At 44.0% G+C, this 115343-nt stretch carries 110 protein-coding genes, 2 tRNA genes and 1 pseudogene (1 of these 113 running past the window's edge); 65 read left to right on the top strand and 48 right to left on the bottom strand.

Annotation, left to right across the window (positions count from 1 at the left end; genetic code table 11):
- Both pheS and pheT read left to right on the top strand, forming a co-directional pair.
- Positions 1–394: the 3' portion of a phenylalanine--tRNA ligase subunit alpha gene (gene pheS, locus KI743_RS15530; protein ID WP_032548794.1), read on the top strand. It extends 590 nt beyond the left edge of the window; the window shows 394 of its 984 coding nt (coding positions 591–984); its start codon lies beyond the left edge, outside the window; the stop codon is at positions 392–394.
- Positions 395–412: 18 nt separating this feature from the next.
- On the top strand, positions 413–2800 hold the full coding sequence (pheT, locus tag KI743_RS15525) for a phenylalanine--tRNA ligase subunit beta (RefSeq protein ID WP_285467174.1): 2388 nt from the start codon (positions 413–415) through the stop codon (positions 2798–2800).
- Between the two features lie 197 nt (positions 2801–2997).
- Here the strand turns inward: pheT and KI743_RS15520 are convergent, their stop codons facing one another.
- Together KI743_RS15520 and KI743_RS15515 are read right to left on the bottom strand one after the other, a co-directional pair.
- Positions 2998–6990 carry a hypothetical protein gene (locus tag KI743_RS15520; RefSeq protein WP_285467173.1) on the bottom strand — a complete coding sequence of 1331 codons (3993 nt, stop codon included), beginning with the start codon at positions 6988–6990 and terminating at the stop codon, positions 2998–3000.
- A 56-nt stretch (positions 6991–7046) separates the two neighbouring features.
- The gene (locus KI743_RS15515; RefSeq protein WP_285467172.1) at positions 7047–8063 is read right to left on the bottom strand and encodes a ComEC/Rec2 family competence protein; all 1017 of its coding nucleotides are present in this window, start codon (positions 8061–8063) and stop codon (positions 7047–7049) included.
- Between the two features lie 294 nt (positions 8064–8357).
- Between KI743_RS15515 and KI743_RS15510 the strand changes: the two genes are divergently transcribed.
- Positions 8358–9230, top strand: a complete 873-nt coding sequence (locus tag KI743_RS15510; RefSeq protein WP_285467171.1) for an alpha/beta fold hydrolase — start codon at positions 8358–8360, stop codon at positions 9228–9230.
- 284 nt (positions 9231–9514) lie between these two features.
- On the opposite strand, the gene KI743_RS15505 is transcribed toward KI743_RS15510, so the two are convergent.
- Positions 9515–9742: a hypothetical protein gene (locus KI743_RS15505; protein WP_285467169.1), complete on the bottom strand. Its 228-nt coding sequence runs from the start codon at positions 9740–9742 to the stop codon at positions 9515–9517.
- A 4-nt stretch (positions 9743–9746) separates the two neighbouring features.
- Complete coding sequence (locus KI743_RS15500; RefSeq protein WP_285467167.1) at positions 9747–10985, bottom strand: ferredoxin reductase family protein; 1239 nt, start codon at positions 10983–10985, stop codon at positions 9747–9749.
- Between the two features lie 191 nt (positions 10986–11176).
- Here KI743_RS15500 and KI743_RS15495 point away from each other — a divergent pair, with 191 nt between their 5' ends.
- Positions 11177–11515, top strand: coding sequence for a hypothetical protein (locus KI743_RS15495; protein ID WP_032548803.1), 339 nt, complete (start codon positions 11177–11179; stop codon positions 11513–11515).
- Between the two features lie 300 nt (positions 11516–11815).
- A complete protein-coding gene (locus KI743_RS15490; RefSeq protein WP_285467166.1) occupies positions 11816–12742 on the top strand; it encodes a hypothetical protein in 927 nt (308 codons plus the stop codon).
- 93 nt (positions 12743–12835) lie between these two features.
- Here KI743_RS15490 and KI743_RS15485 read toward each other — a convergent pair whose 3' ends face one another.
- Positions 12836–14344 (bottom strand): DUF3360 domain-containing protein, encoded by a 1509-nt coding sequence (locus tag KI743_RS15485; protein WP_285467164.1) that lies wholly within the window; start codon positions 14342–14344, stop codon positions 12836–12838.
- Between the two features lie 543 nt (positions 14345–14887).
- On the bottom strand, positions 14888–15532 hold the full coding sequence (locus tag KI743_RS15480) for a hypothetical protein (protein ID WP_285467162.1): 645 nt from the start codon (positions 15530–15532) through the stop codon (positions 14888–14890).
- Between the two features lie 246 nt (positions 15533–15778).
- On the opposite strand from KI743_RS15480, the gene KI743_RS15475 reads away from it, so the two are divergent.
- The 4 genes from KI743_RS15475 (at position 15779) to KI743_RS15460 (ending at position 18502) form a co-directional block, all read left to right on the top strand.
- On the top strand, positions 15779–16333 hold the full coding sequence (locus KI743_RS15475; protein WP_285467161.1) for a hypothetical protein: 555 nt from the start codon (positions 15779–15781) through the stop codon (positions 16331–16333).
- Positions 16334–16622: 289 nt separating this feature from the next.
- A complete protein-coding gene (locus tag KI743_RS15470; protein ID WP_285467159.1) occupies positions 16623–17495 on the top strand; it encodes a patatin-like phospholipase family protein in 873 nt (290 codons plus the stop codon).
- Between the two features lie 34 nt (positions 17496–17529).
- Positions 17530–17886 carry a hypothetical protein gene (locus KI743_RS15465; protein WP_032548810.1) on the top strand — a complete coding sequence of 119 codons (357 nt, stop codon included), beginning with the start codon at positions 17530–17532 and terminating at the stop codon, positions 17884–17886.
- A 124-nt stretch (positions 17887–18010) separates the two neighbouring features.
- The gene (locus KI743_RS15460; protein WP_285467158.1) at positions 18011–18502 is read left to right on the top strand and encodes a hypothetical protein; all 492 of its coding nucleotides are present in this window, start codon (positions 18011–18013) and stop codon (positions 18500–18502) included.
- 170 nt (positions 18503–18672) lie between these two features.
- On the opposite strand, the gene KI743_RS15455 is transcribed toward KI743_RS15460, so the two are convergent.
- Complete coding sequence (locus KI743_RS15455; protein ID WP_285467157.1) at positions 18673–19209, bottom strand: alpha/beta hydrolase; 537 nt, start codon at positions 19207–19209, stop codon at positions 18673–18675.
- A 98-nt stretch (positions 19210–19307) separates the two neighbouring features.
- Here KI743_RS15455 and KI743_RS15450 point away from each other — a divergent pair, with 98 nt between their 5' ends.
- Positions 19308–19691: a hypothetical protein gene (locus KI743_RS15450; protein WP_285467156.1), complete on the top strand. Its 384-nt coding sequence runs from the start codon at positions 19308–19310 to the stop codon at positions 19689–19691.
- A 105-nt stretch (positions 19692–19796) separates the two neighbouring features.
- Here the strand turns inward: KI743_RS15450 and KI743_RS15445 are convergent, their stop codons facing one another.
- The 3 genes from KI743_RS15445 to KI743_RS15435 form a co-directional block, all read right to left on the bottom strand.
- Positions 19797–21575, bottom strand: a complete 1779-nt coding sequence (locus tag KI743_RS15445) for an ABC-F family ATP-binding cassette domain-containing protein (RefSeq protein WP_285467155.1) — start codon at positions 21573–21575, stop codon at positions 19797–19799.
- Between the two features lie 359 nt (positions 21576–21934).
- Complete coding sequence (locus KI743_RS15440) at positions 21935–22270, bottom strand: hypothetical protein (RefSeq protein WP_285467154.1); 336 nt, start codon at positions 22268–22270, stop codon at positions 21935–21937.
- A 113-nt stretch (positions 22271–22383) separates the two neighbouring features.
- Positions 22384–22839 (bottom strand): Lrp/AsnC family transcriptional regulator, encoded by a 456-nt coding sequence (locus KI743_RS15435; protein WP_032548816.1) that lies wholly within the window; start codon positions 22837–22839, stop codon positions 22384–22386.
- A 142-nt stretch (positions 22840–22981) separates the two neighbouring features.
- Here KI743_RS15435 and KI743_RS15430 point away from each other — a divergent pair, with 142 nt between their 5' ends.
- A complete protein-coding gene (locus KI743_RS15430; protein ID WP_285467152.1) occupies positions 22982–24793 on the top strand; it encodes a PLP-dependent aspartate aminotransferase family protein in 1812 nt (603 codons plus the stop codon).
- Between the two features lie 98 nt (positions 24794–24891).
- On the opposite strand, the gene KI743_RS15425 is transcribed toward KI743_RS15430, so the two are convergent.
- Entirely contained in the window at positions 24892–25860 is a 969-nt protein-coding gene (locus KI743_RS15425; protein ID WP_285467151.1) for a GlxA family transcriptional regulator, read from the bottom strand.
- Between the two features lie 114 nt (positions 25861–25974).
- Here KI743_RS15425 and KI743_RS15420 point away from each other — a divergent pair, with 114 nt between their 5' ends.
- Complete coding sequence (locus tag KI743_RS15420; protein WP_285467150.1) at positions 25975–26592, top strand: LysE family translocator; 618 nt, start codon at positions 25975–25977, stop codon at positions 26590–26592.
- Between the two features lie 25 nt (positions 26593–26617).
- Here KI743_RS15420 and accD read toward each other — a convergent pair whose 3' ends face one another.
- Positions 26618–27478 carry an acetyl-CoA carboxylase, carboxyltransferase subunit beta gene (accD, locus tag KI743_RS15415; RefSeq protein ID WP_285467148.1) on the bottom strand — a complete coding sequence of 287 codons (861 nt, stop codon included), beginning with the start codon at positions 27476–27478 and terminating at the stop codon, positions 26618–26620.
- 119 nt (positions 27479–27597) lie between these two features.
- Here accD and KI743_RS15410 point away from each other — a divergent pair, with 119 nt between their 5' ends.
- Positions 27598–28503 (top strand): LysR family transcriptional regulator, encoded by a 906-nt coding sequence (locus tag KI743_RS15410; RefSeq protein ID WP_285467147.1) that lies wholly within the window; start codon positions 27598–27600, stop codon positions 28501–28503.
- Here the strand turns inward: KI743_RS15410 and KI743_RS15405 are convergent.
- Positions 28494–29219 (bottom strand): metallophosphoesterase, encoded by a 726-nt coding sequence (locus KI743_RS15405; RefSeq protein WP_285467146.1) that lies wholly within the window; start codon positions 29217–29219, stop codon positions 28494–28496. The two genes, KI743_RS15410 and KI743_RS15405, sit on opposite strands and share 10 nt — an antisense overlap.
- A gap of 16 nt (positions 29220–29235) precedes the next feature.
- Complete coding sequence (locus KI743_RS15400) at positions 29236–30114, bottom strand: LysR family transcriptional regulator (RefSeq protein WP_285467144.1); 879 nt, start codon at positions 30112–30114, stop codon at positions 29236–29238.
- A gap of 117 nt (positions 30115–30231) precedes the next feature.
- Here KI743_RS15400 and KI743_RS15395 point away from each other — a divergent pair, with 117 nt between their 5' ends.
- Positions 30232–30912, top strand: coding sequence for a pirin family protein (locus KI743_RS15395; RefSeq protein ID WP_285467142.1), 681 nt, complete (start codon positions 30232–30234; stop codon positions 30910–30912).
- 368 nt (positions 30913–31280) lie between these two features.
- Here the strand turns inward: KI743_RS15395 and KI743_RS15390 are convergent, their stop codons facing one another.
- Positions 31281–31784, bottom strand: coding sequence for a YcxB family protein (locus tag KI743_RS15390; protein ID WP_285467140.1), 504 nt, complete (start codon positions 31782–31784; stop codon positions 31281–31283).
- Positions 31785–32029: 245 nt separating this feature from the next.
- Here KI743_RS15390 and rcnR point away from each other — a divergent pair, with 245 nt between their 5' ends.
- Complete coding sequence (rcnR, locus tag KI743_RS15385) at positions 32030–32305, top strand: Ni(II)/Co(II)-binding transcriptional repressor RcnR (protein WP_032548830.1); 276 nt, start codon at positions 32030–32032, stop codon at positions 32303–32305.
- Between the two features lie 7 nt (positions 32306–32312).
- Here the strand turns inward: rcnR and KI743_RS15380 are convergent, their stop codons facing one another.
- A complete protein-coding gene (locus KI743_RS15380; RefSeq protein WP_285407416.1) occupies positions 32313–32489 on the bottom strand; it encodes a DUF1289 domain-containing protein in 177 nt (58 codons plus the stop codon).
- A 1-nt stretch (position 32490) separates the two neighbouring features.
- Entirely contained in the window at positions 32491–32928 is a 438-nt protein-coding gene (locus tag KI743_RS15375; protein ID WP_285467138.1) for a hypothetical protein, read from the bottom strand.
- 321 nt (positions 32929–33249) lie between these two features.
- Between KI743_RS15375 and KI743_RS15370 the strand changes: the two genes are divergently transcribed.
- Entirely contained in the window at positions 33250–35166 is a 1917-nt protein-coding gene (locus tag KI743_RS15370; RefSeq protein ID WP_285467137.1) for a methyl-accepting chemotaxis protein, read from the top strand.
- A 168-nt stretch (positions 35167–35334) separates the two neighbouring features.
- Here KI743_RS15370 and KI743_RS15365 read toward each other — a convergent pair whose 3' ends face one another.
- Positions 35335–35697: a hypothetical protein gene (locus tag KI743_RS15365; RefSeq protein ID WP_285467136.1), complete on the bottom strand. Its 363-nt coding sequence runs from the start codon at positions 35695–35697 to the stop codon at positions 35335–35337.
- Positions 35698–35803: 106 nt separating this feature from the next.
- The gene (locus KI743_RS15360) at positions 35804–36250 is read right to left on the bottom strand and encodes a Fur family transcriptional regulator (protein ID WP_285467135.1); all 447 of its coding nucleotides are present in this window, start codon (positions 36248–36250) and stop codon (positions 35804–35806) included.
- A 140-nt stretch (positions 36251–36390) separates the two neighbouring features.
- On the opposite strand from KI743_RS15360, the gene KI743_RS15355 reads away from it, so the two are divergent.
- The 4 genes from KI743_RS15355 (at position 36391) to KI743_RS15340 (ending at position 39994) form a co-directional block, all read left to right on the top strand.
- Positions 36391–37284 carry a metal ABC transporter substrate-binding protein gene (locus tag KI743_RS15355; RefSeq protein ID WP_285467133.1) on the top strand — a complete coding sequence of 298 codons (894 nt, stop codon included), beginning with the start codon at positions 36391–36393 and terminating at the stop codon, positions 37282–37284.
- Between the two features lie 64 nt (positions 37285–37348).
- On the top strand, positions 37349–38230 hold the full coding sequence (locus KI743_RS15350; protein WP_285467132.1) for a manganese/iron ABC transporter ATP-binding protein: 882 nt from the start codon (positions 37349–37351) through the stop codon (positions 38228–38230).
- Positions 38230–39150, top strand: a complete 921-nt coding sequence (locus KI743_RS15345; protein WP_285467368.1) for a metal ABC transporter permease — start codon at positions 38230–38232, stop codon at positions 39148–39150. Before KI743_RS15350 ends, KI743_RS15345 begins: the two co-directional genes overlap by 1 nt.
- 1 nt (position 39151) lies before the next feature.
- On the top strand, positions 39152–39994 hold the full coding sequence (locus KI743_RS15340) for a metal ABC transporter permease (protein WP_285467131.1): 843 nt from the start codon (positions 39152–39154) through the stop codon (positions 39992–39994).
- Between the two features lie 102 nt (positions 39995–40096).
- On the opposite strand, the gene KI743_RS15335 is transcribed toward KI743_RS15340, so the two are convergent.
- Entirely contained in the window at positions 40097–40594 is a 498-nt protein-coding gene (locus KI743_RS15335; protein ID WP_285467130.1) for a heme-binding protein, read from the bottom strand.
- Positions 40595–40804: 210 nt separating this feature from the next.
- On the opposite strand from KI743_RS15335, the gene KI743_RS15330 reads away from it, so the two are divergent.
- The 3 genes from KI743_RS15330 to KI743_RS15320 all read left to right on the top strand — a co-directional run bounded on the left by KI743_RS15330 (position 40805) and on the right by KI743_RS15320 (position 43514).
- Positions 40805–41479: a response regulator transcription factor gene (locus KI743_RS15330; RefSeq protein ID WP_285467129.1), complete on the top strand. Its 675-nt coding sequence runs from the start codon at positions 40805–40807 to the stop codon at positions 41477–41479.
- Positions 41463–42875, top strand: a complete 1413-nt coding sequence (locus tag KI743_RS15325) for a cell wall metabolism sensor histidine kinase WalK (protein ID WP_285467128.1) — start codon at positions 41463–41465, stop codon at positions 42873–42875. The genes KI743_RS15330 and KI743_RS15325 overlap by 17 nt, the downstream gene beginning before the upstream one ends.
- A gap of 219 nt (positions 42876–43094) precedes the next feature.
- Complete coding sequence (locus KI743_RS15320; RefSeq protein ID WP_032548840.1) at positions 43095–43514, top strand: hypothetical protein; 420 nt, start codon at positions 43095–43097, stop codon at positions 43512–43514.
- 93 nt (positions 43515–43607) lie between these two features.
- Here KI743_RS15320 and KI743_RS15315 read toward each other — a convergent pair whose 3' ends face one another.
- Positions 43608–45416, bottom strand: a complete 1809-nt coding sequence (locus KI743_RS15315) for a hypothetical protein (protein ID WP_285467127.1) — start codon at positions 45414–45416, stop codon at positions 43608–43610.
- Positions 45417–46230: 814 nt separating this feature from the next.
- Between KI743_RS15315 and ihfA the strand changes: the two genes are divergently transcribed.
- On the top strand, positions 46231–46527 hold the full coding sequence (ihfA, locus tag KI743_RS15310) for an integration host factor subunit alpha (RefSeq protein WP_004734853.1): 297 nt from the start codon (positions 46231–46233) through the stop codon (positions 46525–46527).
- A 105-nt stretch (positions 46528–46632) separates the two neighbouring features.
- Here ihfA and KI743_RS15305 read toward each other — a convergent pair whose 3' ends face one another.
- Both KI743_RS15305 and KI743_RS15300 read right to left on the bottom strand, forming a co-directional pair.
- The gene (locus tag KI743_RS15305) at positions 46633–47622 is read right to left on the bottom strand and encodes an ABC transporter substrate-binding protein (RefSeq protein WP_285467126.1); all 990 of its coding nucleotides are present in this window, start codon (positions 47620–47622) and stop codon (positions 46633–46635) included.
- 233 nt (positions 47623–47855) lie between these two features.
- On the bottom strand, positions 47856–48629 hold the full coding sequence (locus KI743_RS15300) for a RelA/SpoT domain-containing protein (protein WP_032548842.1): 774 nt from the start codon (positions 48627–48629) through the stop codon (positions 47856–47858).
- A 281-nt stretch (positions 48630–48910) separates the two neighbouring features.
- On the opposite strand from KI743_RS15300, the gene KI743_RS15295 reads away from it, so the two are divergent.
- Positions 48911–49564, top strand: a complete 654-nt coding sequence (locus tag KI743_RS15295; RefSeq protein ID WP_032548843.1) for a thiopurine S-methyltransferase — start codon at positions 48911–48913, stop codon at positions 49562–49564.
- 83 nt (positions 49565–49647) lie between these two features.
- Here the strand turns inward: KI743_RS15295 and purT are convergent, their stop codons facing one another.
- The 5 genes from purT to sbcB form a co-directional block, all read right to left on the bottom strand.
- The gene (gene purT, locus KI743_RS15290) at positions 49648–50823 is read right to left on the bottom strand and encodes a formate-dependent phosphoribosylglycinamide formyltransferase (RefSeq protein WP_285467123.1); all 1176 of its coding nucleotides are present in this window, start codon (positions 50821–50823) and stop codon (positions 49648–49650) included.
- 169 nt (positions 50824–50992) lie between these two features.
- On the bottom strand, positions 50993–51880 hold the full coding sequence (cdd, locus tag KI743_RS15285) for a cytidine deaminase (protein WP_150872705.1): 888 nt from the start codon (positions 51878–51880) through the stop codon (positions 50993–50995).
- A gap of 315 nt (positions 51881–52195) precedes the next feature.
- Positions 52196–52873, bottom strand: a complete 678-nt coding sequence (locus tag KI743_RS15280) for a CidB/LrgB family autolysis modulator (protein ID WP_285467121.1) — start codon at positions 52871–52873, stop codon at positions 52196–52198.
- 1 nt (position 52874) lies between these two features.
- Positions 52875–53246, bottom strand: a complete 372-nt coding sequence (locus KI743_RS15275) for a CidA/LrgA family protein (RefSeq protein WP_285467119.1) — start codon at positions 53244–53246, stop codon at positions 52875–52877.
- Between the two features lie 99 nt (positions 53247–53345).
- A complete protein-coding gene (sbcB, locus tag KI743_RS15270; protein ID WP_285467118.1) occupies positions 53346–54770 on the bottom strand; it encodes an exodeoxyribonuclease I in 1425 nt (474 codons plus the stop codon).
- 363 nt (positions 54771–55133) lie between these two features.
- On the opposite strand from sbcB, the gene KI743_RS15265 reads away from it, so the two are divergent.
- Positions 55134–56252, top strand: coding sequence for a flagellin (locus KI743_RS15265; RefSeq protein WP_285467117.1), 1119 nt, complete (start codon positions 55134–55136; stop codon positions 56250–56252).
- Here the strand turns inward: KI743_RS15265 and KI743_RS15260 are convergent.
- Positions 56249–57097: a sterol desaturase family protein gene (locus KI743_RS15260; protein ID WP_285467116.1), complete on the bottom strand. Its 849-nt coding sequence runs from the start codon at positions 57095–57097 to the stop codon at positions 56249–56251. The genes KI743_RS15265 and KI743_RS15260 overlap by 4 nt on opposite strands.
- 64 nt (positions 57098–57161) lie before the next feature.
- Positions 57162–58199, bottom strand: a complete 1038-nt coding sequence (locus tag KI743_RS15255; protein ID WP_285467115.1) for a DUF2804 domain-containing protein — start codon at positions 58197–58199, stop codon at positions 57162–57164.
- 187 nt (positions 58200–58386) lie between these two features.
- On the opposite strand from KI743_RS15255, the gene KI743_RS15250 reads away from it, so the two are divergent.
- The 3 genes from KI743_RS15250 (at position 58387) to KI743_RS15240 (ending at position 62150) form a co-directional block, all read left to right on the top strand.
- Positions 58387–59445 carry an AraC family transcriptional regulator gene (locus tag KI743_RS15250; protein ID WP_285467113.1) on the top strand — a complete coding sequence of 353 codons (1059 nt, stop codon included), beginning with the start codon at positions 58387–58389 and terminating at the stop codon, positions 59443–59445.
- Between the two features lie 141 nt (positions 59446–59586).
- Complete coding sequence (locus KI743_RS15245) at positions 59587–60108, top strand: DUF2058 domain-containing protein (RefSeq protein ID WP_032548855.1); 522 nt, start codon at positions 59587–59589, stop codon at positions 60106–60108.
- 437 nt (positions 60109–60545) lie between these two features.
- Entirely contained in the window at positions 60546–62150 is a 1605-nt protein-coding gene (locus tag KI743_RS15240) for a BCCT family transporter (protein WP_285467111.1), read from the top strand.
- Positions 62151–62363: 213 nt separating this feature from the next.
- On the opposite strand, the gene KI743_RS15235 is transcribed toward KI743_RS15240, so the two are convergent.
- A complete protein-coding gene (locus KI743_RS15235) occupies positions 62364–62552 on the bottom strand; it encodes a hypothetical protein (RefSeq protein ID WP_285467110.1) in 189 nt (62 codons plus the stop codon).
- Between the two features lie 261 nt (positions 62553–62813).
- Positions 62814–63704, bottom strand: coding sequence for a LysR family transcriptional regulator (locus KI743_RS15230; RefSeq protein WP_285467108.1), 891 nt, complete (start codon positions 63702–63704; stop codon positions 62814–62816).
- Positions 63705–63823: 119 nt separating this feature from the next.
- Here KI743_RS15230 and KI743_RS15225 point away from each other — a divergent pair, with 119 nt between their 5' ends.
- Together KI743_RS15225 and KI743_RS15220 are read left to right on the top strand one after the other, a co-directional pair.
- Complete coding sequence (locus KI743_RS15225; protein WP_285467107.1) at positions 63824–64798, top strand: aldo/keto reductase family oxidoreductase; 975 nt, start codon at positions 63824–63826, stop codon at positions 64796–64798.
- 9 nt (positions 64799–64807) lie between these two features.
- Positions 64808–65203 carry a heme-binding protein gene (locus tag KI743_RS15220; protein ID WP_285467105.1) on the top strand — a complete coding sequence of 132 codons (396 nt, stop codon included), beginning with the start codon at positions 64808–64810 and terminating at the stop codon, positions 65201–65203.
- A 105-nt stretch (positions 65204–65308) separates the two neighbouring features.
- Here KI743_RS15220 and KI743_RS15215 read toward each other — a convergent pair whose 3' ends face one another.
- Positions 65309–66682: an L-cystine transporter gene (locus KI743_RS15215; RefSeq protein WP_285467104.1), complete on the bottom strand. Its 1374-nt coding sequence runs from the start codon at positions 66680–66682 to the stop codon at positions 65309–65311.
- 185 nt (positions 66683–66867) lie between these two features.
- A complete protein-coding gene (locus KI743_RS15210) occupies positions 66868–67563 on the bottom strand; it encodes an NAD(P)H-binding protein (RefSeq protein WP_285467102.1) in 696 nt (231 codons plus the stop codon).
- 678 nt (positions 67564–68241) lie between these two features.
- On the opposite strand from KI743_RS15210, the gene KI743_RS15205 reads away from it, so the two are divergent.
- From KI743_RS15205 to KI743_RS15160, 10 genes are all read left to right on the top strand, one after another.
- The gene (locus KI743_RS15205) at positions 68242–68853 is read left to right on the top strand and encodes a flavin reductase family protein (protein ID WP_285467100.1); all 612 of its coding nucleotides are present in this window, start codon (positions 68242–68244) and stop codon (positions 68851–68853) included.
- Positions 68854–68998: 145 nt separating this feature from the next.
- A complete protein-coding gene (gene cobT / locus KI743_RS15200; RefSeq protein WP_285467098.1) occupies positions 68999–70045 on the top strand; it encodes a nicotinate-nucleotide--dimethylbenzimidazole phosphoribosyltransferase in 1047 nt (348 codons plus the stop codon).
- Complete coding sequence (locus tag KI743_RS15195) at positions 70045–70854, top strand: adenosylcobinamide-GDP ribazoletransferase (protein ID WP_285467097.1); 810 nt, start codon at positions 70045–70047, stop codon at positions 70852–70854. The genes cobT and KI743_RS15195 overlap by 1 nt, the downstream gene beginning before the upstream one ends.
- Before the next feature lie 9 nt (positions 70855–70863).
- On the top strand, positions 70864–71418 hold the full coding sequence (cobU, locus tag KI743_RS15190) for a bifunctional adenosylcobinamide kinase/adenosylcobinamide-phosphate guanylyltransferase (RefSeq protein ID WP_285467095.1): 555 nt from the start codon (positions 70864–70866) through the stop codon (positions 71416–71418).
- 10 nt (positions 71419–71428) lie between these two features.
- On the top strand, positions 71429–72055 hold the full coding sequence (locus KI743_RS15185) for a histidine phosphatase family protein (RefSeq protein ID WP_285467093.1): 627 nt from the start codon (positions 71429–71431) through the stop codon (positions 72053–72055).
- Between the two features lie 76 nt (positions 72056–72131).
- Positions 72132–73928: a M3 family oligoendopeptidase gene (locus tag KI743_RS15180; protein WP_285467091.1), complete on the top strand. Its 1797-nt coding sequence runs from the start codon at positions 72132–72134 to the stop codon at positions 73926–73928.
- A 240-nt stretch (positions 73929–74168) separates the two neighbouring features.
- Positions 74169–75197 (top strand): succinylglutamate desuccinylase, encoded by a 1029-nt coding sequence (locus tag KI743_RS15175; protein ID WP_285467090.1) that lies wholly within the window; start codon positions 74169–74171, stop codon positions 75195–75197.
- Between the two features lie 118 nt (positions 75198–75315).
- Positions 75316–76311, top strand: a complete 996-nt coding sequence (gene btuC, locus KI743_RS15170) for a vitamin B12 ABC transporter permease BtuC (protein WP_285467088.1) — start codon at positions 75316–75318, stop codon at positions 76309–76311.
- Complete coding sequence (btuD, locus tag KI743_RS15165) at positions 76298–77056, top strand: vitamin B12 ABC transporter ATP-binding protein BtuD (RefSeq protein WP_285467087.1); 759 nt, start codon at positions 76298–76300, stop codon at positions 77054–77056. Before btuC ends, btuD begins: the two co-directional genes overlap by 14 nt.
- A gap of 242 nt (positions 77057–77298) precedes the next feature.
- Entirely contained in the window at positions 77299–77793 is a 495-nt protein-coding gene (locus tag KI743_RS15160) for a GNAT family N-acetyltransferase (RefSeq protein ID WP_285467086.1), read from the top strand.
- A gap of 90 nt (positions 77794–77883) precedes the next feature.
- Here the strand turns inward: KI743_RS15160 and KI743_RS15155 are convergent, their stop codons facing one another.
- Positions 77884–78459 carry a nucleoside triphosphate pyrophosphohydrolase family protein gene (locus KI743_RS15155; protein ID WP_150872664.1) on the bottom strand — a complete coding sequence of 192 codons (576 nt, stop codon included), beginning with the start codon at positions 78457–78459 and terminating at the stop codon, positions 77884–77886.
- A 210-nt stretch (positions 78460–78669) separates the two neighbouring features.
- Between KI743_RS15155 and KI743_RS15150 the strand changes: the two genes are divergently transcribed.
- Complete coding sequence (locus KI743_RS15150) at positions 78670–79749, top strand: sensor domain-containing diguanylate cyclase (protein ID WP_285467083.1); 1080 nt, start codon at positions 78670–78672, stop codon at positions 79747–79749.
- Here KI743_RS15150 and KI743_RS15145 read toward each other — a convergent pair.
- Both KI743_RS15145 and KI743_RS15140 read right to left on the bottom strand, forming a co-directional pair.
- Positions 79742–80314, bottom strand: coding sequence for a DUF1415 domain-containing protein (locus KI743_RS15145; protein ID WP_285467081.1), 573 nt, complete (start codon positions 80312–80314; stop codon positions 79742–79744). The genes KI743_RS15150 and KI743_RS15145 overlap by 8 nt on opposite strands.
- A 109-nt stretch (positions 80315–80423) precedes the next feature.
- Positions 80424–81629, bottom strand: coding sequence for an MFS transporter (locus tag KI743_RS15140; RefSeq protein WP_285467080.1), 1206 nt, complete (start codon positions 81627–81629; stop codon positions 80424–80426).
- A gap of 109 nt (positions 81630–81738) precedes the next feature.
- Here KI743_RS15140 and KI743_RS15135 point away from each other — a divergent pair, with 109 nt between their 5' ends.
- Entirely contained in the window at positions 81739–82611 is an 873-nt protein-coding gene (locus tag KI743_RS15135; RefSeq protein WP_032548879.1) for a LysR family transcriptional regulator, read from the top strand.
- Between the two features lie 465 nt (positions 82612–83076).
- Here KI743_RS15135 and KI743_RS15130 read toward each other — a convergent pair whose 3' ends face one another.
- Positions 83077–83313, bottom strand: coding sequence for a glutaredoxin family protein (locus tag KI743_RS15130; protein ID WP_032549688.1), 237 nt, complete (start codon positions 83311–83313; stop codon positions 83077–83079).
- A 127-nt stretch (positions 83314–83440) separates the two neighbouring features.
- Here KI743_RS15130 and KI743_RS15125 point away from each other — a divergent pair, with 127 nt between their 5' ends.
- Positions 83441–83938 (top strand): YgjP-like metallopeptidase domain-containing protein, encoded by a 498-nt coding sequence (locus KI743_RS15125; protein WP_032548880.1) that lies wholly within the window; start codon positions 83441–83443, stop codon positions 83936–83938.
- A gap of 165 nt (positions 83939–84103) precedes the next feature.
- A pseudogene (rlmF, locus tag KI743_RS15120) lies at positions 84104–85105 on the top strand (23S rRNA (adenine(1618)-N(6))-methyltransferase RlmF); the annotation flags it as partial.
- Between the two features lie 97 nt (positions 85106–85202).
- Here rlmF and pilW read toward each other — a convergent pair.
- Together pilW and metA are read right to left on the bottom strand one after the other, a co-directional pair.
- Positions 85203–85937 (bottom strand): type IV pilus biogenesis/stability protein PilW, encoded by a 735-nt coding sequence (gene pilW, locus KI743_RS15115; protein ID WP_285467076.1) that lies wholly within the window; start codon positions 85935–85937, stop codon positions 85203–85205.
- Positions 85938–86113: 176 nt separating this feature from the next.
- A complete protein-coding gene (gene metA / locus KI743_RS15110) occupies positions 86114–87055 on the bottom strand; it encodes a homoserine O-succinyltransferase (protein WP_032548884.1) in 942 nt (313 codons plus the stop codon).
- Positions 87056–87340: 285 nt separating this feature from the next.
- On the opposite strand from metA, the gene KI743_RS15105 reads away from it, so the two are divergent.
- From KI743_RS15105 to KI743_RS15090, 4 genes are all read left to right on the top strand, one after another.
- On the top strand, positions 87341–87709 hold the full coding sequence (locus KI743_RS15105) for an ATP-binding protein (protein ID WP_285467075.1): 369 nt from the start codon (positions 87341–87343) through the stop codon (positions 87707–87709).
- 86 nt (positions 87710–87795) lie between these two features.
- Positions 87796–88218 carry a DUF3859 domain-containing protein gene (locus KI743_RS15100; RefSeq protein WP_239842003.1) on the top strand — a complete coding sequence of 141 codons (423 nt, stop codon included), beginning with the start codon at positions 87796–87798 and terminating at the stop codon, positions 88216–88218.
- A gap of 626 nt (positions 88219–88844) precedes the next feature.
- Entirely contained in the window at positions 88845–89096 is a 252-nt protein-coding gene (locus tag KI743_RS15095; RefSeq protein ID WP_032548889.1) for a hypothetical protein, read from the top strand.
- Positions 89097–89351: 255 nt separating this feature from the next.
- Entirely contained in the window at positions 89352–90371 is a 1020-nt protein-coding gene (locus tag KI743_RS15090; protein ID WP_285467074.1) for a DUF4382 domain-containing protein, read from the top strand.
- A gap of 75 nt (positions 90372–90446) precedes the next feature.
- Here KI743_RS15090 and KI743_RS15085 read toward each other — a convergent pair whose 3' ends face one another.
- Complete coding sequence (locus KI743_RS15085; protein ID WP_285467072.1) at positions 90447–91556, bottom strand: M20/M25/M40 family metallo-hydrolase; 1110 nt, start codon at positions 91554–91556, stop codon at positions 90447–90449.
- Between the two features lie 403 nt (positions 91557–91959).
- Positions 91960–92145, bottom strand: a complete 186-nt coding sequence (locus KI743_RS15080; RefSeq protein ID WP_032548893.1) for a hypothetical protein — start codon at positions 92143–92145, stop codon at positions 91960–91962.
- A 249-nt stretch (positions 92146–92394) separates the two neighbouring features.
- Between KI743_RS15080 and KI743_RS15075 the strand changes: the two genes are divergently transcribed.
- From KI743_RS15075 to KI743_RS15040, 8 genes are all read left to right on the top strand, one after another.
- Positions 92395–93057: a DUF2726 domain-containing protein gene (locus KI743_RS15075; RefSeq protein ID WP_150894504.1), complete on the top strand. Its 663-nt coding sequence runs from the start codon at positions 92395–92397 to the stop codon at positions 93055–93057.
- Between the two features lie 977 nt (positions 93058–94034).
- Complete coding sequence (locus KI743_RS15070) at positions 94035–94535, top strand: hypothetical protein (protein WP_285467070.1); 501 nt, start codon at positions 94035–94037, stop codon at positions 94533–94535.
- A 314-nt stretch (positions 94536–94849) separates the two neighbouring features.
- Positions 94850–94926, top strand: a tRNA-Val gene (locus KI743_RS15065).
- Positions 94927–94962: 36 nt separating this feature from the next.
- Positions 94963–95039: transfer RNA gene (locus tag KI743_RS15060), tRNA-Val, on the top strand.
- A gap of 757 nt (positions 95040–95796) precedes the next feature.
- Positions 95797–97653, top strand: coding sequence for an FAD-dependent oxidoreductase (locus tag KI743_RS15055; protein ID WP_285467069.1), 1857 nt, complete (start codon positions 95797–95799; stop codon positions 97651–97653).
- Positions 97640–99382 (top strand): alpha-keto acid decarboxylase family protein, encoded by a 1743-nt coding sequence (locus tag KI743_RS15050; protein WP_285467068.1) that lies wholly within the window; start codon positions 97640–97642, stop codon positions 99380–99382. The genes KI743_RS15055 and KI743_RS15050 overlap by 14 nt, the downstream gene beginning before the upstream one ends.
- Positions 99383–99396: 14 nt before the next feature.
- A complete protein-coding gene (locus tag KI743_RS15045; protein ID WP_285467066.1) occupies positions 99397–101157 on the top strand; it encodes an FAD-dependent oxidoreductase in 1761 nt (586 codons plus the stop codon).
- A 169-nt stretch (positions 101158–101326) separates the two neighbouring features.
- Entirely contained in the window at positions 101327–101653 is a 327-nt protein-coding gene (locus KI743_RS15040) for a hypothetical protein (protein WP_285467064.1), read from the top strand.
- Positions 101654–102091: 438 nt separating this feature from the next.
- Here KI743_RS15040 and cysN read toward each other — a convergent pair whose 3' ends face one another.
- A complete protein-coding gene (gene cysN / locus KI743_RS15035) occupies positions 102092–103501 on the bottom strand; it encodes a sulfate adenylyltransferase subunit CysN (protein WP_285467062.1) in 1410 nt (469 codons plus the stop codon).
- A gap of 32 nt (positions 103502–103533) precedes the next feature.
- On the bottom strand, positions 103534–104466 hold the full coding sequence (cysD, locus tag KI743_RS15030; RefSeq protein ID WP_285467367.1) for a sulfate adenylyltransferase subunit CysD: 933 nt from the start codon (positions 104464–104466) through the stop codon (positions 103534–103536).
- A 299-nt stretch (positions 104467–104765) separates the two neighbouring features.
- On the opposite strand from cysD, the gene KI743_RS15025 reads away from it, so the two are divergent.
- The 7 genes from KI743_RS15025 to KI743_RS14995 all read left to right on the top strand — a co-directional run bounded on the left by KI743_RS15025 (position 104766) and on the right by KI743_RS14995 (position 109339).
- On the top strand, positions 104766–105482 hold the full coding sequence (locus tag KI743_RS15025) for a hypothetical protein (protein WP_285467061.1): 717 nt from the start codon (positions 104766–104768) through the stop codon (positions 105480–105482).
- Positions 105483–105493: 11 nt separating this feature from the next.
- Positions 105494–106774, top strand: a complete 1281-nt coding sequence (locus KI743_RS15020; protein WP_285467058.1) for a hypothetical protein — start codon at positions 105494–105496, stop codon at positions 106772–106774.
- Between the two features lie 9 nt (positions 106775–106783).
- On the top strand, positions 106784–107296 hold the full coding sequence (locus KI743_RS15015) for a GNAT family N-acetyltransferase (RefSeq protein ID WP_285467057.1): 513 nt from the start codon (positions 106784–106786) through the stop codon (positions 107294–107296).
- A gap of 79 nt (positions 107297–107375) precedes the next feature.
- A complete protein-coding gene (locus KI743_RS15010) occupies positions 107376–107672 on the top strand; it encodes a hypothetical protein (RefSeq protein ID WP_285467056.1) in 297 nt (98 codons plus the stop codon).
- Positions 107673–107711: 39 nt separating this feature from the next.
- On the top strand, positions 107712–108251 hold the full coding sequence (locus tag KI743_RS15005; protein ID WP_285467054.1) for a phage tail protein: 540 nt from the start codon (positions 107712–107714) through the stop codon (positions 108249–108251).
- A 14-nt stretch (positions 108252–108265) separates the two neighbouring features.
- The gene (locus KI743_RS15000) at positions 108266–108781 is read left to right on the top strand and encodes a phage tail protein (RefSeq protein ID WP_285467053.1); all 516 of its coding nucleotides are present in this window, start codon (positions 108266–108268) and stop codon (positions 108779–108781) included.
- 15 nt (positions 108782–108796) lie between these two features.
- The gene (locus KI743_RS14995) at positions 108797–109339 is read left to right on the top strand and encodes a phage tail protein (RefSeq protein ID WP_285467052.1); all 543 of its coding nucleotides are present in this window, start codon (positions 108797–108799) and stop codon (positions 109337–109339) included.
- A 9-nt stretch (positions 109340–109348) separates the two neighbouring features.
- Here KI743_RS14995 and KI743_RS14990 read toward each other — a convergent pair whose 3' ends face one another.
- The 4 genes from KI743_RS14990 to KI743_RS14975 form a co-directional block, all read right to left on the bottom strand.
- Positions 109349–110455: a TIGR03032 family protein gene (locus tag KI743_RS14990; protein ID WP_285467051.1), complete on the bottom strand. Its 1107-nt coding sequence runs from the start codon at positions 110453–110455 to the stop codon at positions 109349–109351.
- Between the two features lie 48 nt (positions 110456–110503).
- Positions 110504–111892 (bottom strand): S8 family serine peptidase, encoded by a 1389-nt coding sequence (locus KI743_RS14985; protein WP_285467050.1) that lies wholly within the window; start codon positions 111890–111892, stop codon positions 110504–110506.
- A 660-nt stretch (positions 111893–112552) separates the two neighbouring features.
- On the bottom strand, positions 112553–112945 hold the full coding sequence (locus KI743_RS14980; RefSeq protein WP_285467049.1) for a hypothetical protein: 393 nt from the start codon (positions 112943–112945) through the stop codon (positions 112553–112555).
- A gap of 705 nt (positions 112946–113650) precedes the next feature.
- A complete protein-coding gene (locus KI743_RS14975; RefSeq protein ID WP_285467048.1) occupies positions 113651–113791 on the bottom strand; it encodes a hypothetical protein in 141 nt (46 codons plus the stop codon).
- Positions 113792–114134: 343 nt separating this feature from the next.
- On the opposite strand from KI743_RS14975, the gene KI743_RS24650 reads away from it, so the two are divergent.
- Positions 114135–115343 (top strand): Ig-like domain-containing protein (locus KI743_RS24650; protein ID WP_373417842.1); only part of this gene is annotated, 1209 nt, incomplete at its 3' end.

Below are 115343 nucleotides of genomic sequence, written 5' to 3'. Positions count from 1 at the left end.
CTACGACCAAACTCACACGCCAATGTTCCACCAAGTGGAAGGTATGCTGGTAGATGAGAACGTAAACTTCGCTCAGTTGAAAGGTATTCTGAACGACTTCCTATGTAACTTCTTTGAAGAAGAAGTAGAAGTGCGTTTCCGTCCTTCATTCTTCCCATTCACAGAGCCTTCAGCAGAAGTTGATGTGAAACGTAAAGATGGCAAATGGCTAGAAGTGCTAGGTTGTGGCATGGTTCACCCTAACGTACTTCGCTCTGTAGGCATCGACCCTGAGAAATACTCTGGTTTCGCATTCGGTATGGGTGTTGAGCGTCTAACAATGCTTCGTTACGGCGTAAATGACCTTCGTGCGTTCTTCGAGAACGACCTTCGTTTCCTAAAACAATTCAAGTAATCCGGGGCAGTCAAAACTATGAAATTCAGTGAATCTTGGCTACGCGAGTGGGTTAAACCTGCAATTAACAGCGAAGAGCTAGCTCACCAAATCACTATGGCTGGTTTGGAAGTTGACGATGTAGAACCTGTTGCTGGTGAATTCACCGGCGTTAAAGTAGGTAAAGTGGTTGAGTGCGGTCAGCACCCAGACGCAGACAAACTACAAGTTACAAAAATTGATATCGGCGAAGAAGAGCTTTTAGACATCGTTTGTGGTGCATCTAACTGTCGTCTTGGCCTAACTGTAGCAGTAGCAACAGTTGGCGCAGTACTTCCTGGTAACTTCAAAATCAAGAAAGCAAAACTACGTGGCGTTCCATCTCACGGCATGCTTTGTTCTTTCTCTGAGCTAGGTATCGACGTAGAGTCAGACGGCATCCTTGAGCTACCAGAAGGTACAACTCTAGGTATGGACGTTCGTGAACTTCTAGACCTAGAAGACGTTGCGATCGACGTAGACCTAACAGCAAACCGCGCAGACTGTTTCAGCATCCGTGGTCTAGCTCGTGAAGTTGGCGTACTAAACCGCGCAGACGTTACAGAGCCAGCAGTTGAAGCTGTTGCTACAAGCATTGAAGACACAGTATCTGTTGAAATCAAAGCAACTGATGCTTGTCCACGTTACCTTGGCCGTGTGGTTAAGAATGTAAACGTGAAAGCGGAAACTCCAATCTGGATGCAAGAAAAACTGCGTCGTTGTGGTATCCGTTCAATCGACCCAGTTGTAGACATCACAAACTACGTGATGCTAGAGCAAGGCCAACCAATGCACGCATTTGATCTAGCTAAGATCGAAGGTGGCATCGTGGTTCGTCTAGCAGAGCAGGGCGAAAAACTAACACTTTTAGATGGCAACGAAGCTGAACTAAACAGCAACACGCTTGTTATCGCTGACCATAACAAAGCACTAGCAATCGCTGGTATCTTTGGTGGTGAAGAGTCTGGTGTAACAACTGAAACAACAGACGTACTTCTAGAAGCTGCATTCTTCGCACCGGATCACATCCGTGGTCGCGCACGTGCTTACGGCCTACACACAGATTCTTCTCTACGTTTCGAGCGTGGTGTTGATTCAACACTACAAGCAGCAGCAATGGAGCGTGCAACACAGCTTCTAGTTGAAATCTGTGGTGGTGAAGTTGCGCCAGTAAACGGCAGCGAGTCTGAAGCTGATCTACCAAAAGCAAACGTAGTATCTCTACGTCGCGCTAAGCTAGACAGCCTACTAGGTCACGAAATCCCATCTGAAGACGTGGTAGAAATCCTAACTCGTCTAGGTTGTGAAGTGGAAACTACAGACGCAGGTTGGACGGCAACGTCTCCATCTTGGCGTTTCGATATCGCAATCGAGCAAGACCTAATTGAAGAAGTAGGTCGTATCTACGGTTACGATAACATTCCAAACCAAGCGCCTAAAGCGGCACTTAAGATGAACGACCACAAAGAAGCTGACCAACCGCTTAAGCGCGTTCGTGATCTTCTAGTTGACCGTGGCTACCACGAAGCAATCACTTACAGCTTCGTTGAGCCAGAGCAGCAAAAACTGATCGTTCCAGATGTTGAGCCGCTAATCCTGCCATTCCCAATCTCTGCGGACATGTCAGCAATGCGTCTTGGCCTAATCCAAGGTCTTCTAAACACGGTTGTTCACAACCAGAAGCGTCAACAGCCACGCGTTCGTCTATTCGAATCTGGCCTACGTTTCATCCCAGAAGCATCAGCTGAAAACGGCATGCGTCAAGAAATGATGCTTGCGGGCGTTATCTCTGGTACTCGCGGTGAAGAGCACTGGGACGTTGCAACTAACACTGTTGACTTCTTCGACCTGAAAGGCGACCTAGAAGCAGTTCTAGAGCTAACAGCGAACGAAAAAGCTTACAGCTTCAAAGCCGCTAAGCACCCAGCACTTCACCCAGGTCAAACTGCGGCTATCGTAGTAGACGGTAAAGAAGTGGGTATCATTGGTACTGTTCACCCAGAACTAGAGCGTAAGTTTGGTCTAAACGGCCGCACTATCGTATTTGAAATCGAATGGGCAGCTATCAACACTCGCGTGCTTCCAGAAGCTGTAGCAGTATCTAAGTTCCCTGCAAACCGTCGTGATATCGCAGTTGTTGTTGATGAAGCAGTAGCTTCTGGCGACATCGTAGAAGCGTGTATCGCAGCTGGTGGCGAATTCTTAACAGACGCTAAACTATTCGACGTTTACGTAGGTAAGGGCGTAGAAGAAGGCAAGAAGAGCCTAGCTATCGCACTGACTCTACAGTCTGTAGAGCGCACACTAGAAGACGCAGACATCGCTGGTTCAGTAGATGCTATCGTAGCTTCAATCTCAGAGAAATTCGGCGCAGCACTTCGCGACTAATCTCTTCTGATAGATAGAAAAATCAAAGGCCTCGCAATTGCGAGGCCTTTTTTATCTTGGGTGGGTAAGGAGTAGGGTGTTCTCGTGGTTAGATGAATACAAGATATGTTAGTTGTTGAGTATAAAGTATTACGGGTACGAACAAATATCGATAACTAACCAAGTATTCGAAGTTAACATTTTTCAAATGAAGATCATTATTTGGTAGATTTAGCTTGTAAGATTAATCCATCTAGTGTTTTTTTAACATGTAATTCGTCACTAACACCCAATGTAGGCAAAATTGCTTTCATCAAGTACAGGGTATTTAGAGACCAACAGAAACCTTTCACTGAAAGTGCTTTATTTATATTAACAAAGTGACGCTTAGGATCGGTAAGTAAATATCTATGTTGCCCCCAAAAACTTAACCATTTGCTCTCTAATGACTCAAAAGCCAACCTAGAAATTAAATTAGATTGCTTTATATCAACAGAGACTTGAATGGCAATAAGAGTACTGTGAAAAACTCTAATGAACGCATTCATAGGATCTCTATATTGTTGATTACGAAATGACATTAATAGTTTAGAGTTATGAGAAATTGCGTCATTAACATCTGTCTTATTGCCTTTTAGAACACCAATTAACTCTGGGCGAATAAATATTTCTTTTTCGATTGAAACTTGCACAACTAGTTTGTCAATTTCATTCCACTTATTTTGGAACATACAACTGATGACGAAACTAAGTAAATAATGCTCAACAATACTACTTAATCGTTCAAAATCTGATAATGTTGCTTCAGGCAATGTTTGATATGTAAACTCAATATTTTTTGATTCGTCTTTATTACCTTCCTGTGGTAATACATGACATATATTTGATAAAAAGCCTCTTAATGCCTTAATTAGTAACCCAGCGTTTGGTTTTAGAATTGCAGTATCAAGTCTAGAGGACCTCAAAACAAATTCTCCCTCTACTATTGGGCCATTAACCAAATTTAATATAAGCTTTGAACTTATGCCTACATCTAATGAACAATAATTCTCTACAGATGCTAACATATACCAAGCCATTTCGATTGGTGTGAGCCTTTGCATGTCTATGTCTTTATGAGGCTCTGGATTACTAACGATTCCTGGGTATATTTTGACTTCTTCACCATTGGATAGAAATTTATCTTGTTTAGCAGCTTCTTGTTCAAGCCATAATAAAAGATGGCGAGATATTGCGTGGCAATGAGCTGCCTGTAACGAGCTTTTAGGATCTATTTTTTTTAGTTGAAATAATACATTTGCAAGATCTTGGACACATTCTTCTCTATTACCGTTATGCCAACTTGCCAAGGCTGCATCAGCTTTAAAGCCTACTTGCATAGGGTTGTTTTCTTTTAAATCTAGTTCACTGCTTGCAGAAGCAGCAAGCAAATAGTACTTTCTTGCTAACAGGTAATGGTTCTCATGTTCTGCACAAATAGCTGCATCCCGATAAAATAAAATTCTCTCGAAGTTATTAAACGAGGCATTTGATTCTATTAAATTATTTGAAATTGTGAGGCTTTTACGATATTCCTTTGCCCTACACAGTACTTTTGCTTTTGCTCTGAGCAAGCAGAAGTTAGTATCTCCATACTTACCAAAACCTGATTCAATGAGATCCAAAGCTCTCTCTTTCTGTCCACCAGATTCATCCCAAATAACAGCAGAAAATTTCACACAAACCACTGCAAGTTCCGTATACCCCCAATTATTAGCAAAAGATTCTATTTTAGAAAAGATAGCTGAGTGCCTTTTACAATCAATGCTTCCCTCTTCAAACTCATTTAACCAGGCATTCCTTACAAAAAAGTCTACACCAATATCAGTTTGCTCGATGGCTAAGAACAATTCTTCTCTAGCTTTTGAATCTAAAGTATCAATAAAACTAAATAATGGAATTAATGCTTCTATCGTCTTAATTTGATTGATTTGGTTAATAATTAATAAGCTTGCAACTGATACGCCGTCAATTTTTGTAGGTATTTCTTTATAGGGAAGTGACGCAGGGATTAATTCTGATTTTCCATTCAACAGCCCAATAAGATCCAAAATGATTGAATTCCAATTGGGCAATTCTCCAAATTTTGGTTGAGATAATAATAGTTTTGAGTATATAACTATGCGCACCAACACCGAACTGTTAGTTTCTTGAACGTCAGAGTTATCTGCTTCTATTTCAAAACGCTTAAACGCTTCCAAATATTTATCTCTTTTATCTTCAAAACAAGTTAAAAGTATTAACTGAGCTCCTCTCAACATAAGGTTTGTATTCGAGTCGTGTACATAAATTGAACGGTCTGTATTAAACAAACTAAACAATATCAAATGTGGAGCGATGATTTGAAGTTCATTGAGTTCAGTTGTAAGAATTGGATAGCATAGGAGTCCAAGTGCTCGAGTGTTTTCCCCTGCAAATGCAGCAATGAAAGCTGTATTCATTGCTATTGGGTCTATTATTTTTTTACGGAGAATTGAGTTTGCAATTTCACATTGAATTTTTTTCTGCTGATTATCGGTCAAGGTTGCAACTGCGAAGTTGGATAATAGTGGAGATAAAGAAAAACGATCCATTTCGTGCTGATCTACCCAAGATCCTATAAGCTGATCAAAAGTAATTCCAGCGTCTGTTACTTTAGGGGGTATTAAAGCTAAATCAAGCACAAGATGTCTATCAAATCTACCTGTGATTAAAGATATTCGCTCAACAAGCTCTCTTGAAGTAGAGGATAATTCACAAAGCAATCTTTCTCTAGTTTTCTTCTTAACTTTTTCTACAGTTTCATTTCTTTGTAATAAGGAGTCTAAGGTCTTAAACTCTTCAATACTCCATTTGCTTTTTTTCATGCTTTGGATCATTGCGATAACTAATTGTGGGTGTCCTCCACCTGATGATGCATATATATACCGTGCCCAATAGTCTTCAAAAACACCAAAATTTGATAAAATTTCTTTAATATCTTCCTCAGAGAAGTCGTCAACTTTTTGTTCAACATCTTGAGGGAGATTAGCAGAATATAGATAATCTTCGTCTGTTGGTTTAGATGATGTATAAAGTATAAAAATATTAGCATTTTTACAAAATTGATGAAGGTTAAGCAGCTTTTCAGTAACAATAGGTGTAAAGGCACATTCAAGGTCATCAATAAGAACGCCAGTTACCCTTTGACAATCAAAATTAGCTAACGAATTAGCTAAAATCTGACAAACCTCTTGGGGGTTTAACCCTCTTAGATTGGCCGTTAACCAGTTTCCCCCTATGTGTTTTGCCGCCATTTTGGCTGCAACGGTTTTCCCAACACCAGCAGTCCCATATAACCAAGCAGTATTATTGTATTTAAGTGAATAGATTGTGCTATCTATTAACTTATTCCTTGAAGCTATTGCGGTTGGAAGCGGAACACTATCAATTGAAGTTAGAGGTGACATATGAGATACAGCTATATCTGAGTTACCTAATTGAGAAGATGGCATCAATTGAGATATCAGATTTTTTGAAATCGAACGAGTCAATTCTTCTATATCTACTTTGGTAGCATGATCGACTAATTCATCTTTTCTATTTTCTTGATGGTTGTATTCTACTAGTTCAATATCATGAATTAAGTGCTTTTTGAATACAGATATACACGTGCAATTAACACCAACAAAATTATCTTCACTTACCGACTTTACTATTGAAGTTAAAAAAGCTTCTTTTGAATCATTATCATGAATAAATACACCACTTCCCGATAGTCCCTGTAATATCTCAGCTCCTGCTTCGCCTTGGAAATCAGTATAGCTTTTCTCGGGTATCTCGATATGAATATCATCCCCCGAAACCCCGTTTTTATAACAAGGTTTTACCGAGTAAACTTTACCGCTTTGAACTTTAGTTCTACCTCTAAATACGAATTCTAATGCCGGATTATCAGTATCACTAGTAAATTTCATATCTGGAAAGTCATCACTATTTATCGAAACTTCAATAGCAAAAATGTCATGAGATCTATATATATCAAGATTGCCTAACTCTCTGATGAATCTTAAGTTACCGATTTTCTCAGATTTATAGGTTAATGTAGAACTCAGGCCTTCGCTATATTCCTCACACCCTTCACCAAAAGGTACATGAGCAGCGCTTAAAACATAAAACACGCTCTCAATTTTAACGAGTACAGCACTTCCCATATACGTTGAGTCTTTAGATATTTGAACAGATGTATAGGGTAGAAATGTTAGGTGATTCATGTGATTTTTATCTCATTTTGTTCTATGTAGTTTATCTTGTAATAAAGACGCTCTGATTCGGTTAATAATGGACCATTTCTTGCCTCAATAGATGAAATAGAGTGATTAAAGTAAAAATTTATTTTATTACTACCATTCCTATCAACTAGAGTTGCTAGCTTAGCAATAGTTTCAACACTAGGGTGTTTACTCTTTGCTTTTCCACCGTTTGTGCTAACTATAAAATTACTACAACTAATAATATTTAGTAGTTGTTTTGAAATGCTTTTTGAACTTCCGTGATGAGATAGTTTGATATAGTCAAAGTTTGCTTTTTGGTCTGAACTAAAACCTTGTCTTAGTAAGTAGTCTGAAATTACTTCGGGGTGCGAATCGGCTAGGAACAGTATTTTCTTATCTTTATAATTTAAAATGAATGCAATTGAGCTAGCGTTAGCTATATCGTCTGATTTTTTATTAAATGAATCTGGTTTCTTTGCCCATTCGCCAACAGATTTAGTAGCATTGTTTATGGATATAGCTATATCTTTATTATTTTTCTGTATAGTGCCTACTTGTTCATTATATTTTTTGAAATAACAATCTAATTCCTCTTGAGTAGGCGAAATAATGTCTAGTGATAGCCCTTTGGCAAGCTCCATAGTCTGACCTTGAATTAGGCCTTCAAATGGCAAATTTTTGTCTTGTAATAAATTAACTAAATCTTTGGCTTGTCGTATTGATATTTCACCGTTTGTTCTAGGAACTGGGATAGACTCTGGTGAGTTTACGTACACCTTATCCAAAGAAAATTTTTCAGGGTAGTCATTAATTAATGGAAAAGCACCATTAATGTGATCCTCGTCAGAGTGCGTCAGAATGATGAAGTTGGCTGATTTAACTTTTTTCTTAATATGGTTTTTATATGTTAATTTGAAACCACAGTCGACTAAAAATCGGATACCATTAATAGACTCTTCTATTAAAAAAGCATCTCCATATTTTGCTTCAAAACTAGTTATGGTTAATCCCATCTCTAACTCTTCCTGTTAGTAGTGCAACATGCTAATTTTCCGTCTAAGCCTCTATTTTTGCAAGTAAATTTTCTCGAGATACTTCTATTAGTTAGGCTCTTTATGCTAGTTGATCTGTTCGTATTAACTTGGGTTAGCTCTCTTTTTTCCATTCTGTTACTTCAGCCTTTGGAAGTGAGTTGGTTGATTCACATAACAAAAGAGTTCTTTGTCTAAATATTCACACCTTATAATAGCTATATTGATTGAGAGGGTCGCTTTCTATGTTCCCTCTAAAGTAAGTAGCGAGACACTATGAAACGTTTAATTTTAAACATCACACTTTTGGTATGCATGGCACTTGGTAGCTTTAATGCCATGGCTCATGATTCAACGGTTAAGTACGGCATTGCGATATCTCACGATGGTGAGCAAATTGCGTATGGCAAAAGTGGAAGTGGGGATACGGCGCTGATCTTCATTCACGGCTGGAGTTTAGACAGCAGGCTATGGCAAAACCAACTAAGTGAGTTTTCAAAGCAGTACCAAGTGATCACTATGGACTTAGCAGGGCACGGTAACTCGTCGTTCAACCGTGAAGAGTACACCATGGTTGCGTTCGCTGAAGACATCAAAGCCGTCATCGAGAAAGAGCAATTCGATTCAGTCATCTTAGTCGGGCACTCGATGGCAGGTGGTGTGATTGCAGAAACCGCTAAACTGATGCCGAAAAGAGTGAAGGGCATTATTGGTGTCGATACATCGCAAAACGTCGCACTAGCGGTTTCACAAAGCGACCTAGATGTAATGACCAAACCATTTGAAGCAGACTTCCAAGCGGGCATTACTATGTTCGTGAAAGACTCGCTACCAAAAGACGTAGACGCGGATTTACTTTACTGGGTAACGCAAGACATGGCATCAGCACCGCCAGCTGTCGCGATAAACCAGTTCCGCCATTATCTGGGCCAATACGTAACAGGCGAAGCTCACCGCGTTTATGAGAACGTGAATGTGCCAGTAATATTGGTTAACGCTCGTCTATGGCCAACGAACTCAGAAGCGAACAAGAAACACATCAAGGATTACAGTATTTACTACGTTGAAGACTCAGGCCACTTCCCAATGCTAGAGCAACCACAGCACTTCAACACAACCTTGATGAAAGCGGTGAAGTCAGTGAAGTAGGGCGGTTGAGATCACTCTATAGATAAAACTAAGGCCTCGTTTGTGTGAGGCCTTAGTCTTTTAAGTCTAATCGATGGAGTCTGTCACTCTGTGAGAGCCAATTACTTTTTGTCTTGAGATTCTTTATATTTTTTTGCAATCCACTCATGCAAATGAAGTCCCGTTTTACGCTGTAGGAATACACTGATACCAGCCAAAATTAACAGTCCAATTATTGTGCCCATAATCATCTCCACGTTTTGTCATTGTGTAAATTTAGATTAATCAATACCTTAGTGCTTTGATTAATCCATTGATTTCATCATTTTGTCTATATTAAGCCCACCAAGATCCTCGAGGTTGTTATTAATCTCCTCATCGATTGATAACCGACGTTCCACTTTCTTTACTTCCTTTTCAAGAAGCTTTTCAACTTCTTGAGATACAGTGAACATTAAGCCTTGTTCACACGTAAAAGGGGGAACTTCCTTAAGGCGATGGTGGTGACGATACCTATCTATAGCTGTAGGCATAACCTTATCTCATAGAGAAATTTTCGTTGTGCCATTGCGTTGGGCACATCCCGTCAGAGATCAGTTGTTCTTTTAAGTCCTTCATCATTTGCTCGGGCCCGCATGCGAAAAACTGATGATTTTTCACAGGCGTCTCGACGAGCTCAGTGATCACTTGCGAATTCAAACGCCCATTAAAGTCGGCTTGTGTATGTAGCGTTACGTTTTTGGTCGGAATTAACCCTGATAGTTTTTTAATGATTTGCGCATAAAACTTACCTTTGCCGACATAAAATAGATGAATAGGTTGGTGCGATGGCTTAACAGTTTGAAGCCAAGAGAGGAAAGGAGTGATCCCGACGCCCCCAGCAATCCAAATTTGCGGTTTAGTACTGTCCTTTTCAGCGTGTAATCGACCGTATGCACCATCAATTTTAACCTTGTCTCCAATTTCCACTCTTGAGTACAGCTCACTTGTGTGGCGGCCTAGGCAGCGTATAACGAATTTCAGCTCTTTTTCATGTGGTGCGGAGGCGATGGTAAAAGGGTGAAAGTGTTCTACTTTATCGTATCCAAAATCGAGGTAGGCGAATTGCCCCGCATGATAGTGAATGCCTTTGCCATCGGTATTAAGTGTAATTTCAAGGGCACCGTCAAGCTTCTCTACATGAGTAACAGTGTAGTCTTGATAGGTGGTTGGCTTGATGACGGTCTTGTATATCCAGCTTAAGCTACCCACAAGCGATACGATGACCAAAGAGATACCAGTAACACTCTCGATGACGAAAGGGACATCCGAGAATAACGTATGGTAAACCGCTATCAGAAATATTGGCCCCATGAGTTTGTGCGTGTAGTACCAAAGACGGTAAGGCAGAGTTTTAACCATGCTTACACTACCAAGAAGCAGCAATCCATACATTGCCCATTGACCGAGTTCTTCTCCAAATTCAGCGAATGAAGGATCGATACCATTCCCTGCAGGGCCGGGTACTAATAACCAGTGAAACGAAGCACCAACAAGGCCGAAGATACCTAACCATTTATGCCAAATGTACGCACGGTCCATCCCTCTCACCAGTGACTCTATCCATTTTGGTCTGCAGCTCAATAACATCGCCCCAGCCATAGCGATCATCGAGACTGTGGCAAAAAACGCTGGGATCTTTCGGGCTAACTCAAGGTCAGCAGGTAACAGGAACCAGACAATTACACTGCTAAAAGTGATCGATATTAGGGTTTTTAATCGGGGAGAGAGCTTCATTTTATTGGTCGCTTATCAATGGATTCTTTAATCAGAATGCCATCTCAAGTGTGAATGCGAGCTGAATAATTCGGTTATGTTTTAAGGAGAAATGACAACGGGGCCAGACCTTATTTGTAACCACTCAATTTCTCCCACGCTCACTGCTTGATAGTGATAGAATCCCCGCATTAGAAATATCGAGAACCACTATGTTTATCCATCATGTAAACGGCATCGACTGGCTGGTAATTACCGCCTTTGAAGAACTGAAACCGATGTTTATCGAAGATGCTGGCCCAATCCCATCGTACTTCTCTATCAACAGCGAATTGAGCCTGATTGACCAAGCCAAACGCAGCTATGGTTTTTTGCCGACACTTCGCGGCGTGATCACTGACACCGGCACCTATCAAAGTAAAGACCTTGAAGAAGACTTGAACCCGCAACTAGCGTGTATCGTTGAAGGTCGTGGTCGTGTGTTCATCTACCACGGCGACTACGTGGCTTTTGTCGATGATGAGCAAACCTTCATTACTCGAATGGATTAAAGCCAGTGAAGTAGGGCGGTTGTCCCCCCTTAATTGAAGACTAAGGCCTCGCGTTTGCGGGGCTTTTTTGTGTGTGGAAGATTTTGCTCGGCACATTCATTACCAATTTGCGAGTCGTGACTGAATCTTTCACCCATTAATCGCCTAAAACGGCTGTCTCATAGTTATACAAAAGATTTATCAATCACCTACTAGATGTGGAATCAGCAGCATTCTTATTGGTAAGAAAGCTGAGCAAACCTAGAGGGTGTTTGTTATTGAAAATAATAACTTTAACTATGTAATTTAGGACGTCCTGTTATGGCTAAGAAAATCATATTCATTCACGGTCGCGCTCAAAAGCCCGACAAAGCACCACTTCAAGCGCTCTGGTACGATGCGATAGAGCATGGCTTGCATCGAGACTGTGGAGGCGCAAACGCATTACAAGCTTTTAGAGATGTTGAAAAGCGGTTTGTCTACTACGGTGAGCTTTCAAACAAACTATTAGAAGAACCAACCGAAGACCCTTTAAGTCGCCAACAGGCATTGGCGAAGTTAAAAGAGTACCAAACTCATCAGTTCGACGAAGCAACGTATGGTGATGTATCTAAAATGGGCTTTCTTAAAGAGGCTTTAGCAGATACGTTTTCATCGTTATTTGGAAGACTAGGGATAGCCGAGACGCTCATTACTAAGGTCGCGCCAGATATGGCTCACTATTGGAATGAAGATACCTATTTTGGTAGCGATGTGCGGCACAGATTAATGGTCGAACTTAAGGAAGCGCTTGATAATCAAGATGACGTAATGATCGTATCGCACAGTCTTGGTTCGATGATCAGTTATGACGTGTTATGGAAGTTATCTCATTACGGAGAGTACAGACACGATTATGGCGCCGACAAGAAGGTAGACTTATTGGTTACGCTTGGTTCACCACTGGGTGATGAAAACGTGAAAGATAGGCTTAAAGGCAGTCGCCTAAAAGGTGATAAGAAGTACCCTTTAAACATCCAACAATGGATAAACATATCGGCGGAAGATGATTTTATCTCTCACGACAGTGAAATCAAAAACGACTATGAAGAGATGCTTGAACTGGGTTTAGTACCCTGCGGAATGAAAGATATCTACCCAATTTATAATCTCAACATCCGCAACGGGAAAAGTAACCCGCACACTTCAATAGGCTATCTTATCCACCCTGAATTCATTGCGGTACTGGATGAATGGCTATCGAATTAAGTCAGCTCTCGCTGATTTCAGGACGGGACAAACAGATACAATAAGGCCTCGCGTGTGCGAGGCCTTATTCTTTCAAACTAATGCTAATTGAGCTTAGCGGAAGCTCGGGATAATTGCTGGAATCCCCGGTAGAAGACCAACTAATGCCATCACGCTTGTTAGAACAACAAACATAATGCCCGGTAGTACCCAGCGGCTCATCTTACTCAGTTCACCACTACGTTCTTTACAGCCGACTAAGCCTAGGTTGTCGAGCAGCATAGTGAGTGACCAACCAAATGCTGGATTCACAAGCGCTGATGAGAACACAACAATCGCTGCTGATTGAGTGGTTTTCCCTTCACGCGTCATCTCCATTCCTGCCTCTAGCAGTGGAACGAATACACCAACAATCAGCGCCACACAAAGTACAGGTTGCCAGATAGCTAAATCCATCGGGTAGCCCCAAATCGCGGCGATGATACAGAACAGAGCCGTCAACAGAGCACCCGCCGGAATAGGGCGTTTAGCAATCGCCGCAGGTACGATGTAAGTGCCCCATGAAGACGTAAAGTTAGTACCGCCAAGCAGCGAGCCGAACGTTTGACGAATAGACGCTGTAGTCATGGTGTCATCGATGTTCATGTGTACTTTTTCAGTGCGCTCTGGGTAGCTGATTTTTTGGAACACTTGATGCCCCAAGAAATCTGGTGACCACATCGCTACCGCTAGAATTGCGAACGGCAGTACTACCATGAAGTGTTCAATTGTCGGTAGGCCTAGCATCCAACCTGTATCTTCTCCCCACCAATACATAGGGTTCATGTTCGGTAGACCAGGTTCAGTTTGGAAAGAGAACGGCGCGCCCATAACGAATGCAATCGTACCACCCAACAAGCAGCTAAGAGGCACGGCTAACCAACGCTTACGGAAGTGTTCTAGTAGTGCGTACAGAATAATGGTGCAGAAGATCACAACGAAAGCGATGTGGCTCATGCCTATGCCTTCAGCCCAAGCGAACAGCTTTTTCACCTGAGAAGCCGTGCCCACAAAACCAAGGTAGAGCAGTAAGCCGCCACACACGCCTTTACTGGTGAGGTTGGCTAACATACTGCCGCCTTTACTGATGGCTAACAGCAAGCCAAACGCGCCAATCAGCAAGCCAAAGGCCATTGGGTGACCGCCAGCAGCAACCACAATAGGGATTAATGGAATAAGTGGGCCATGGGTACCTGCGAGGTTAGCCGTCGGTAATAGAAAACCAGAGAAAAGGATGATGAAAACAGAGGCGATAAGGAGCTCATAGCGAACGTTCTCTAGGATGAAACCTTCGTTTAGCCCAAGCGCTCCGGCAAAGGTGGCTGCGATAGCGCCCACCATAACCACTTTACCAATGGTCGCGGCCATGGCTGGGATGGTGTCTTCTATCTCGAATCGGTAGTCTTTAAACGGTAAGTTTGGACGCCAGCGCTTAGGCGACATGATTTGTAGTTCGTGCTCTAGATACTGTTCTCGGGATTCAAACTCTGAGCTTGGTTTATGTTGTTGTTCATAGGAGAGTTCGTCCTCATGGGTTTGAGGCTCCTCTCTTGGTATATTTACGGACTCTAAAGTACTGCTCATTTTGATTCCTTTCTTTCACACTCTAAGGTGCGTTGTTCCAACAAACGTAATTTACTCACGATACGAAGATTCAGCGGAGTAGTTAGCTATATCTTTTTCTTCTACACAGAACGTGATGACTTACTTAGTGATGTAAACAATGCATCAACTTATATTTAAAAAGTCATTAACATTCAGTTGCTAGTACCTTATACCAAACCAAAAAAAACAAATAGAGTCAGTCAGTTAGACATTAGTCGTAGGTTGAAGGAACTAGAATGAAAGCCTGTAAATCGGGTAGGGCAGCTTGTTTGTAGACGATGAACTTGATGGGTAATAAACGAATATCTAACAAGAAATGCTTTGCGTTAAAGCATCCGATAAAGTCTATCGATTATTGCTTTCTAGAAGTCTTGGGTGTGGTTTGATGGTGAGGTTGCCTGAAAAGTAAACGATACGCTTGAGACCAAGGTATACGCTAGAAGGAAACTTTTAGTCTCTAAAAGGGAAGGAAGGCACCATCTAGCGAGGTGCCAAACACGTTCGGTGTTAGTGTATTAAAACTTAACCACCAAAATAATCATCAAATTGTGTAGAGAGTCGTTTTAAGGGTTTGGCTCCTTCATAATGAGCTGACGTTTTGTTATGGAACTCAATGAAAGAGAGTTTTGTTTCAACATCGTACTCACCAATGGCTTGGTCGAGGAACAGAAAACCGATGCTGGCGTATAGAACGTGCTCTGATTCGTTATAGCCATCAAAGAACAAGACGACGCCTAGTTTATCGCCATCTTTGTAGAGATTATAAAAAACGTCATCAGCCTTAACTGAAACCCCACCGTAAGTTAGATCATGCAAAGGGGTACGACGTTGTCGAAACTTAAAAAATACCCAATTGTCTAGATTCGGCGCTGTTGCGAACAACAATTCTACCGACGAAAATGACTCTTGTATTCCACCAGCACTAATCACAAACTCCCGCTTGTTGTCTTCTCGAATAGGACTAAATTCGAACGTTAGGTTTGGATCTACTTTGTTTAGAGCCGCAGATAGCTTATCGAATGCCACTTCTTGATCCTTTTCGAAATTAAACAGCATTTCTTCATTAGTTTGGAACCACTTCCAGAAGTTTTCTTCCTCAGAAGCATTGACGTTGAAACCAAATATTGCGACACAAGCTAGTGCGAACGACAAGACAGGATTTTTCATAATTTAATCATTGAGATATGAATATAAGAAGGTGTTTGTACTTTAACTTATCCCAACGAATGTTCATCGCAAATGGGTGATGTTTGTGATGTCACGGGATAACTTTTGCGTTACATGCTGCTGTTTGTTCTTTGGATTCGAACCTTAATCTTTCGACAATTAACATTTTCGATTTAAATTTATTGATAATAATTCTCATTACGTTATTTTGTTATCTCAAACACACTCATTGTTGCGGAGACCAACATGGAACACTCGGATATTACTCAACTGCTTATTCCAAAGAGCGATTGGGCATTGCCTGATCTCTTTCTCTATGAAGGGGAAAACAAACTTCACCTCAGCTTAGAAGGCGCAATTCAGTACAGTGGATTGAACAGCATTGGTGGCGTGGTTCTGGGCTTTAGGATGATCCAACACGCGGTGCAACTCGCGGCGGGTGATCAGTCTTTGCAACGTGATGGCATCAGCATTTATACCGCGTTCCCTGGCCGTGGTGCTCAAGATGCCTTTGAGTACACATGCCGCGCACTGCGTGATAGACGCTATTGTTGTGATACCACATTGCATCACCCAGCAGCGCAAACAGGACAACGTGGTCAGTTCCTATTTACGATTCGCTTAAATGAGCAATCTATGGTGATGACGCCAGCAAACGGACTTCCAAGAAAAAGCTACTTTGAAGCTGACCGACATTCACAAGACGGCCGAGAAGCAGCATTGAGATGGCGTGATGAGAAGATTAACTTCGCCAATACACTGTTGAGCTTGTCGCCTGAAGAGTGCTTACGTGTGCTGTAGCTCTCTGTTCTTATTAACAGAATGAGCTTACAAAGAGAATGAACACAGAATAGAATGATCAACAGGAGGTCGCTCACTTTTTAAGTGGGCGACCTTTTTGTATCAGCGCACTTAGAAACCAGATTCCTAGTCGCGCCTAGGCTTGCTGGAATGACTTGTTTCCCCGTCAACATATTAAAATGTACAGAGGTGGAGCAGTTTTCAAAGCACTACACTGCGTGCGGTTATTCGAAGTGATATAATTTGTGCCTAACGCTTTGAAGAGCTGATGATTTAAAGGATTAGTACGATGGCAAAAACAATCTCATTGGTACTTGGTAGTGGTGGCGCCAGAGGCTTGGTTCATGTTGGCGTTATCCGCTGGTTAATTGAACATGGCTATCAGATAAAATCGATCTCTGGTTGTTCAATTGGTGCGCTTATCGGTGGTGTTTACGCTGCGGGTAAATTGGATGAATTTGAAGAGTGGATCACCAGTATCGAGCAGTCTGATATGACGATGTTGTTGGACTTTTCATGGCAGTCAAGCGGTATGTTCAAAGGGGATAAGATCATAGACTCACTGCGTCAATTGATCGGTGAGATTGCTATTGAAGAACTGCCTATCCCTTATACCGCTGTTGCCGCTAATGTCGCTGAGGAGAAAGAGGTTTGGCTGAAGTCCGGCTCTCTGTTTGATGCCATTCGTGCCTCTATCTCTCTCCCGTTGTTCTTCACACCTCATGTCATCAATGGTGAAGAGTTGATTGATGGGGGAGTGCTTAATCCTGTGCCCATTGCTCCAACCTTTGGCGACAACACAGATGTCACAATCGCTGTGAACTTAGGTGGCGAACCTGAACTGCTTAAACAAGAAGTGACACCGGTATCCCTACCAACAAAAGAGACTAACCTGCACGATAAGGTTGCCCACTTTATCGATAACCTAGGCAACAACGTCAAAAGTAAAATGAGCTTTAACTTTGCGGCTTACGATATCGCCAACCAAGCGTTTGATGCGATGCAGTCGACTATCGCTCGCCAGAAACTCGCCGCTTATCCTGCCGATATTACCCTAGAGGTCCCACGTAACGCCTGTGGCACGTTGGAGTTTGAACGCTCAAAAGAGATGATAGACAGAGGCTACCATTTGGCACAGGCGACACTGGGCAACCGACTTTAATTTGATGGTTACTGATTCGACGAAGAGAGTATTTATGGAAACGGAACTCAAACAACTTGAACTCAACGATCTGATGGCAACAAAAGATGTCATCGTGCTCACTAGTTTGGAAGAGCAGGCGATATCTTGGCTAACAAGTTACTATCAAAAAAACGCTGGTATTCAGATTATCGAGAACGCACACCAGCTAGATACTGAGGCGATTTTGGCGCAGTGCCGAAGCGGTCTTTACGAAGGTAAAAAGGTTATCCTCACCGCCCAGTTTCGTAGTCAACTTCCTATCATCAACATCGCATCATTGTGTAATGAGAAGCGCAAATCATTGATCAATATTGAACTATCGGACTGGGATGAAGTGCAGCGCCTGCCACAGTCGTTTAGTAGTTTTTAGTCAGTAGAAAGTGATTTTATAAACGACAGGATTTAGCCTTTCTTGTACCTCATACATTTGCAGTGTTGAAAAATCTCCTCAAATATCTATGTTTAATAGACTAATACAAAAGAGGTATTTGAGTATGGGTGTCACTCCTATCAAGGTTTTGTTTGTGTGTGTAAAGAAAGGAGTTCGAGCGGCTATCGCTAAGGCGATTGTAGAGCAAAAATCTAACGGGATGATACAAGCTACTTGCTCTGGTTTTGAGCCAGGGCCAACTCCACCAGTTATCATCGAAGAACTGTCTAATGTGCTTGATGTTTCAATAACTAGCGAAAGCAAAACAGTGTTCCAGCACAAGAAGAACGACGAAGATTTCGACTATGTGATTACGCTTTGCGATAAAGTAAGTCACGAGCAGTGTGATATGTTTGTTGAATGCGTGGATGTAGTTTGTTCGCACGTACCTAACAGACTCCAATGGACTATACCTAACTTAGCGAATGCTTTAGAGCTAACAGGGAATGATAGAACCTTATTTGTAAAAAGGGTTGTCGAGCAAATAAACCTCAAAGTGATGCAACTCTTGGAAATAGTTGAAGCGAAAAAACTCAAAGAGCCTGCAAGTTACTAAGACGCGTTTTGCTTATCTCATTGGCAACTTGGTCTTTACTTGAGCCAATCCAAAGTAGCCTTACACTCGCTTTTATGTAAATACGGATTCTGAAATGGATACAAGTACGTTAGAAACTGAATTCCAACGTACTTGATGAGTGAGAGTGGTGTTAAGTTAGTAAATCGGCATCACAAGCTAGTATCTAGGAAGTTGATCATGCGCTCGATTAAGGGCTCTCGCTTTACTTCATCGCTCAATGTTATCGCACCTGATGGGTAGAAGTGACCAAACCCGGGTATCCAAGCAGTATTAATACTAATGCCCGCGTCACTGTACTTAGGTAGGGAGTGCTGTAGTGCTTCCATCAGAGGATCTAAGTCATATTGCCCCATGTTGATGATTGCTGGTGGTAGGGAACTATTACCTTGAGAGTTAATCGCAAATCCATGGACCATACCTGAGTTGCCCATCACCGCCTTTATAGGGGCATTCATGCCGTAAGCAACGTTAAAACTCGTCATAGCACCCGCAGAAAAACCACCTAAGGCAATTCGATTAGGGTCAATGGCTAGCGCCTCTGCATTGTCTTGAAGGTACTCAACCGCTTGATAAAGATCTTCAGTTGCTGAAATGACGGAGTTGCGAAGTATATCTGACTCGTGAGGTAGCGGCTTTAGACCTTTGTTTACGCGCAACATGTTATGGCGATCGTGCAGCGCTTTCATGCGAAGGTCTTCCTCTACAAGTATCTCATCGGTATAGCCGATATTGGAAGGGACAGGTTCTTCTGTTGCCTATTGTGGATGTTGGGTATCAAGTCGTTATGTCACAAGATCATCCAATGGCAAACAAAATGCTCTCAGAGGAGCGTATATTTGATTACCCTCATGCGGTACTCAGCAGCAATGACGCAGTTGAACGATGGTTAGATTACTTAGCCGATCGACATAAAAAGTCACGTGTCGTTGAGTTTGCATCAACATCAATGGAGTTCACGACGATGGCCTTAGAAAATACTGAAAGGTTGATGTTTGTTGCTGATACTAAAGATGATTTCTTCGATGGTTACAATGTTGCGACTCAGCCTGTGTCCTTTATTGCTCATCAAACGGTAAAGCTTTTGTATCATGAGAGAGCATCGGTTGATCCTCTTAAGCGTCGTACGTTAGAAATCATCAAGACTACAGCGAGTAAGGTGTTTGATTAGGAAGGATATTGGGTAATTAAGGCCTCGCGTTCACGAGGCCTTGGTTTTTAGTCGAGTGTGTTACCAATGAACAGTGGTTAGCTTTACACTGTTCACTCTAAGTTATTACAGATTAAGTTGTTGAGTAATCTGCTCTAACTCTTGTTGCCATTGTTGCTGCATCTTTGGTTTCTGATGCTTTGGCTTACGTTGTTTGTCTTCCTCAATTAAGGTTTCTAGTTGATACAGTCTTTCCAATATGGCTTCTTCAGAATCAAGACTATCGCTTGTCTGGCTATGGTTAGAGCTAGGTGAGCAACCACTGTCAGTTGATTCACTCTCTAATAACTCAATCTCTGAGAACTTAGGGTCATGAACTTTCGTTTCTGAATCAATTTCACCATACAGCTTTTCAAGGTCATGCCATTCCGTTAGCTCACCATCCTGAATCAACCAATAGCGATTACAGCTTTTTTCAATCAGTTCTCGGTCGTGCGTTACAAGTAACACTCCACCTTCAAACTGGTTAAGTGTATCGCTGAGTTGATCTTTGCCATCGATATCAAGGTGGTTTGTAGGCTCATCGAGCATGAGTAGGTGATACTCTGCCAGTGATAACCCAAGCATCAATAACCGAGAGCGTTCGCCACCACTCAATTCGCTTACTTTTTGAGAGTGTCTGTTGTACTCGAAACCAGCGCTGATTAACGCGATTTTACGTCTTTCTTCACATAGGTCAGTTAACCCTTCAAGGGAGTCAATCAAGACGTCATTGTCATTGAGTTGCTTTAAGCTTTGGTCGTAAAAACCGAGTCGGCAACGTGGATGGAACTGAATGTTCTCCATGTTATGTACATTCTGCGTATAGCTCTGCCATAGCATTTTCAACATTGATGACTTGCCGCTACCATTACTACCGATAATCGCAACTCGATCGCCACTTTTGATCTGTTGCTCAATCACCTGAAGTAATACAGGTGCGTCAAGCGCGGGCTTAACATCGAGTTTGTCGATAGCGAGCAGTCGGTTTGCCTTAAGCGCTTCACCTTTTAAGGAGAGCTGCCAAGGGGCTCCCGAGGTCAGTTCGGTTTGCGTTTCTTTTAATCGTTCGACTCTTTTCTCCATAGTTTTGGCTTTTCTTGCCAGGTCTTCGTTGTCATAAACTCGTCCCCAGTTGGCTAATCGTTTAGCGCTTTTTTCAACACGGTCGATCTCTTTCTGCTCTGCCAAGTTTCTCTGTTTTGCAGCTTCATCAACTCGTTCGAGTTCAGTTAGTGCTTTTGAGAAGGGCAGTTGGAAGTAATTAAGGCGTTTGTCTCTAAGTATCCAAGTGCAGTTGGTGACCTTGTCCAATAGTTTTCGGTCATGTGACACGAGAACAAAGCTACCTCTCCAGTTGATTAGAAAACGTTCTAACCAAAGTAAAGTAGGGAGGTCGAGATGGTTACTCGGCTCATCGAGCAAAAGCAGATCTGGTTCTGATATCAACGCCCTTGCGAGTAATACGCGTGTATGTTGACCACCACTCAGAGAACCCGCGGTTAGGCTCCAATCGCTGGAAGAAAAGCCCATATCGGAGAGGATCAGCTCTGCGCGCCATTGGTCTTGTAACTGTTCATCTTTGGGAAGCTTTGCGACCACGGCCTCAAGCGTAGAAAGATGCTCTAGGTTCGTTGGCAAATGCTGCTCGACTTGTTCGATTAAACAGTGACTCGATATGGTAATAGCACCAGAGTGAGGTTCTTTGTTACCGCAGAGTAGTTGCAGTAGGGTACTTTTTCCGCTGCCGTTGTAACCGACAAGGCCGATGCGGTCACCTTGTTTAAGGGTGAAAGAGATGTCTTCAAATAGAGATGTTGAAGGTGTGTTGAATGTAACTGATTGGGTAGATAATAATGTGCTCATTGGCTTACTCAAGTTTTTCAGGCGTAATGACGCCTATCGTCAGTTTTTCGCTGACAATAACCTCGTAAGCTAGAGGGAAGAGACTCTAGTTAGTCTGTCTGTTTTGCTACTTCGCTCAAGCTAGGTTATCGCAGCACGTTGCTGGTAAAACTTGAGCGAACTTCGTAAGCAAAAATGTATGCAAAAGAAAATGCACACTGGTTCATGGTTACCTCCTTATATTTCGTCTAGTGGATGGATATGGTTATTCTATCAGCTGATCTTTCAAAGTCTATTTCGGGACGTGTAAATGGCCTCTTAGTTTAAATGAAGCCCCCTGTGGCGAGGCCTTAGCACTATTATAACACCAACGTTACCACTTAATTTTGTTGCTGCGTTGGGATACAAACACTGGTTGGCAGAGTTAAAAGTCGATCTTCAAAAACATGAATATTCGTGATCTTCTCTAGTTCATCGTTATCCGAATACGGCATGTCTACGATGGAATTGTTAAAGCGCACACTTGCGACCATGTCGTCTGGATGACCAACAAAACCTATTTTGCATGGATCAAACGTGATCTCTTGAACACGACCAGTCTTATAAGTGACCGTTACCGTAACTTGTTTATCCATGCTATTCGTTATTGTGGGGCCTGCTACTTCCATGCAACCTGCTAAAGAAACAAGCAGCATGGTGATGATTACAAATCTCATAAAAATCCCTTTCATTTATAAATGGGAATTGTAATTAAAATCAGTTGGTTGTGATGTGATCCGAGATCGGAAACTCTTTAAACCCCCAAATCTCCAAAAACAACCACACCAACTCACCTCACTGGCAACTTGGTCTTTGTTTTTACCTGACCAAAGGCAAAGCTGGATTCAATCGAAGCGATATTGGGTAGGCGGGTTAATTGTTTGCGGATGAATTGCTCGTAGCTTTTGAGCGATTCGCTCACCACATGCAGTAAGTAGTCGTGATTACCTGTCATTAGAAAACACTCTAAAACTTCATCAATCGCTTCAATGTGCTGCTCAAAGTCTCGCATGTTCTCTTCTGTCGGCTTTTCAAGCTTCACCAACACAAAAACATTTACGGGTAAACCGCATGCCTCTTGGTCGACACTGGCATGATAACCACGAATGATCCCTTGTTTCTCTAGTGCTCGAACTCGGCGTAAACAAGGTGAGGGAGAAAGAGCCACGCGGTCGGCTAACTCTTGGTTGGTGAGTCGTGCGTTGCTTTGCAGTTCAGCCAGTATCTTCTTGTCGATCTCATCCATTGGCATATTCCATTAATTTTGGAGTTTTATTGGCAATATTATTGCTCAAAGTGTATGTCTTACTTCGCAAATAGCAATCTTTAACATCTGTGCAACACTAAAATTAAAGTAGGTACAACAAGGATGGAATGATTTAGGAACTATGAATACTTCAACTCAACTTAGCCCGCTGCGTAAAACCACTAAACATGAACAAGCGGAAGCCCTTGCTATTGAGCAAGCAGAACATTTCGGTATCGATCCAAACAGCGATTACGGCGCCACGCTGGTGGAATTGGCGACGACGCTGTACAAAGCCAATACCAAGACACACGATCTTTGGGCAATAACGGTTGATGGCCTTTCAGAGCTGGATAAGAGTGACCGAATTGCCTGGTTTAACGCCAAACGTTTCTTGTCATTCCAGATCGCTAAGATCCTAGATAACCTACAAAACCCAATGCGCGCGACTTACCAATCTATTGCGACTAACAATGGTAATTTTGCTTCGAAAGGCGCGTATCCTATCTTCGATAATGTAGCGGCTATCTTTTCCGCAAGCCCAGTGATCACGCGCACAGCGACTTACCTGTTTGCCTGTACCGAGTGGATTGAAGATGCGTTCAACGGCAAAGAGCCACTGCACGATATCTACTCTCGACTGCTTAACCCAACCTCAATATCACTCGCGAACCACATGGTTGATCTTGAGGCGGGCTCGAGAGCCAACGAGTATCTTGCATGGAACTTCAACTCAGGTATGGCGGCCATTGATGGCTTGTTGAGTCACTTACTAGGGCATGAAGATATTGTATTGGCCTCGCGTAACATCTACGGCGGTTCTTATCAGCTATTGGAAGACTGGTTTGGTAAGCCTTCGAACTTGAATGTCGCTGTCGAGTGGGTGGATGGTTATTCCGGTGATGAGTTTGCGACTCGCCTTGATGAGGTTGCGCACAAATATGCCGATCGCCTTGCTAAAGGTAAGAATATCTATGTCTACCTTGAGTCACCGTGTAACCCACATGGCTACGTGTTAGATGTCGCCAACATCAGTAAGGCGGCTCATTCTCGTGGCTGGGATGTGATTGTCGACTCGACGGTAGGTACGCCACTGCTACATCCAGTACTCAAGCGCGATGATGTGATGGAACGACCAGATTACGTGATTCATTCCTACACTAAAGAACTAGCAGGTTCAGGAACCACCACAGCAGGTGTTGTGATTGGGCGCAATGAGACCATGTTTGTACCAAAAGGGGAAGAGGTCACTTTCACTAAGCCCAATGGCGATGAGGCGATGATTCCATGGAACGAAACCCTGTTTTGGAATGTGTATTACATCAAAGGTGCATTCTTAGATGCAGACAAAGCGTTTGAAGTGCTGAACGGCATGAAAACCTATGAGATGCGTGTGGTGCAGAAAACCATTAATACCCTCACTCTTGCGAAGATCTTTGATGCTCATCCAGACATTAATGTGTCGTGTCCTGCTCTTCCAGACAGTGACAACTATCAGCATTGTCAGAACAACATGCATTTGGGTTTACCTGCAGCGCTGTTCACAATCGACATGGAAGGTAATGGTGACCGAGCGCCAATTAATCGTGATGGATTTAAGCAGTTCTTCGATATGCTAGAGCCTGCAATCGGCATGCAAGTGAGCCTTGGACAAACTAATACTGTCGCTCTGTGTCCGGCTCTGACCACTCACTCAGAATTGAGTGACGAGGCACTCGATGAAGCAGGCATTAAACCTACGACTATGCGTATCTCGATTGGTTTAGAAGATCCTCGTATGTTCATTGCGCATATTATTGAAGCGGCTAAATTATCGATTGATCGCAAACATGTTGATTTCTCATCGAGTTTCTCAAGCAACGAGCGTATCGATGAGATCTATATGCAGACCTATATGGATGTGCACCAGAGGTTCGTGAAGAGCTTGCCTAAGTTAGGACAGCTGAGTCAGTAAATTTGGTTGGCAATCTGAGTCAGTAGACTTTTACATAAAACAAGTCGCACCCTGTCAGCTCAAGAGCCGGCAGGGTGTTTTTATTGGTTTGGATTTAATCAACTGCGACGATATTGGTTTGGCGTCATCCCAAATCTCTTTCGGAATATTTTGCACAGGTAACTGGTGTCTTTTACGCCAATTTCATCCGCCAGCTGTATCAAGCTATGGCTGGAATGGATGAGTCGCCAATGCAGGTGTTGCAGGCGCAACTCTTGCCAATATTGGTGAGCAGACATATCGAACTGTTGTTGGAATAGTCGGTCTAGTTGTCGACGGCTAACGCCAATTAAAACTCCAATATCATCTACCGTAGTACTCAGCGCTAAATGCTCCTGCATCAATGAAACCGCGCGATCGACATGACGGTTTTGGTAAGTGCTATGTTGAGATGACTTTAATCGATGATGACTACCACGGCCTTCGTCGACCAGCATATCTGCTAACCCTTTCTCAGCTCTAACTTGGCCTACATGATCTTGCAAGATAGCGATAAGAAGGTCGATGGTCGCGCTGCCACCGGTGCAGCTGATGAGTTTTTTGTCAAAGTGATACAACTGCTCATCGCGCACCACCACCTTGGGATAGTTTGCTTTAAACTCATGATGATGGCGCCAGTGAACCACTACCTGATGATTGTTTAGTAACCCTAACTCTGCAAGCGTAAAACAGGCGTTATCGATGCTCACGATCTTGATTCCAGCCGATACAACTTTTCTAAAAAATGCACGATATAAGGGAGCTTGTTGCTGTGAGTCGTGAGCTGTTCGGCTACCAAACAGGACAACGTAATCAACGTCTTTCAACTCGGTGGTATCTGGGGTGTGCTCAGCCATGACTGGAATATTGCTGCTCGACGTCACGACTCCTTGAGTGTGAGACATGATCTGCCACGAACAGTAACGCTGTTGACTAAGATCCGCGTCATCGGCGGAGAAGCGGAGTTTGTCTAGAAACGCCCCAAAGGGGAACATGTTGAAGTTGTCTAACGGGATCAATAGAAACCTGACGCTCTTGGACTCATCCATAGCAGTAGCCTTAAATGTCTAGATGGTAATATTTTACGTCTATATATTACCGTTTTCAATTTCCTCTTCGACGCATACTAGCGATAGATTCAGTTATCTTATTGAAGGTTAGTTATGACGTTTGAAGTGTGGTGCTTGTTCATTTTGTCTGCTTTTGGGTTAGCGTGTATTCCTGGCCCTAACTCTTTATTGGCTCTCAGTCACGGTGCTCAATTTGGTTACAAGAAGACACTATGGACGATTTATGGTGGCGTTTGCGGTTTCTTCTTATTAATCACAATCGCCATGCTTGGGTTAGGCACCTTGCTTGAGGCCGAACCAGAGCTAATGATTGTCCTCCAATGGCTTGGTGCTCTTTATCTCGGCTTCTTAGGTTTGAAACTATTCTATGCACCGAGCGTTAACGTTGAAGGCAAGACGGAAACGGTCGCACTATTGCCACGACAGCTCTTTAAGCAAGGATACTTTGCTGCGTTATCCAACCCCAAGGTACTGCTGTTTTTTACCGCGTTCTTAGCTCAGTTCATCGACCCAAACAAAGCCTTTCTGCCTCAGTTTGTGGTGATTACTGTGAGCTTCCTATGTATTGAATTTGCGGTTGAGTTTGGCGTCGCGAGAGTCGCAGATAAGGTCAAAGCATTGCTGCTCAAGAATGGCTACATATTCAACCGATGCTGCGGCGCACTTTTCTTAGCAATGGGCGTGATGGCGATAGTGAAGAGCTTGTCTTGAGGAGTAATGTGAACAGGCAAAGTATCTATATCTGAATCTGCGTGTTTGTCATCATCGCCATAAGCCTCGCAACACGTTCTCGCATGATGTGCCTTTCGACGATCATGTCGAGTGCGCCATGCTCCAATAGAAATTCACTTTGTTGAAAGTCTTTGGGTAGCTTTTCTCGGACGGTTTGTTCAATTACTCTACGGCCTGCAAAACCAATACGTGCTTTGGGCTCACCGATATTGATGTCACCAAGCATCGCTAAGCTCGCTGAGACACCGCCGAAGGTTTGGTCGGTGAGCACCGAAATATAAGGAAGCCTCGCGTCAGACAGTCGTTTTAGCGCAGCGCTGGTTTTTGCCATTTGCATTAATGCCATCAGTGATTCTTGCATGCGCGCGCCTCCACATGCGGAAAAGCAGACTAAACCACAATTGTGTTTAATTGCTGCGTCGACCGCCGCGACAAAACGCGCACCAACCACTGAACCCATAGAGCCCGCCATAAACGAAAACTCAAAAGCGCACGCGACAACAGGTAGCCCTAATAACTCACCTTGCATTGCAACCAATGCGTCACTTTCGCCTGTGTTCTTGTGAGCAAGTGTTAGACGTTCTGTGTAGCGCTTTTTGTCTTTGAAATTGAGTAGATCTTTTGGCAGAAATTGATTGCCTAACTCTGTTTGTTCGCCTTTGTCTAAAAAGCTCTCTAATCGACTTCGTGCTGACATTCGCATGTGGTGATTACACTTAGGACACACCTCTAAATTTTCTGTTAGTGCGGCGCGATACAAGACCTGGTCGCAACTAGGGCATTTGGTCCAAACCCCTTCAGGAATTGAAGCTTTGCGGTTACTGATTAAGTTCTTCTTATTTAATAGTTTTTCTAGCCAACTCATGATTAAACCGTGTTCTTGATACTTTGAATGATGAACATTGTATAAGCCAAGTTTTAGTAATAAAGTGTCGAATATTGGTTTCATAATCCAATTTTTTGGGATTATTGGGGGGTAACAAGGTGTTAGATAAAATCGACCAACAGTGGCTTAAGAGCTTTCATTGCGTTTATGAGAACAATAGCTTTAAACGCGCTGCGGAGTTTTTGTGTTTACCGACTTCAAACGTCAGTCGCCACATCGCGTTACTGGAAGAGCAACTGGATACTCGATTATTCGAACGAACCACTCGCCGTATTGCTCCAACCGAAGTCGGAGAGCAACTCTATTTACGTACTCAACCATTGTTGGACAAGCTGAGTGATGCACTTGAAGAAGTGACGCAACAGTCACATGAGGTAATGGGGCAGCTCAATATTTTGATGCCAGATTCTCCGGAACTTGCTCAAGCTGTCGTGTCCTTTTGTACTAAGCATCCGTCGATTTCATTGTGTTGTGATACCAGCATCAGCCCAAAAGAAGATTTCTTGGATGGCTTCGATGTGATTTTGAGTTTTCATCGTGGCAAGCTTGAAGACAACAACTGGATTGCTCGCGAGATCAAACGTTGGCCAAGTGTTGTGGTCGCATCTCCTAAGCTCCTAAAAACCTGTCCTAAACCAACTCAAATTACCGACCTAAAACACGTACCTTGTATCACTAGTTTTACTGTACTCTACGGCACGCCTTGGGTGTTTAAGGGTGACAAAGACCAACCGGTGACACAGCGGGTAAAGTCGGCATTTAAGGTTAACAGCGGTCAGCTGGCAGTGGCGGGATCCTTAGCTGGCTTGGGCTTTGCGATACTTCCAAGCGAACTGTGTCGAGAGCAGATTAACGCAGGTGAGTTAGAGGTGGTTGAGCTGGAATACCAGCCAGAAGACTTGGTGCTATATGCTTTTTACGCATCAAGAAAGCATATAGCGAAGAAGGTTCCTGCGTTTATCGAGCACCTACAAAATGAAGCAATTGCTAACGACTACAAATAGATGGCTTGGTAGTCGGTAGAATTGGCAGAGAGCGAGATTTTGCTTAATCCAATTTTCTCACTGCGATTGTATTCATCGAGTGAGTGGTTAAACCCATAGGCTGTTGCTGGCGCCATGTACTGAGTAACGCCTGTGTGTGTAGTCGTAATACCATCATGACCGTGACCACAAATCACGTCGCGCACGCGATACTTTTGAAGAACCTTCATCACATCAGCGTCGTTCTCGAGGCGAATCGCTTTCATCCAATCGGAGCCAACGGGAATCACAGGGTGGTGGATAATCACGACTGGATCGTTGGACTTTTTAAGGTGCTTTTTAAGCTGCGCCATACCGCGGTTATCGATACGTCCTGAACCCAGCGGATGTTGCTTATCCAGCGGTTTGTAGCTTGAATCGAGAAACACAAACTCTCTCCCACAAACGGTGGTTTTATCAGTCACACAGATCGTCGAACCTTTAAGCTCTGCGCGCATTAAAGAAGAGTCGTCATGGTTGCCTGCAATCGCGTAGATCGACTTGTTATTAACGTGCTGTTTGATGAAGGTCTCTAAGGCCGTATAATCGCCGGATTTTGGGTTACAGCAAATATCACCTGTAAGTAAAATCGTATTACAGCTAGCGTCGCTATTGGCATATTCCAGTGCACGGCGTAGGTTTTCATAGCTGGATTCGTCAGAGAGGTGACAGTCACTGATTTGATAGACAATGTTCATTGTTGGAGTCCGGTCGTTACAATTCTTGAGTGAGATAATCGAGCAGTGCTCTTACCTTGGGTGTTGCGCCTCTATGGCTAGGATAGAGTGCATACAGATCGACTGGTTTGAATGTCCAATCGGGTAAGACATTAATCAGTTTACCATTTTCTACAAACTCTTCAGCCATGTAATCTGGCAGTTCTGTGATCCCCAATCCTTGAATCGCCATGCGCTTTAGCATCGAGAAGTCATCACACCTAACACTAGGTTTAAAGGAAATATGGTGTTCATTATCACCAGAAATCAAATGCCAGTCGGCGCTACGCTCTTTGGCGCTCATCAGCATCAGCGGTTGCTCTGGAAGCTCACTTGGGTGTGATAGCTTTTCGAATCCATGATTAGGTGCTGCATAGAGCTTTAAGTTGATTGAGCATAAGCGTTTCGCCACCAAGTTAGAATCTGCTAGCTCTCCGACTCGAAAGGCCAGATCAAATCCTTCTTCGATAAGATCGACGCGTCGGTTGGTCAGCGTTAAATCGAGTTCAACATCCGGGTTATGAAGACAGAAATTGGCTAAGTGTTCGGAGAGAAGAGACTGACCAACACCGAGAGATGTACAAATTCGTAATCTTCCTTGAGGCTTCTCCAACATAGACTCAACGGCGCTATCGGCAGCATTTAGTTCATCTTTGATACGGCGACAATATTCGTAATAGCGCTGACCCACCTCAGTTAAGTGAAGAGATCGGGTAGAACGCTCCAATAATCTAACGCCTAGGTGGTTTTCAAGGCGGGTTATCTTACGACTGATGTTTGATTTTGGTGTGTTGTAAGATTCGGCTGCTCCGGTGAAGCTACCTTGTTCGACGACAGTGGCGAACACCATCAAATCATTCAAATCACAATTGAGCATAAATCCATTTATTGTTATCAAATATTGAACAGTATTGTATCAATCGACTTATATATCAATATCAGATACCAAACTATTCTATTTCCATCAGCTAACAAAATTACTAAGGAAGCGACGATGGAAATGTTAACTCTTGATCAATTACCACAAGGCGGCTTTGCAGGCTTAAAAGAAAAGCAGGTGGTGACCGACTACCGCGTGTTTGGCGCTCGTAAAAATCCGAAGACCTCGAATGGTATTGGAAACTTTGTATATCTGGCAGACGCCAACTTTCTTCCATACGGTGAAACAGGCATGCATCCACACCGCGAAATTGATGTGATCAGTGTGATGGCCAAAGGCCGTGTCAGCCACGAAGGTTCATTAGAGCACGGTAAAGGGCTGGTGGCAGGCGAAGCTCAGGTGCAACGTGCAGGTGGTGAAGGCTTTGCCCACAACGAGGTAAACCCAGACAGTGTGCCAAATCAATTGATTCAGCTATGGGTTCTTCCGGAGGTAGCAGGGGAGCCCGCAGGTTACAAATCTTATACGCCTAAAACAAACCAACGCACACGTATTTATGGCGGAAGTAAATCGCAATCGGAGACGTTTGATAGTCACACGGTTATTGAGGTGGTGCAGGCCGAAGAGGGCTATCAAACTACTCATCAAGGTGAAGCTCTGGTTTATTTGAGTACAGGGGGGGCGCAAATCAATGGTGTTGAAGTAAAAGCAGGGACGTTGATTAGAACTGAAGACTTGAATTTTACTGCGCGTGAAGAGAGTCAGTTGATTCTGATTTTTACCGAAGATTTTTAACTAATCTCATTTATCTGAAAAGCAAACAACAATTAATCAGTGAGGGATACACAATGAGAGGCGTTGAGAACTCGACGCTACCTTCAAGGCATTGGGTGGCGCTATATACGTTTATTATTTTGTTGCCTTTGGTTTATTTTATTCCCATGTGGGTTGCTGAAAATATATCGGATAGCCATGTGGTTGTGACAGTCATTTCAGTGGCGATAATTGTCCCTTTGGTATCGTATTTGTTTCTTCCACTGGCGCTACGAGTTCATCACCACATAAATGCTGTACATTTTTCTAAATCACACTGACAGCACACCAGTTACTGAAACAGAAAGAAAAAATGCCTGCTGAGTTAGCAGGCATTTTTTAGAGCGATTCTATTTGGAAGCTGTCTCTTTAGTAGCAGCGTGCTGCTCCAGCATGAAGGCAATGGCTTCGTCATTTAAGCACGACTTACTCACGTATTGGCGCTGTTTACCAATATGAATAATCAAGCCTAGGTCAGTCTGCTCAAGATCGTCGATTTGGCTCCACTTTATAGTGTTGGTGGTTTTATAGTTTTTGTAACTCACACCGTCCAAGTCACCCTTAAAAACTACCTTGCTGCCCGAACCAGAACTGATTCTCTGACGCCATAACCACCAAGTTCTTTTACAGTAAACGCTGAACGCTTCAATCACACTCAATACAATGAAGAACCAGCCAACGTAGCCACTCGGTAACAGCTCAAACTCAAGTAGAACCCAGCCAAAAATAAGGAACAGAAACGCCTTTAAATAGGCTTTAGGGAACTGAACAGGCACGCTCGTTTGGTCATAACATTCCGCGAAGAAAGTTTTGTCGAGGGTGTATTCTGTAGTGAAACCGGGTTCTTTAGACATGTATCGTTACTTTAAGGTTCTTTGTAAATAGGGATATTACGCCGCTTTTTTTCAGCGCCGGCATTGTATCGCTTCTTGGCGCCTTTCTTTAGTTATTTTAAGTCTGTTTTGTAAATTGATACTAACGGCTGAACTTTACATATGGGGCCGCACACTTAAGCATCACAAATCAAAACTACCCCCCAGTATAATTTAAGTGCTACATTAACGGGTAAAACCTTGTTTCTAATTACTTCGAGTACCTTATGTCCCATACCGCTAAAGATCAGAAAAAACTCAAAGCCCGAGTTAGCAAAATACAAGGTCAGGTAAATGGCCTGAAGAAGATGTTGGATAACGAAGAGCAGCAATGCCAAGACGTGTTACAACAAATAGCTGCAATTCGTGGAGCGGTTAATGGTTTGATGAGAGAAGTGATCAAAGGCCACCTTCTAGAGCATGTTGTACTAGAAGATGACAAAGAGCAGCGCGAACAGGATATGGAAGTGGTTCTTAAAGTGCTGGACTCCTACATAAAGTAATGAGTGGTCATCGGCTCATTTGTGACTTTCTTTTTACCAACTCTTTTTTCAATACGTTGATGGCGTAGGGCTTCATTGATTTCCAAGCCTTACACTCTTCACGCGTTCTTCCACAACCTAGACACCAGCCTTTACTGTGGGAAAAATCGCACATATCGATACAAGGGCTTTTCTGTTTTTTCATGTTAAAGCCTATCTAGTACTTTTTCGACGCTGGCCTCTAGAGCGCGCAGTCGGTTGAACTCTTCAAATAAACGCTGTTCTAGGTTTTTGAAGTTGAGTGGCAGCGTTCGCTGACAAATGCCGTAGCTGTTGTCTTGAATTTTGTATCCTTTCCAGCTCTCAATTCGACTTTTCTCTATCTCTTTAAATTGGCGGATAAACTCTGCTTGGGCAGGGCAGTCCTCTTCGGCATGCATGCAGATAGGAAAAGACTTTTGCTTAATTTGAGGGCCTTCGATAAAGGTTTCGAAATGAATACCGCCTTGGCTTTGATTGAACCAGCTCTCTTTGTATAACTGCAGGTATTCTCCACGGTTGTAGATTTCCCAACCATCGTCAAACCAGTTTGCCTTTCTCAGCATCTTTTCCAGATTGCGGAAAACACCTTTAACATCTTTCATTCAGAAACTCTTCTTCCGTGGTACATAACAACTCAAAAAACTATACTCCCCCTGAGTATAAAATACTACCCCCTAGTATATGTGGTTATCGGTGGGCATTAGCTTGAATTCGCAAGTTAACAGGCGTGCTAGCTGCGACTGAGTGTAGAAATGCGTTGATTCGTGGTCTAGATCTCCTTATTGGTTTCTGTCATAAAACCTTCACACTTCTACTGATAGTTTTATTTGCTGATGTTGTGCTATAACGAAGTTTGTATTGGTTCTGTGAATGATTTTAAGATCCGCAGTAATCAGGTCAGTACTCTAGGTCAGGAGATGTATATGAGAAAAGGAAGTCTAGGTTTCAAGGGAATTCTGTTAGGTTCCGTAGCCTTGTTAATGACCGTGTTATTAATGGCGAGCGAGCTTTATGGATATAAACAGACAGAAGAGTTCGTAATAAAGGATGTAGAGCAGTATTTCACTGATTACACCAAGCAACAATCCCTCACCGTCGAGCAGTACTTCGCTCAAAAGGCAAATAGCGTTTCAAGCATTGCCAATCACTACAACAATAAACCCTTCCCAACAAATTATGTCGAGCAAACTCAAATACTAGCCAAAGCGATGGACATTGGCAGTGTAGTGATCTCTCTAGACAATGGTGATGGTTACTGGAACCAAAGTGCGGATACATGGCCGAATCACAAATACGATGGCGATGTGACGAAAAGAGAATGGTACCTGCTTGCCCAAAGACAGTCAGGTGTATCAGTGACTGAACCTTATATCGCAAGTGATGGTGTTATCTGGATTAGCTTCGTACAGAAAGCGTTTGATGGAACCTTGTCTTCAGATTTGACGCTAGATTACTTAAACCAAGTTGTTAAACAGGTATCGGAGATCCCAGGGGCAGTGGCGATCATGATGGATCAGAACACCACGGTTTTGGCTTCTTCTTCTCCAGAGATTAAAAATGGCGTTAAGGCGTCTGAGTTACAAGGGTTTGGTAGCGTTGCACTGAATGCCGTGAATCAACCCTCTGCTCTTCAAGAATATGAGCTGGACGGAACTGGTAAGCTTCTGTTCTCTAATGCGTTTAAAGTCGCAGACAAAACATGGTATTTCGCGATTCGTGTTGATGAGTCCGTTGCTTTTGCCGAGCTATACGACTTACGCCAAGAGAAAATTGTCAGTGTCTTACTGGTGATCTTGTTTACCGTTTTGACCCTAACGCTTGTCTTTAATTACCTATACCGCCCTGTGTTGGCGCTGCGTGATTTGGTTGAAGGGCTAGCTCAAGGTAATGGTGATTTGACTAAGAGATTGCCAGAAACCTCGAACGATGACTTGGGTCGTATTGCCAAAGGAATCAATGGCTTCGTTTCTCAACTGCAAGATATGGTGCTTGAGGTTAAGTTACTTTCATCAGAGCTGAAAAGCAGAACGGCTAATCTATCTGAGCAGTCACGAGTGAGTGCGGAAAGATTGACTGAGCACGCTGCAGAGACGGAACAAGTAGCCACTGCGATTGTTGAGATGAACTCCACAGCCGAAGCTGTAGCGCAAAGTGCTTCGCAAACGGCTCAATTGACCCAAAAGGCAGAGTCTCTGGGTTATGCCTCGATGGAAACGATTGAGCGTTCTAAAGAAAGTATGGTTGAGCTGAGATCAGACATCGATAAGGCGATGGAACGCGTTCAGGAAATGAACCTTAAGTCAGAGAGCATCTATTCTATCCTGACGGTCATCAGCGATATTGCGGAACAAACTAACTTGTTGGCACTCAATGCGGCGATTGAAGCGGCTCGGGCTGGTGAGCAGGGTAGAGGCTTTGCCGTGGTGGCAGATGAGGTGAGAAACCTTGCTGGCCGCACGAAAACCAGTACCGAAGAGATTGAAAAAGCGCTGAATGAACTCTTGGTTGGCAGCAAAACCATGGTTGAAGCTATGGAGAGTACCAAAGCTCGCTGTAATGATACCGAAGAGAGCACCAATGGTTTAGAGGCCAGTGTGGCAGAGGTATCTGTACACATCACCGAGATTAACGATGCAAGTATGCAAATCGCGACGTCTGCGGAAGAGCAGAGCGGCGTGACCCATGAAATTGGCCGCAATACTAATCAGATCAACGACATTGTTGTGGCGTTGAAAGCAGCAGGTATTGAGATGGACGAAGGTGCAGCCAAGCTTGTAGAGGTGAATAACCGACTCGATGATTTGATGGGCAAATTCAAAGTTGAAGAGTCTAACCGTTAACTAGTAGCTGAAATACACCACTAGTCGGAATAAAAGTAAAAGCCATCACTGAATTATTCTTGTGATGGCTTTTTTATATCTGAAGGTGTTAGATTAGTGGAGAAAAGAGTTTGGAGTAGTGCGGAGCAGGTCTGAATTAGTACACATTAGATCTGGTTAAGCCTTCACTTAACGTAGCGCTAAAATCTCTCTTTCCATTCGCTGAAATTCTGCTTCGGAGAGATCACATTGAAAGCGATGCTGGTCGTTGTTTTTGGTTCGAAGCTCCGCCAAGTAACCTGTGTAATCTCGTGATTGCGAAGAGTTACCCAAAGCACTCTCCATCGCAAGGCAAGCAACATCTTCTGGTTTTACGGCCCAACCACTGCCTAGCTCTTCCACGCGGTAATAAAGGAAACCATCACTCGAGTTGAATTCAATGGCATGGGTAGTTAACTGCTTGTAGCCTTTGGGCTTAAACAAGGCTCTGTAGAGCATGAGCAATGGCCTAAATCCAATTTTGGTTTCAATTTGCCATTCGAACTTTTCCATTCTGTTTTCCGTCTTGTTGTTTCTTGCTTTATTGCAGGGAAATGACTTCCCTCGTTTCAAATCCTTATGGTTATTCGAAACAGGTAGGGGAGATGTGTTGTGATAATCAAGCGTCTTGCTTTTTTACGTATAGTTCTAGGCGGTGGTAGACGATGTCATAACCGAGCTCTTTAGCGATTTTTTCTTGTAGCGCTTCTATTTCTTCTGAATAAAACTCAATGACTTGCCCGCTGTCTACATCAATCAAATGGTCGTGATGGGGTCTATTGGCTATTTCATAACGAGCATTAGTACCTTCAAATTCATTACGAATGATGGCACCGCGTTCTTCAAGTACTGCGACAGTGCGATAAACCGTTGCTAAAGATACATTGACGTTGAACTTCTTGGCTCTTTCGTGCAGCTCTTCAACGGTTGGGTGATCGTGTGTGCGAGCCAAAACGGCCAAAATAGCCATTCGTTGCCGTGTCACACGAACGCCTTGAGACCTCAATATTCCTTCGAGTTCCTCTATGACGTCGGCGTTATCTACCTCTATTTCATCCACTGTCATAAATAGCCTTCCTATTTACACAAATTAATGTTGATAATGAGAATTGTTCGCATTAATATGTGTTGCAAATGCGAACCATTCGCAAAAATCATGGATATGTTAACACAGTATTAGAGATTCTCACCATCAAGGAGAAAGGTATGAAAAAGCTAGCGTTGGTTGCCTCGTCACTGTTACTGGCAATGTCGCCATTAGCAAATGCAGCGGAAGATAAAATGAAGGTAGTGACTACCTTTACCGTGTTGGCTGATATGGCTTCAAACGTAGCAGGGGATGCCGCTGAGGTGGTTTCTGTTACTAAGCCAGGTGCTGAGATTCATGGTTACGAGCCAACGCCAAAAGACATTGTTCGCGCATCTGATGCTGATCTTATTTTGTGGAATGGTATGAACCTAGAACTTTGGTTTGAGCAGTTTCTATCAAATATGAAAGACGTACCGGCGGTAACGTTGACCAAGGGAATCAACCCGATTCCTATCGCTTCCGGTTCTTATGAAGGTAAACCGAACCCGCATGCGTGGATGGGGCTAGATAACGCACTTATCTATATTGATAACATTGTTGAAGCGTTTGCTGAGCACGACCCAAACAACGCAGCGATTTATGTAAAGAACGCAGCTGCTTACAAAGCCAAACTCAGAGCAATCATCGAACCTTTAAAAGACCAGATCGCTCAGATCCCTGACGGCAATCGCTGGCTAGTCACATGCGAAGGGGCGTTTAGCTACCTTGCTAAAGATTTTGGTTTGAGAGAATTGTACCTATGGCCAATGAACGCTGATCAAGTCGGCACGCCACAGCAGGTACGTTCGGTTATAGATGGAGTGAAACAAAACCATATCCCTGTCGTATTTTGCGAATCAACCGTCAATACCTCGCCAGCAAAACAAGTGGCAAGAGATACCGGCGCCCAGTATGGCGGTGAGCTGTTTGTCGATTCGCTATCAACGGCTGATGGTCCGGTTCCTACTTACCTAGATTTATTAAAAGTGACCTCAACTACTGTAGCAAATGGCCTTACTGCGACGAACTAAGATATATGTTCAACGACATTAGGCACTATGACTTCAACCGGATTTTGGGAGCAAAGCACCAGCTATGAATGATGTTAAAAGTGAGGAACGCCTTGGCATTTCAGTCAGTGATGTAACGGTTACCTATCGTAATGGTTACACAGCCCTTTATGATGCTGACTTTAGCGTACCGCAAGGGTCAGTGACGGCACTGGTTGGTGTGAATGGAGCAGGGAAGTCGACTCTTTTTAAGGCAATCATGGGCTTTGTTCCTATGTCCAAAGGACAAATCCAAATATTGGGTGAGAGCGTTAAAAAAGCACTCAAAAGCAACATGGTGTCTTATGTGCCTCAGTCGGAGGAGATCGACTGGAGCTTCCCAGTTTTGGTTGAAGAAGTGGTGATGATGGGACGTTACGGTCACATGAATTGGCTCCGCAGACCCAAAGATGTGGATCATTTGGCCGTCGACCTAGCTCTTGAACGCGTCAATATGCTCGAGTTTCGAAAGCGTCAAATCGGTGAGCTATCTGGAGGACAAAAGAAGCGCGTGTTCTTGGCTAGAGCTCTGGCGCAAGAAGCAAAAGTGATTCTGTTGGATGAACCCTTTACGGGTGTTGACGTAAAAACTGAGCATCAAATTATCGATCTTCTTAAATCACTTCGTGATGAAGGGCACGTCATGTTGGTGTCGACGCATAACCTCGGTTCTGTGCCTGAGTTTTGCGATAGAACCATTATGGTCAATAAAACGGTTCTGGCGTCTGGTCCTATTGAAACGACTTACACCGAGGAAAACCTACAGCGCGTGTTTGGCGGCTCACTACGACACTTTAAGTTGGGTGGTAATGCACTTCATCACGATGAGGATACTAGAGAACTGACCATTCTTACTGACGATGAGCGACCATTCATTCAGTATGACGGCAAGGCGTTAACCACCAAAAAGACGGAGCCTCAATTATGATGGATCTTCTTTTACAACCATTCAGTTACGGTTATATGAATAACGCCATGTGGGTGTCTGCCTTAGTCGGTGGAGTGTGTGCGTTTCTATCTGCGTACCTCATGCTCAAAGGCTGGTCGTTAATCGGTGATGCGCTAGGACATGCCGTTGTGCCGGGTGTCGCATTGGCTTATATGATTGGTCTTCCATTTGCGTTCGGTGCCTTTATATCTGGTGGAATAGCCGCAGGTACTATGCTGTTCCTGTCTGAACGTTCCGGCTTGAAAATCGATGTGATCATCGGCTTAGTCTTCACTTCATTTTTCGCACTTGGTCTTTTCCTTATTTCAATCAATCCCATCTCTGTCAGCGTTCAAACCATCACCATGGGTAACATTCTCGCCATCACACCTGAAGATACGATTCAGTTAGTCGTGATTGGTGTTGTCACACTGGTGGTTCTATTGGCGAAGTGGAAAGATCTTATGGTGACGTTCTTCGATGAAAACCATGCGCGATCCATAGGTCTTAATCCGGGTGTTCTAAAGGCGATTTTCTTCACTCTTCTATCTGCGTCAATTGTTGCGGCGATGCAAACGGTAGGAGCGCTGCTGGTTATTGCTATGGTGGTGACGCCGGGTGCGACGGCATATTTGCTCTGCGACCGTTTCCCCCGACTGATTTTGGTATCAGTCATTATAGGTAGCACAACGAGTTTTGCTGGCGCTTACATCAGCTTCTTCTTAGACGGAGCGACAGGTGGCATCATCATTTGCCTGCAAACCATTATCTTCCTTTTGGCGTTTCTCTTTGCTCCCAAGCATGGTTATCTGGCTGCCCGTATAAGGGCGAAAAAAGCACTAGCAAAGAGGCCAATTGCTGAAGAGCTCAACTCTTCTGGTTCTTCCCTCGATCACACATCTTTGGCAAAGGAGTATTAGTATGGATTTGTTGTTGCCATTCCAATTTCCCTTCATGCAGAACGCATTTCTTATCTGCTTGATTGTTGCTTTGCCTACGGCGCTACTTTCTTGCTTTCTGGTGATGAAAGGGTGGGCGCTTATGGGGGATGCTGTGAGTCACGCTGTACTACCGGGTATTGTTCTGGCGTATGTAACGGGTTTACCGTTATTGCTAGGCGCATTTTTGGCTGGGATGTTGTGTAGTTTCTTGACTGGTTTCTTGGCAGAAAACTCCCGAGTGAAACAAGACACGGTGATGGGCGTTGTATTCTCTGGCATGTTTGCATTAGGAATTGTGCTTTATGTAGCGTTAGATACTCACGCACACTTAGATCACATCCTATTTGGCAATATGCTTGGCGTAGATACGCAAGAGCTAAGTACAGCAGCGATCATCTCATCGGTGGTTGTTCTTGGTATCGTATTGTTCTGGAAAGATTTTCTGTTGCACTCTTTTGACGAGGTTCAAGCAAAAGTTAGTGGACTGAATGTAACCGTGTTGCATTACACCTTGCTGACGTTCCTCTCGCTGACCATTGTAGCCACGCTGAGCGCAATCGGTCTTATCCTGGCAATTAGTTTGCTTATCGCACCCGGCGCAATAGCATTTCTGTTAGTGAAGCGTTTTTCAACCATGCTATGGATTGCGTGTGTGGTGAACCTCACAACGATGGTGTTGGGCGCGTATTTGAGTTTCCATATTGATAGTGCACCAGCCCCAACAATCGTTCTGATTCAAAGCCTCGTGTTTGTTATTGCACTTGTCAGACGTATCTCGATTACTAAGAAGCAGTCGCAAAAGTTGTACACAACGACGGCATGATTTGATTGAGATTACACGTCTGAATACCTGAAAAGCGCTCACATTGGAGCGCTTTTTGTTTATTCGTTTATTTGTGTATGTAGAGATGCGGGCAAGCAGTGGTTAAAAGAATTTCTTAATCGCTTTGTCAGCACAAGCCACATCTAAATGTCCACCCGGCGCGCCGCCAACACCAATAGCGCCAATCATAGTGTTATTCAGTTGTACTGGAACGCCACCCGCCAAGAACAGTAGATTGTCATCCATGTTTTGTAGAGGCTGCATGATAGGTTTGTCAGCGATGAGTTTCATTAAGTTCCCTGACGGCTGCTTCATGCTTGCAACGGTGAAGGCTTTTTTACGAGAGCTGTCTAATGTGTGGATACCCGCGCCGTCAGAGCGTAACTGAGCTATGACGTTTCCAGATAGATCAACAACGGTAGCTGAAACCTTGTAACCATCTGTCTCACATTGATTTACCGCTTCTTGAGCTAACTGAAATGCGGCTTTGGAAGAGATTTGTGTAACCGATACGGTTTGAGTTTCCGCGGCCAATGCAAAGTTAGAGAAGCCAAATGAAGCGAAAGCTGCTGCGATAAAAGTACGTGTCATTGTTTTCATGTTTACTCCGTTAAGACATATTTTTGATTGGTTTTGTTTCAGTGACCTGTGTTTCACCAACAAGGTGTTTTGATTCAACAAGGTCATACTAACGAAGTCATAATTGCTGCAGTCTTTCCGAAACATTACAAAGTTGTAATCTTGGTTATATTCGAGAAAGGATGTTGATAGAGTGTATTGAGAACAAGGCTTACGAATAAATGGACGTTAATGAAAATACTATTGATTGAAGATGATCTTCATATTGCCAAATTTTTGGTGAATGGCTTTCAGCAACAAGGGATTAGCGTAACGCACGCAACAGACGGCATTGACGGTCTGCATGAAGCGATGACTGAAGAATTCGATGTCATTATTCTCGATATTATGTTGCCGAAGAAAGATGGCTTTGAAGTCTTGGCAGAGCTGAGAGGACAAGGTTACGCAACGCCGGTAATTATTTTAAGTGCAAAGCATTCAGTGGAAGAGCGTGTTCAGGGATTACAATCTGGAGCTGATGACTACTTAGTTAAACCATTTGCTTTCCCTGAACTCTTGGCTCGTTGTCAAACGCTGACTCGTCGTGGAAAGCAACCAGCCACTCAGGCTTTATCGCTCGAGTATGGTCCTCTTAGTCTTGATCTCATCAAACACACTCTATGTCGTGACCAACAAACGATTACTATCAATCAGCGTGAGTTTATGTTGATAAAGCTACTTCTTGAGAACCCAGAAGCGGTGATGTCTAAAACCGCCATCTTAGAACACGTATGGGGACATCAATTCGACCCACAAACTAACGTTGTTGATGTTCTGGTCTGTCGCTTGCGAAGCAAAGTGGATAAAGGGTTTTCAACACCGTTGATTCATACATTGAGAGGCGTCGGTTATGTCCTCAAGTCGTAATATCGAACAAGCTCTGGCGAAAGCTAAAAATCATCTGCTACTGCGCCTTATGGCAACGCTGTTGCTCTGCTTGTTGTTGGTGGAGTTGATTGTTGGAGCAATATTCTTCTTCGATCTTTATCTAACTGAAAAGAAGATAATGACCTCGATGTCGTCTGAGTATCAACGAATTTTGACCTACGACTCGCCTGAGCGACTGATTCATGTGTTGGAGGCGAACCCGCATCGTCTTATAGAGAATAATATTGCGGCCTATGCCGTGAATAATCACAAGCCGAATGAAGAGGTATTTGTTGCTGGGGATACGAATATCGCTAATAGGTTGTTGAACTCCAATGGCGTTGATTTGGCCGGTTCGCTTGTACAGTATCAGATTGATAACCAAAAAACGTGGCTTGATAGCTTTGTATTTAATCCCTACATGTCGCTGAAAATGGAAGGTGAGGGTTACGACTTTTGGCTGGTACTGGATAATCGTGCAAGGGACCACATCGCGTTCAATCAATGGTTAATGACACTCTATGCTCTTGTGGCTTTGTTGGTAGTAACGGCAGTCTTTACCGGTAAGATTATACAAAGTGCTATGTCTCCGCTTGTCACTCTTGGTGATCTGTTGGATCAGCTCCAGAAAGGACAGTTGGAGCTCAAAGAGCCGCATACAGAGTCACCACAAGGGTTAGAGGTGATCAGTACAAGTGTCCAGAGTTCGGTGGCGAGACTTCACCACGTTACGACGACCTTGAACACAACGGTTGATGCAATTGCTCACGATATTCGTACGCCTCTCTCGCGAATCACATTAGCTTCTCAAACCGCCTTGATTAACAATGGCGATCAGCAATCAATGAAAGAAGCGTTAGCAGATTGCGCAGAGCATTCCACGCAAGCGAGCAACATGTTAACGGCTTTAATGAAGCTCAATGATGAACTGACGGGTAAACGTATACCGCAGAAAATTGAGACGAACGTATCTGAGGTTGTCCGCAATGTTGCGAGTTGGTATGAAGATGTCGCTGAAGACAAGCAGATTGAATTGATCGTCGATGTGGCAAGTGAACTGAGACTTCAATCGGATCCAGACAAGTTGACGCAGGTATTGGTTAATCTGCTTGATAACGCGATTAAATATACCGAGCAAGGCAGTGTTACATTGAGTGCTGAACAAACGGGCAATGATTCGGTGAGAATCTCTGTTCAAGATACTGGCATCGGCATTGAGCCTAAGTTCCAAGCATTGATCTTTGAACGTCTGTACCGAGTCGATAGCAGCAGAAGCAATGTACAAGGGTACGGGCTAGGTCTCTCCCTCGCAATGGCTATGGTGGATAACCTCGATGGTACATTGACTGTCGAATCAAAAGTAGGAGAGGGAAGTACATTTATTATTTCACTGTAGGCTTGCTGATTACGCATATTATTTGTTGAGTTGATGTCTGTTGCTTCGTTTTATTGATTTGAATTATTAAATGTTTATCAATGGTCGAGCATTTATGTACAATCTCTTGAATAGTAAGGCGATTTATAATTATTCGCTCAAAACGGCAAATCTTTGATTTGGCTGATTGTGTATATCCTTACTGGTTAAGTGACAACAATTCAAAAAAGATAGGTAAGAATGAAGTTCTATATAGCAGTGACGTTGGCTGTGTTTTTAAGTGGTTGTGTTACAACGGCGGAAAAACCGAAGAAAAATAATCTAATCAAAGAAATTGTAGCTGAGGCAACCCTTGATAAGTTGCATGCAAATGGAAACGATCTATTTTGTGTACAACCAGAGTATTTGGCGTGCTTTGATATAACGCAGCAGCAGTGTATCAATGACATGCAAGAAAATGAGGAGTTTTGTGTCTCTAAAGTTGAGAAGAAGTTTCCTAATAAAACATTTAACGAGGTCGATGGCTATTTGCGATTTTACGCTACGTGCCTAATAACATCTCACTTAACAACGCACCTTGATAAGCGTGATCAAATTGGCCCTTGTTTGAAAAGCATGGAACTTGACCAAGACTTGTTTAGAGATACCTTATCCAAGTAGCGTAAAGAGTAATTTGCTTTAGCATAATTGACATGGAAGGCCTCGCGATTTGCGAGGCCTTTGTTGTTTCGATAACAAGGTTAGAAGGGATAGCTAGTGTTGGAAAATGAGAGTATGAGTCTCGGTGTTTGCTGTTGCTGTGCCAACAATGTTGAGTTTGCCGTCTGCGCCATAGAATAGGAACTTAGGAGTAGTAGGGTAGTCAATGTTCTCTATGGTTGAGTCATCTAAGGTGAAGCTCTCTTGTAAGCTCAAATCAGACGATGACAAGACTCTTATCGCATGCTCTTCTCCCTGCATTGCGTACGCAAGCTTCGTGCTATCGTGTGATTCGTCCAATGTTTCAATCGCAGAATAATATGGCCAACCTTGTGTTGGTGGCAGTGTAATTTGGCCTGCATAGCGCATGTCTTCCTTGGCATTGTCTGATGCATTTAGCTTTACACCACATTGGGTAAAGATAGATGTGCCAGTATGATTGAACCAAAAATCATTACAGAATTGGTAGTCTCCATGATAAATCGAGCTGACCGGATATGCAGGCGAAGCCGGATCAGTTAGATCTGCTCTAGAAATATTTCCTGGGCTTATTACCGTGGTTAGGCTGTAAAGAGCTGAGCTCGTCGGGTTAATCTTCAATTTTGTCTGTTCATAGTAACCCCATACATCGCCGAGTTTGACTGAACCGTCATTGAGGTTGATGATCTGTAGCTCTTCCCACTGGTCTTCGCTTGGTAACGTCCACGCGTATCTACCGTCAGTCGACAAATCAAAGACATCATGAGAATTGAATATCTGATTGGTTTGGCTACTTTGTGGCGTGGCGTTATTGTAGTTTACAGTCGTGATCATCATGTTGTGACCGACGATAAAGCGATTCGTCCCATTGATATTATCGACTGCGATAGAAGTGGGAGTTCTAGTTAGGTCGATTTCATAAGACTTGGCGTCTGACAGGCTATAGAAATAGACCGCGTTTTTTGGTGAATCAGAAACGATGGCTATCACATTTAGTGCGTCAGAATAGGCTGCGTCAATCGTGTTGTGGCTTGGTTGATTATCAAAATCGACTTTCGCGTTGTTGGTTGGTGGCGTTGTTGGTGTTCCTGTGTCGGGGTCCGGACTTGGTGTCGGTGTCATCCCTGTAATAATGTAATCAACAGGGACGGTAATCGGGCTGCCTTCAATCGGATAAGCACAGTTAGCATCGTAACAGGCTTTGACGGTGACAGCCGAACTGTATGTTCCACCTCCCACAACAGAAGGCGTGTCAAATGTCATATTCAGCCCGATGCTAGTGAGTGCAGGGAAAGGATTGACAGATGTTACTATTGGATTGCCAGCTTGTGCTTCTATATGAAGTTGGTAGGGATCAGAACCAGAAAATTGGATGAGCTCCGCAACATTATGACCTATATTCACATCGTTATAATCTGCAGTAACTTCGATTTTGGATTCAGCTAAGCTGATTTGTTGGTCCAGTGTCACTTCGTTAGTCAGAACGACAGATTTGGGTGAACCAGAATAGTGCTCGTTGCAGTAGTAATCGTGACAAATGTTGAATTCAATATTGGTTGATTTAGTACCACTTCCCAATTGATATCCTGGCTTAAAAAGCACGCTCGCATAGCCGGTGTTATCGTCATTTGCGTAGATATCGATTCTCTCTATCACCTCACTGTCGCCGAATACACCATAGTAAAGGTTATCCCCAGTAATGTGTCGAACGCTAAACGGGATATCAATGCGAGCCTCTTCGAATGCAGTCGATTCGAGATCAAAGTTGGTTTGCGGTAACGTAAGAGAACTATTTGGTGAGCTTCCTCCATCGCTACCGCCACATCCTGTCAGGATAGCCAATGCAACAGCTGGGAGGAGACAATAAAAACCATTCCTTATCATATAATTACTTCCAATTTATAGATCTTAACTAAACTGGTTAATTGTAATCATACGGTTGCAATTGGATTCAATGCATACAGAAATCAAATACGTGACATTTCACATTTGATTCTTGATGAATGCGTTATCGGTCGCACTTATACATTTGAAATATCAGTTACTTCCTTCCAACTTCTTTGAGTCTGGCTTGTCTTCATATCAGTGAGTTGAGAGATGTTATATCAAACTTTGATCACTTTGGTTGAAACAATGAGAAATAGTAGAGCTAATGCGACCAGGGTGTCGCTCACCAAATATTCAAGCTGTTGTCACATTTGAACCACGACTTTCAACAGGGAAGAGGGCGTTTATAGCGTTGACAAGCATCATCGAAATCGATTGCTACAATATGAGTATTCGAATTAAATCCTGTTGAGTCATAAATGGCATGAAATTCTGTGTTCGAAATATAATCTCTGTTGAGATTAATGTTAAACCAAGTGGCTGATTTTATTGGAGGTAAGTGTAAAGTCTCGATTTTGTATAAAAGTATCAATTAAGTTATATATTCTTAATATCTGATTTTATTTGGTTTTTACTTCTAATTGATGTTCGCTAGTTAGATGTTTTCCAGTTTAATATCCACTTAATTAAGAGTGTTATGTTCTTGATTTGCATAAATAATTAAAGAGTTGAGATAAAAAAGTTGGCGAAAATCAGAAGCTTGGCATACACTTTCCTTGTAAACAGCCTTATCTCATTGATTGAATAGGGTAAATGCTTCGGCGCTACTGACGATAGTAGCAAGGTTTAACATAGCTTTGAGGAAAGTTTTATGGCACTCACGAAGGCCGATTTGGCTGAGAACCTGTTTGAGACACTCGGATACAGCAAACGGGATGCCAAGGAAACGGTTGAAGTGTTTTTCGAAGAAGTTCGTAAAGCACTAGAAAATGGCGAACAGGTAAAACTGTCAGGTTTTGGTAATTTTGATCTTCGCGAGAAAAACGAGCGTCCGGGTCGTAACCCTAAAACTGGTGAAGACATTCCAATCTCTGCTCGACGTGTTGTTACTTTCAGACCGGGTCAAAAACTAAAAGCCCGCGTTGAAAATATTAAAATCGAGAAGTAGCCAAGCAATAGACCACGCACAGCGTGGTCTTTTTCTTTTTGGTATCTGTAACGCGAATGAGTCTTGTTAAGTAAATTGTCTTAACAAATGCTATAAAAGCACTTTTTACAGCGCTTGTTGTACTTTCTTGGCCACGTCTTGTGGTACCCAGTTGTGCCATACGTCAGGTGATGTCTCCAAGAAGTGATACATTGCTTCTTCTGCGTCTGCCTGATTATCTTCCATCCAAGCCAAAAGCTCACTCATCTTCTCATTGGTAAACCCACGTTTTTGAAAGTACTGGTACGCGATTGGTTGGCTGGTTGCAAAACTCTCGGTTGTAACGGTGTGAACTGGCGCTGCAGGGAACATGGTTACTTTCGGAGATTCGCAATCTGGTTGAGTTGTACAGTTACGAAACTCTTCTATATCCGTCCCACTTCCAAAATCAACTTTCACCATTTCATATTTACCGAGTACCGGCGTTGGCGACCAGTAGTATCCAAACCATGCTTTGTTACGTTCGTACGCTTTGGCAATTGTACCTGCGAGCGCTGCACCTGAGCCTGGATCAATCATTTCAAAGTTATGATCTTCGAGTTTCAGTGCATCAAAAAGGTGTCCTGAAGTAATTTGGCAAGTCCACCCGGCAGGGCAACCATAGAAAGCAAACTTTTCATCATCTTCTGGATGTTCAAACAGTTTAGCGTTTTTGATAACTCCTTCTATGGTTGTTAGCTCGGGGTATCGCTCAACAAGGTAGCTCGGTACCCAAAAGCCTTCTTCGCCACCATTAGTTAAAGATTTACCAGCGTAGCGTAGTCGCTTCTCAGCAACACCTTTGTCTAACGCTTCTTTGATGCCGTTCGTCCAGAGTTCTGGAGCAACATCTGGTTGGCCTTTCTCAATCATAGAGGTGCCTGTAGGGACGCTATCCCCGGGTATTAGCTGAGCGTCACACGCATATCCCTCGTTGAGAATAAATTGGTCTATATGAGCAATTAAACTGGCTGAGTTCCAGTTCATATCTGCGATGGTAAATTCACCGCATTCATTGGCGTAGCTTGTGAGAGGTAAAGCAGAAGCAAGCAAAATGACAGATGGCATAACCTTCATGTGACCTAATTCCTTTTATATGTCATCGGGTTGATGTTCTATAGAAGCAGAAAAGGACAAGGGATGAAAGTACAGAAAAGCGATCAACTGCACGTATTTTTCTCGTGCTAATCACAAAGACTAGTCGAGGAATAGATAAGGCTAGATTAGATACTTGGAAGCACTAAAAAGGCGGTCGTGATGACCGCCTATTTGTTTGAGTTAACAACCTTTCATTAGTGAGTGTTAAATGACTAGGCTGCTTTTATGTGAGTGGTGATGTAGGGCTGCCAAGCTTGCTGATATAGCTCTAGAGATTGGCTTCTTAGGTTGTTGATTTGTGCTGCTTCAATGTCATTGATAGGGCGGTTTTGCGCCAGTGCGTTACGCTCAATACCCTGAATGATTTCATACAGTTCATGCTCAGGACCACTTTTCACATCAGCAATTGCTTTAAGGTGAAGCTGAACTTCCGCGATGATATTCGTTTTTGGCAGGCGAACTAGCAAGTTTAGGTCACGGTAACCTGAGTCAGCAGGCGACTTAAATTTGTTTTTTACTTTAACGACATCCGCTTCGCGGCTTACTGCTTCGTACACTTCTACTAGGCTCTCTACATCGTTAGCGATGATGGTTGCGCGAGCAAGGTCTGTGATTCGGGTAACATCACCGTTCAGTTCCAATGCAATCTTTTCTTCTGCACGAGCTTGTGATTTTACGCCGGCGAACAGTGCTTCAGAGTTGGTAAGTAGGGCAGTACTTTTACAGATGGTTTCTAGCTCTGCTTGAGCTTGGTGTGATTTGCTGTAAAGCACGTCGAAGTCGGTATAAGGTTGAGTTGGATTTGAGTCAAACGCTTTGATACCGTACAGGCCGCTTAGGCTGTGACGGAATACTTTCGATGACACTTGGTTTTGTGCTGGTGTGCGAGTAGGTTCTGCTGAGTTAGTTGATACAGTTGCTGCGAATGCAGGCGCGCGGCTCAATACAAGAAGCATTAGTGCCGTGGTACGGAGAAATACACTCATTCAAACTCCAATATACGAGGTTACAAAACGGTGAAACTAAAAGGGGTAACCAGTAACGCTAAGAGTAAATTGTTGTTCAAACTGTGGTGTCTCTACATACTATATGGGGCCGTTTGAACAGAAACCAACCTTAACGTTTTCTCTTGTTTTAGTATGTGAACATATAGACAAATTAAAGAAGCGTTAGTTCCACATTTTCAAGAACTTTGACCCCTGCCAAGGTTGCTCTTACCTGTCTATCCTGTACCCTTGCATTATTAAATGAACAAGATGAACGAAAGATGAATAATCCTGAATTTTGGCACAATAAATGGGCCGCAAACCAAATTGGTTTCCACCTAGAAGATGTGAATCCACTGCTCATTGAATTTTGGAAGCACACTGAACCTAGCCATGACAAGAGCGTTTTTGTTCCACTGTGTGGTAAGAGCGAAGACCTCGTTTGGTTGGCGTCTAAGCATCAAGACGTTCAGGGTGTTGAGCTAAGCCAAATCGCTGTCCGTGCATTTTTCTCGGAACATTTTTATACGCCAATGGTGACACAGATTAATGGTCAACATGAGCTGTACCAGTTTGATGAACTGAGCATCTACACTGGTGATTACTTCACGGCGCCGATTCAAGCGGTTGATACGATTTATGATCGTGCTTCTTTAGTGGCATTGCCTAAAGAGATGCGAGTGCAGTATGTGGAGAGGTTGAAGCAGCTGTTAAAACCTGGTGGCAAGATCTTGTTAGTGACTCTGGATTACAATCAAGAAGAGATGAGTGGGCCTCCGTTCAGTGTACCAAGAGATGAAGTAGAGCAGCTATTCTCTGGATACAAGATTACACAACTCAATCAAGATATTGCTGGTGATGATCATCCTAAGATCGCCAAGAAAGGTCTATCACGTTTCTCAGAAGAAGTTTATCTGATTGAATGTCAGCTTTAAAAGATACTAACTACTTATAACAACGAAAAGACGGGCACTGAAGCCCGTCTTTTTTCTGACAACTTGTACTGCAGTGATTTAAATTAGTAGATCACTTTAATCTTAGCAGCACTTTCTACTGCGTCTTCAATAGCTGATTCAATACTATCGCGGCGTGTTAGAGCTACACCTAAACGGCGGCGGCCATTGATGTCTGGTTTACCAAACAAGCGAACCTGAGTTTGAGGCGCATTTAGTGCGTTCTCTAGACCTTCGAAACGGATATTCGTTGATGTGCCCTGACCAAGTACCACAGCAGAAGCACATGGGCCGTATTGAGTGATGTTCTTGATTGGCATACCAGTGAATGCGCGAACGTGCAGAGCGAACTCAGAAGAGTCTTGAGAGAGCAGTGTAACTAAACCCGTGTCGTGCGGGCGAGGTGATACTTCATTGAAGATCACGTGGTCGCCTTTTACGAACAGCTCCACACCAAAGATGCCGTAGCCGCCTAGAGCATCAACCACTTTACCTGCTGTGTATTGGGCAGCCTTGAGTGCGTTGTCTGACATCACCTGTGGTTGCCATGACTCACGGTAGTCACCGTCTTCTTGGCGATGGCCGATTGGCGCACAGAAGTGAACACCGTCAACCGCACGCACAGTAAGCAGAGTGATTTCATAATCAAAATCGATAAAGCCTTCTACGATTACTCGTCCAGCCCCAGTGCGGCCGCCTTCTTGAGCGTAGTCCCATGCTTTCTGAATGTCGTCTTCGCTCTTAATAACGCTTTGGCCTTTACCAGATGAACTCATTACAGGTTTAACGACACAAGGGATGCCGACAAATTCAACGGCGGCTGAGAAATCTTCAAACGTATCGGCAAAACGATATGGTGAAGTCATCAGTTCTAACTCTTCTGCAGCAAGGCGACGAATCCCTTCACGATTCATTGTTAGCTTGGTTGCGTTTGCAGTAGGAACGACGTTTAGGCCTTTTTCTTCTAACTCAACCAGTTTGCTGGTTGCGATGGCTTCAATTTCAGGTACTACGTAATCGGGTTTTTCGAGTTCAATGATCGCTTCTAGCGCATCGCCATCGAGCATATCTAACACATGGCTGCGGTGAGCAACTTGCATTGCAGGTGCATCTGGGTAGCGATCACAAGCGATCACTTCTAAACCTAAACGTTGACATTCAATAGCAACCTCTTTACCTAGCTCTCCTGAGCCTAATAGAAGTACACGAGTAGCATTGTCACGAGTGGCGGTACCAAACATAGTTATTCCTTCCGAACATGTTGAACGAGTAATTGAGAACGGGGAGATCATACTCATTCCAATCTTAAAAGCAAACGTTTGCGTGGTGGTTTTAGTGAATTTTAAGCATAAAAAAAGCAGCCCGTTGAAAGAGGGCTGCTTATGTAAATTGCATGTTAATCAGATGCGATTAGATTGCTAAGTAAGTGACTGGGATATCTGGGTTAATTGCTTCCAGTGTTGATTGGGTATCCGCCAAGTGGCTAATGTTGCCTTGTGCGTTTTCAACTAGAGCAGCGCTCTCAATTTGATCGAAACTAATACCTGCCAGCATCACTTGAATCATCGCTACTTGAAGTGGAGGCAAGCTCGGGTTAAATGCCGCGTTTTCAGCGTAGGCACCAGAGAAGATTTCACCAGACGTTAGTTGAAGCGAAACACCACTTAGGTTCTTGGTGTAAGGCGCATGACTGCGGTTCATCGCCTCTAGAGCTTTAACAACAATAGGTGTTGTTTCTTCAGTCGTGTACTTATGGTCAAGCTCTGTCATTAGACCTTCGGTGATGCCTAGATCAGAAGGGCCGAAAGAGTCTGGAAGATAATCTTGTAGTGAACGCTCTTCACGTTCTGGTAGCTGAATTTTCAGCTCGTTAGCCGTAGTCAGTTCGTTCATAAATTGACGACAGTGACCACAAGGGCTGTAGTTGATGGTGATGTCAGAAAGTCCTTTTTCGCCTTTCATCCAAGCGTGGCTGATTGCTGCTTGTTCTGCGTGTACCGTTTGTCCAAGCTGTGCACCGGCAATCTCCATGTTCGCGCCGAAGTAGATATGGCCAGATAGGCCGCGCACTACTGCACCAACGTAAAAATCAGAAAGCGGTGCGTAAGAGAACGCAGCTGCGATTGGCAGTAAAGCTAGACGAACTTCTTTATCAGAAAGACCGCTTGCATCCAGCAAGCTTTGAAACTGCTCTTTAGAGATTGTGGCGTCAAAGTTGTCTGCTAATACGATGTCACTTAAAAGTGCTTTCAATGAAGCTGGAGCACTTTCCAGCGCCAGGGTAATACGACTGTTCATGTTGAATCCTTAATTGACCTTAGGCTTTAAGTTTATGCAATACTCAGAAACTTTCTGTGATCAATGTCACTAATGAATGTTGGTTGTTACATTGTGTTGCACAATTAGAGTGAGGTCACAAATGAAATCGTTTGCAGCCAGCAAAGTGTAATTGATATCACAAATTGACGGATGCATCACATTGCATGAATAAATAGTTTAGTGGAAAAAAAGAGCGCATTTCCCAAAGATTTGTTGGAAAAGCGCTCTGATTTTGTTCGGGAAATAGCAACGACATAGATAGATTATCAGCTACTTCGGGCTAAATTTTTTCAATTATGAGTATATCCATAACACCAGTGAGAACACAGAAGGTGCCAATATCGAAGTAATAACGCCACATAACACTAATGCTAGCGAGCTAAATGCAGCATCACGTGGATCTTTCTCTGCACTGGTTGCGGTTCCTAATGCGTGAGAGACCGTTCCCATAGTTAGTCCACGTGCTATCGGGCTTTTAATGCCGATTAGGTTGTAGATTGGATACGCGAAAATTGCACCAAATAAACCAACTAAAAGTACCAAAATGGCCGCTATAGCAGCTTCACCACCGAGATGGCTAGAGACTTCCATCGCGATTGGCGTGGTCACCGATTTACCGAGTAAGCTTGCAATTAAGCCAAGGTCTGCATGAAACGCAGCGGCAATCAATGCAGCGGTCAGCATTGACATTACACTGCCTAAGACGCAAGCAAAGGTGATGATGCGCCAATTGGCTCTTATCTGCGGTAGCTGCTCATACAGAGGATAGGCGAGCGCAACAACGGCAGGTTGCAGCATAAAGGTAATCCAAGTGTTGTCTGCATAGTACTCTTCGAATGGAATTCGCCAGTAGGTGAGTAGCGGAATAATGATCGCTAAGCTGATCAATAGGGGGTTACATAATGGCGAGTTTACTTTTTGACTTACCCAACGAGCAAAAAGAAACACAACAATAGTCAGAAGAAGCCACATACTATTTCCCCTTCGCAATTACTCGGTCCAAGAACCAAGATAGAGAAATAAGGACGATCAGTGTGCCACCAACCGCACTGGCCAAAATTGGTAGGGCGTTGGCAACTAGCATGTCGAAGTGCTCCATGAGACCGACACTGATAGGTACAAACAGTAAGATCATGAAACGGATGATCAGGCTCGCACCGGGTTGAACCCAATGAGGCGGGATAATTCCGATCACCATTGCGAAGAAAAGCAGTAGCATGCCAAAGATACTTCCAGGAATCGCAGTATCGAGAAGGATTTGAATGGCGTTGCCTGCTGTCAGTGAACCGATGATCAATGTAAAAGAGATCATTAGATACACAAGTTGGATCAATCTTTCTTTCAAAAGGAGTCTCTTTCTGAGTTAATGGATAACGGTTAACGAGTAACCGCTATTTAAGTCTGAATTAGTACATATAAAGTTTTAGAGCTATAAAAGACGGGTTTAGCTCGCGAGTTTCTCTACGTACTGGTATACCGCTTTGAGTATTGCCATCTTCTTTTCATCGTTTTCATGCTCATGAGCAAGATTTTCAAGGTTGAGCATGTACTCTTCAAGTCGACTTTCGTAAAACTCACGGCAGTGATTAGCCCATTTTTGCTGTTCTGATTCATCTAACGTCCAAGGGTAGTGACGTGCTTTGTAACGGAACAGAAGGGGCTCTATACGTTCGTCGGCAAAGCTGATCTCGAGTGCAGCGAGGTTGTTTGGTTCAGTTTGACGAATAATATCCATCGCGGCTTTATCTGATGGTGAAAAGAAACCATTGTAAAGCTGAGTATCAACATCGTCGTCTTTCTCATACTCGCGTTCAACAGAATAAAGACCAATCAGCTTTTCGCGAATCTCTGGGTGTTCACGAAGAATCGCTAAGTTTGCCAGGCACTGCTGGCGATCAATGCCAATGGTTTCAGCATTTTCAGCCGTTAGTGTTTTCGCTGGTGCAAGAATAGGACATTTGTTCAGTTGCACGAGTTTAATCGGTACAGGCAGTTCGTCTGGACCTAATTCGCTGTGTTTGGTGTAGAGCCTCTCACGCAATGCATCAGTGTCTAATTCAAGCAATGGCGTTGGATCTTTCGCTAAGTCTACAACGATAACCGCGTTTTGATTGGTAGGGTGCCAAGCCATCGGCACAATCCAACTGGTGTAGTTACACTCTTTACCTAGCATGCCAGAGACGTGCATGAGTGGTGTCATGTTAACAATGTCGACAAGTTCATTCAGTTTGCGTTTATGACGCATGTTGTACAAGTAGTCGAACATTTTCGGTTGAGCAGCTTTAACTTTCTTCGCCATTTCAATGGTTGCGATAACGTCAGCCATCGCGTCGTGCGCATTTTCGTGTTCAATGCCGTTAGCAACAGACAAATGTTCTAGCTTAAAGCTTGGAAACCCTTCTTCATTTTCTGGCCAAACAATGCCATCTGGGCGCAATGCATGCACCGCGCGCATCACATCCAACAGGTCCCAACGTGAGTTACCGTTTTGCCAGCTCCACGCGTACGGATCGATAAAGTTGCGGTAACAGGTGTAACGTGTCACTTCATCATCGAAACGAATACTGTTGTAACCAAGGCTGGTTGTGTTTGGCTTAGATAACTCTGCGTGAATCTTAGCGATGAACTCTGGCTCAGGTAAGCCTTGTGACATTGCTTTCTGTGGGGTGATTCGCGTAATCAATGCAGCTTCAGGTGCAGGAAGATAATCAGCTGGCGGTTGGCAATAGATAACCAGAGGCTCACCAATGATGTTGAAATCTTGGTCGGTGCGAACACCCGCAAATTGGCTTGGTCGATCTTTGGCTGGGCTCGTCCCCCAAGTTTCATAATCGAAGAAGAAGTAGGTCGGCTGAGAGTCGTGCTGCATAACGTTGATATATCCAGTTTTATCTGATTTCCCAAGTATTAGAACACCGTGAGGGCGCTAACGCAATGAGCTTAGCCGACTTGATTCGCGATTAGATTTATGTTCAACACCATGTTTTATTTGAATGAAATCATTCGATGGAGCTCAGCTAGTTTGTCACTTAGTTCTAGTCAAGGCGTATGAAATTTGTTTTGTTGAACCGTGTTGGCTTGTATTTGTACTGAATGCGACAGATAGCACAACAAATCGGACGAAAAAGGAACGGATATATTAAAGTTGGCTCATAAAGTGCCGATAGGTTATTAAATGCATAATATTCATGTAAATTATTGATGTTTTTATAAATATAACTAGGCGTACAGTATGGCTATAAATGTAAATTCAAATGTATCGGCTATGACAGCTCAGCGGTTTGTAAATAATGCCAGTTCCCAAGTCAGTACTTCAATGGAACAGCTGTCATCAGGCTACAAAATAAATAGTGCTCAGGATGATGCAGCAGGTCTGCAGATATCGAATCGACTTAATGTACAAAATCGAGGTCTTGAGGTGGCAGTAAGAAACGCTAACGATGGAATCTCTATCGCTCAGACGGCGGAAGGCGCCTTAAATGAGACGACCAATGTACTCCAAAGGTTGCGTGATTTGTCTTTACAAGCTTCGAATGGCTCGAATTCAATAGATGATCGGCTTTCGATTCAAGCCGAGGTTACAGCGCTTAATGATGAGCTCAATAGAATTGCGGAAACGACTTCATTTGCTGGTTCAAAGTTGTTAAATGGCTCGTTTCAAGATAGATCGTTTCAAATTGGTGCTGATAGTGGAGAGGCGGTTGTACTGAGCCTACAAAACGTACGATCTGACAGCCTTTCTGCTGGTGGCATGTTTTTGCGGACAGCTGAGGGAAAAGCTGATGACTGGACCTTACCTCGAGACGCATCACTAACAGTTGATATAGCTGACGAATATGGTTTTGAACAGGTGACGTTTGATTTGAAGAAAGGCAGCGACCTAGAAGAAATCGCGACAAGAATCAATGGCCAGCAGGATATTGTTAACACATCGGTTGATGGAGAGGGACGACTACAAATATTTTATGGGCCTGACTTTAACGTTAATCTCGATGGCGATTTCCTTGAAATAATGGGCGCACCAGAATATCGCTATGAGACTGTGTCTAATATTGATGTAACTTCTCAAGGTGGTGCCCAAAGGGGAATTGCTTTGGTCGACCAGGCTTTAGAGTATGTTGATTCGCATCGAGCTGAACTTGGAGCTTTCCAAAACCGGCTTGGGCACGCTATTAGCAACCTAAACAATATTGATCTCAATGTGCAGGCATCAAAAAGTCAAATAAGGGATACAGACTTTGCAAAAACAACAACAGAGTTGACCAAATCTCAAATACTACAACAGTCTTCTAGTTCAATTTTGGCGCAGGCTAAACAAGCTCCAAACTCAGCCCTGAGCTTGTTGGGTTAGTCAGTTGGTGGCGTGAACATCATTTTAAGCTTTTCACGCCAACTGTATTCACGGTTTCTTAGGTCTTGAAAAATCAGTTTCCACTCTTGGAAGGTGACAGTTAGAGGGTTATCACTGTTGACTGGCTTAGTGGTGCCGTAACGAACGGTTTCCACTTCCGGTTCAAAAGTGCCAAACAGTTTGTCCCATATGATGAGCACGCCTGCGTAGTTTTTATCAATGTATTGTGGATTACGACCATGATGAACACGATGGTGAGAAGGCGTGTTGAACACCCACTCCAAGGGACCTAATGTGCGTATCCATTGTGTATGAACGAAGAACTGTAAACCAAGGTTGAGAAGTACGACGAATACTACCCACTTAGGCTCAAATCCGATGATCACTAATGGTAGCCAGAAGACCCACATGCCAGAGATTGGATACATCAAGCTTTGACGAAAGGCAGTACTAAAATTCATTCGTTCAGAGCTATGGTGGGCAACATGCGATGCCCACATCCAGCGTGTTCTGTGACTCGCTCGGTGGAACCAGTAATAGCAAAAATCTTGCAATATCATTAGACAGAGGAAGCTGACCAACCCCATTTCAATCTCCATGAGTCGCCAACCAAAGAGCCAAAGATACAGGTGTGCAACCAATAGTCCCGTCAGCAAATCGGAAAGTTGGTGCATTCCTGCTAGAGTAAAATTGCAAGCGACTTCCGTAACGGTATAGCGCGAGTTTTCCGGTAGGTGTCCCTGCTTTTGACCAATGAAATATTCAGCGAGCATACAAGCGATGAAAAGTGGTGCAAGTACCACGAGTAACCATTCTGGGTTGTTGATGAGCGACTCTATGTTCATCGGATGCCTCGTTATGTATTAGTAACAGTTTTGGTTAATAGGTTTAGTGGGGGGGTAACTTCGCTTACCAGCATGCAAAATGATCTTCAGTTAATCCAAGTACATGCTCGAGCTGGTGGGTGACCCCATCGTTATCTGTTATCGAGCCAGAAAAGTGCCCGATAAACTGACGAAAATTGCTCTTAAGCACAATCAAATTGAGTTTTTCACTGCGTTTATTGCAAGGCGTAAAAGTCAGATCAATTCGTCGATCTTCAGAGTGAATCTGCCAAGGTTGAGTGATGTCATCACGGTTAAATTCAAAGTGGACGACAGGGAGGAGATGTTTTATGCCCTCTATCCAAAGTGCGTTCTCACACGTCCCAGTCTCATTTACGCCTGCCGCCAGATTCAACCCGAATCGAATCAGTTTTGAGGACTCTCCAATAAGATGCGTGTTAATACTTGCCCAGCGCCAACTTGTTTCCCGGCGCATATAGCCAGCTGAAAAATCGTAGCCTCCTAAGGCGTGCTCAAGGTCCACTTCATGGTTGTTAATGGTCAGGTTTCCACTTACTGAAAGCGCGTTGTGTTTCTGGGTATAGGTCCAGCCTGAGTAGCCAGTTGGTGTTGTCATTGAAAGCGGCTGACTATCTTCTTTGCCTATGAGTTCAAGGTTGGCTTGTACGTGCTTGGTATTTATCTCTACTGCCCAATTACCTTTATTAATGTCGAATTTGATTCGGCCGCGAGCAATTTGGGTGACTCCTTGGTAGGGAGAAGATGTTATTGCTTTGTCTAGAGAGAATGGGCGAAGCCAAGACTGCTCTTCAAGACTGTTGTCGTTGATGTTGTACACATAGCAGAATGCGGAACCCAGATAGCGAATATCGGCGATCGCAACACCGATGACATAGTTTGCTGTAACCACGCTGACAAATTGGAACTGCTTGTAATGAAAGTAGCGTTGCCATCGATTGGCTGGATTATCCATCACGTTGCGATAATCGAACCTCTCGATATTAAGCTCGTGAGGGACTGTATCGAACTGACCGACAACGGGCTTGCCCTGAGAATCAATGATACTTCTAGGTGCTTTTCGGGTGATTTCAGGTTTAATCATGATTAAAGTTTACATGGCATTAACATAATGACTATTCTAGTGAGCCACTTAGCGAAAGGTTAGGTCATTATCGGACATTAATCAGCTTGCTATCACGCTGTGTGATTTGGAGATGGTAAAGTTCCAATAGAGAGACCAACTCAACTATTGATTAGAAGGGGAGCAGACGACGGGTTATGGAAGAGTCATGACAGAAGAGAAAGTATTAGCGGCATATCAACCAAGTAGTGCTCATCAACCATTGGGAAGCTTAGATATTGCGTTGTTGCTTGATAGCTTAGAATCACGAGGCATCGACTGTAAAGCGTTGTTGTCTTCTCTTGGCCTAGCCAATATTGATTGGCAAGATCCTAATATTCAACTCAGCTTTGCCGACAAGTTGATTGTGTTTAAGGCTGTGAATCGCCTATTGCCTCAAGAAGGTTTGGGTTTGTGGCTTGGACAACAGGCGAGGTTGAACCACTTTGGTGTGCTGGGTTACGTGCTGGCGACGAGCGCAAACGTATTGGAAGCCGTTAAGAGTGGCTTTAAATATCTTCGGCTCAACGGTCCAATATTCTCCGTGGTACTGATTCAGGACTCTGATGAAGCGATCATCCGAATCGAGAACTCGTTGGATATAGGCGAAATGTTGCCTTTCTGCTGTGAGTATTTCTTCAGTTCTATTGTTTCTCTTTTCTATCAGTTGACTCGTCAACCTCTGAAAGTTAATAAGCTACGTCTTTCTTATCCAGAGCCTATCTACGATTTGTGTAGCCATGGGGACAAGTACCAACAACGGTTTGCTTGTAATATTGAATTCAACCAAACATTTTGTGAGCTCCGTTTTAATGGTGACTTACTTCATGAGCCATTGCCGAGTCACGATGCTGCATCCTTAGAGCATTATTTATCTTCTTGTCATAGCATCATGGCAAGCTTAGGTTCTCCCTCAATCTTTAGTAATCAAGTGAGAGCGATGCTATATCAAGAACCTGGTCAGTTTCCGAGCATCGAGCAATTGGCTGATGAATTTGGCTGCTCTTCGAGAACATTGCGACGGGAACTCTCGAAAGAGGAGGCGAGTTATCATGATTTGCTTGCCGAAGTCCGTCGAGAATTGGCCAAGGAGTTGTTGCTAAACACCGACATCAGTGTTGAAGATATAGGGGAACGGCTTGGTTATAGCGATTCTGCTAATTTCAGACGCGCATTTAGGAGTTGGATGAAACAGACACCAGCGCAATTTCGTCAACGTTTGTCCTAGATTTGGTGCTAGTTAAGTGGCGGTAATCGCGAGTTTAGAGATTTGACTCTTTATCCTTGTCATAAACCGAGCAGGGGATATAAACAGAATGACAAAAAACAGGTATGATAGTGCCGTTTTTAATCCTGAACTGGGAAAGTCATGGCAAAGTTAACACTCCAAGAGCAGATGCTAAAAGCTGGCTTGGTTAATGAGAAAAAGCTGAAAAAAGCAAAGAAAGGCTCTAAGAAGTCACGTGTTCAAGCTCGCGAGGCGAAAGCAGCCGCTGAAGAGAACCGTTTGGCGCAACAAGCGAAAGATAAAGAGCTGAATCAACAAATGAAAGAGAAACAGCTGAGTAAAGAGATCAAAGCTCAGGTGAAACAGTTGATTGCGATGAACAAGATCGAGCAAAAAGATGGCGAGATCAAATACAACTTTACTGACGGTACGTTGGTTAAGCACCTATACGTCGAAGAGCTGACTCAAAAGCAGCTAAGTAAAGGTATTTTAAGTATTGCTCGTGATGGCGAAGGGTACGTGATTATCCCGACCAGCGTTGCGAACAAGATTGCGATGCGTGACGAGGAATCTATCGTTGATACTCAGGCGGCTTCAGAAGAAGAAGTTGATGAAGATGACCCGTACAAAGACTTCGTCGTGCCAGATGACTTGATGTGGTAATCAAGTACTAAGCCTTAAACGATTTAAAAATGCAGTTGTACTCGTATGAGTCAACTGCATTTTTTTATGACTTGAGTAAGACAATGACCGCAAATGTGAATGCCCTAATGAGCGTTGTTTGAAGTGAATAATGCACTTGGTATGAGCAAGAAAATTAATTTGTACTCTAACTATTTTTTGAAAAAAGTTACCACTATTTAGTTCTTTATAATCAGATAGTTATACTGTTTCTGGTGGGTTAGTGCGTAGGCTTTGCCAAAAAAATGTTTTATTCTGTGTTATAATAGCGCCCTCGGGATTGAGTAAGACGCCATAAGTGGTTGATTAAATTCACTTATTTTTACCGTTTTATATGGTATGGCGCGCTGATCAAATTTTAATTGGATATGGAGTTGGTCCTTATATTCGGATTGTCGAATATGTGTGCATCTTAATTTATGAGTTTTAAGTCAAAAAAATACAGTATAGATTCAACAGATTATCAAGTCGGTCAAGACAACATTCACAAGTGGGGCATGGATGTCCACAACACGGTTTTCACTGCTTCGGCAGGCCTTTCAATTCTCTTCATCGTAACACTTCTCGCAATGGCACCCGGCGATGCAAAAGCTGCAATCGACGCGGTGAAAGGCGCAGTACTCGCAAACTTCGATTTCCTATTTATGTGGGGTGCGAACCTTTTCCTTATTTTTGCTATCGGTTTAGCATTCTCTCCATTGGGTAAAATTCGTCTTGGTGGGGAAAATGCAACTGCTGACTACACCATGGCTTCTTGGATTGCGATGCTGTTTGCTGCGGGCATGGGTATCGGTCTTATCTTCTGGGGTGTGGCTGAGCCAACTGCCTTCTTTACTGACTGGTATGGTACGCCATTAAATGCAGAAGCTTATACTGAAGCCGGTCGTGAAGCTGCACTGGGCGCTACGGTATTCCACTGGGGTCTGCATGCGTGGGCTATCTATGGTATGGCAGCGCTTTGTCTAGCGTACTTTGTCTACAACAAAGGTTTACCACTATCGATGCGTTCAGTTTTCTACCCAATCCTTGGTGATAAAGTTTGGGGCAAAACAGGTGACGTGATTGACGTGATGACAGTTCTAGTAACGCTATTCGGTCTAGCGACTTCTCTAGGACTAGGTGGTACGCAAGCAGCAAGTGGTATCAGCCATGTATTTGGTCTAGAGAATAACTTGTTCCTCCAGCAACTGATCATTGTACTGATTATGGTACTGGCAATTGTTTCTGTACTTCGTGGTATGGACGGTGGTGTAAAATTACTGAGTAACCTAAACATGGTTATCGCATTTGTTTTCCTAGGTTTCATCGCGGTGCTTAATTTCACTACGGTTCTAGATTCAGTCGCGACAGCGGTAACAGGTTATGTGAAAAACATTATCCCACTTAGCCAAACGACAGGTCGTGAAGACACAACTTGGTTACATGGTTGGACAGTATTCTACTGGGCATGGTGGGTAGCATACGCACCATTCTTCGGTATGTTCGTTGCACGTATCTCTAAAGGTCGTACGGTTCGTGAGTTCCTACTATGTGTTCTTATCATCCCTACGCTTGTAACAACTGCATGGATGTCTATCTTTGGTGGTGTAGCGATTGAACAAGTGATGGATAAGGTCGGCCAACTGGGTATTGATCAGGGTATCGCTGATGTTTCTCTAAGCCTGTTCTACATGCTAGACGCTTACCCACTAGGTAACATTCTATCTGTGATTGCAGTTGCGCTTATTATCGTATTCTTCGTAACGACTCTTGACTCTGGTTCTATCGTTATCGATGGTATGACTGCAGGCGGTAAGCTAGAAGTGCCAGTTCGTCAGAAGGTTATCTGGGCAATCATTTCAGGCGCAATTGCGATGGTAATGCTGTGGATTGGTGGTACACAATCAATTCAAGCGCTGCAATCAATTACAATCATTGCGGCTCTGCCGTTTACTATCATCCTACTACTAGGCTGTGTCAGTCTGATTAAAGGTCTTCTAACAGAAGTTGATCAACCAAAAGTAGCAGCTGATACTGCGAATTAATTACGTGTTGTGAGCTTAGGTGATGCTTTTCAGAATCCTGAGCTACACCATTAGAGTTATCAGTAACACTTAGAATGAAAAACGCCCTTGTTTCTTCAAGGGCGTTTTTATTTGTCTAGCCATCGCTATGAATCACGTCTAAAAGGGCGATGGGCCATCGAAAGATGTTAGTGACGGTAAGCTGATAGTCGTTAAAAGGGCTTCAGCTGAGGATTACCTTTCTGGGATTCGACTATAGACATTGCTATTCACATTAAGGTTGTCAGACGAGAGTTCGGCCAACACACGTTGTTCGTACTGTTCATAGCCATCGAAGCGGCATTCGCCGATCTCATTTCGTGGGCACACCTGTACATGGTGTCTTTCGATTAATTCGGTCGAGCAGAACGGGCAGTATTTCATACATCCTCCTGATTGTACTCATTGTCTCAATGGGTAGGTTCAGTAACGCAAATTCATGTTTCGATTTGATGGCACTTTTAAGTCATGACTTAAACGAGTGATGTGCATTCCAGTGCGTACACAAACACGTTGGCTATCACAACGTTATTCGAAAGAGGACGCACAGACGATCACCTGAACCTTTGTTGAAAGGTAACAAATTGTGTCGTCTGGCGTTATATTCACTCTTCTGGGAGCAAGGTAAGCTGCTGATAAATCAAGTTACTTTTCGATTTTATGCTCTTCGAAGTAGTCTTGAACGAACTGCACAAAAGCTTTATGTTTTCTGGCTGGGTAGACCATTTGAGGATAAAACAGATAGATGGAATTGCCGTTTGCGATGCATTCATGAGTGAGTAGTGGTGTTAGGTTTCCTTGCTTGATCTCTTCAGCAACGTAATAACTAGCGATACGAATAATGCCGCTGCCACGCACAGCCTGTTGCTTTAAAAGGTGGTTCTCGTTGCTTGAGAGCCAACCAGAAACATGCACGCTACCACTGTTAAATGGCCATTCATGTTGGTGTAGGGTCGCAAGACATTGATGATTTTGCAGATCGTCGAGTGAGTTAGGTTCACCGAACTTTTCTAGATAGCTCGGCGCAGCAACGAGGTCATGTTGATATGAAAACAGCTTTTTAGCTACCATATTTTCTGGTGGTGTGTTAGTGGCGCGAAATGCAATGTCGATATCTTCTCGGTTGAGGTTGTAGGTGGTGTAGCTGCTGTTTATCTCGAAATAGATGTCTGGGTAAAGCGCTTGAAAGCGTTGGCACAGGTCAGAGAGAAAGATCTCAGTAAACATCTTGGGAGCGGTGATTCTTAGCACCCCTTTAATCGCTTCATGCTCATCAGATACGCTTCGTTCAAGGTCGAGTACTTGAGATCGGATAATTAACCCTTGTGCAAGCGCACGCTCGCCTTGAAGCGTGAGTCGGACACTGCGTGTAGTTCGAACCAGTAACGGGCACTCTAAATCACTCTCCAACCGTTTTATTTGTTCGGATAAGTAACTTTTTGAAATACCGAGTTGTTCTGCAGCTTTGGTGAAATTGAGCTGTTGAGCCAGTTCAACAAACAACATCAGCCTTTCAATACGTTTGTGCTCATTCATGTCTTATCTCCAGTAACGATTTGTTCATTATAGCGAACAATCATTTCGGAATCAGGCTATTCTGTTTTTCTCGTAGAACAATATGATTAAGGCTGATTTTATGAATACGAGAATGAATAATGAAAAACGTACTTCCTTTGTCAAAACACCTAACTAATGTCAGTGAAATTGCATATGGCTGTATGGGACTCGGTGGTGGTTGGAACGACAACCCTGTTTCTCAAGACGATGTGTACCAAACACAGGCTATTATCGAAACAGCAATGGCTTCAGGTATTAATCTCTTTGACCATGCTGATATCTATACATTTTCTAAAGCTGAACAGGCATTTGGCCAAGTATTAAAGAGCCAGACTGAGTTGCGCGATCAAATGTTCCTGCAGTCGAAGTGTGGAATTCGTTTTCAAGGTGAAGGTAACGTTGGACGTTATGATTTCTCGGCACAATGGGTACAGAGTTCAGTTGAAGGCATTCTTGAACGCTTAAATACGGAAAAATTAGACGTACTCTTGCTACACCGTCCTGATCCGCTGATGGAGCTCGATGAGTTAGCTCGTACACTCCAAGATCTGCATTCATCGGGCAAGGTAGAACACTTTGGTGTGTCTAACATGAGTGGCCATCAAATCGAGTATCTACAATCTGCTCTTGACCAACCTCTAGTGGTTAATCAGATGGAGATGAGCCTTGCGAAACTGGATTGGCTCAACGATGTTGTTCTGGTTAACTCTCAAGGCTTGAATGAATCGGATTGGGCTCCGGGTACGCTAGAATACTGCCGCACCAATGGTGTTCAACTTCAAGCATGGGGCTGTTTGGCGCAAGGACGTTTTTCAGTGCAGGGCTTAAATTCTGAGGATGAAAGTGTTCGAGCGACTTCGAAATACGTTCAACAGCTTGCTGAAAAATACAGTGTGACTAGTGAAGCGATCGTATTAGCGTTTCTTCTGCGTCATCCAGCCGGTATTCAACCGGTGATCGGTACAACTAACCTTGACCGAATTCGTGCAAGTGTTGCTGCGAGTAAGGTTAATCTAACTCGCGAAGAGTGGTACAACCTATTTGTTTACTCTCGTGGCCAAGCTCTACCATAGGTGATAACCATGCTGACTTTAAACAAAGCTCAACAAGCTGTGGCGATGGCTATTGAAATCGCGACTCAAAATCATCAGCAAATTGCCGTCGCTGTTTGTGATACTCACGGTGAATTGATTTCATTCGCTAAGATGGACGACGTAAGTGTTCAGGCTGGCCTGTTAGCAAGAAGCAAAGCGTATACGTCGGCACGTGATCGTCAACCAAGTGGCAATTTAGGTGAGTGGGCACGAGCGACCGGCAAGGATATCGGTTATTGGAATGATCCGAATATCACTGGCTTTAAAGGTGGCGTGCCTATCGTCGTTGAAGGCCGTGTTGTTGGAGCAATAGGAATCAGTGGCTTGAGTGAGGAAGAGGACGAACTGCTTGCTATGTCGAGTATTTCTGAGCTCGATCTTTAGTCTTTTTGTGCTTGAAATAAAAAACCGATGCAGTGCGCATCGGTTTTTTCGTTTTGGCTTGAATGAGTTTACATAACTTATCTTAAGTCGACGCTTTCAATCCAATTACGCTTGAGCTTGCTGAAGATCGTTTTGCTCTTCTTTGTTACCTAGAATGCGGCTTGTAATTGTGCCTGCCGTCATTGCACCAGATACGTTAAGCGCAGTGCGAGCCATATCGATAAGTGGCTCGATAGAGATAAGCAGAGCAGCGATAGTTACAGGTAGTCCCATTGCAGGTAGTACTATTAGTGCTGCAAACGTGGCACCGCCGCCTACGCCAGCGATACCAAATGAGCTTACTGTGATGATGGCAATCAGCGATAGGATGAAGTTGATGTCCATTGGGTTGATGCCCATAGTTGGCGCAACCATCACCGCTAGCATTGCAGGGTAGATACCCGCACAACCGTTTTGACCGATTGTTGCACCGAATGACGCTGACAGGTTTGCAATCGCTGGTGGAACGTTAAGTTTAGTGATTTGCGCTTCAACGTTCAGAGGAATCGTTGCTGCCGAACTGCGCGATGTGAACGCAAACGTCAGTACTGGCCAAATCTTCTTGAAGTATTCTTTCGGGTTTACGCCAACAAATGAAACCAATACGCCGTGAACTACAAACATCAGTAGAATAGCAATATAAGAAGCCACGATGAAACCAAGTAGGCTCAGGATGTCAGATGCGCTTGATGTCGCGACCACTTTCGCCATTAGAGCTGCAATGCCGTATGGAGTCAGAGCCATGATCATTTTAACAAGGCGCATCACAATAGATTGCGTGGCTTCTACGAAAGTACGAATCGGTGACTCTAGTTCTTCTTTCTCTGCCATCACTTTACGTGCTGCAATACCTGTTAGCACACCAAAGATAACAACAGCGATGATAGACGTTGAACGTGCGCCAGTAAGATCAGCAAATGGGTTAGTTGGAATGAAGCTAACCAGCATTTGAGGGATAGTCAGGTCAGAGACACGGTCAGCGCGAGTTTCTAGCGCTGCTAGACGTGCTGTTTCACGTGCACCTTCAGTGAGTCCCTCTGCAGACAAACCAAATGCCTGAGTCACAATGATACCGATCACGGCAGAGATAGCAGTTGTCGCCAACAGTACTGAAATGGTGATTCCTGAAATCTTACCCAGTGAACCACCTTTATCTAATTTCACAACAGCGGCAATCATAGACACTAGTACCAGTGGCATGATGACCATTTTCAGTAGACCCACGTAGCCGCGGCCAACAATGTTAACCCAGTCTAAGGTTTCTTTAATGATTGGGTTACCTTCGCCGAATAGCAGTTGTAGCCCAAGACCGAAACCACTACCAAAGACAAGACCAAGTAGAACTAGACGCGAAAGTGTGTGTTCTTTTTTCTGCTGTCCGTAGAGAAAAAAGAGAATACCAGTGAATACCGCTAAGGCAGCGATAGCAGGGAATGACATTGAATTTCCTTATGAATTACTTCAGAACGATAGGAGGCCTGGATATATAGGCGTGAGTACTGTTAGCTAAAATAACGTTCTGTAACAAAACGTAAAATAAGGAAAAGTAATTTGATAGATCAATTAGTCATATCTAAAAGAGTGGTTGTTCGGATATTCAACAGAGTGATGTTTCAGTCATCAATTTAGCGATATTTCGCCAAAAAATTGAGCATGTCACTCGAACTAAAGATTTCGACATTTTTGAAATTATTTTCGAATAATTTAAATAGCATTGTCTTGGCTACAGACTCTGACTCTATCGGGCGAAGGTTTTTTAAACGACCAAGCATAAAAGGTCTGAAAAGAGGAGAGAGTGTTTGTAGGAGCTTTTCATCAGATCTTGGCTTCGTTCTATTACCCAGCAGTGGTCCAGGCCTCGCAATAAATAATTGTTTAAAACCAATGCGAATTAAGTTTTGCTCCATCTGTCCTTTGCATTTTAAGTAGTGTGAGTAAGAGGTCAGAGAAGCTCCATAGCTGGATACAACGGCAACGCGCTCAACGCCCAAAAACTTCATCGTTTGAGCGACGTGAGTCACCAATTCTACATCTACCTTACGTAATGCTGCTTTTGAGCCTGCCTGTTTGATGGTTGTACCTAGGCAGATAACACCGAGCTTTGGTCTTGGGTGATTATCGTTCCACTGCGTGACATCAAGGTCGTTGTTGATGATTTGAACCAGCTTATTTGAAGCGAGCTCTGTTACTATTTGGGAGCGAGTGAGTGTATAAACGGTTTTTACCGAAGATTCATTTAACAGGTGTTGCAATACATGACCACCAATCAACCCCGTCGCGCCTGCTACGATAACGGAAGAATTGTCTCCTTGAATGGACATGCGGACTCCTTAGTGAGTAGAAATGTAGTGAATCTATAATACTGAGTACTTTAGTTTTGGAACAATCTACTCAGAAGATCCAGAAAAATCCGTGAATTGCGCTACAAATTGTTCATGTTTACAGCGAGTTGGCATCCAAGAGCAGTCAACAAAGGACATGGTGCTAAATAACTGAGCTCTCGGAGCAATGGACGGTTTAGTAACTTAAGGCGCAATAAAACAAAAGCCCGCGGGGAGCGGGCTTTCTGGCTTGCGCTGGAGACGGGCGCTTACCTAAGTGAAGGAGAGTGGGATTTTCTTCACCTTTTTGCTTTGTTTACCAGATTTATTCGGCTTTCTTCTACTTTGGTTAGCGAACATAAAGACCTCCTAAATCTTATGGTGCTATATGTGTACTTCTGCTTTCATTCCCTGAAAACCATACACTTGGCTTTTCATAGTGAGTGACTTAAAGCACTTTAGTAGAAGCATAACTGATGCCAACTTTTAAGTGATTGATTTTATTGGAATGCGGTGTTGATTGGTTCAGCATTGTTCAAATTGACAGTCAAATTGAGAATTTTGAGTCGATTTTGTTCAATTCGACAACAAACACGGCGGCAAAGGCGACTTATCGATAGATAGATAAGGTGATAGCAAGTACACTGATTGTTACTTTGTCACAGCCAAGGATGCGCGATGAACCTCCAGTTCGATACTCTCTCTGCAAATGAAATCTACCACCTGATGACTCAAACGGTTGTCCCTCGTCCAATAGCATGGGCGTTAACCAAATCAAGTGGTGATGTATTCAATCTTGCTCCGTTTTCCTACTTCACTCCAGTATCGAGCCAGCCTCCATTGTTGATGCTTTCTGTAGGGAAAAAGCCGACAGGTGAAATCAAAGACACCGCTAAAAATGCAATAGAAACCGGTAAGTTAGTTATTCATATTGCGTCTGAATCTTCTGCGGAAGTAATGACGGCTACAGCTGCAACACTCGATCATGATCATTCTGAAGTACAAGCAAACGATATTGAGTTAGTCGAGTTTGAAGGTTTTTCTTTGCCTCGAGTTAAATCTTGCTCTGTGGCGTTTGGTTGTACGTTGTTTGAAGTTAAAGAAGTGGGAGAGGTTCCACAAAGCTTGATATTTGCAAAGGTTGAAGCGGTGTACATTGCTGAAGAGATTATCGATCAAACCAGTGAGCGATTGAAAATTGATGCGCTAGCGTTAAACCCGTTGTCACGTCTTGGTGGCGGCGAATACGCGACGCTCTCTAATGTTTTTTCGGTAGCGCGACCAAAATAATCGAAAGCAAAGTCAACGATGGGCTCTGCTTTCTGGTTTTACTATGTAAGAAACTATTTTTCTACGTAAGAAACTACTGCTCTCTCAGAAAAAGCAGTCATTTAACGATTAAAACTTCAAATCATCACATTGGTAAGTCATCTCCATGCTAGACACTCAACACTCGGCGTTTATCCAAAATCGAATCGATCAAAAAACCAAACCATTGGGCGCACTTGGCCTGTTAGAGAAGACCGCTTTTCAATTGGCGCTCATTCAAAGTCAACAAAGCCAAACAGCGGCTGAGACAATTCAAATCACGAAGCCTTCAATGTTTGTTTTTGCTGGCGACCACGGTATCGCGGATGAGGGGGTGAGTATTGCTCCGAGTACTGTGACTCAGCAAATGGTATTGAACTTTGTCCATGGTGGCGCAGCGATTAACTGTTTCTGTCGGTTAAACGATATTGACCTAACCGTTGTGGACGCAGGTATTTTACAAGCCATCGATACCAGCGCGATTTCGGGCAGCAATACCGCAGTATTGGTCACTCAAAGGTTGGGCAACGGTACTCATAACTTTAATCAACAAGCTGCGATGTCACTTGAGCAAGTCGAGAAAGGGATCAGCTATGGTCAGTCTTTGATTGAAAGTAAAATCGCGCACGGCTGCAATCTCGTTATGTTTGGTGAAATGGGCATTGGCAATACCAGCAGTGCTTCGGCAATACTCAGCGCACTAACTGAGTTAGATGCAAAAGAGAGTGTTGGCCTTGGTACTGGGATAGATGATGAACAACTTAAGCGAAAGCAGCAGGTGGTTGCCAACGGTGTCGAGCGTTGTGAAGGCAAAACAGTAGAGCAAGTGCTTGCTGAAGTGGGTGGCTTTGAAATTGTACAAATGGTTGGTGGGTTTATCGGCGCAGCAAAGGCGCAAACACCGATTTTGGTAGATGGCTTTATTGTCTCGGTAGCCGCGTATGTGGCGAGCTTAATTGAACCAGCATGTCGTGATTACATGTTGTTTGCGCACAAGTCTCAAGAACACGCACATCAATATGTATTGAGTGAATTAAATGCCGAACCTATGTTGGACTTGGGGCTAAGGCTAGGTGAGGGTACGGGGGCAGCATTGGCACAGCCTTTGATTAAGGCCGCCGCTGAGTTCTACAACAACATGGCCAGTTTTGAGAGTGCTGGAGTGACGGTGTAATGAACCAGTCTGAGACAAACAGCGGCTTTAAATATCAGTGGCAACTGTTTTTGTTGGCACTGGGTTTCTTCTCTCGTCTACCTGTACCCCATAATACGCCTTATTCGGAAGAGCGTATGAATCGAGCCGGGCGTTATTTTTCGGCGGTCGGCATTCTGCTCGGTCTATTGTGTGCGTCCGTCTATGTTTTGCTAAGTTTGTTCTTACCTGCTGACGTAGCATTGATCCTTATGATGGCATTTAGCTTAATGCTGACAGGTGCATTCCACGAAGATGGCCTGACAGATATGGCCGATGGTATTGGTGGAGGCATGACCCTTGAGCGACGCCTAACCATCATGAAAGACAGCCGTATTGGTACTTATGGCGCTTCTGCATTGATTATGGCTCTGTTAGGTAAGTGGGTGTTTCTGAGCGAGCTTATTGAGCAAACAAGTACCGCAGATTTTTTTATGATCTTGGTTTCTAGCTACGCATTTAGTCGAGCTATTGCAGCGTCGCTGATTTATGACATGCCTTATGTCAGCGATCCCGATACCAGCAAAAGTAAGCCATTAGCCAATAAGCAGACACGCACTGAAACTCTATTTTTGATTACCATTGGATTAATACCGAGCTTATGGTTTGGTATCGAATTTAGCGCTTTGTTGTTAGTCATAGGTTATGTCGTCCGTACCCTGCTTAAACGTTGGCTAACGCTGCGTATTGGTGGCTTTACTGGAGACTGCTTAGGCGCCGCGCAGCAGCTGGTTGAACTTTCAACTTACTTACTGTTTATCGCTGCGTTTTATAACGGGCTTATGGGGTAAACACGAATCATGAACAATGGAAAAACCACGCATTTAATTCTTGGTGGAGCACGCTCAGGAAAGTCGAGTTTCGCTGAAAAACAAGCCATTGAGAAATCGAGTAACGACGCGTTTCAGCTGCACTACATAGCAACTGCGACAAGTTTTGATGAGGAGATGAAGGCTCGCATTCTTCATCACCAACAACGACGTGATACGCGTTGGAACGAACATGAAGTGCCGCTTGAGCTTGCAAAAACACTGCGCGATTTAAATTCATCAGACGTGGTTTTGGTAGATTGCTTAACACTTTGGCTCAACAACGTGATTTATCAACTTGGTGAACAAGCGACTAATGCACAAGTCGAAAGTTGGATAGAAGAGTTAGTCGATGCCGTCGAAGCGAGCCCAGCCAATATCATTTTGGTTTCGAACGAAGTAGGCCTTGGGGTTGTTCCTATGGGGCAAGTGTCTCGTTTATTTGTAGACAATGCTGGCAGAATGAATCAAGCCTTAGCAAAAGTGGTGAAGCAAGTTACTTTCATTGCAGCAGGTTTACCTATGGTTCTAAAAAACGAAGGCTAACGGGCTCATATTGAACAAGATACGTACCAAAAATATTTACCTCGTTCGTCATGGCAAAGTACTTGGAGAGGCGGCACTCAATGGCAAGACAGACGTGCTCGTTGACGCGTCACTCCAAGATGAGATTTGCGCAGAAATAACAGCGCTTCCGGTTAAATTTGATGCAGTAGCAGCATCACCACTGCGACGTTGTTATGATTTGGCAGAGAGAGCGGCGCAAGCCAAATCAATACCTTTGCAGAGCATCGACGAGCTGCAAGAGATGAATTTCGGTGATGTAGATGGCGTGCCTTTCGACCTTCTCAGTGACCAATGGGGCTGTTTAGAATCATTTTGGCAAGACCCAGCAAATCATCAACTTGCTGGAGCGGAAAGTTTACAGGCATTCCATCAACGAGTAATTCAAGGTTGGTCGCAACTTATTAGTTGCATCAATGACAACACATTATTGGTTACGCATGGTGGCGTAATTAGAATGATTTTGGCGCATTGTTTGGATATTGATTGGAAGAAGCCAACGCTTTACTCCAACCTTGCCATTGGCAACGCGTCTCTGACACACATTCAAATCACACAAACAGACGACAATAACTATATCAGTGTGAAGGTGATTGGGCAGCCATTGTTAGCAACCTAGCACCAGTCAGTGAAAACTGGATTTTAATATATACCAATTTATCGATAGAACATCGCACAGAATAAGGACAGAACTCATGACAACGCCAAGTTGGGATTTGAGCATTGCATATCGTGGATTAGACGATTCAAAAATTGAACAAGATATTGAATTGATCGAGCAGTGTATCGAACTGCTATATCTTCATGTAGAAAAGCGCGATACCGTGATCGCGATGCAGAATGCGATTCAAACCTCCGAAGCAGCAGGCACGCTGTTGGGAACCATTCATACCTTCGCAAATTGCCACGCGTCAGTGGATGCAACCCATACCGAAGCCAAACAGCTTTTAGGCCGCGTTGCAAAACTTAACTCTGAAATGTCTCAAGCGTTTAGCCCATATGAAGACACGCTGGTTCACGCTGACGTGGATTTCATCACCAAAGTACTAGACCACACCAGTCCGGACGTTGCGGGTCAAGGTTTTGCCATTGAGAGTTCTCGTAAACTAGCGGCAACTCGTCTAAGTGTTGCTGAAGAACAACTGCTTGCTGCAATGGAAGTTGATGGTCGTGATGCGTGGGGTCGTTTATACGACAACTTAACGGGTTCATTAAAGCTCTCACTGCAGCTTGAAGGCGAAGAGGAAGAACTTGGTTTCTCACAAGCGGCGAGCCTTCTTTATGGTAGTGAATTTGATAAACAAGAACCGGCTTGGCGCGCTGTTCAACAAGCGATGGCGACGCATCAAGAATCGTTCGCTTCCATTCTTAACGCATTGGCTGGGTGGCGTCTAACAGAAAACAAAAAACGCTCGAAGATCTGTGATGTGCATTTCTTAGCGCCGAGCTTGCATGGTAGTCGTATTGTGCCTGAAACACTCGATACAATGATGGCGACAGCAAAAGCCAATCGTTCAGTAGGCCAAAAAGCGGGTCTGTTGATGGCGAAAGTCCATGGCCTGGATGAGATGAAACCTTGGAACCATCTTGCTGCGATGCCACCGCTGGGTGATGGTGAATCTAAGGTTTACCCGTTTGATGAGGCGATCGATGTGATTAAGACTGCCTTTGCAGAAGTTAATCCAGAGATGGCGCAGTTTGTTGACCTTATGGTTGAAAATGGCTGGATTGATGCAGCGCCTGCGCCAAACAAACGCTTGGGAGCTTACTGTACCAAGTTCGCAGCGACGCGCTCTCCACTGGTATTCATGACTTGGAGTGGTAGCCGTTCGGATCTTATGACTCTTGCTCATGAGCTTGGCCATGCCTTCCATAACTGGGTTATGCGTGACATGCCACTGTGTCAAACTCGTTACCCGATGACGTTGGCGGAAACCGCTTCAATCTTTGCGGAAAACATTGTTCGTGACTACTTGCTAAAACAAGCAGAAACGCGTGATGAGAAGCTAGAAATGCTGTGGGAAGAGCTCTCTTCATCTTTGGCATTGATGATCAATATTCCAGTACGTTTTGAGTTCGAAAAGGCTTTCTACGAACAGCGCGAGAAAGGCGAGCTTACGGCTAAGCAGTTGTGTGACTTAATGGAGAAAACGTGGAAAGCGTGGTACGGCGAAGCAATGAGTGAAGCTGACCCTTACTTCTGGGCGAGTAAGCTGCACTTCAGTATCTCACAAGTGAGTTTCTACAACTATCCGTACCTGTTCGGCTACCTATTCAGTAAGGGCGTGTACGCGCAACGAGAAGTGAAGGGCGAACGCTTTTACAGTGACTACGTCGCACTTCTTAGAGACACAGGCAGCATGATGGCTGAAGATGTGGTGGCTAAGCACCTAGGTATGGATCTGACAGAAGCGGACTTCTGGCAACAGAGTATCGATATGGTGTCTGCGCAAATCGACGAGTTTGAAAGACTGCTCAATCAAGAAGATTAATTGATCTTAATCGGTTCATACTCAATAAGAGCTGTGGTAGGTTACACGGCTCTTATCTGATTGATATAGCTTAAAAACCTCGCAAGGTTTAATTCTCCCTGTTATAACCAGGGCCAATATAACTATTTATGGGCAGTATTTGTGAGTGATAACGGAGTTTCTGTTGATAAGTGCGATCATAGCAACACAATTTCTTTGTACAATTTATTAACATACGGCCGTGCAATTAAGGAGTAGCGCATGACGAAATCTCTCTTTCGCCAATCATTTCTTTTTGACAGCCTAGATCTTGAACAAGAAGTGCTTGCAGGACAAACCGTACTAGGTAATGGAGTACAACTAAAAGTCCACCAACGTGGTGTCTTTGAAGTGATTCCTGCGGATTACGATCAACAGACCAAGAACATCATTTTTTCAACAGGCGTTCATGGTGATGAAACCGCACCAATGGAACTGGTTGATAAAATTATTGAAGATATTGAAACAGGTTTCCAATCAGTAAAAGCTCGCTGTTTGTTTATTATCGCTCACCCAGAAGCGACCAACGCTCATACCCGTTTTCTTGATGTAAACATGAACCGTCTTTTTGACGATAAAGAGTATGAAGTAAACCGCGAAAGTAAGATTGCGAACCATCTAAAGCACTTAGTTACGGAGTTCTATCGAGATACTCAACCTGAGACGCGCTGGCATTTAGACCTTCACTGTGCAATTCGTTTATCGAAGCACTATTCATTTGCAGTAAGCCCTAAAGTTCGTCATCCCGTTCGCAGCCAAGAGCTCATTGATTTTATTAACAGCGGGCACGTAGAGGCTTTGCTGCTTTCAAACTCTCCAACCAGTACATTCAGTTGGTACAGTGCAGAAAACTTTGGTGCGCAGGCACTAACAATGGAGCTTGGGCAGGTGGCGCGCATTGGTGAGAACCAACTCGATAAGCTAACGGCATTTGATTTGGCGATGCGTAACCTTATCGCTGAAACTGAGCCTGAGCACCTACCAAAGAAAACCATTACTTATCGTGTAAGTCGTACTATTGTTCGTTTACATGACGATTTTGACTTCATGTTCTCAGACTCAGTTGAGAACTTCACTGCATTCAAACATGGTGAAGTGTTTGGCCACGACGGTGATAAACCATTGATGGCTAAAAATGAGAATGAAGCAGTCGTGTTCCCAAATCGCAATGTTGCTATTGGACAACGTGCCGCACTAATGGTGTGTGAGGTAGAAACTCGATTTGATCATGGCCAACTGGTTTACGATTAATCAACGCCACTAATTCATCTCAAACGATTGATATCACAAGGTTCGCACGTTATTGCGAACCTTGTGTTTATTTGGGGATACAGGTAAGGTTACGCGAACTTAGTTAAAGTAGCTTGATATGGATTTCCAACACCTTATTCAACAAAAACAGCGACGCTGGACTCGCGCCATCTATCTGATGCTTGCAGCGCTGATTGTTCTCAGCGGCCTCTATTTAATGGTCGGCGATCTCTTTATCTCTCCGTTGAATACACTCTCTCCACTTGAAGAAAAGTTACTTGTTGATTTACGACTTCCACGTCTGCTTGCTGCAATTGCAATAGGCGCAGCGCTTGCCGTGTCCGGAGCAAGCTTACAAGTTTTGTTAGGAAACGTCTTAGCAGAGCCCGGTGTGCTCGGAATTTCCGGTGGCGCTAGTCTCGCAATGGTTGTTGTTCTGTTTTTCTTACCGTTCGCTCCAACGCCCGAACTTTTTATGATTGCAGCGGTGATCGGCTCGCTCTGTTTTACACTCCTGCTGGTGGGTATGGTGAGAGCGATGCGCTTAACTACCGCAAAACTCTTGTTGATTGGCGTTGCACTTGGCATTTTGTCGGGAGCGATGGTGACCTGGGCATTCTATTTTAGTGATGATCTAAGCCTTCGCCAGCTGATGTACTGGCTGATGGGTAGCCTAGGCGGTGTCGCTTGGTATCAACACACTCTTACTTTAGTGATGATTCCTGTCGTTATATGGTTGTGTTTGCAGGGAAGTAAACTAGACAAACTGATGATTGGAGAAGTGCACGCAGCTCAGCTAGGTATCAACGTACCGGCACTACGTTGGCGTTTGATTTTCGCTGTCTCAATACTTGTCGGTTGTGCCGTCGCCCTTGGTGGGGTGATCAGCTTTGTGGGCTTAGTCGTGCCACACCTATTACGTTTGGCGATAGGTACTGACAACCGATATCTGCTACCACTGTCTGCAGTATCAGGCGCAGCACTGTTGGTGTTTGCAGATATCTGCGCTCGTACACTGCTTGATTCTGCTGAGTTGCCGCTTGGTGTTATGACAACCACGATTGGTGCGCCAATCTTTATTTGGATGTTGGTGAAAAATCATGATTCAAATTAAAAGTTTAAGCGTAGGCTCAAGGCTGCTGCCGCTTTCATTCGACCTAAAACCGGGGAAGGTTACTCATGTTATCGGCCCAAATGGTAGCGGTAAGAGTACCTTACTCGAGGCGATCTCTGGTATTGGAGAGGGTTATACAGGTGAAGTGATGTGGGCTGATAAACCACTATCGAGTTTTTCACTGCAAGACCTCTCTCTGCAGCGTGCTTATTTAAGTCAGAGTGCACGACCAGCGTTCAACCTAGAGGTGTTCCAATTTCTTGCTTTGTCCCTGCCAAGTTCTGCAGAGCCTCACAGCGCGATCGTGTCTGAGGTGCTGACAGAGGTTAGCGAGATGCTCGAGATAAGCGATAAGCTACACCGATCAATACAGACCCTTTCTGGCGGCGAATGGCAACGTGTCCGTTTGGCGGGTATGTGTCTTCAAATTTGGCCGTCGTTAAATCCCTATTCGAAGTTACTGATTCTTGATGAGCCAACTGCACCGCTGGATATTGGGCAAGAAGCATTGCTCTATAAGCTTATCGACCGGGTCGCCAAGCAAGGGATTTCAGTTTTAATGGCGAACCATGATTTGAATCGCACCTTAAGGCATGCTGACCAGGTGCTTTTGTTAGATAAAGGTGTGTTACAAAAGGTTGGCACAGCTGAAAAGGTGATGGTTCCAGAGCAGCTTGAGCAAGTGTTTAATACCCGAATTAAGAGTATTACTGTCGACGATTCCACTTATCTACTTTTCGAATAATTCATTCACGGCCTTAGTTTCAAGTAAAAGAAGTCGCGTTTTCTCTGGGCCTTAATTTACAGCTAAATCTGACTACTAATGGCTCGTTCCCTTAAGTCGAAATGCTATCTAGCATCTTTTACTATGTAACTTGTTAATTTCATTGTTTTTCTTCTAGCCTGTTGTTATTTAACGCTGTTTTGTTACTGTGAAAGGAACAGCAATTAGAGTGATAAAACAACATGAACTAAGAAGGAAATGAAATGGAAATACAAGTAAGACGCACAGAACCGAGTGATGCAAGAAGTGTTAAAGAGATCTACGAGTGCCCAAATGCGTTTCGCGGCACCCTGCAACTCCCACACCCTTCGCTCGAGCTCTGGGAGAAGCGTCTCACCCATGTTCCAGAGCATGTCTATTCTTACGTCGCGTTGTACCAAGGCGAAGTCATTGGCAACCTTGGCTTAGAGGTCTGTGTTAACCCGAGACGCAGGCACGTTGCCTCATTGGGCATGGGGGTCAAAGATAACTTTGCGGGGAAAGGTGTTGGTAGCGCATTATTGCAGACTGCGGTCGATCTTTGTGATAACTGGATTAACATTAAGCGCCTTGAATTGACGGTTTACACCGACAACGAGCAGGCTATTAACCTCTACAAAAAGTTTGGTTTTCAAATTGAAGGGGAGTCTGCGGCATTTGCATTTCGTGATGGCGAATATGTTGCGGCTTACCACATGGCAAGAATCCAACCAAGCTAACTTAGGCAGCCACTTTGGCCTGTAGAAATAAACAAAAAGCGCCTCAGAACTTGAGGCGCTTTTTTAAATTTCGCTTATAAGGAAATATTTTTAAGCCGTTAGCGGCGCAAGATCAGCTGGACGGTAGTAAACCGACTTAAGCACTTTACCTTGGCGAATGGTCTTCTCTTCTGAAACGAAATCTTCTGCACACTTCGCGATGATGTAATCACCTTTTTGTACAGCCATTAGCTTGATGTTTTGTTCAGCGTAGAATGCTTCAGTTTCTGCGTACTCTTTCTCGTTGCGACATACCTTACTCATGTTGCTTGAGTGCACTTCGTCCCAACATGGTAGGAAGTCGATAGCGCGGTTCTTCGCGACGTTAAGCAACAAATCAATTAGGTAGCTGATTGCTAGATTATCTTCAACTTTGTCTTGGCCCATGTGGACTAAACGACCCATTAATACGTAGACGCTGTCGACGATTGCATCGGCTTGTTCTGTTTTTGAATCGGCTTCTGCAAGTTCAGTCAGCTCTTCGATAGCCAAAGAGGTGTGAAGAGTATCGCCTTTGTCGTCCATGGTTTCTGGTGCAGCAACAGGAAGATCAAAAGTGCTACGGAACTCTTTAATATCGCGGTAAAGGTGATCGAAGATGGTTTGGTTTAGTTGAGAAAGGGTCATATTCCTATCCATTTGTCTTTGGTAGACGGGCATTTTAGCAAAGCTAGAAGTTTGGCGCTATTCACAAGACAAGCAGTTGAGAACATATTCTTTGTGTCAATGTCTCTGATTGCTATCAAAGTATTTGTATATTGATTGTTTTTCCCTTTTACTCATCAATATCAGGAATGGCTTATATGAGAGCCATCTACTAAAGTAGAGAATCGATTTATGAATAGAGCCAGCGAAAGCGAAGTTGTTATTCGACGCTTGTATCAAATTACTAACGACTATCAAAAAGGGTTTGATGTACAAATCGTACAGCTCTTGGAGATGGGCTTACAACGATTTGAACTCGATATTGGCATTCTATCTAAAGTCGAAGGGGATAATTACACGATTCAATATTGCGTCACTCCTGAAGATGTACCGCTCCAACAGGGTGACTCTTTCGATTATAGAGCTACCTATTGCGAGATTACTTGCCAAGCTCGTGGCCCGATTTCAATCGAACATTGCGGCACGCATGATGTTTACGCCGCACACCCAGCCTACAAAGCTTTCGCTTTAGAGTCTTATATCGGCATACCAATCTATGTTGATAATGAAATCTACGGCACCTTAAACTTCTCTAGCCCGACACCTTATTATCGAAAATTTAGAGAGATTGATATCGACGTGATGAAGCTGATGGCTTCGTGGATTGAAGTGGAGTTGGTTCGAAGAGCGCAAGAGTTACGACTTAAACAGCTTAATGAGAAGTTAGAATATCAAGCCCTGTACGATCCATTGACTAGACTACCCAATCGTCGTTGCCTGTTTAAAAAGCTCAATGCAGAGGTTGAGAAGCTTAGGGCAGGCGAAGGGGTTGGTAGCATTGCTGTGATCGACATTGATCACTTCAAGAAAGTGAACGACAACTATGGTCACCAGATCGGTGACGATGTGCTTAAAAAGATCGCCAATGTTCTAAGAGAAAATACCGATGAGGGGGGGATTGCAGCTCGATTCGGTGGTGAAGAGTTCATCGTCTGTTACCCGCAATCTACTCCTGAGTATGCTGAGCGCCGTATAACGCAACTTTTGCAGTCAGTGAAAACGATCACTTTAGACAGAGAGCCTATTACCATCTCTGCGGGTGTTTGCCACTTTCAACTGGCCGATGAAGGTGATCAACTGAATAGAATGTCGACGCTCGACAATTTAATAAAGGTTGCTGATGAGTGTTTGTATCTCGCCAAGGAAAATGGGCGAGACCAATTTGTGGCCCGCCCATATATCATGACTTCGCAGAAAGTTTGTACTAGCTAGCGCCAAACAAGTACGGGAATAGTTTACGTCGCTCTTCCGCTGTCAGAGACTCCACACGAGCGATGTTGGTGTCTGGAATGGCTTCTGGGTTCGGATAGTGCTTCAACACTTTTTCCATACTCTCTTCGCGAATTAAATGATAAACAGGATAAGGTGAACGGTTGGTCAGGTTCTCATCGTCTTCTGGATCTGCACCACCAAAGCAGTAATCAGGGTGGAACGTCGCCACTTGGTAGATACCTTCCCAATCTTGCTGCTTAATAAGCCCCTCGATCCAATCAATAAACATGTTGTAGTCAAAGAAGTCTTGAAGCATGTTTGGAACAACGACTAGCGTTGTCTCTAGCTCCTGAGGCGACGTGTTATCGAGTTCCACAAAGTGCGCCATAATGTCTTCCAACAACGCCTCTTCAGTTGTGGCTTCACTAACGAAAATCTTAATCTGCTTGTTACGCTGTGGTTTGGCGGCAAAAGGACATAGGTTTAGTCCAATCACAACATCATTTAGCCATTGTTGAACTTGGTCGTGAATAACCTGAAGATCGTTCGAGGATGGGTTTGACATGACTTGCTCCGAATAATTTTTGCGTAGCATAACAAAATCAGTCGTAATCAAAACCCTAATTTACCCTTACTGTACTAATCGGTCTTTCAAACGCTTAAATAAGTGCTTGTTAGACTTGCGCTTGTGTCATTGCAGGTTTGGTTTCGCGATGGTGGTGCAGTTGATAGAGCCAGATGAAGATCAAGCCATACAACAACGAACCTCCCGCCATAACGCCATTCCAACCGAAGTGTTGCCAACAATAAAGCAGCAGGAATCCACCCAGACTACCACCTATGTAATAGTGAACGAGATAAAGCGCAGTTGCGGTCGCTTTTGCTTTAGTCGCTTTTTGACTCACCCAAGCATATGCGAGCGTATGGGCAAAGAATGCGCCAAAGCTTATTAATAGAAGACCAGCAATCATGAAGGGGATCTGTTCAACGGCAGAGACAAGCATGCCGAGTAAACTGATACTTGCACCGAGGGCGATACCCGCGAGTGGATCGTACCTTTGTGTCCAACGGCTAGAGAATTTAGAGCTAAGCGTGCCTGCTAGATAACAAAGAAAGATCAACGACGCCAAGCTGACCGCAAGGGAATGAGGCTCTGCAACAAGCCTGAACCCCATTACAGAATACAAATTAACGAATAGAGCAAAGTTAGCGCCCCCAATGAGCATCGCTGTCCAAAGTATTGGATTTTTGAGGTGAGTGATCACCGCTCGGTTGTGGTGGAAGAACAGACCTTTTTGCGGCTTAAATCCATGTTGGTTTGGCAGTTTCCAAGCGATATAGAGAGCACCAATAAATGAACTCACCACAAAAAAGAGGATTGCTGCATGCCAATCGAAGTAGTCAGTGATGAGTCCACCAACCACACGCCCAAAAATCCCACCTAACGAGTTGGTCGCAATATAGCCACCTATAGCGATAGCAAACGCTTTAGGTGTTAATTCTTCGACCATATACGCAACGGCGACGCCAGCAAAGGCAGCAACTGCAACCCCCATGATTGCGCGTGCCGCAACCAGTTGCCATAGCGTTGAAGTAAACACCATAGAGAGACCAACTAGCGGAATTAAAAAGAGGCTAAGTAGAATAATAGGTTTTCGGCCGAAGCTTTCTGATGCGATGGCCCAGGGAACAAGGCTGAATGATAAACCGAGTGTAGTCGCAGCGAATAACCAGTTAACTTGAGTTTCGCTGACTGAGAACACTTCAGCCATATGTGGAAGAATGGGTTGGAAGACATAGAGGTTACAAAAAATAATAAACGAGCCAATCGCCAATGAACGGGTGATGTTTCTGTATTGTGGCGTGCCTGCGTCAAACATGAGGTGAACCTTGTATTATTTATTTACCGACTTGTGAACAAAGTAGCAACTCACCCTTGATAAAAGAAATATATTAAAGATATCACTTCAATATATTTTTTATATCACCATGCTTGAATCAAAATCTCTTCGTCACTTTTTAGCGGTTGCCGACCATGGCAATTTCACACAGGCCGCCAAGTCGCTTCATATCGCACAACCAGCCTTAAGTATTTCTATAAAAAAGCTCGAACAAACCCTTGAACTCACGTTATTCCGACGGGGAGATAAGCAGGTGACGTTAACAGAAGAGGGGAAAGTGCTGTATGAGCACGCCAAACGTATTGGACAGCAATTCGAAGATGCGCAATTAGCAATGAATGAGCTCAAGGGGTTGGAAAAGGGGGAAGTACGATTGGGCGCTCCAAGCATGATGGGAAGCTACTTTTTTCCAAGAGTGGTTATGGCGTTTAAAAGTCAGTACCCAAACCTCAAAATCACCATGATAGATGCTGGTACCGCCTCAATTAGAGAGATGTTGCTTAATGGTGAGCTCGATATCGGTGTGGTGAACCATGATAACGTGCCCGAAGATCTCGAAACAGACCATCTGTTGGCCTCAGAAATGTTGGCGGTTGTTGGTAAAGACCACCCATTCGCAGCACAAAAAAGCCTGACCTTTGAGCAGTTCTTTGAGCAAGATTTGATCATGTTTAAGTCGGGATATTTTCATCGCGACTTTATTGATCAAATGCGAGTGAAACACGACCTTGATATGAGCATCGCCTTTGAAACGAATTTATTACCTATGATTTTGTCGATCGTAAAACAGGAGTTCGCAATAACCGCTTTGCTGAGTTTGGTGACTGAATATGAATCGGATGTTGTGGGCATTCCATTTAGTGAACCCGTAAAACTTAATTTATCGTTAGCATGGCGAAAAGAAGGGTACTTATCGAAGGCAGATAGAACCTTTATTGAATTTGTTAAGCAGTATGTTTAACCAATAATTGTGTCAATAAACAGTCACGAGGACTGTTTTGTAAAAATCGGATATTTTGTGGATGAATTATATAACCCTTAACTTTTTGAGTGTTATTGGCTAAATGTCACATAATTTATATGGATAAAATACTCAATTTTACCGATTACCTATTGATTTTTAGAGATTAAATGAAAATTTGGTTTACTTTCAGTAATGATTACGTATAGTTCAAATTATTGACAGTATATTAATCAGATTCTATGAAGTGTAAATGTAAAGAGCAGCAAGTAGTAAGAGTACACAGAACTTTGTTTGATAAAATTTTTGGTATTAAAGCGAAATACAAATGCGTTAAATGTAACGCCGTCTTTAAAATTAAAGGCTGATTTGATTCTACAACTTTTATATTTTTGTGTATGACTTGCACAAAAAAGCCCGCGTTATGCGGGCTTTTTTTATGATGCAATTTAAACCGACTTGGTTCTAGTTGTAGTTGGCGTTATACATCTTGTCGAAGTTTTTCTGATTCCATCCAACCATGATTTGATCGCCTATCTTAAGTACTGGGATTGAGCGAGCGCCCATTGCTTGCAACTCTTTACGGCCACGCTGCATTTTTGCGTTGGTCAGGCGGTAGGTGATGTTCTTTGAATCTAAGTAGCGTTGAGCGTCTTTACAATGAGGGCATTTATCCGCTACGTACAATACAACACGTTTCATTTCGGTTCTCTCTTGATGGTTCTGAGCAAAGTGTAGCGAATCTAAGGTGAATAGAAAAGTGTGATCAGTTACACTACACGGCTTTGGTTTGTGTCCTCTCTTAAGAGCTCTTTTAAGGCGTAGCTTCATGCACCCATCACTGCGTTATATTCAAGGTTACCCACAACACATTATAGATCCTGTAACACAAATGGTTGAGTCCGGTCGATTGGTAAAATGGTTTGAGTCCCGCTATCCCGAAAACCACACTATCAAAAGTGAGAAAGCGCTGTTTGATTACGCGATGGCGATTAAAAACCGTTATATGAAGAAGACGCCACCAATCAGTAAAGTGGTATACGACAGCAAAATCCACCTAATCAACAATGCATTGGGCCTGCATTCGTATGTGGCTAAGAACCACGGCGGAAAAATCAAATCTAAGAATGAGATTCGTATCGCCAGTGTGTTTAAGAATGCACCAGAGCCTCTCCTAAGAATGCTCGTGATTCATGAACTCGCACATATCAAAGAGAAAGAGCACGATAAAGCCTTCTATCAGCTATGTTGTCATATGGAGCCTGAGTATCACCAATTAGAATTGGATGCTCGCCTGTTTATGATCTATTTAGACTTAAAGAAATAAACGATGAATCAGAAACCTAAACGCAACTTTGCCTCTAAAAATAAAAATGATAAAAAAAATGCATCAGCTAAGATTTCTAAGGGCCAAAAACCTGCGTCATCAAAGCAACGTGCTACGTCTAGTAAGCAAAGCAAAGCAATAAAGAAATCTAGTCAAACGACGGTAAAGAAACCACAGGTTAAAAGCGGTTTGCACCCACGAAACCAGCACCGTGGGCGATATGACTTTAATGCTCTAGTGAAAGCTCTACCTGAGCTGAAAGACCAGTTGGTGAAGAATCCTGTTGGTGAATCGACAATTAACTTCTCTGACCCATTATCTGTGAAGCTGCTGAACAAAGCTTTGCTTGCTCATCACTATGGTGTTCAACACTGGGATATTCCTGCTGGCTACTTGTGCCCACCGATCCCGGGACGCGCTGATTACATTCATCGAGTTGCCGACCTGCTGAATAGTGAAAGCCAGGGCAAGCCATACCAACATGATCAGGTCAAAGCTCTTGATATTGGGGTAGGAGCAAACTGTATCTACCCAATCATCGGGACTACGGAGTACGGATGGCGTTACAACGCAAGTGACGTGGATCCAGTCTCAGTTAAGGCTGCTAACTTTATTGCTGAAAGCAACCCTAACTTGAAAGGTAAGATTCACTGTCGATTACAACATGACTCAACAGCCTTCTTTAAAGGGATCATTAAGGAAAATGAACGTTACGACGTCACAACATGTAATCCGCCATTCCACAGCTCTTTAGAAGAAGCGCAGAAAGGGACTCAGCGAAAGCTCGATAACCTTGCGGCGAATCGTGCGAAAAAGCAGGGTAAATTCTACAAGAAGGTTACGCGTCCGAGTGCAATGGCGAGTAAGCAAACCAAGCCCGATCTTAACTTCGGAGGCCAAAAAGCAGAGCTATGGTGTCCGGGAGGCGAAGCTAAATTCGTCACTGGTTTAGCAAAGGAGAGCTTGGAGTTTGCTACGCAAGTTCTATGGTTCACAACTCTGATTTCCAAAAAGGAAAACGTCGCCGTATTAAAGGATCAACTGGCTAAGCTTAATGCGAAAGAGGTTAAAGTCGTTGAGATGGCGCAAGGACAAAAAATCAGTCGTTTTGTCGCTTGGAGCTTTATGGATAAGTCGCAACGCCAGACTTGGATTTCGCTGAAGTAACAATAGTCGGCGACTGTTTTTCCGAAGCAGGGCGATAATGGAAGCCGATGGCTGATAATATTCAGTCGTCGGCTTTTTTAATGAGTGCTGATTTATCTTAAGAAACTTTCATCTCATCAAGCATAGATTGATACTTGTCGCGTAAAGCTTTGTTACCTGCTTTTGACTCCAACTCTACTAAGATCTGCAAAGAGGGGATTTGATATCCATATCGCTGGTGGAACTTAAACAAGCGCAATCTTGCTTCTCGAAACTCTTGCTGTGATACCTCGATCTTTGTCAATTGTAGGATTGATTTAAAACGGTTTGGCTCGTGGTCGAGAGCGCGTGTGAAGTAGTACTTAGCCTTTTCAATATCCCCCGATTTTAGTGCACAAAAGCCAGCGTTCTCGTAGCTTGCCGAAACTAAGTAGTAAAAGGGCTGGTTAATGGCTTTGTTAAGGTATTGGTCGGCTTGAGCATAATCGCCTTGCTTACAGAGAAAGGTACCGTAGTTATTTAGAACGTTACCGTTGTTCGACTCTAGTCTCAGCGCTGTTTTATATTCCTTTCTGGCTTCGTCGGTTTCTCCAACTTTTTCATAATAATGTGCCATCGATAGGCGAGCGCGATAGTAGCGAGGGGCGTGTTGAATCGCCAATTCAAGATTCTCTCGTGCTCGAACCATATTCTCTTGCTCCATATAACCGAGTCCGAGAGCGATTCGAGACTCAGACATTGCAATAGGGTCGGCTTCAACTCTTTGTGGTTCACCTTCTGTTACTGACACACATCCACCGAGCGCAATTAATAGTAGGAAGGGGGATAAGTTGGCAAACTTGAGTGAAGGCATTGAGAGGCTCCTTATGAATTCACAGACATGATAGGAGAACTCGAATGGTTGGTTGGTAAAAAGGCGAGCTAATGCGACTCAATCGCCATAAAAAAGCCGCTTGTTACCAACTCAAAATAGAGAGGTGACTAACGGCTCGAATAAACGCATTGCTTTCAAAGGTCTGTTCAGATGAATCAGTCGTCCTTGGTGAAGTTTTCTTCGCTGAAATGATCCAAATCGTATGGCGTTTGTTGGTAAACGCAATAGTTTAGCCAGTTTGAAAACAGCAGGTGACCATGGCTACGCCAACTAGCAATAGGCTTGTTATCAGGATTGTTGTTAGGGTAGTAGTTGATCGGTATTACCGGTTCCATTCCTTCGCCAAGGTCACGAACGTATTCATTGTGAAGCGTATGTGCATCGTACTCTGGATGCCCGGTCACAAACACATTTCGTTTATCTTTTGTCGCTGCTAAGTAAACACCAGCGACGTCAGATGTCGCCAGAATATCGAGATCCGTATGGTCGGATAGGTATTCGGGTGAGAAGTCAGCATAGCGAGAGTGTGGTGCTAAGAAGGTATCGTCAAAGCCTCGCAGGATTGGATGGTACGGGTTATGAATTTCATGATGATAAACACCAGATAACTTCTCTTTACGAGTACGTTTCGGTAGATCGTACAGCAGTTTCAAGCCTGCTTGAGCTGCCCAGCAAACATAAAGGGTAGAGGTAACGTGTTTGTTAGCCCACTCCATGATGGTCTTTAGGTGGTCCCAGTAGATCACATCTTCAAACTGAACCAAACCTAGTGGCGCACCTGTGATGATCAGTCCATCAAAGTTGCGGTTTTTTACCATTTCAAATTGACGATAAAAGTTATCAAGGTGTTCAGTTGGTGTGTTCTTGCTTGGTCTATCGTCGATACGCAACAGCTCTACATCCACTTGTAACGGGCTGTTCGACAATAGGCGCAAAAATTGAGTTTCAGTTTCAATCTTCTTCGGCATTAGGTTGAGGATCAAGACTCGAAGTGGACGAATTTCCTGTGTCGATGCTCTTGATAGCGGCATGACAAAGATGTTTTCTTCACGAAGAACATCGCTCGCTGGCAATTGGTCTGGAATGCGAATAGGCACAGCTTTCTCCCTAAGCTAGATATTTAGACGTCTATACTTCTGAATCTATAATATATTGTGACGCTTGTCGACATACAAAACGCACCTTTGTAAATATTTCGTTATGGAATCCGCCGTGTACCCACTTATCGATGAGGTTACGAAACCTATGTTGGTACAATTGAATACACACTAGTGAACGTTCGATGCTTAAAATAGCGCTTAATGATCTAGGCTTATGCTTTTGACCTCAGATACGTTAACATTTTGCTTTCAAGCAATTTTTGAAGATCGGTGAGTACCAGTTTGAAACTTATCTTAATTCGAGGTCTGCCTGGTTCTGGCAAATCAACAAGAGCAAAATCTCTCACCGCCTTCCACGTAGAAGCCGACATGTACTTCGTGAATAGCGACGGTGAATACTGTTTCGATCCCGAACTGCTCCCTAAAGCACATGAGTGGTGTCAAAATCGTGCGGAAGATGCCCTAAAACAAGGTCGTGATGTAGTAGTTTCGAACACGTTCGTTAAACGATGGGAGATGAAGGCGTATCGAAACATGGCGCGCAAACATGGTGCTGAACTGGTTATTGAGGTGTGTCGTGAACAGTATGGCAATATTCACGGAGTGCCGGAGTCTGTGGTTGCACGCATGAAGAAAGATTGGCAAGAATAATAAAATCATCATCATTGAATTCGATGACCCAAAGTGTCTTGTTGTATGAAGACAAATGAAGAAAACAGTTAAAGGTTAAATGAACAATGGCAAAACGTTCTGTTGTCGTGGATATGACTTCTTATGGCATTTACTCGACTTGGGATTCAAAATCTAAAGACCTACCAAAGATTCAGGAATTCACTCATCGAGTAGAAGCCGAAATTGATGTGGAGTTTGGGTATATCATCAACATCAAGAAAGCCAAAGGTGAAAAGATCCGATACTGCATCTATCACCCAAATATCACCACCGACAAAGGAGAAGTGCTCGAGCCATTCGACGGTGAAGAGTATGTCGGAAGCAATGACTGGGACTTTTATCTGGGTGATACGATTTGGGCGCCCATCGATAATAAGATTGGTAAATGGAGAATGACCGTCGAGCTTAAGGGAAGAGTGATAGCCGATAAGACCTTTGATTTAGTTGCGAAAGATGAAGGTCAATTTTGGAAAAGGCGAGGGTTCTAAGCTATTGCCTTAGATTCGCAAAGCTCCATTCAAATAACAAAGCCAAGCCGCCACGCTTGGCTTTGTTGTTTCTGCTCGAACGAGCATATCTTATCTAAATTAGGTGGCTTTACACTTCTTAATAACCTTTTGATTTTTATACCCTTGTTACCTCATTGATATAAAAGAGTCTCTTTCTTTCTATAAATAATAGAGAGTCTTGAAAGCAATATGGATACTACACCCTCACCAAAGTAGAGCGTTAAAGGTTCTATGTGCCTCTTTTTATGGGTGAAATATGATAACGATAGAAACCGCACTGTTTGGCCCCCTAACAATCAGTAGCAGTCAATTAATAGACCAATCTCGTACAAGCGTTAAGAAAGCGAAAAAGACCACCAAGAATATATTCACGGCAATAAATGTAGACGACAACCAGTCCATCACCATAGATGAGGCATTAAAGATACGTCATAAAACACACTTCATATGTGATGATTGTGGTCACAGGTTAAGGGCACATAAACGCTCCAAAACTGGGGCGAATGCACACTTCGAGCATCTGACAAAGAATCCACACTGTAATTATTGATAATATTCTCAAAGGCCTCGTTAGAGGTTGAAATCAAACCAAGAAAGGAAATTTAATGTTGTACATTCTTGTTTTAGCTATCGCTATAGCGATCGTGGTGTTTGTTGCTAATTCCAAGAATAGAAACAAAGCAGCCGAGCTAAAAGATTCATATCTAAAGAGATACACCGGTAATGAAGAGCTGTTTAGTCACAATGATTTTTTAAACATTATCTTCACTCAACTCTCTCAAGGTAATCGTGTATCTGTAAAAGATATTAATGAAGCATTCGATATCATGACTACAATGGAAGCTGATACCAAATAAGTAAACAATCCTATAGCGAAACCTCTATATTTTCATTGCCCTGTCAGTGGCTTACTTAGCACTGACAAGGTTTATTGATTTTATTGCCAATATAACCCGCGAAAATAGCTCCCCTAATCTAAACTTATTCTAATGTCACGATCGCTCACTACCCTTGATTGTCCAAAGGTGGAGGGTGAGGTCGTGTATTTTGTATGTGGGTCGGGGAGTCGAAAGTTCAGTTTATTCAAAAACGAGTGAGTAGAGGTACGGAAGATGAATAATAAAGTAGGATTGGTGGCTGCAGCGACGGCAGTGTTAGGACTTGCTGGTTGCGGTGGTGGATCGGACTCGTCAAGTTCAACGACGCCAGTAACGTTTAGCGTTTCTGACGCCCCTGTAGATGAAGTGCAAGATGTCGTGGTGACGTTTGATAAAGTCGCGTTATTGCCTCAAAACGGGAGTGAGCCGTTAGTATACGACGTCTATCTAATGGACGATGAGGGTAACCCTATTGATGAGAATGGAGATCCTATCTTAGAAGGGGACGAGCCACTTCCGTTGAGTGTTAATTTGTTAGATTACCAAGGTAGTGACTCACTTGCTCTCATTTCCGGAGAAGTAGTGCCTGTGGGCAGTTACCAACTGTGTGTTTTCGCGCGTGACGGTGATCATGCAGAGTATCCTTCTTATGTTACTGAGCAAGATAGCACGGTACGAGAGCTTACTGTAAAAGGTGAAGGTGCCTGTCCGCAAGGTGTTGGAAAAGAGCCCAATACCGGTGTCTTGTTTTTCAATAATGCATTTAATGTTAACCAACAGACTAATGACTTCACAATTGAATTTGACCTGAGAAGAGGTCTGAAGAACACATCTGCATATCCAAATTATACGATTCAACGTACTTCAATCTCTCTGATTAACAATGCAGATACAGGCCACATTGAGGGCGAGGTATTGGCTGCGACGAATGATGCTTGTCAAAATGGTGAATCGGGAGTGCAAGCGGTGTATCTGTATGAGGGTGATGTAGCGCAAGACGACATGGCACCAGTGGGGGGAGGTGATGAAGTAAAACCAGTTACCACTGCGCTGGTACAAGATGTCGAAAACTCGTCTGATTTCTCATTCTCTTTAGGCTTCTTAGACCCTGGAATGTATACGCTAGGTTATACATGTAATGCTCAGCTCGATACCGGTGATGTGACATTGCCTGTGCCGGACGAGTTTAGTATCTACAGTGTTCAACAAGGGGTACTTGTGACGGCGGATGAAACCAGCAATGTGAGCTTCTAAACTGCTTCGATAGATAAACAAAAAGCCGACCTCGTTTCATAAGGTCGGCTTTTTCATGTCAGTTTAAGTCATAGGTTAAGCTTGAGTCGTGTATGCGATAACAAACTCGGTGATTGAAACCATATCTTTAACTGCGATGTACTCTTCAGTTGTGTGCACTTTCGCCATACCCGTTGATAGGTTAACGGTAGTTAAACCCTTCGCATTAAAGTTGTTTGCATCACTACCGCCACCGGTACCTTTGGTTGCAGCGGTAACGCCTAATTTTTCGAATGCTGATTTAATTGACAGGATGTGTGGGTGGTCATCAGCAATAACGAACGCGTCGTATGCACGAGTTGATTCAATTTCAACTTCTGCACCAAACTGTTTAGCGCTCTCTTTAAAAGTAGAGATCATGTGGTTAACTTGGTTCGTTAGCTTGTCACCATTGAGTGAACGTGCTTCAGCAACAACCGTTAGTTCTGGCATTACGATGTTAGTCGCTTGTCCACCCTCAACGATACCAACGTTCGCTGTGGTTTCTTCATCGATACGTAGTAAGTTCATCTTAGTGATAGCGTCAGCTGCAACTTGAATTGCACTAATGCCTTCTTCTGGCGCTAGACCTGCGTGGGCAGGGCGGCCTTTAATCTTAGCCACAATTTTTTGTTGGCCTGGTGCAGCGTTAACGATAGTACCGATAGGACCGCCTGTATCCAGTACAATTGCGTTGTCTGATTGGATGAATGACATATCAAAGTTCAATGAACCAAACAGACCACCTTCTTCATAAACAGTGAATGCAATCTCAATAGTTTGGTGCTCGAGACCTTCGGCTTTGATGCAACGTACTGCTTCCATGATCGCAGCAATGCCTGATTTGTCGTCACCACCTAGAATGGTATTGCCTTTAGAACGAATGATACCGTCTTCAATGATTGGCTCAATACCAATTCCCGGCGTTACAGTATCCATGTGGCAGCTAAATACGGTGCTGCCTTCTAGTGAACCCTCTAAGCGTGCGTAGATATTGAAGCCGTTTGAGACTTCTTCTGGTACAGGCAGCTTGTGAACGGTGAAGCCAAGTTCACCTAGCTGTTCTGCTAGTGCTTCAGCTATCGCTTTTTCATTACGTGATTCACTATCAATTTTTACTAGATCGCAAAAGTGCTCAACTAGACGTTGCTCATTAACTTGGGTCATTTTTAACTCTCATTATGATGACCACTTTTTCTTCTGAAATAGTGGTCTGTAGGAACAGGAAATTCAATATAACGCCAATTGGGCGGTACATTGTCTGAGTTAAATCAAGAAAATGCTCTGAATCGTCCAGATTCCTAAAAAATCTGAGTAGTAATTTACAGCGGTTGTAGGAAAGGATTTTGATATCACCAGTGTGAATCTATGATGCAATCACCTTGTTATTTGAGCAAAGATGGCAGTGACAAAATCATTACTGAACAAAGTTATTTGTCAACTGGTCTAGAGTTGCAAATGCGGGAATGACAGCAAACCTTACTTGGAGGAAATAAAGTTTGCTGTCAGAGCACAATTTGATGTTTAGTAGGTATTAACGATTACGGAGACAGCTCTATCTTTGAAGCTCTTATTTAGCTATTCCTTGTAGCAGCTCAACGAGCTCAGTTTCAGTAGATGGCTCTCTGTCTAGTTCAAAGACGGCTGATGCGCCACCTTTCAACATATAAGCACGAGTGCTGCAGTGGTCATAGTGGAACCATTTTCCATCGACACACACATCGGTATAACATCTCGGGTCTTGTTTTAGTTCCATATTGTCTTCCTTAACGTTTGCTTAACGAATTTCAGACTAGTTGTTCACATACTTGGTAAATTTGATCTAAATCAATGGTTAGGCGCTTTCTGTGTGGAAATTGTACAGAGTGTGTCCTGCGTACTGTATTTAGCTTGATGATTGAGTCACTAAGATGTGTAGAGGTTGGTAAAGCTGATGCTTTTTCTTGCCTATGACGACTTTTATACATACGCTAACGGTTCTAGTTCATAGTTAAGCAATGGCAAAATGACGAATATTTTTATTGTTGTAATTCTCTTGGTTGTATTTTTTTACTTCATACAAAAATATGTGGTTAAACATGATGATACAAAAGATCATGCTTACCAGAAGAAAGGGGCATTACTGAACATGCAGCAAGCCGCCTTTTACAACGCACTGAAATCTGCAGTGGGTAATCACGGTGCTGTTTTTGCAAAAGTCAGCATGACGAGCGTGTTAGCACCGGCCAAGTCAAACTCTAAAAAGAACTGGTTTATTGCTAACAATAAAATCTCCCGTAGTTACTTTGACTTTGTTGTTTGCGATCCAAGAACGCTAGAACCGCGAGTCATTATTGAACTTGATAACGGCAAGGAATTGAACAAAGGGAAGGTAGACCGTGAAAAACTGCTTATTCACGTATGTAAATCAGCGGGTTTACCTTTGATAGGAGCGTCAATTAAACACAGCTATCAGGTGAGCCGTTTGAAGAGATTACTTGCCGCACACATTGATTTGATTGAACCTTCTAAAGAAGTTCGCTTTTGTAAGAAATGTGGTTCACCGATGATCATTAAGCTTGCTAGTCAAGGTGAACACAAAGGTCGTCGATTCTTCACATGTAGCCGCCAACCAAACTGCACCTACACTGAAAACTACAACGTTGTTTTCGAAAGTGAAGAAGAATAGTCATTTTCAAAACAATTCAAATTGAATAGGGCAGGCACTTTTGCCTGCCTTACTGACTTCTCGTCAATTTCCTTTCTTAGATACCTGTCTATTTAATACTAATCTTAAGTACACTCATATTTATTATGGTTTAGTTTCTAATAATTATAATCGTATTAGGTTTTGCTCTCTATTAAGGATAAAACTTGTTTTTACTAAAAATGTTGAGCAATTAACTTGAATGTCAACAACGTGCTATTAACGATTTCGCTGCTTTGTTTATATATTAATTCTACTAAATCGCTGGAATGCTTAACTTTACTGATGTTTACAGTCAATAATTACAAACGATTACTTTTGTAAGCACATGTAAGGATAGATAAACTTTAGTAAAATCGATTGATTGTGTGATTGTTTTTGTAAATAATATTTTTCAAACAAAATAATAATAAAAACGTCTAGTTGGAAATATATAACTAGGAGAAGTATGAAGAATTGCAACCACAAATCTGTCGTTCGCTTGCATCGAACCAGTATGGAAAAGTTACTGTTAATCAAACAAAAATACCGATGCACTATTTGTCGTAAGATAATTAAAATCAGATAGTGACAATAGGGATAATAAAGGAAGTTAGTACGCTAAATCTACACACCATAGAATCAAAGCAATGACGCTCTGTTCATGGAACTTATGGCTCAAATAGAGTGAGCTTTCTGCAACTCGCTCTATATAACAATAATAAAAACAACAATGTCTTGGCATTTTTGAGGGTAGTTATTTCTACCCTTTTTTTTAACCAGTGTTTACAGGAGCATTTTTTAAAAATAAAAATTCAGTAATAGTGGTTAGTGACATTAAGCCGTTATGTCATCGTCACATCGATATGAGCGACAAATGATTGGGTGATGAAAATCATTTTGGACATAATCGTTCATTATTAATAATAAAATTAAATATCCCCTTGTAATAAAAAATACAATAAATGAGAGATTTGGGTATGAACACAACAACAGATGCGGATACTTTATTTAAGGACAGCTACCTATTAGGTGCCATGAAGTTGATCTTTAATTATAAAAACAATGAGAACGACAGAAACTTTGAATCTATGTATCGCCTTGTACATAACCAGCAGTTGTTAACAATATCTAATGAGTGCGACAAGATCAGAAAAATTGGGCAAACATTGAACAAGTACAAACCAACTTCTGAAATGGTTGCGGCTTTCTATATTATTAGTGAGGAGAGACCATCGGTATACTTTATGTTCATTGATAAGTTAATAAATAGAAGGTGGACACACGCGTCGGACCCGATTGTCCACCTAGATAGGTTGCTCTCTTCTATACCAAGCTCAGACAAACTGGGAAGGTTCAACCTTATCGTAGGGATCATTACTTTGTTTAATTACTACGACCGAGGACAGAAGATGCAGTCTTTGGTTCTGACATTGCCGAAAGAATATGCGCTTCCAAAAATTAAAAATAGCATGGGTTAGTTTTGGATAGAGATAACTTGCTGATATTCATCGCGATCATATTTAGTTTGGTTGGTATCTATACAATAGAGGTTCTTTAGCGATAATAATTTTGCAATCATCAGTTTCCATCGCACGCTAATTTAAAGCACTCCACAGCGAGTGCTTTGTTTCTATCTCTCCACCTTAATGTGACCTAACTCAATAAAACGAGCTAGGTTGAGTCTAAAAAACCGACGCTTTGTTGATATAAAGAGCAAACGGTTGATTTAAAGTAAATTTATACTTGCACCATTTCAGCTGTGTCGTTAATATCTTCCTCGTTCTTAAGGAATGGGTCCGTAGCTCAGTTGGTTAGAGTACTACCTTGACATGGTAGGGGTCGGCGATTCGAGTTCGCCCGGACCCACCATCCCTTACTGCATAACAATACAACGAACAATATTTTGGATCCGTAGCTCAGTTGGTTAGAGTACCGCCTTGACATGGCGGGGGTCGGCGATTCGAGTTCGCCCGGATCCACCATATATCAAGACAAAGCCTCGCATTACGCGAGGCTTTGTCGTTTTTGAAATGGTCAAATTGTGAGTGAGATCTATTGGGCTTAACCTTGACACATTAACTGCTCTCTCAATATTTATTCTTTGACCTAAAATGACCTCTGTCTTCATGTCTAAGTTTGTGACCACTTTGTGACCGCCAAATGACCAGCGCAATACTCCGAGTGACGTAGCTGTAACGATATCGAAGCGCTCTCACGTCACCTCGATCATATTAAAATGGTCGACAGGGTAAGTTAGTTGGTGCTTGTTTTGGTACACTAGGACATAGCGAACCACTTACGACTTAGTGTTCGTTACTCGACAATAAGAATGTTTCAATTGCCAGTTGCTTTTGGACATATGTAGTTTCTAAGTTAACAACAATAAACTCACGGTCAGGAACCGCCGCACTTTCAATCATCATTCACTACGTACCTTGTTAATTATATCTTCTTGAAGCTGAATATATGTGTTCGGCCTTAACTTGTCCCTCTCGGGCTGTCATGTATTTCTCTGTAATTTGAGCCGTGTTCTTGAATTCTGACTCAATTGATCTGGAAGCCAGGAACACCTTTACGAGGCCTCGAAGCAAAGCCCAATAGACCGTTCACCAAACTTTATCCGCTAGCAGAGCTCACCATATCGACTTAATGAACTGTGAGCCTTTGTAATTATGTGTAATAGATAAACCTCAGCCTCTCAAATATGCTCTTCAAGTAAATCTTAAAGGAGCATATAAAATGAACAGTGAAATAGATATTGCTATTGTGGGTGGTGGTGTGTCGGGCGTTTATAGTGCCTGGCGTCTACAACAAACGTATGGAAACACAAAGAAAATAGAACTGTTTGAGTATAGCAACCGGATAGGTGGCCGACTATATAGTCGCACATTGCCGGGTTTACCAAACGTTGTTGCGGAGCTTGGCGGGATGCGCTTTATCCCAGAGGATCATATTATGGTGAGCACTTTGGTAGATGAGCTGAAGTTAGAAACCAAAGATTTCCCCATGGGCTCTAAATTGCCGTTATACCCTTCAGACAAAGCAAGCTCTGTTGAGGCTGGCAGCGAAAACAATTTATTTTATCTGCGTGGACAGTACTTCAGATACCGTGATTTTGCCGAGTGTCCAGACAAAATTCCTTATAACTTAGAAGAAACTGAGCGCGGCTATGGCCCGGAAGACCTGCAAGTTAAAGTCATGAACTTAATTTGCCCAGGCTTTGCCGATATGTCTTTATCTGAGCAGATGAAGGTCAAAGTATTTGGTAAAGAGATTTGGAAATTTGGATTTTGGAATCTGCTTGAGCATGTACTCAGTAACGAAGCATACCTGTTTATGAAAGAAGCGGGTGGTTATGATGCCAACGTGGCCAATGCAAGCGCGGTAACACAATTGCCTGCAACAGAGTACAGCGATGATACTGTGTTTAAAACCTTGAAGGATGGTTTTCAGGAGTTGCCAAAAGAGTTATGCAAAAAATTTGAAGCCGCCAACGGGCGTGTAAACAAACTAAAGCGTTTGGTTAAGATAGAAATTCATAAGGGTTGCACAAATCACTACGAGTTAATTTTCCAACCAATGATGGAAACAGCCAGTGGTAAAGTGGTTGATGCAGATGAACCTACTCAACGAGTAAAAGCAAAACAGATCATTCTTGCGATGCCAAGACGCTCTCTTGAACTCATTGAGTCAGAGTTTTTTGACGATCCTTGGTTAAAAGAGAACATCCCGTCGGTCTTGATCCAAAAAGCGATCAAGATGTTTATGGCATACGAGCAGCCTTGGTGGCGTAGCCTAGGATTAGTAGCTGGTCGTTCAGTGACCGATTTACCTATTCGCCAAACTTACTATATGGGCACCGAATGTGACCAACACGAATGTGTTGAGTTTGAGGTAAATGAGCAAGGCGAACAAGTATGTAAATCACAAAAAACCTATGGCAAGCCAAATACCAATTCATTACTAATGGCTTCATATAACGATATTGGCACTATCCCATACTGGAAAGGGCTAGAAAAGGGCGAGCATTATCAAGGTTTTGTGCCTGCATATGGCAGTGAAGGGTATAGCGCTGATGAAATTGTGCCCAAAAATCAGTATCAGATCACGACGGGTATGGTTGAAGCGGCGCACAGTCAAACCGAAGCTTTACATAATCAAAAAGCATTGCCCATGCCTTACTCTGCTATTTACCAAGAATGGGGCGACGATCCGTATGGTGGCGGCTGGCATGAATGGAAAGCCAATTACCGCTTAGATGAGATTATGTGTAGGATGCGTCACCCTGTTGAAAATGAAGAAATTTACATTATTGGAGAAGCGTATTCTTATGAGCAAGGCTGGGTTGAAGGCGCGCTTAATACTGCGGAATCGACATTGGCGCAGTTTTTTGATTTGTCTACACCGCAATGGTTAGCCAAAGACGAAGCACAATATAAAGAATGGCTGAAAACTCATCACAACTACCTTCCCGTGGATTGTACTAATGGCTGCGATGTAAGTACGGCTCAAAATGAACAACCCAATGCAGATCCCAAAACGCTTGACGAGGTCACTGAGTTTGCTTACAAGGGGATCAATCATGAGTACCAATAATTACACTGTTGCATATCATTTACTTCGTCGCTTAAAACAGTTTGGGCTCGACAAGGTATTTCAAGTACCAGGTGATTATGTTCAAGAGTTTATGACTACGTTAGACAACTTTGATTGTATTGACGCGGTTGGGGATGTGACTGAGTTAGGCGCTGGGTATGCGGCGGAAGGCTATGCCAGATACAAAGGCATTGGTGCGGTGTCTGTGCAATATGGCGTGGGCACATTCAGTGTGTTAAACGCCATTGCGGGCGCTTACGTGGAGCGTAATCCGGTTGTTGTTATTTCTGCAAGTCCTTCGGCAGAGAACCGTGTAGACATTGAAGAAACAGGCGTACTGTTTCATCACTCAACCGGGGATTACAGCGAAGATAAAAAGGTCTTTGAAAACGTGACGGTTGCCAGCGAGATACTGGCTGACGCGCAATCAGCCCCCGCTATTATCGATAATGCCCTGCAGTTGGCAATGAGTGAAAAAAGGCCCATTTACTTAGAGGCGTGGCAAAACGTATGGGGGGCAGAATGCCCGAGGCCCGAAGGTGATTTAGTTATTCCACCTTTGGCCACTAATCCCGCCATGATGGCATCATTGTTGGACAAAGTAATAACACGACTCAAAGCCGCAAATAACCCTGTTGTGCTGCTGGGTATTGAACTTGCGAGGCTCGGTTTGCAGGAGCAGGTCGTTACGCTTTTAACCAAACTCAACATCCCCTACACCACAACAACGCTGGCAAAATCGGTCATTAGTGAAACCCATGGCGTTGGTAAAGAGCTATTTGTAGGCACATACGCAGGCGAAGCGTCCTGGCAGGATACGTTTGATTTTGTGAGTGAAAGCGATTGTATTTTAGCACTGGGTGCAATTTTCACTGATGACTATCTCACCATGTTAAAAACACAAGGTAATGACCTTGTCAGAGTGAATATGAATGAGGCTCGGGTGGGGGAGTGTGAGCAATTTAGCGGCATTAATTTGGCACAGTTTATTGATGAATTGAACAGTTATATTGAATGCGACCCGCTACAACTAAATAGCCAGCTACCGACTATTCATAATCTGTACTTAACTGAAGATGTCGACAGCAACGCCAAAATAACCTACGACAACTTCTTCAGCGTTTATCAAAAGCAATTGCAAACCTGTGAAACGGTTCGAGATTATAACCTGGTATTAGGCGAAAGCTCGTCCTTGTATATGGCAGCTCGCTTAACTGGCCTGGCAGAAAATCGCTTTGTAAGTGATGCGGCCTGGGGCTCTTTGGGGCATGAAACAGGCTGTTCATTGGGTACTGGCCTGGCCGATGATAAGCGTAGCGTAGTGGTTGCCGGTGATGGGGGCTTTATGATGATGTGTCAATCCCTCTCCTCCATTAGCCACTATAACCTCAATACCGTGGTGTTTGTGATGAACAATCAGGTGTACGCCATAGAGCAATCGTTTGTCGATATCTGTGCCTTTACCCCTGCGGCTGGTTTTGCGCCATTCGATAAGCTTCATCACTGGAACTATGATTCTTTGGCAAAAGCATATGGTGTTAATTACTTAAAGGTCGAAAAAGTCAGCGACCTGGACGATGTTTTTTCAGCCATTAAGCAACACCCAGCATCGCCTTATTTAGTTGAAGTAAAAATAGCTGAAAAAGACCTGGCCCCGGCAATACAAGATTTAGCAGAAGCTATCACGGGTACTAAGGTAAGCGACTGCATATGCCAAAAGACTATGTGAACAAGGACATGATTATGACTGAACAATGTAATAAACCCATTCCAGAATGCCAGTTGGAAGAAGCGCAAAAACGCATCGCACACTACTGGCAAACAACCCAAAACTACATCGCTGCGCTTGAAAAAAAGCACAACTTTGAAGACGATCAACTGCTGACTTTGCTGCCTGGCGGCGATACCAGTATGGAGCGCTTTAACAACTATCAAATTAATTCCCTGATCTTCAACACCCGCTTGCAGTTTTCTCCATCGGTCATTGTCATGTGTAAGCATACCGATGATGTTATGCATGCCTACCAAGAAGCAATTGAGCATAATTTACCCATTCGAGTGCGCTCGGGCGGTCACGATCACGAAGGCGAATGTACGGGAACGGATGTTGTCTTGCTCGATTTAAGCGGGTTAAAAGACTTTTCAATTGAAAAAGATAAGGATGGCTATGTTGCTCATATCGGTTCTGGTTATCGTTTTTACCAACTGGTACCAAAGCTTGCCAAGCCAGAAGACAAATGTATTCCACCTTTAACCATTGCGCACGGTACCTGTGCAACGGTTGGTTTAGCTGGTTACATTCAGGGCGGTGGCTGGGGACCGTGGACGAGAGCACATGGCATGTGTTGCGAATCGCTTGTAGGTGCAACCGTTATTTTACAAGATGGTTCAAAAGTGGATGTGTCGGAGACTGAGCACAGTGAAATACTTTGGGCACTGCGTGGTGGTGGTGCATTAAGCTATGGCATTGTTACTGAATTTAGAGTGAAAGCGTTTGAGTTACCTGAAGAAATACATCGTTTTGAAATTCACTGGAATAACCATACCGGTGACTCGACAGATCTGAAAACATGGGACTTATTGACGCAATGGGAAAATGCCATTAATGACCCAAGCACGGAACAATTGGTTGGTACTAACCTTAAAATTAACGCCATTGCAGATAAGTCGGTGGCCTGTGAAAAGGACTTAGAACACCCAAGTACCATGTATGGTTACTGGCTGGGCACCGAAAGTGAGCTGCTCAGCTTTGGCAAAAAGTACTTCCCAACGTCAAAGATATTGGTAACAGGTAAAGACACCAAGGATAGTTACAGTGCGGCCCTGATGTCTGACTGGTCACGAAATACCCTGGCCGACTTAGCCACGGTAGGGGTTAAACAAGGCTTAGTTGCCAATGCCAATGGCACGCCCTTTACCCCTGACTTTGATGCGCCAGCACCGCATAAAATCACCTCAAAAGTTGTACGAGAAAGCGGTCTCACTGAGCAAGGAAAGAGGCAGTTATTGCGCTCGTTAACCTCGTCTTTGTTATTCGATGAAAATGCACCACTGGGTTTATTTAGTTATGTGACACTAGGCGCCATTGCAGGCACATTCTACGCCGATGAATCAAGTGTTGGTGCCTCACGTCGAGTTGCATTCCCGTATTCTAAAGCACAGTACACCATTCAATATCAAACTTGGTGGAATACCGATCTGAAGTACGACGGGCAAGGCGACAGCAAAATGCTGGGCCAGGAGAATCCGGTATATCGCTTTGTGAATAGAGCGCTTGACTGGATTGAAGTCAGCCGCGATACCTCTATTGAAGGAGCCTATGGCGCATTTATCAGCTTCAAAGATGCCTCCATTCCAACCAAAACTTACTTTCAGGAAAGTTATGAGGAATTGATCAGAATAAAAGAGAAGTACTCCGGCTTTGAAGTGAAGCTGCCTTGCAGCGGTGGCAAGGGGGTTTACATTAACTTCAACCGCCTGAGAACGCGCAAAACGATTATTTAAAAACTCCTTTTGTCTGAACAGTCTGCTGCGGTAAACCCCATATGGAGCAAGTCTTTAAAGCAAAGTATGGGGTAAATGCACTCAGATTCTACACCGGCGAGATAGCCTAAACACGGGTAATCGTCAGTTCAGATGTCAATTCACACAAATAAAAATTAGAGGTAAAGGAATGGGTATTAACGATAATACACTTGGGCTCACTGTCACCACCAATATGACATCAGCCGGTTTCCGCGATGTTCACGATTTTAGCTTCGAATTGCTGTTAGAACAGGGCACTTCCGGTGAAAAGGGGACAGATAACTTCGTCAATCATTTTAAACAGCTTGAGCAGTTCAACGCGTATTTGAACCAAGACACCAAAAGTCGCTTTCATAGCGAAGACACTGACACGTCTTGGTCGCGCAAAGCAATTAATGATAGGTGCTTCCTTGAGATCAGACTGGAACCTCTTGGCCCATCTGACAAGCAGTATATCTTGCAAACGTCTACCTGATTACGTTTGAGCACCGTCCACATTTCTCGGCCATGAAGACTCAACCTACTTATCAAAATAATACCTCTAATATGAAAGGCTGCCATAATTTTTGATGGTCTGTTGCTGCACCAGTGAGTCCCAACCTCTCCGGCGATGACATTAATCCTTTCTGCTATCATAAAAATAATCATTGTTTTGACTCACTTTTGCCGGATGGCGAGTTAACAAACAACCATAGATCGCATTTATAAAAGAGGGCTTGAAAGCCCTTTGGCTGAGTTACCCTTTGTACATTGTTGAATAGTTTGCTTTATCCAGTTTTGTATAGCCTTGGCTATTCGACCGTCATTAGCCTCTTGCTGCCACTCATTCCAAAAGTATGGTGTGCAACGATTTGGCAATAAGTTTGTGTCACCAACCATTAACGCTTCATCAGTTTCCAACTTTACTAATTGGCTAAATCTCAATACAGCCCCATTCTGGGAAATGCTTTCTCACGTAAGCGTTCAGTTCTCTTTCTTCCGTTGAGTAGATCCGTTTATTGGACTGGGCTTCTTTGCAGACCTGCTCAATCATACCGGCCCCGACTGTTGCATTGGTGTGGCGGTCGATAACAATAAATGAACCGGTCCGGGCTAGTTGCTGGTATCGGTCCATCACTATTTTTTCCGACAGGGTGATCGAGGCCAGAGCGATATCATTCAGGTTTAATGTGTCATTACTCTCGGCATGTTGCTCCAGCGTGTTGATGTTCACCTTATAGACAAGGTTAGAAACGCTGCCGAAGCAGGAATTGCTGGCAAATTTAAACTGATATTCGTTCTGGATCCGCAGCGGTCTGTCCGCCATCCATACCAAATGGGCCTGCATTTTGTCCGATAACTTCGGTTCACACCCGGAGTGCGCTAGCATATCTCCCCGGGAGAGGTCGATCTCATCTTCCAGCGTCAGGGTAACAGCCTGCCCCGCGTGCGCAGTGTCTAACTCACCGTCATAGGTATAGATCGACTTTACCCGCGAAGTTTTACCGGAGGGAAGCGCTGTTACATCGTCACCGATTTGTACTATGCCAGACGCTAGCGTGCCGCAGTAACCGCGAAAGTCAGAATTAGGCCGGTTGACATACTGCACTGGAAAGCGCATATGCTCTACGTTCCCGTCCTGCTCAATTTTTACCGTTTCCAGCAGTCGCATCAGGGGCGAGCCGGTATACCAGTCCATTCTGTCGCTTAATGTCACCACGTTATCGCCTTTGAGCGCTGAGATCGGCACAAAGCTCAGTTTCTTAAAGTAGAAACTTTTCGCCATCTTACTGTAATTGGCCTTGATCTGCTGATACACCGCTTGGCTGTAATCCATCAAGTCCATTTTGTTGACGGCGACAATCACGTGTTTTATCCCCAGCAGGCTGCACAGATAACTGTGACGGCGGGTTTGGGTCTGGATGCCGTGGCGGGCATCCACGATCACAATCGCCAGATCGCAATTGGAGGCACCGGTGACCATATTACGGGTGTACTGCTCATGTCCCGGCGTGTCGGCGATGATAAACTTGCGCTTGTCGGTAGAAAAGTAACGGTAGGCCACATCAATCGTAATGCCCTGTTCCCTTTCGGCCTGAAGTCCATCGACCAGCAGAGCTAGATCAAAAGCGTTATCTGTAGTGTTGAACTTCTGTGAGTCCTGCTCAATGGCGACCATCTGATCTTCATAGATTAGCTTGCTGTCGAACAGCAGGCGTCCGATCAGGGTGGATTTGCCGTTATCCACGCTGCCACAAGTCAGAAACCGCAGCAGATCTTTGTTTTCATGTACCTTAAGGTAGGCTTCAATATCTTGGGCAATCAGGGCTGATGAGTGTGACATAGTGGGTATCTGTTCCGTTCTGTATGTGGTGGTTAGAAGTAACCTTCGCGCTTTTTCTTTTCCATGGAACCGGTGCTGTCATGGTCAATCGCCCGGCCCTGACGTTCTGAAGTGGTGGCCAGCAGCATCTCCTGAATAATTTCCGGCAAGGTAGTGGCTTGAGATTCAATTGCTCCGGTCAACGGGTAACAGCCCAGAGTGCGAAAGCGGACCATTTTGTCCTCCACCACTTCTCCCGGGTTAAGCTGCATGCGTTCATCATCGACCATGATCATCATCCCATCTCGGTTTACCACCGGACGGTTTTGGGCAAAATAGAGAGACGGGATCTCAATCTGTTCCAGATAGATGTACTGCCAGATATCCAGCTCCGTCCAGTTGGACAGTGGAAAGACCCGGATACTTTCGCCCTGATTGATCCTGCCGTTGTAAAGCTGCCACAGCTCCGGGCGCTGGTTTTTCGGATCCCAACCGTGGTGGTTGTCGCGGAAAGAGTAGACCCGCTCTTTGGCCCGGGATTTTTCCTCATCCCGGCGCGCCCCTCCGAAGGCTGCATCAAAGCTGTATTTATCCAGCGCCTGCTTGAGGCCCTGGGTTTTCATGATATCGGTATGGACAGAACTGCCGTGGAGAAAAGGATTGATATCCATCTCAATTCCCTGTGGGTTCTGATGCACAATCAGCTGCATTCCCAGCTTTTTCGCCATCGCATCGCGAAACTCGATCATCTCACGGAATTTCCAACGGGTATCGATATGCATCAGTGGGAAAGGGGGCACTCCGGGGGCAAACGCCTTTTTGGCCAGGTGCAGCATTACCGAGGAGTCTTTGCCGATCGAATAGAGCATCACCGGATTATCAAACTCCGCTGTCACCTCGCGCAGAATATGGATGGATTCAGCTTCAAGCTGCTGCAGGTGGGTTAATTTTTGTGTGGAGATGTTCATGCTGTTGTTCTGCTTCAGTATTAATAGGTCTGCTGGGCTTAGATTAAACTACGATTTGTGCCGTAGCAGCAAAGTATTTGTTAACAATTTTTTCAATTTCTGACTTAGATGTGACCTGATTGATAGCCAAATCGATAGAACTACTCAAGGTAGTTCTTCCTTGGACTGAGATGAGAGGGCTCTCTTTGGAGCTTCAGTCCGAATTATTATGATTAAAAGCGCATTGCAACTAATGTTTATGTGACAAGTGTGTAACAAGCGGGTAGCATATTGCGCAGATTAATAATTCATTAACCAATAATTTATATGAGTTAATCATGGAAAGAAGAACCTTCGTCAAGCTAGGAACAGGCGCGTTCGGCGCGGCACTATTTCCAGGGACTGTTTTGGCAGAGCTGTCCTCAGACTCCGATCCACAATTAACCCGGCTGACCAGCCAGCAACTGACTCAGATAAACATTCCTTTTCCGTCCCAAACAGTAACCCCGGACAATGGGGCCAGTGTCACTTTTACGCTTAATCCTCGAATTGCCCGCCGGTTTGCAGACAAAGTCTACGTACTGTTTGATACCGAAAAGCGCTTACGCGTGTTCGATCTGCAGGGAAGCCAGCTAAGTACGATTTCTGTTGCGGACAGCATCGGTACGGTGCGTGATTTTTACGTCACAGATAACGGGGTAGTGTACTTGCTGAGCAGTACATTGCATCAGGTTGTCTCTGTTTCTTCCTCCGGTGACATCATCAGCCGCCTGGGTGAGTTTGGCTGGGAACGGCCGGAACAGCTTAACGGCCCTGCAAGCCTGACGGTAGATGCGGAAGGGAAGCTGCATATTCTTAACACCGGCACTAATACCATTAAGGTATTCAATGACAGCGGGGCCTTCCTGTTTGAATACGGGCAAAACCGCTGGGGACGTCGCCGTAGCTACCAGTTCTTGGATGGTAAGCAGGTTATTTCTGTATATGAGCATGATTTAAGTAAGGTGGGATGGCAGTTTAACCTGCAAGGACAACTGGTGAATAGCTTTATATAAAAGGAATGTTCATGTCGGTACAGAATGGGAGTTCCGCTCTTAGGGATTCTATACACAATAATATTTATCAATTATTACAGCAGCCGAATGATGCCGGTATCTGCAAGCCTTTTATCGACCAGTTGGTGGATAAGCTTGCCGCTGTTACCGGGATTTCTGCCGAGTTTGATATGAACGACTGGCAGAATGCAGATCTGGCCTCCGGTGTGGCCATTTCACCGGTGCAGGCGGCCAAGTGTGTTAAGGAGAACCTGAGAACACAGATATTCCTCAAAGGGGTACACCAGTGTTTTCAGGATAAGCTTTCACAGCAGGAAAGCATCAATGTTCTTTACGCAGGAACTGGTCCTTACGGCACGCTGGTGGTCCCGCTGTTGCACCTGTTCCGTGCTGATCAGGTCAAGCTCTGGTTGTTGGATATTCATCCTCAGAATATTGAATCATTGAAGCTCTTAATCAACGAGCTGGGTGTCTCTGATCGCGTGGCGTTTATTGGCATTGCTGACGCCACCTGCTGGCAACCGGACGGCAATGTCACATTCGATGTGTTGGTCTCAGAGACGATGACAGCTCTGCTGGCGAGAGAGCCTCAGGTCTCAATTTTTTCCCACCTGCAGCATTACCTGGCTGATGATGGCGAGCTAATCCCGCAGCAGATTGTGCTGGGCACCGAACTCGCAGCGGCAGACTCATCCGGATTGTCGCCGATTGAGCTGGGTAGTTTTTTCCAACTGAACCGGAAAACCTGCCGGGCCATTGCGGCCGGAAATTGTAGCTGCCTGAAGGGGGTCATTCCATTACCGGATGAATTCTCAACACTGAACTACCAGACCGTCAGTTTTACTACCGATATTCAGGTTTATCGGGACAACTGGCTGCGAAAAAACCAGTGCAGCCTGAATATGCCGCTCAGCCATAACGGCCTGAAGCTGGTAAAGGGAAGTGAGATCCGGTTCGAGTATATATTCAGCGATTTGCCCGGATATGCGTTTGATATCCCGAGAGAAATATTACCGGAAAGTTTACCATCGGAGTTGGAGAGTGGGCGGTTGGGTGTATCAGGGTTAAAACGCTTCTGGCACAAGATGCGTTTGTTAAGAGATAACCAGCTAAGTCAGTCAGTTATTGAGGCGGAGTTTCAGACAGATCGTGAGCTATTGGACTCGCTGTCACTGGATTATCTCCAGGCCTTAAGTTTTGTCTGCCAGTGGCAACCGGATTTTAGCGATTTTGAAGATTGGGTCGCGGCGCAGACCAAACCAAACAACCACAACGATGAAATACACGAGTAAAGATTGTATATGCAAAAACTAAATATACCGGATGGACTTCATGTTCGTCCGTCAACCGCGGCAGACAAGCCGTTTTTGGAGAAACTGCACCATTCAACCCGGCAGGATCTACAATTGATCGATGGTGAGCAGGATTTTATCGAATCGATTGTTGAAATGCAGTTTAAAGCGCAAACGCGGGGTTACGGCGATCAATACCCGAATGCGATGTACTTCATTATAGAAAAACACCATGAACCGATTGGCAGAGCGACGATTGATTTTGGCCATAATGAAGCCCACCTGCTGGATATCGCATTTTTGCCTCAGGCGCGTGGACACGGTTTTGGCAAGGCGCTCATCCAGTCTTTTCAGCTGGCTGCGGCGCAGTCAGGTTTGCCGATGAGCCTGAATGTTTTGCAGAGCAATACAGGTGCAAAACTGATGTATCTCAGCCTTGGGTTTGTTGTTGAAGCAATATCTCCACCCTATGAAGAGATGCGCTGGTATCCGCAAGGCATGAAAGTATTTACCGGAACATAACGAATTAGTGTAGTACAGCAGCATAGCTGTATACACAAACAGACATGAACTTGTCGTGGTTACTTAAAGGAATGCACAAATGACGAAATTTGTTTTCGATGTATTGGAAAAGATGGTCGGGGAAGTGGTTGAAGTCTACGATCCGGAAACGGAAGAGAAGCTGACGGAATTAACGATTACCAAAGTATCCAGGGGTTTGGTACATGGCGATATGTTCGATGCATTTAACGTCGAACTGTCCGGTGATGAAGATGAACACTGCCCTGAGAGTCATTATTTGCTGAAGCATGAGATGTTCGGTTCAGAGACATATTATATGTCGCCACATGCAATCGATAAATATCAGATCTGTATCTCCCGCAAGGCGGATGCATAAAAACGTAATTTAACTTCACAACGATTGATGGAGGAAAACATGTCAGATCAATTTATGGGTGAAATCAGGCAGGTAGGATTTAATTTTGCACCGGTCGACTGGCAGAAGTGTGCCGGACAATTACTAAAGATAGCGGATAATGGCGCTTTGTATACGCTGCTCGGAACTCAGTTTGACGGTGATGGACGGACCGTTTTTGGTGTGCCGGATTTGCGTGGGCGAACTCCTGTGATGCCGGGAAAGATGGATGTTTACCGGCAAGGGCAGATGGGAGGAATAGAGAATAATTCGATGACTCTGTCACAGATGCCGGCGCATACCCATCCGGTTTACGCAACAACAGAAACGGCAACGGATAAATTTCCGGTACGTCCCACTGAGAGCAATCAGTTTGCTCAGCCAAACCCGCCTGGCAGTGACTTTTATTCATCTGCACAGAGTGCGGCGCAAAATACAGCCAGTTTAATCAGTCAATCGGTCAGTGGTTCCGGGTCTGGTGCCTCATTCAGTGTGATTCAGCCAACTGCGGTTGTCCAGTTCATTATTGCCATCGATGGGCAGTATCCGTCCCGTTCGTAAAGGAGAAGAATATTATGTCCAGTCCTTTTTTAGGTGAAATTATTACATTTGCCGGAAAGTTTACTATACGGCATTACACAGGCTGCAATGGTCAGATTATGGGTATCAACCAAAATCAGGCGCTTGCTGCTTTACTTGGCTCCATGTATGGCGGTGATGGCCGGACGACTTTTGCCGTTCCTGATTTACGCGGGCGGGTGCAGGTCGCTCCCGATATCAGTCCCGGAACATCCATTCCCTGGCATCAGGGAATGATGGCAGGGAATGAAGAAGTCACGCTGCAAACACACAATCTGCCACCGCATAACCATGCTTTGAATGTTTCAAAATCATCTCCAAATGTCAGTTCATCGAAAAATGCATTTGTCGGAAAGGGGAAGCAATATGCCAGTCAAACTTCTCTGGTCGAGGAAATGTACGCGGGAACTGTGGGTAATACCGGAAGAAATATGCCGGTTTCGTTAATGGCACCGTTCCTGGCGACGAACTTTATGATCGCTCTTAACGGTCTTTTTCCGGCTCGTTCATAATCAGGAGATATTGCTATGGATTCATTTATTGGTCAAATCAAACTTTTTCCTTATACGTTCTCTCCGTTGCACTGGACATATTGTGTCGGTCAGCTGTTTGACATCGTGCAAAATACCGCCCTTTATTCTATCGTCGGGACAACCTATGGCGGAAACGGGAATACAACAGCCGGTATTCCTGATCTGAAAGGTCGCTCACCGGTCCATGTTGGCAGAGGGGTGGGTTTGACGAACCGGGTGCTTGGAGAATATGGCGGCTTGCCCTATGTGACGTTGCATCAGGGTAACCTGCCTGCTCATAATCACACTATTTATGCCGGGAAAGCAACTATTGCCGCAACCAGTGAAGAAGCGGATGAAACCACTTATCTGGTGTCAACCAGAGGAGCGACAGCTGCTTATTATGACGCTCCTCCCGGAGGTGGTCAGACAGAGATGGCGAGTGAGATGTTAGGGTATACCGGCCCGGCATCACCCAATGAAATACTGAACCGGCAGCCGTATACGGCAATTCATTTCTGTATCTGCTTGAATGGTATTTATCCGCCGCGCGAATAACATTTCATTTTATTTAGAAGCCTCAGTATTAACTGAGGTTTTTTTCAGTTCAGGAAAAGCAAATATCTGCGATACCAGAGGATCATCAACCTGTAAAACATCGGCAAAAGGTAGCTCAGCAATTGCCACATCATAAATCTGGGCCATATCTCCGGTAAATGTCAGGCTGCCGAGAATCTCCATGTTTTTGATATTGATAACATAGACCCCACACTCTACTTCTTTTTCGGCTACCGGCGGGGGATTGTTGTTTTCTGATTTTCTGGTTTTACTTAGCCCGATAAACAGCAAATCGCCGTGGAATGCCATGCCCCGGGTAAACCCTGGAAGTTCCAGTTCAACCTTGACTGCCTGGTTGTCAAAATCATAACTACATAGCTGTCCATAACCTGAGTTGCAGAAGTACAGCTTACCTCGGTAAAAGCGAGGGCTGTGCGGCATATAGAGGTCATCTGCCAGAACTTTATTCTGTTGAATATCGATTAGCAGGCCTCTGTCTGCAACATTATAGCGCCACTGCTTGGCGGTGTTGCTGTCATTAAAACAGGTGACATAGGCAGGCTCTCCGTCTCTCAGTGCCATACCATTCAGGTGGCAGCGATCTTCCGGCACAAGCTCCGAGATAAAATCCGGTTTCCATCTGGGGATAAAGCTTGAGCCGCCCTTTATCTGAGCGAGGCAAGAGAAGTTTGAGTTTACCACCCAAAGCCCGTCATTGCCCCAGGCGATATCGTGGATATTCATCATACCGGTAAAGTGGGTACTGCGTGGGGTAAAGCAGTGTTTTACCATTCCCAGCGGTTCCAGTTCGTCAGCTATTCCATCAAACCGCCGGAAATCAATAAGCTGGGAGTGGGTGCCCATAACCATGCGGTCTCTATCAATGGCTATCCCCATTGGTCGTGGAAATGCCTTAACACTCAGGTGTAACTCTTCACTGGTTGAACGTATCAGCATAAGTCGGTTTGCCTGATAGGAGGTGAGCATAAGAGTAAGATCAAGGGTTCCCAGTATCTGACCAAATGATTCTGTCGCTTCACAGCCAAAGTCTGGTGCGCGTTCCGGGAGTTCGGCTTGGTTGCTGTCTGCGGACAGAGGAGTGTTAGTCGCTGTCATAGTGGTTCTGGATGCTCCTAATATGTGGTTAATCAGTAAGGATTATGGTTAATTATCTGGTTGTGGACATTGTTTCACTAAAGTATTCCACACTCTGTTTAAATTGATAACACCTGCCCCCAAGTGTTGCTTGAGATGGTGTGGCGGTGTATCTGCACCGGAAATCAATAACTGGTACAGCTGTTCTCTGGTTAATCTTGGGCAGTAGGATAATAGTAGCGCGCTGATACCACTTATAAATGGTGTGGCGGCCGATGAGCCGATAAATGTATGTATTGTTTGAGAGTGGTCTTCGTCTGTAGCTAAACTCATAAAACCTACAGGGGCCGCAATATCAATATATTTCCCTTGAGCGCGGGTAGGCTTCTTTCGCCTGATGTGGAACGCACCAATAGTCATTACTTCTTTCATTCCGGCTAATGAATAGCGGCTTGAGTCTGAATAATCAAAATTACCTGATGCGACAAAGATAGCACGACCTTTGTTCTGTCGGCCATCCTGAGCGAGAAAACTGATTGCCTCTTTTACAGGTGTCATTAGCCAGGGCAGGTACCAACTGATATTAATAATGTCTGGTTTCTGTTGATATACATGATTAAGAGTTTGTAGTAATGATGAGGTATAACTGCCGGCTATTGGTACCGGGATAAAGGTAGCTTCCGGAGCAATGCCATTGATATCCAGCCCATTGTGTTGCGCAAAGATGAGTCCGGCGACTTTGGTACCATGAAGGTTGCCTGAAGAGGAGGCAGAGTCTGACTGCGGGGCTATTTTGGCACCATTCAAATCCCGGTGATGCAGGTTAAAACCATCATCGATAACGGCAACCCGGATGTTGTTCCCTTTAGTGTTCATCCAGATGGATTTCAGTATTGGTGCATACTCATTAATGAGCGGCGCTTTACGACTGGTTTGTGCTTGCTGGGCCAGTTGTGCGGAAATCAACATGTCAGGCTGTACCGAAATAATGTCTTTTTCATTAATAAGGTTTTTAAAGGTTGCGGGTATTAAACCATGTTTTATCGCCGATTCAGAAAAATGTATTAACCAGAGTTTCTTGTCAGTAGTGGAAAATAAAAGCTCAGTCTCTATTTCTTCTGTAAAGCTAAATTGTTCGGATAGTGCTTGCGAACGGAATAGTAGCGGTAACTTATCAGACGACTTAGCAGTGATCACAATAAGTCTCGGGGCGACACAGGCAGGGAACCGGAACTGTTGGTATCCTTCTTCATTTGGCATCAATTCAAAGGTTGCGTGAATCTGACCGTTAACGGTGTTCAGTGTTACCGTCTGTTGGCCATTGAAAAAACGTTGAATTCCAAAAGAACTGTTGCAAAATGTGGTTGCGAAGGTGTCATGTGATAAAAATATCACTATAACTAGTAGATAATTATAAATATTACTTTTTTTGGGAGTGTGAAAATTAAAAAGGTTCATGGGTAAATGATTGGTTATAGCGACAGCAGTGGAAGTTAAATTATATCTAAAATTTAGTTTTATTTGTTCAATGTGTTATTCATTTCAAATAATTCGGGACGTACACTATATTTTACGCTAAAGTATTAATCTTGTCTCAGTATATGTGTGGGTGAGCGCTTGAAGGGAGTAAAATACGGTTATGAGTTCGCGTCCTAATAATAAATATGTGGCATCTTCCAAAACAAAAAAAATAGTCAAATCGGTAGTTCTGCCCACGGTCGCTGCGTTGGGAGCAACTCATGTCGGAGCGGTTGTGCATCATAGTGGCAGCCGAAGTCGCAGAATAAGCAGCAACGGTACTTCGAACAAGGCTTATTACTCGGTTCAGCAGGCTGAGGAGGTGGTAGGTAGCGATGAAGGCTTTGCAGATTTCACTTCCTCACCTGCATCTGATAATACCGCAGAATCGTTGCCTTCACTTAAGACAGATGCTGTTAACCAGGAAAGTAGCGCAGCAGAAGCAAAGCTGGCGAAGATTTTCCTGGATGCTAAGCGCGACAATAAAGACTTCCTTAAAAGTCTGACTCAGAGCAGCATTCATGGTGACGTAATAGAGTGGCAAAGCAGTTCAGCAACCATGCCGGGGGGGATGGATATAAACAGCCCGCTGGCGGGTGTTCAGCTTGCTGTGGGCAGTTGTGCCTCATACACAACGGCAACATCGTGTAATTCTGCAACAGGTTGTAAATGGTCGGGGGGAACATGTGTTGAAAGTACACCTGCGGATACGTCCCCACCGTCGGTATCTTCCATAAGCCTTTCTGGTTCACCCGGAGCTAGTGACACATCAGTCACTTTTACGGTTACCTTTAATGAAAGTGCGAATAATGTTTCAGCAGACGATTTCTCAGTAACGACAGTATCTGGCAGTGCATCCGGGACGGTTTCAGAGGTATCTGCATCTTCCGGCACCTCTGTAACGGTTACGGTTAATTCTATCTCTGGTAGCGGGACTATCCGCCTAGATTTAAACGGTAGTACCAACATCACTGATGACAGTGGAAACGGCAATGGTACTAATGGGTATGTAGCCGCATATACTTCCGGTGCTACTCATACTGTTGATAGGGTGGCACCAACAATCACCAACGTTACGCTCCCTGATTCATCCCATAAGGTAGACGACATAGTTACCGCGATGATAACCGTGAGTTCAGATTCTGATAATTACACCACAGGATCCGGCGGGATCAGCGGCACTATTGCCGGATACGCTGTTGGCTCACTAAGCAAAACCAACGATACCACCTACACCGCAACCTTTACTATTACCGATGATGGTACCGATGTTTCCGCAGGCGATGATATTCCTGTCAGCATCACGTTAGCCGATTTCAGCGGCAATACCAGCTCAGCCTATACCACGGCTATTAGCCAGAATAACGACGCTATTTATGCTAATTCGCCAGATATTACTCTGAGTGCAGATACAAACAGCATCGCTGAAGATGGCGGTGTTGCCACCCTAACCGCAGCCGTTACCGGCAGTCTGAATAACCAGTGGCCAACAGATATCACGGTGAATCTGTCTTACAGCGGTACCGCAACGGCAATAACCGACTATACCAAATCAGACAGCATCACCATTTCTGCAGGCAACACAACTGGAACCACAACGGTAACCGGTGTGGCCGATACCCTTTATGATGCAGCTAGCTCCGAAACGGTTATCGTTGATATTAGTTCCGTAACTGTGGGCCGCGAAAGTGGTGGTACTCAACAGCAAACCATCTCAATTACCGATGCTGAGTCGGCACCTACCGTAACCCTCTCTACCGACAGTAGCTCAGTGGCAGAAAACGGTGGTAGCTCTGCGATAACGGCCACCTTAAGCCATCCAACGTATGAGGATGTCACGGTTGATCTTGGTTACTCCGGCACAGCAACCTCAGGAACAGACTATGTGACACCAAGCTCATCAATAGTGATTAGTGCAGACAGCACCAGCGCAAATGCCACAACCGGTATTACTGCAACCGATGACAGCTCTGAGGAAGGTAATGAAAGCATTATTATCGATGTTTCAAATGTCAGCGGTGGTGGAGCATCAGAAAGTGGCACTCAGCAGCAGACGGTGAGCATTACTGATGACGATGATACTACTCCGCCGACTGTAAGCTCTGTTACTTCAACGGCAGCTAATGGGACCTATAAAGTGGGTGATACGGTTGCCATCACTGTTGAGTTTGATGAGGAGGTGATGGTCACTGGTACCCCGAAATTGACTCTGGAGACCGGCAGCACAGACAGAGTTGCTGATTATGCTAGTGGCTCAGGGAGTACTACTTTAACTTTTAACTATACAGTACAGGCCGGGGATAGTAGTAGTGACCTCGGTTATACAAGCACAGCCGCCCTGGCACCTAACGGTGGCACTATTCAGGATAGCGCAGGTAACGACGCTACATTGACTTTAGCTTCTCCGGGCGTATCAAATTCACTGAGTGCCAACAAAGCTATTATCATTGATGGTGTGTCTCCGACGGTCAGCATCAGTGATGATACGACTGGCACGGCGACCGGGGATGTCACGTACACCTTTACCTTCAGTGAAGCCGTGACCGGTTTTACGGCCGATGACATTACGGTCAGCGGTGGCAGCAAAGGCACCTTTACGGCGGTCAGCGGCACGGTGTATACCCTGGTAGTGACACCAACTGCAGGCAGCACCAGCGACATCACGGTGGATGTGGCGGCGGACGTAGCGACCGATGCGGCGGGCAATACCAACACGGCGGCGACCCAAAGCACGCAGGCGGTCGATACGGTGGTGCCGACGGTCAGCATCAGTAACGATACGACAGGCACGGCGACCGGGGATGTCACGTACACCTTCACCTTCAGTGAAGCCGTGACCGGTTTTACGGCCGATGACATTACGGTCAGCGGTGGCAGCAAAGGCACCTTTACGGCAGTCAGCGGCACGGTGTACACCCTGGTAGTGACACCATCTGCAGGCAGCACCAGCGACATCACGGTGGATGTGGCGGCGGACGTAGCGACCGATGCGGCGGGCAATACCAACACGGCGGCGACCCGAAGCACGCAGGCGGTCGATACGGTGGTGCCGACGGTCAGCATCAGTAACGATACGACGGGCACGGCGATCGGGGATATCACGTACACCTTTACCTTCAGTGAAGCCGTGACCGGTTTTACGGCCGATGACATTACGGTCAGCGGCGGCAGTAAAGGCACCTTTACGGCAGTCAGCGGTACGGTGTACACCCTGGTAGTGACACCAACTGCAGGCAGCACCAGCGACATCACGGTGGATGTGGCGGCGGACGTAGCGACCGATGCGGCGGGCAATACCAATACGGCGGCTACCCGAAGCACGCAGGCGGTCGATACGGTGGTACCGACGGTCAGCATCAGTGATGATACGACGGGCACGGCGACCGGGGAT

It is taken from the genome of Vibrio sp. D420a (assembly GCF_030248625.1).
GTDB lineage: Bacteria > Pseudomonadota > Gammaproteobacteria > Enterobacterales > Vibrionaceae > Vibrio > Vibrio fortis_A.
Note: the sequence above shows the minus strand (reverse complement) of the source record. Positions and strands in the feature narration are given on the sequence as shown.

Excerpts from the sequence above, each read along its gene's own strand:
- KI743_RS15300 (WP_032548842.1), bottom strand. The coding sequence starts at position 48,629 with ATGAGTGTATTTCTCCGTACCACGGCACTAATGCTTCTTGTATTGAGC.
- pilW (WP_285467076.1), bottom strand. The coding sequence starts at position 85,937 with ATGCCTTCACTCAAGTTTGCCAACTTATCCCCCTTCCTACTATTAATT.
- KI743_RS15435 (WP_032548816.1), bottom strand. The coding sequence starts at position 22,839 with ATGGATGAGATCGACAAGAAGATACTGGCTGAACTGCAAAGCAACGCA.
- KI743_RS15425 (WP_285467151.1), bottom strand. The coding sequence starts at position 25,860 with ATGGATGAGTCCAAGAGCGTCAGGTTTCTATTGATCCCGTTAGACAAC.
- KI743_RS15400 (WP_285467144.1), bottom strand. The coding sequence starts at position 30,114 with ATGCTCAATTGTGATTTGAATGATTTGATGGTGTTCGCCACTGTCGTC.
- sbcB (WP_285467118.1), bottom strand. The coding sequence starts at position 54,770 with ATGCAGCACGACTCTCAGCCGACCTACTTCTTCTTCGATTATGAAACT.
- KI743_RS15025 (WP_285467061.1), top strand. The coding sequence starts at position 104,766 with ATGGAAAGAAGAACCTTCGTCAAGCTAGGAACAGGCGCGTTCGGCGCG.
- KI743_RS15160 (WP_285467086.1), top strand. The coding sequence starts at position 77,299 with ATGGAAATACAAGTAAGACGCACAGAACCGAGTGATGCAAGAAGTGTT.
- KI743_RS15055 (WP_285467069.1), top strand. The coding sequence starts at position 95,797 with ATGAACAGTGAAATAGATATTGCTATTGTGGGTGGTGGTGTGTCGGGC.
- KI743_RS15215 (WP_285467104.1), bottom strand. The coding sequence starts at position 66,682 with ATGTCATTCCCTGCTATCGCTGCCTTAGCGGTATTCACTGGTATTCTC.
- KI743_RS15085 (WP_285467072.1), bottom strand. The coding sequence starts at position 91,556 with ATGACCCAAGTTAATGAGCAACGTCTAGTTGAGCACTTTTGCGATCTA.
- KI743_RS15420 (WP_285467150.1), top strand. The coding sequence starts at position 25,975 with ATGACGTTTGAAGTGTGGTGCTTGTTCATTTTGTCTGCTTTTGGGTTA.
- KI743_RS15245 (WP_032548855.1), top strand. The coding sequence starts at position 59,587 with ATGGCAAAGTTAACACTCCAAGAGCAGATGCTAAAAGCTGGCTTGGTT.
- KI743_RS14990 (WP_285467051.1), bottom strand. The coding sequence starts at position 110,455 with ATGACAGCGACTAACACTCCTCTGTCCGCAGACAGCAACCAAGCCGAA.
- KI743_RS15095 (WP_032548889.1), top strand. The coding sequence starts at position 88,845 with ATGTTGTACATTCTTGTTTTAGCTATCGCTATAGCGATCGTGGTGTTT.
- KI743_RS15015 (WP_285467057.1), top strand. The coding sequence starts at position 106,784 with ATGCAAAAACTAAATATACCGGATGGACTTCATGTTCGTCCGTCAACC.
- KI743_RS15360 (WP_285467135.1), bottom strand. The coding sequence starts at position 36,250 with ATGACAGTGGATGAAATAGAGGTAGATAACGCCGACGTCATAGAGGAA.
- KI743_RS15205 (WP_285467100.1), top strand. The coding sequence starts at position 68,242 with ATGAACCTCCAGTTCGATACTCTCTCTGCAAATGAAATCTACCACCTG.
- KI743_RS15210 (WP_285467102.1), bottom strand. The coding sequence starts at position 67,563 with ATGTCCATTCAAGGAGACAATTCTTCCGTTATCGTAGCAGGCGCGACG.
- KI743_RS15295 (WP_032548843.1), top strand. The coding sequence starts at position 48,911 with ATGAATAATCCTGAATTTTGGCACAATAAATGGGCCGCAAACCAAATT.
- cobT (WP_285467098.1), top strand. The coding sequence starts at position 68,999 with ATGCTAGACACTCAACACTCGGCGTTTATCCAAAATCGAATCGATCAA.
- KI743_RS15265 (WP_285467117.1), top strand. The coding sequence starts at position 55,134 with ATGGCTATAAATGTAAATTCAAATGTATCGGCTATGACAGCTCAGCGG.
- KI743_RS15345 (WP_285467368.1), top strand. The coding sequence starts at position 38,230 with ATGGATCTTCTTTTACAACCATTCAGTTACGGTTATATGAATAACGCC.
- KI743_RS15145 (WP_285467081.1), bottom strand. The coding sequence starts at position 80,314 with ATGTCAAACCCATCCTCGAACGATCTTCAGGTTATTCACGACCAAGTT.
- KI743_RS15355 (WP_285467133.1), top strand. The coding sequence starts at position 36,391 with ATGAAAAAGCTAGCGTTGGTTGCCTCGTCACTGTTACTGGCAATGTCG.
- KI743_RS15335 (WP_285467130.1), bottom strand. The coding sequence starts at position 40,594 with ATGAAAACAATGACACGTACTTTTATCGCAGCAGCTTTCGCTTCATTT.
- KI743_RS15325 (WP_285467128.1), top strand. The coding sequence starts at position 41,463 with ATGTCCTCAAGTCGTAATATCGAACAAGCTCTGGCGAAAGCTAAAAAT.
- KI743_RS15465 (WP_032548810.1), top strand. The coding sequence starts at position 17,530 with ATGGAAACGGAACTCAAACAACTTGAACTCAACGATCTGATGGCAACA.
- KI743_RS15080 (WP_032548893.1), bottom strand. The coding sequence starts at position 92,145 with ATGGAACTAAAACAAGACCCGAGATGTTATACCGATGTGTGTGTCGAT.
- KI743_RS15500 (WP_285467167.1), bottom strand. The coding sequence starts at position 10,985 with ATGAAGCTCTCTCCCCGATTAAAAACCCTAATATCGATCACTTTTAGC.
- KI743_RS15070 (WP_285467070.1), top strand. The coding sequence starts at position 94,035 with ATGAACACAACAACAGATGCGGATACTTTATTTAAGGACAGCTACCTA.
- KI743_RS15090 (WP_285467074.1), top strand. The coding sequence starts at position 89,352 with ATGAATAATAAAGTAGGATTGGTGGCTGCAGCGACGGCAGTGTTAGGA.
- KI743_RS15250 (WP_285467113.1), top strand. The coding sequence starts at position 58,387 with ATGACAGAAGAGAAAGTATTAGCGGCATATCAACCAAGTAGTGCTCAT.
- KI743_RS15000 (WP_285467053.1), top strand. The coding sequence starts at position 108,266 with ATGTCCAGTCCTTTTTTAGGTGAAATTATTACATTTGCCGGAAAGTTT.
- KI743_RS15480 (WP_285467162.1), bottom strand. The coding sequence starts at position 15,532 with ATGAAAAATCCTGTCTTGTCGTTCGCACTAGCTTGTGTCGCAATATTT.
- KI743_RS14985 (WP_285467050.1), bottom strand. The coding sequence starts at position 111,892 with ATGAACCTTTTTAATTTTCACACTCCCAAAAAAAGTAATATTTATAAT.
- KI743_RS15350 (WP_285467132.1), top strand. The coding sequence starts at position 37,349 with ATGAATGATGTTAAAAGTGAGGAACGCCTTGGCATTTCAGTCAGTGAT.
- KI743_RS15330 (WP_285467129.1), top strand. The coding sequence starts at position 40,805 with ATGAAAATACTATTGATTGAAGATGATCTTCATATTGCCAAATTTTTG.
- pheT (WP_285467174.1), top strand. The coding sequence starts at position 413 with ATGAAATTCAGTGAATCTTGGCTACGCGAGTGGGTTAAACCTGCAATT.
- cobU (WP_285467095.1), top strand. The coding sequence starts at position 70,864 with ATGAACAATGGAAAAACCACGCATTTAATTCTTGGTGGAGCACGCTCA.
- KI743_RS15280 (WP_285467121.1), bottom strand. The coding sequence starts at position 52,873 with ATGTGGCTTCTTCTGACTATTGTTGTGTTTCTTTTTGCTCGTTGGGTA.
- KI743_RS15260 (WP_285467116.1), bottom strand. The coding sequence starts at position 57,097 with ATGAACATAGAGTCGCTCATCAACAACCCAGAATGGTTACTCGTGGTA.
- KI743_RS15155 (WP_150872664.1), bottom strand. The coding sequence starts at position 78,459 with ATGACCCTTTCTCAACTAAACCAAACCATCTTCGATCACCTTTACCGC.
- cdd (WP_150872705.1), bottom strand. The coding sequence starts at position 51,880 with ATGAACAGTCGTATTACCCTGGCGCTGGAAAGTGCTCCAGCTTCATTG.
- btuC (WP_285467088.1), top strand. The coding sequence starts at position 75,316 with ATGGATTTCCAACACCTTATTCAACAAAAACAGCGACGCTGGACTCGC.
- KI743_RS15485 (WP_285467164.1), bottom strand. The coding sequence starts at position 14,344 with ATGAGCAGTACTTTAGAGTCCGTAAATATACCAAGAGAGGAGCCTCAA.
- KI743_RS15125 (WP_032548880.1), top strand. The coding sequence starts at position 83,441 with ATGCACCCATCACTGCGTTATATTCAAGGTTACCCACAACACATTATA.
- KI743_RS15375 (WP_285467138.1), bottom strand. The coding sequence starts at position 32,928 with ATGAAAGATGTTAAAGGTGTTTTCCGCAATCTGGAAAAGATGCTGAGA.
- KI743_RS15405 (WP_285467146.1), bottom strand. The coding sequence starts at position 29,219 with ATGAACATTGTCTATCAAATCAGTGACTGTCACCTCTCTGACGAATCC.
- KI743_RS15315 (WP_285467127.1), bottom strand. The coding sequence starts at position 45,416 with ATGATAAGGAATGGTTTTTATTGTCTCCTCCCAGCTGTTGCATTGGCT.
- ihfA (WP_004734853.1), top strand. The coding sequence starts at position 46,231 with ATGGCACTCACGAAGGCCGATTTGGCTGAGAACCTGTTTGAGACACTC.
- rcnR (WP_032548830.1), top strand. The coding sequence starts at position 32,030 with ATGTCCCATACCGCTAAAGATCAGAAAAAACTCAAAGCCCGAGTTAGC.
- KI743_RS15520 (WP_285467173.1), bottom strand. The coding sequence starts at position 6,990 with ATGGGAAGTGCTGTACTCGTTAAAATTGAGAGCGTGTTTTATGTTTTA.
- KI743_RS15365 (WP_285467136.1), bottom strand. The coding sequence starts at position 35,697 with ATGGAAAAGTTCGAATGGCAAATTGAAACCAAAATTGGATTTAGGCCA.
- KI743_RS15020 (WP_285467058.1), top strand. The coding sequence starts at position 105,494 with ATGTCGGTACAGAATGGGAGTTCCGCTCTTAGGGATTCTATACACAAT.
- KI743_RS15075 (WP_150894504.1), top strand. The coding sequence starts at position 92,395 with ATGACGAATATTTTTATTGTTGTAATTCTCTTGGTTGTATTTTTTTAC.
- KI743_RS15515 (WP_285467172.1), bottom strand. The coding sequence starts at position 8,063 with ATGGGATTAACCATAACTAGTTTTGAAGCAAAATATGGAGATGCTTTT.
- KI743_RS15495 (WP_032548803.1), top strand. The coding sequence starts at position 11,177 with ATGTTTATCCATCATGTAAACGGCATCGACTGGCTGGTAATTACCGCC.
- KI743_RS15175 (WP_285467090.1), top strand. The coding sequence starts at position 74,169 with ATGACGAAATCTCTCTTTCGCCAATCATTTCTTTTTGACAGCCTAGAT.
- KI743_RS15130 (WP_032549688.1), bottom strand. The coding sequence starts at position 83,313 with ATGAAACGTGTTGTATTGTACGTAGCGGATAAATGCCCTCATTGTAAA.
- KI743_RS15470 (WP_285467159.1), top strand. The coding sequence starts at position 16,623 with ATGGCAAAAACAATCTCATTGGTACTTGGTAGTGGTGGCGCCAGAGGC.
- KI743_RS15475 (WP_285467161.1), top strand. The coding sequence starts at position 15,779 with ATGGAACACTCGGATATTACTCAACTGCTTATTCCAAAGAGCGATTGG.
- KI743_RS15010 (WP_285467056.1), top strand. The coding sequence starts at position 107,376 with ATGACGAAATTTGTTTTCGATGTATTGGAAAAGATGGTCGGGGAAGTG.
- KI743_RS15140 (WP_285467080.1), bottom strand. The coding sequence starts at position 81,629 with ATGTTTGACGCAGGCACGCCACAATACAGAAACATCACCCGTTCATTG.
- KI743_RS15045 (WP_285467066.1), top strand. The coding sequence starts at position 99,397 with ATGACTGAACAATGTAATAAACCCATTCCAGAATGCCAGTTGGAAGAA.
- KI743_RS15510 (WP_285467171.1), top strand. The coding sequence starts at position 8,358 with ATGAAACGTTTAATTTTAAACATCACACTTTTGGTATGCATGGCACTT.
- btuD (WP_285467087.1), top strand. The coding sequence starts at position 76,298 with ATGATTCAAATTAAAAGTTTAAGCGTAGGCTCAAGGCTGCTGCCGCTT.
- KI743_RS15390 (WP_285467140.1), bottom strand. The coding sequence starts at position 31,784 with ATGTCTAAAGAACCCGGTTTCACTACAGAATACACCCTCGACAAAACT.
- KI743_RS15490 (WP_285467166.1), top strand. The coding sequence starts at position 11,816 with ATGGCTAAGAAAATCATATTCATTCACGGTCGCGCTCAAAAGCCCGAC.
- KI743_RS15230 (WP_285467108.1), bottom strand. The coding sequence starts at position 63,704 with ATGAATGAGCACAAACGTATTGAAAGGCTGATGTTGTTTGTTGAACTG.
- KI743_RS15235 (WP_285467110.1), bottom strand. The coding sequence starts at position 62,552 with ATGAAATACTGCCCGTTCTGCTCGACCGAATTAATCGAAAGACACCAT.
- KI743_RS15305 (WP_285467126.1), bottom strand. The coding sequence starts at position 47,622 with ATGAAGGTTATGCCATCTGTCATTTTGCTTGCTTCTGCTTTACCTCTC.
- KI743_RS15445 (WP_285467155.1), bottom strand. The coding sequence starts at position 21,575 with ATGAGCACATTATTATCTACCCAATCAGTTACATTCAACACACCTTCA.
- KI743_RS15255 (WP_285467115.1), bottom strand. The coding sequence starts at position 58,199 with ATGATTAAACCTGAAATCACCCGAAAAGCACCTAGAAGTATCATTGAT.
- KI743_RS15505 (WP_285467169.1), bottom strand. The coding sequence starts at position 9,742 with ATGCCTACAGCTATAGATAGGTATCGTCACCACCATCGCCTTAAGGAA.
- KI743_RS15460 (WP_285467158.1), top strand. The coding sequence starts at position 18,011 with ATGGGTGTCACTCCTATCAAGGTTTTGTTTGTGTGTGTAAAGAAAGGA.
- KI743_RS15395 (WP_285467142.1), top strand. The coding sequence starts at position 30,232 with ATGGAAATGTTAACTCTTGATCAATTACCACAAGGCGGCTTTGCAGGC.
- KI743_RS15380 (WP_285407416.1), bottom strand. The coding sequence starts at position 32,489 with ATGAAAAAACAGAAAAGCCCTTGTATCGATATGTGCGATTTTTCCCAC.
- KI743_RS15050 (WP_285467068.1), top strand. The coding sequence starts at position 97,640 with ATGAGTACCAATAATTACACTGTTGCATATCATTTACTTCGTCGCTTA.
- purT (WP_285467123.1), bottom strand. The coding sequence starts at position 50,823 with ATGTTTGGTACCGCCACTCGTGACAATGCTACTCGTGTACTTCTATTA.
- KI743_RS15450 (WP_285467156.1), top strand. The coding sequence starts at position 19,308 with ATGTCACAAGATCATCCAATGGCAAACAAAATGCTCTCAGAGGAGCGT.
- KI743_RS15005 (WP_285467054.1), top strand. The coding sequence starts at position 107,712 with ATGTCAGATCAATTTATGGGTGAAATCAGGCAGGTAGGATTTAATTTT.
- KI743_RS15100 (WP_239842003.1), top strand. The coding sequence starts at position 87,796 with ATGGCAAAACGTTCTGTTGTCGTGGATATGACTTCTTATGGCATTTAC.
- cysN (WP_285467062.1), bottom strand. The coding sequence starts at position 103,501 with ATGTCACACTCATCAGCCCTGATTGCCCAAGATATTGAAGCCTACCTT.
- KI743_RS15370 (WP_285467137.1), top strand. The coding sequence starts at position 33,250 with ATGAGAAAAGGAAGTCTAGGTTTCAAGGGAATTCTGTTAGGTTCCGTA.
- KI743_RS15240 (WP_285467111.1), top strand. The coding sequence starts at position 60,546 with ATGAGTTTTAAGTCAAAAAAATACAGTATAGATTCAACAGATTATCAA.
- KI743_RS14995 (WP_285467052.1), top strand. The coding sequence starts at position 108,797 with ATGGATTCATTTATTGGTCAAATCAAACTTTTTCCTTATACGTTCTCT.
- KI743_RS15430 (WP_285467152.1), top strand. The coding sequence starts at position 22,982 with ATGAATACTTCAACTCAACTTAGCCCGCTGCGTAAAACCACTAAACAT.
- accD (WP_285467148.1), bottom strand. The coding sequence starts at position 27,478 with ATGAGTTGGCTAGAAAAACTATTAAATAAGAAGAACTTAATCAGTAAC.
- KI743_RS15440 (WP_285467154.1), bottom strand. The coding sequence starts at position 22,270 with ATGAGATTTGTAATCATCACCATGCTGCTTGTTTCTTTAGCAGGTTGC.
- KI743_RS15220 (WP_285467105.1), top strand. The coding sequence starts at position 64,808 with ATGCTGACTTTAAACAAAGCTCAACAAGCTGTGGCGATGGCTATTGAA.
- KI743_RS15455 (WP_285467157.1), bottom strand. The coding sequence starts at position 19,209 with ATGAAAGCGCTGCACGATCGCCATAACATGTTGCGCGTAAACAAAGGT.
- KI743_RS15180 (WP_285467091.1), top strand. The coding sequence starts at position 72,132 with ATGACAACGCCAAGTTGGGATTTGAGCATTGCATATCGTGGATTAGAC.
- KI743_RS15135 (WP_032548879.1), top strand. The coding sequence starts at position 81,739 with ATGCTTGAATCAAAATCTCTTCGTCACTTTTTAGCGGTTGCCGACCAT.
- KI743_RS15195 (WP_285467097.1), top strand. The coding sequence starts at position 70,045 with ATGAACCAGTCTGAGACAAACAGCGGCTTTAAATATCAGTGGCAACTG.
- KI743_RS15150 (WP_285467083.1), top strand. The coding sequence starts at position 78,670 with ATGAATAGAGCCAGCGAAAGCGAAGTTGTTATTCGACGCTTGTATCAA.
- KI743_RS15320 (WP_032548840.1), top strand. The coding sequence starts at position 43,095 with ATGAAGTTCTATATAGCAGTGACGTTGGCTGTGTTTTTAAGTGGTTGT.
- KI743_RS15340 (WP_285467131.1), top strand. The coding sequence starts at position 39,152 with ATGGATTTGTTGTTGCCATTCCAATTTCCCTTCATGCAGAACGCATTT.
- KI743_RS15225 (WP_285467107.1), top strand. The coding sequence starts at position 63,824 with ATGAAAAACGTACTTCCTTTGTCAAAACACCTAACTAATGTCAGTGAA.
- KI743_RS15040 (WP_285467064.1), top strand. The coding sequence starts at position 101,327 with ATGGGTATTAACGATAATACACTTGGGCTCACTGTCACCACCAATATG.